General features: G+C 51.4%; 102 protein-coding genes, 1 tRNA gene, 1 pseudogene and 1 riboswitch (1 of these 105 running past the window's edge). Of the genes and pseudogenes, 54 read left to right on the top strand and 50 right to left on the bottom strand.

Going from position 1 to position 115,343, the window contains the following annotated elements; all coding sequences use genetic code 11:
* The 5 genes from ACQ9LF_RS06430 to ACQ9LF_RS06410 form a co-directional block, all read left to right on the top strand.
* A protein-coding gene (locus ACQ9LF_RS06430; protein WP_462488555.1) for a family 43 glycosylhydrolase crosses the window boundary here: on the top strand, nt 1-1,310 show its 3' portion. Its footprint begins 10 nt before the window's first position; the window shows 1,310 of its 1,320 coding nt (coding positions 11-1,320); its start codon lies beyond the left edge, outside the window; its stop codon occupies nt 1,308-1,310.
* A 15-nt stretch (nt 1,311-1,325) separates the two neighbouring features.
* Nucleotides 1,326-3,431, top strand: a complete 2,106-nt coding sequence (locus ACQ9LF_RS06425; RefSeq protein ID WP_462488554.1) for an alpha-glucuronidase family glycosyl hydrolase — start codon at nt 1,326-1,328, stop codon at nt 3,429-3,431.
* 90 nt (nt 3,432-3,521) lie between these two features.
* Entirely contained in the window at nt 3,522-4,634 is a 1,113-nt protein-coding gene (locus ACQ9LF_RS06420) for an endo-1,4-beta-xylanase (RefSeq protein ID WP_462488618.1), read from the top strand.
* Nucleotides 4,635-4,709: 75 nt separating this feature from the next.
* Complete coding sequence (locus ACQ9LF_RS06415) at nt 4,710-6,038, top strand: glycosyl hydrolase family 8 (protein ID WP_462488553.1); 1,329 nt, start codon at nt 4,710-4,712, stop codon at nt 6,036-6,038.
* Between the two features lie 47 nt (nt 6,039-6,085).
* On the top strand, nt 6,086-7,807 hold the full coding sequence (locus ACQ9LF_RS06410) for a glycoside hydrolase family 43 protein (RefSeq protein WP_462488552.1): 1,722 nt from the start codon (nt 6,086-6,088) through the stop codon (nt 7,805-7,807).
* Between the two features lie 211 nt (nt 7,808-8,018).
* Here ACQ9LF_RS06410 and ACQ9LF_RS06405 read toward each other — a convergent pair whose 3' ends face one another.
* Both ACQ9LF_RS06405 and ACQ9LF_RS06400 read right to left on the bottom strand, forming a co-directional pair.
* A complete protein-coding gene (locus tag ACQ9LF_RS06405; protein WP_462488551.1) occupies nt 8,019-9,014 on the bottom strand; it encodes an arabinan endo-1,5-alpha-L-arabinosidase in 996 nt (331 codons plus the stop codon).
* A gap of 15 nt (nt 9,015-9,029) precedes the next feature.
* A complete protein-coding gene (locus tag ACQ9LF_RS06400; RefSeq protein WP_462488550.1) occupies nt 9,030-9,482 on the bottom strand; it encodes a ferritin-like domain-containing protein in 453 nt (150 codons plus the stop codon).
* Nucleotides 9,483-9,802: 320 nt separating this feature from the next.
* Here ACQ9LF_RS06400 and ACQ9LF_RS06395 point away from each other — a divergent pair, with 320 nt between their 5' ends.
* Nucleotides 9,803-11,041, top strand: a complete 1,239-nt coding sequence (locus ACQ9LF_RS06395) for a PQQ-binding-like beta-propeller repeat protein (RefSeq protein ID WP_462488549.1) — start codon at nt 9,803-9,805, stop codon at nt 11,039-11,041.
* A gap of 4 nt (nt 11,042-11,045) precedes the next feature.
* A complete protein-coding gene (locus ACQ9LF_RS06390) occupies nt 11,046-11,561 on the top strand; it encodes a DUF456 family protein (protein WP_462488548.1) in 516 nt (171 codons plus the stop codon).
* A gap of 42 nt (nt 11,562-11,603) precedes the next feature.
* On the opposite strand, the gene ACQ9LF_RS06385 is transcribed toward ACQ9LF_RS06390, so the two are convergent.
* Complete coding sequence (locus tag ACQ9LF_RS06385) at nt 11,604-12,179, bottom strand: TraR/DksA family transcriptional regulator (RefSeq protein ID WP_462488547.1); 576 nt, start codon at nt 12,177-12,179, stop codon at nt 11,604-11,606.
* A 265-nt stretch (nt 12,180-12,444) separates the two neighbouring features.
* Here ACQ9LF_RS06385 and ACQ9LF_RS06380 point away from each other — a divergent pair, with 265 nt between their 5' ends.
* The 6 genes from ACQ9LF_RS06380 (at nt 12,445) to ACQ9LF_RS06355 (ending at nt 21,185) form a co-directional block, all read left to right on the top strand.
* Nucleotides 12,445-13,554 (top strand): hypothetical protein, encoded by a 1,110-nt coding sequence (locus ACQ9LF_RS06380; RefSeq protein ID WP_462488546.1) that lies wholly within the window; start codon nt 12,445-12,447, stop codon nt 13,552-13,554.
* A 212-nt stretch (nt 13,555-13,766) separates the two neighbouring features.
* A complete protein-coding gene (locus ACQ9LF_RS06375; RefSeq protein WP_462488545.1) occupies nt 13,767-14,348 on the top strand; it encodes a pyruvoyl-dependent arginine decarboxylase in 582 nt (193 codons plus the stop codon).
* A gap of 37 nt (nt 14,349-14,385) precedes the next feature.
* Nucleotides 14,386-15,252, top strand: a complete 867-nt coding sequence (gene speB, locus ACQ9LF_RS06370; protein WP_462488544.1) for an agmatinase — start codon at nt 14,386-14,388, stop codon at nt 15,250-15,252.
* A 258-nt stretch (nt 15,253-15,510) separates the two neighbouring features.
* Nucleotides 15,511-16,947: a DEAD/DEAH box helicase gene (locus ACQ9LF_RS06365; RefSeq protein ID WP_462488543.1), complete on the top strand. Its 1,437-nt coding sequence runs from the start codon at nt 15,511-15,513 to the stop codon at nt 16,945-16,947.
* A gap of 185 nt (nt 16,948-17,132) precedes the next feature.
* Entirely contained in the window at nt 17,133-19,979 is a 2,847-nt protein-coding gene (gene ileS, locus ACQ9LF_RS06360; protein ID WP_462488542.1) for an isoleucine--tRNA ligase, read from the top strand.
* Nucleotides 19,980-20,039: 60 nt separating this feature from the next.
* Nucleotides 20,040-21,185 carry a radical SAM protein gene (locus ACQ9LF_RS06355; protein ID WP_462488541.1) on the top strand — a complete coding sequence of 382 codons (1,146 nt, stop codon included), beginning with the start codon at nt 20,040-20,042 and terminating at the stop codon, nt 21,183-21,185.
* An 80-nt stretch (nt 21,186-21,265) separates the two neighbouring features.
* On the opposite strand, the gene ACQ9LF_RS06350 is transcribed toward ACQ9LF_RS06355, so the two are convergent.
* Both ACQ9LF_RS06350 and ACQ9LF_RS06345 read right to left on the bottom strand, forming a co-directional pair.
* Nucleotides 21,266-21,694 carry a response regulator transcription factor gene (locus ACQ9LF_RS06350; RefSeq protein ID WP_462488540.1) on the bottom strand — a complete coding sequence of 143 codons (429 nt, stop codon included), beginning with the start codon at nt 21,692-21,694 and terminating at the stop codon, nt 21,266-21,268.
* Between the two features lie 34 nt (nt 21,695-21,728).
* Nucleotides 21,729-23,501 (bottom strand): sensor histidine kinase, encoded by a 1,773-nt coding sequence (locus ACQ9LF_RS06345; protein ID WP_462488539.1) that lies wholly within the window; start codon nt 23,499-23,501, stop codon nt 21,729-21,731.
* A gap of 429 nt (nt 23,502-23,930) precedes the next feature.
* On the opposite strand from ACQ9LF_RS06345, the gene ACQ9LF_RS06340 reads away from it, so the two are divergent.
* Nucleotides 23,931-24,001: transfer RNA gene (locus ACQ9LF_RS06340), tRNA-Gly, on the top strand.
* Nucleotides 24,002-24,247: 246 nt separating this feature from the next.
* Nucleotides 24,248-26,452: a GH92 family glycosyl hydrolase gene (locus ACQ9LF_RS06335; RefSeq protein WP_462488538.1), complete on the top strand. Its 2,205-nt coding sequence runs from the start codon at nt 24,248-24,250 to the stop codon at nt 26,450-26,452.
* A gap of 365 nt (nt 26,453-26,817) precedes the next feature.
* On the opposite strand, the gene ACQ9LF_RS06330 is transcribed toward ACQ9LF_RS06335, so the two are convergent.
* From ACQ9LF_RS06330 to ACQ9LF_RS06205, 26 genes are all read right to left on the bottom strand, one after another.
* Entirely contained in the window at nt 26,818-28,326 is a 1,509-nt protein-coding gene (locus tag ACQ9LF_RS06330) for an AAA family ATPase (protein ID WP_462488537.1), read from the bottom strand.
* A 516-nt stretch (nt 28,327-28,842) separates the two neighbouring features.
* A complete protein-coding gene (locus ACQ9LF_RS06325) occupies nt 28,843-29,073 on the bottom strand; it encodes a hypothetical protein (RefSeq protein ID WP_462488536.1) in 231 nt (76 codons plus the stop codon).
* Nucleotides 29,070-29,684: a hypothetical protein gene (locus ACQ9LF_RS06320; RefSeq protein WP_462488535.1), complete on the bottom strand. Its 615-nt coding sequence runs from the start codon at nt 29,682-29,684 to the stop codon at nt 29,070-29,072. Before ACQ9LF_RS06320 ends, ACQ9LF_RS06325 begins: the two co-directional genes overlap by 4 nt.
* Nucleotides 29,684-31,831 carry a hypothetical protein gene (locus ACQ9LF_RS06315; protein ID WP_462488534.1) on the bottom strand — a complete coding sequence of 716 codons (2,148 nt, stop codon included), beginning with the start codon at nt 31,829-31,831 and terminating at the stop codon, nt 29,684-29,686. Before ACQ9LF_RS06315 ends, ACQ9LF_RS06320 begins: the two co-directional genes overlap by 1 nt.
* Nucleotides 31,828-32,220 (bottom strand): hypothetical protein, encoded by a 393-nt coding sequence (locus ACQ9LF_RS06310; RefSeq protein WP_462488533.1) that lies wholly within the window; start codon nt 32,218-32,220, stop codon nt 31,828-31,830. The genes ACQ9LF_RS06315 and ACQ9LF_RS06310 overlap by 4 nt, the downstream gene beginning before the upstream one ends.
* Nucleotides 32,220-33,653, bottom strand: a complete 1,434-nt coding sequence (locus ACQ9LF_RS06305) for a phage tail tape measure protein (protein WP_462488532.1) — start codon at nt 33,651-33,653, stop codon at nt 32,220-32,222. Before ACQ9LF_RS06305 ends, ACQ9LF_RS06310 begins: the two co-directional genes overlap by 1 nt.
* 18 nt (nt 33,654-33,671) lie before the next feature.
* Entirely contained in the window at nt 33,672-34,586 is a 915-nt protein-coding gene (locus ACQ9LF_RS06300) for a hypothetical protein (RefSeq protein ID WP_462488531.1), read from the bottom strand.
* A gap of 23 nt (nt 34,587-34,609) precedes the next feature.
* Entirely contained in the window at nt 34,610-35,515 is a 906-nt protein-coding gene (locus ACQ9LF_RS06295) for a hypothetical protein (RefSeq protein ID WP_462488530.1), read from the bottom strand.
* Nucleotides 35,512-36,150, bottom strand: a complete 639-nt coding sequence (locus ACQ9LF_RS06290) for a hypothetical protein (RefSeq protein WP_462488529.1) — start codon at nt 36,148-36,150, stop codon at nt 35,512-35,514. The genes ACQ9LF_RS06295 and ACQ9LF_RS06290 overlap by 4 nt, the downstream gene beginning before the upstream one ends.
* Nucleotides 36,147-36,755, bottom strand: coding sequence for a hypothetical protein (locus ACQ9LF_RS06285; protein WP_462488528.1), 609 nt, complete (start codon nt 36,753-36,755; stop codon nt 36,147-36,149). The genes ACQ9LF_RS06290 and ACQ9LF_RS06285 overlap by 4 nt, the downstream gene beginning before the upstream one ends.
* Nucleotides 36,756-36,757: 2 nt before the next feature.
* On the bottom strand, nt 36,758-36,994 hold the full coding sequence (locus ACQ9LF_RS06280; protein WP_462488527.1) for a hypothetical protein: 237 nt from the start codon (nt 36,992-36,994) through the stop codon (nt 36,758-36,760).
* A gap of 18 nt (nt 36,995-37,012) precedes the next feature.
* Nucleotides 37,013-37,597 (bottom strand): glycosyltransferase family 2 protein, encoded by a 585-nt coding sequence (locus ACQ9LF_RS06275; protein ID WP_462488526.1) that lies wholly within the window; start codon nt 37,595-37,597, stop codon nt 37,013-37,015.
* Nucleotides 37,598-37,649: 52 nt separating this feature from the next.
* The gene (locus ACQ9LF_RS06270; protein ID WP_462488525.1) at nt 37,650-38,108 is read right to left on the bottom strand and encodes a hypothetical protein; all 459 of its coding nucleotides are present in this window, start codon (nt 38,106-38,108) and stop codon (nt 37,650-37,652) included.
* 34 nt (nt 38,109-38,142) lie between these two features.
* Complete coding sequence (locus ACQ9LF_RS06265; protein ID WP_462488524.1) at nt 38,143-39,534, bottom strand: phage major capsid protein; 1,392 nt, start codon at nt 39,532-39,534, stop codon at nt 38,143-38,145.
* A gap of 12 nt (nt 39,535-39,546) precedes the next feature.
* Nucleotides 39,547-40,266 (bottom strand): HK97 family phage prohead protease, encoded by a 720-nt coding sequence (locus tag ACQ9LF_RS06260; protein ID WP_462488523.1) that lies wholly within the window; start codon nt 40,264-40,266, stop codon nt 39,547-39,549.
* Nucleotides 40,259-41,014, bottom strand: a complete 756-nt coding sequence (locus ACQ9LF_RS06255) for a phage minor head protein (protein WP_462488522.1) — start codon at nt 41,012-41,014, stop codon at nt 40,259-40,261. Before ACQ9LF_RS06255 ends, ACQ9LF_RS06260 begins: the two co-directional genes overlap by 8 nt.
* Entirely contained in the window at nt 41,011-42,621 is a 1,611-nt protein-coding gene (locus ACQ9LF_RS06250; RefSeq protein WP_462488521.1) for a phage portal protein, read from the bottom strand. The genes ACQ9LF_RS06255 and ACQ9LF_RS06250 overlap by 4 nt, the downstream gene beginning before the upstream one ends.
* A complete protein-coding gene (locus ACQ9LF_RS06245) occupies nt 42,605-43,891 on the bottom strand; it encodes a terminase large subunit domain-containing protein (RefSeq protein WP_462488520.1) in 1,287 nt (428 codons plus the stop codon). The genes ACQ9LF_RS06250 and ACQ9LF_RS06245 overlap by 17 nt, the downstream gene beginning before the upstream one ends.
* Complete coding sequence (locus tag ACQ9LF_RS06240) at nt 43,888-44,469, bottom strand: phage protein Gp27 family protein (RefSeq protein ID WP_462488519.1); 582 nt, start codon at nt 44,467-44,469, stop codon at nt 43,888-43,890. The genes ACQ9LF_RS06245 and ACQ9LF_RS06240 overlap by 4 nt, the downstream gene beginning before the upstream one ends.
* A gap of 7 nt (nt 44,470-44,476) precedes the next feature.
* Complete coding sequence (locus ACQ9LF_RS06235; protein ID WP_462488518.1) at nt 44,477-44,800, bottom strand: hypothetical protein; 324 nt, start codon at nt 44,798-44,800, stop codon at nt 44,477-44,479.
* Nucleotides 44,800-45,183: a hypothetical protein gene (locus ACQ9LF_RS06230; RefSeq protein WP_462488517.1), complete on the bottom strand. Its 384-nt coding sequence runs from the start codon at nt 45,181-45,183 to the stop codon at nt 44,800-44,802. The genes ACQ9LF_RS06235 and ACQ9LF_RS06230 overlap by 1 nt, the downstream gene beginning before the upstream one ends.
* Nucleotides 45,164-45,463, bottom strand: a complete 300-nt coding sequence (locus tag ACQ9LF_RS06225; protein ID WP_462488516.1) for a hypothetical protein — start codon at nt 45,461-45,463, stop codon at nt 45,164-45,166. The genes ACQ9LF_RS06230 and ACQ9LF_RS06225 overlap by 20 nt, the downstream gene beginning before the upstream one ends.
* A 3-nt stretch (nt 45,464-45,466) precedes the next feature.
* Nucleotides 45,467-46,117, bottom strand: coding sequence for a hypothetical protein (locus tag ACQ9LF_RS06220; protein ID WP_462488515.1), 651 nt, complete (start codon nt 46,115-46,117; stop codon nt 45,467-45,469).
* Between the two features lie 234 nt (nt 46,118-46,351).
* Nucleotides 46,352-46,498, bottom strand: a complete 147-nt coding sequence (locus ACQ9LF_RS06215) for a hypothetical protein (protein WP_462488514.1) — start codon at nt 46,496-46,498, stop codon at nt 46,352-46,354.
* 9 nt (nt 46,499-46,507) lie between these two features.
* A complete protein-coding gene (locus ACQ9LF_RS06210; protein WP_462488513.1) occupies nt 46,508-47,020 on the bottom strand; it encodes a hypothetical protein in 513 nt (170 codons plus the stop codon).
* A 195-nt stretch (nt 47,021-47,215) separates the two neighbouring features.
* Nucleotides 47,216-47,572: a hypothetical protein gene (locus ACQ9LF_RS06205; RefSeq protein WP_462488512.1), complete on the bottom strand. Its 357-nt coding sequence runs from the start codon at nt 47,570-47,572 to the stop codon at nt 47,216-47,218.
* A 152-nt stretch (nt 47,573-47,724) separates the two neighbouring features.
* Here ACQ9LF_RS06205 and ACQ9LF_RS06200 point away from each other — a divergent pair, with 152 nt between their 5' ends.
* The 18 genes from ACQ9LF_RS06200 to ACQ9LF_RS06115 all read left to right on the top strand — a co-directional run bounded on the left by ACQ9LF_RS06200 (nt 47,725) and on the right by ACQ9LF_RS06115 (nt 59,505).
* Entirely contained in the window at nt 47,725-47,931 is a 207-nt protein-coding gene (locus ACQ9LF_RS06200) for a hypothetical protein (protein ID WP_462488511.1), read from the top strand.
* A gap of 519 nt (nt 47,932-48,450) precedes the next feature.
* Nucleotides 48,451-50,109 (top strand): hypothetical protein, encoded by a 1,659-nt coding sequence (locus ACQ9LF_RS06195; RefSeq protein WP_462488510.1) that lies wholly within the window; start codon nt 48,451-48,453, stop codon nt 50,107-50,109.
* Between the two features lie 8 nt (nt 50,110-50,117).
* Complete coding sequence (locus ACQ9LF_RS06190) at nt 50,118-50,582, top strand: hypothetical protein (protein ID WP_462488509.1); 465 nt, start codon at nt 50,118-50,120, stop codon at nt 50,580-50,582.
* A 47-nt stretch (nt 50,583-50,629) separates the two neighbouring features.
* Nucleotides 50,630-50,830: a hypothetical protein gene (locus ACQ9LF_RS06185; RefSeq protein WP_462488508.1), complete on the top strand. Its 201-nt coding sequence runs from the start codon at nt 50,630-50,632 to the stop codon at nt 50,828-50,830.
* Between the two features lie 2 nt (nt 50,831-50,832).
* On the top strand, nt 50,833-51,030 hold the full coding sequence (locus ACQ9LF_RS06180; RefSeq protein ID WP_462488507.1) for a hypothetical protein: 198 nt from the start codon (nt 50,833-50,835) through the stop codon (nt 51,028-51,030).
* A 30-nt stretch (nt 51,031-51,060) separates the two neighbouring features.
* Nucleotides 51,061-51,411: a hypothetical protein gene (locus ACQ9LF_RS06175; RefSeq protein ID WP_462488506.1), complete on the top strand. Its 351-nt coding sequence runs from the start codon at nt 51,061-51,063 to the stop codon at nt 51,409-51,411.
* Between the two features lie 233 nt (nt 51,412-51,644).
* On the top strand, nt 51,645-52,112 hold the full coding sequence (locus ACQ9LF_RS06170; RefSeq protein WP_462488505.1) for a hypothetical protein: 468 nt from the start codon (nt 51,645-51,647) through the stop codon (nt 52,110-52,112).
* Nucleotides 52,109-52,555, top strand: a complete 447-nt coding sequence (locus ACQ9LF_RS06165; protein ID WP_462488504.1) for a hypothetical protein — start codon at nt 52,109-52,111, stop codon at nt 52,553-52,555. The genes ACQ9LF_RS06170 and ACQ9LF_RS06165 overlap by 4 nt, the downstream gene beginning before the upstream one ends.
* Nucleotides 52,552-54,513, top strand: a complete 1,962-nt coding sequence (locus tag ACQ9LF_RS06160; protein ID WP_462488503.1) for a transposase domain-containing protein — start codon at nt 52,552-52,554, stop codon at nt 54,511-54,513. Before ACQ9LF_RS06165 ends, ACQ9LF_RS06160 begins: the two co-directional genes overlap by 4 nt.
* Before the next feature lie 76 nt (nt 54,514-54,589).
* Entirely contained in the window at nt 54,590-55,657 is a 1,068-nt protein-coding gene (locus tag ACQ9LF_RS06155; protein ID WP_462488502.1) for an AAA family ATPase, read from the top strand.
* A gap of 2 nt (nt 55,658-55,659) precedes the next feature.
* Nucleotides 55,660-55,905 carry a hypothetical protein gene (locus tag ACQ9LF_RS06150; protein WP_462488501.1) on the top strand — a complete coding sequence of 82 codons (246 nt, stop codon included), beginning with the start codon at nt 55,660-55,662 and terminating at the stop codon, nt 55,903-55,905.
* Nucleotides 55,902-56,282 carry an ASCH domain-containing protein gene (locus ACQ9LF_RS06145; protein ID WP_462488500.1) on the top strand — a complete coding sequence of 127 codons (381 nt, stop codon included), beginning with the start codon at nt 55,902-55,904 and terminating at the stop codon, nt 56,280-56,282. Before ACQ9LF_RS06150 ends, ACQ9LF_RS06145 begins: the two co-directional genes overlap by 4 nt.
* A gap of 30 nt (nt 56,283-56,312) precedes the next feature.
* Nucleotides 56,313-56,852 carry a phage protein GemA/Gp16 family protein gene (locus ACQ9LF_RS06140; protein ID WP_462488499.1) on the top strand — a complete coding sequence of 180 codons (540 nt, stop codon included), beginning with the start codon at nt 56,313-56,315 and terminating at the stop codon, nt 56,850-56,852.
* Nucleotides 56,830-57,342 (top strand): host-nuclease inhibitor Gam family protein, encoded by a 513-nt coding sequence (locus ACQ9LF_RS06135; RefSeq protein WP_462488498.1) that lies wholly within the window; start codon nt 56,830-56,832, stop codon nt 57,340-57,342. The genes ACQ9LF_RS06140 and ACQ9LF_RS06135 overlap by 23 nt, the downstream gene beginning before the upstream one ends.
* Nucleotides 57,343-57,354: 12 nt before the next feature.
* Nucleotides 57,355-57,702: a hypothetical protein gene (locus tag ACQ9LF_RS06130; protein ID WP_462488497.1), complete on the top strand. Its 348-nt coding sequence runs from the start codon at nt 57,355-57,357 to the stop codon at nt 57,700-57,702.
* A gap of 20 nt (nt 57,703-57,722) precedes the next feature.
* Nucleotides 57,723-58,187 carry a hypothetical protein gene (locus ACQ9LF_RS06125; RefSeq protein ID WP_462488496.1) on the top strand — a complete coding sequence of 155 codons (465 nt, stop codon included), beginning with the start codon at nt 57,723-57,725 and terminating at the stop codon, nt 58,185-58,187.
* Nucleotides 58,188-58,229: 42 nt separating this feature from the next.
* Nucleotides 58,230-58,700: a hypothetical protein gene (locus tag ACQ9LF_RS06120; RefSeq protein ID WP_462488495.1), complete on the top strand. Its 471-nt coding sequence runs from the start codon at nt 58,230-58,232 to the stop codon at nt 58,698-58,700.
* A complete protein-coding gene (locus ACQ9LF_RS06115; protein ID WP_462488494.1) occupies nt 58,693-59,505 on the top strand; it encodes a hypothetical protein in 813 nt (270 codons plus the stop codon). The genes ACQ9LF_RS06120 and ACQ9LF_RS06115 overlap by 8 nt, the downstream gene beginning before the upstream one ends.
* A 1,857-nt stretch (nt 59,506-61,362) precedes the next feature.
* Here ACQ9LF_RS06115 and ACQ9LF_RS06110 read toward each other — a convergent pair.
* From ACQ9LF_RS06110 to nifJ, 9 genes are all read right to left on the bottom strand, one after another.
* Nucleotides 61,363-62,409 (bottom strand): GGDEF domain-containing protein, encoded by a 1,047-nt coding sequence (locus ACQ9LF_RS06110; RefSeq protein WP_462488493.1) that lies wholly within the window; start codon nt 62,407-62,409, stop codon nt 61,363-61,365.
* A 192-nt stretch (nt 62,410-62,601) separates the two neighbouring features.
* Nucleotides 62,602-63,540: an SDR family oxidoreductase gene (locus ACQ9LF_RS06105; protein WP_462488492.1), complete on the bottom strand. Its 939-nt coding sequence runs from the start codon at nt 63,538-63,540 to the stop codon at nt 62,602-62,604.
* Nucleotides 63,541-63,558: 18 nt separating this feature from the next.
* Nucleotides 63,559-65,844, bottom strand: coding sequence for a polysaccharide biosynthesis tyrosine autokinase (locus ACQ9LF_RS06100; protein WP_462488491.1), 2,286 nt, complete (start codon nt 65,842-65,844; stop codon nt 63,559-63,561).
* Between the two features lie 30 nt (nt 65,845-65,874).
* Nucleotides 65,875-70,626 carry a tetratricopeptide repeat protein gene (locus ACQ9LF_RS06095; protein WP_462488490.1) on the bottom strand — a complete coding sequence of 1,584 codons (4,752 nt, stop codon included), beginning with the start codon at nt 70,624-70,626 and terminating at the stop codon, nt 65,875-65,877.
* 32 nt (nt 70,627-70,658) lie between these two features.
* Entirely contained in the window at nt 70,659-71,450 is a 792-nt protein-coding gene (locus ACQ9LF_RS06090) for a hypothetical protein (protein ID WP_462488489.1), read from the bottom strand.
* On the bottom strand, nt 71,447-72,439 hold the full coding sequence (locus ACQ9LF_RS06085; protein ID WP_462488488.1) for an exosortase/archaeosortase family protein: 993 nt from the start codon (nt 72,437-72,439) through the stop codon (nt 71,447-71,449). Before ACQ9LF_RS06085 ends, ACQ9LF_RS06090 begins: the two co-directional genes overlap by 4 nt.
* A gap of 11 nt (nt 72,440-72,450) precedes the next feature.
* The gene (locus ACQ9LF_RS06080) at nt 72,451-74,079 is read right to left on the bottom strand and encodes a polysaccharide biosynthesis/export family protein (RefSeq protein WP_462488487.1); all 1,629 of its coding nucleotides are present in this window, start codon (nt 74,077-74,079) and stop codon (nt 72,451-72,453) included.
* 297 nt (nt 74,080-74,376) lie between these two features.
* A complete protein-coding gene (locus ACQ9LF_RS06075) occupies nt 74,377-75,048 on the bottom strand; it encodes a hypothetical protein (RefSeq protein WP_462488486.1) in 672 nt (223 codons plus the stop codon).
* A gap of 120 nt (nt 75,049-75,168) precedes the next feature.
* On the bottom strand, nt 75,169-78,735 hold the full coding sequence (gene nifJ, locus ACQ9LF_RS06070) for a pyruvate:ferredoxin (flavodoxin) oxidoreductase (protein WP_462488485.1): 3,567 nt from the start codon (nt 78,733-78,735) through the stop codon (nt 75,169-75,171).
* A 260-nt stretch (nt 78,736-78,995) separates the two neighbouring features.
* Here nifJ and polA point away from each other — a divergent pair, with 260 nt between their 5' ends.
* The 4 genes from polA to ACQ9LF_RS06050 all read left to right on the top strand — a co-directional run bounded on the left by polA (nt 78,996) and on the right by ACQ9LF_RS06050 (nt 83,743).
* Nucleotides 78,996-81,782, top strand: coding sequence for a DNA polymerase I (gene polA / locus ACQ9LF_RS06065; RefSeq protein ID WP_462488484.1), 2,787 nt, complete (start codon nt 78,996-78,998; stop codon nt 81,780-81,782).
* Nucleotides 81,783-81,855: 73 nt separating this feature from the next.
* Nucleotides 81,856-82,848 carry a CHAD domain-containing protein gene (locus ACQ9LF_RS06060; RefSeq protein WP_462488483.1) on the top strand — a complete coding sequence of 331 codons (993 nt, stop codon included), beginning with the start codon at nt 81,856-81,858 and terminating at the stop codon, nt 82,846-82,848.
* Nucleotides 82,826-83,443, top strand: coding sequence for an HD domain-containing protein (locus tag ACQ9LF_RS06055; RefSeq protein ID WP_462488482.1), 618 nt, complete (start codon nt 82,826-82,828; stop codon nt 83,441-83,443). The genes ACQ9LF_RS06060 and ACQ9LF_RS06055 overlap by 23 nt, the downstream gene beginning before the upstream one ends.
* A 75-nt stretch (nt 83,444-83,518) precedes the next feature.
* Nucleotides 83,519-83,743, top strand: coding sequence for a hypothetical protein (locus tag ACQ9LF_RS06050; RefSeq protein WP_462488481.1), 225 nt, complete (start codon nt 83,519-83,521; stop codon nt 83,741-83,743).
* 78 nt (nt 83,744-83,821) lie between these two features.
* On the opposite strand, the gene ACQ9LF_RS06045 is transcribed toward ACQ9LF_RS06050, so the two are convergent.
* From ACQ9LF_RS06045 to ACQ9LF_RS06030, 4 genes are all read right to left on the bottom strand, one after another.
* A complete protein-coding gene (locus ACQ9LF_RS06045) occupies nt 83,822-85,102 on the bottom strand; it encodes a Gfo/Idh/MocA family oxidoreductase (RefSeq protein WP_462488480.1) in 1,281 nt (426 codons plus the stop codon).
* A gap of 49 nt (nt 85,103-85,151) precedes the next feature.
* The gene (locus ACQ9LF_RS06040; RefSeq protein WP_462488479.1) at nt 85,152-85,796 is read right to left on the bottom strand and encodes a 3-keto-disaccharide hydrolase; all 645 of its coding nucleotides are present in this window, start codon (nt 85,794-85,796) and stop codon (nt 85,152-85,154) included.
* An 18-nt stretch (nt 85,797-85,814) separates the two neighbouring features.
* The gene (locus tag ACQ9LF_RS06035; RefSeq protein ID WP_462488478.1) at nt 85,815-86,738 is read right to left on the bottom strand and encodes a hydroxypyruvate isomerase family protein; all 924 of its coding nucleotides are present in this window, start codon (nt 86,736-86,738) and stop codon (nt 85,815-85,817) included.
* Nucleotides 86,739-86,872: 134 nt separating this feature from the next.
* Nucleotides 86,873-87,463 (bottom strand): class I SAM-dependent methyltransferase, encoded by a 591-nt coding sequence (locus ACQ9LF_RS06030; protein WP_462488477.1) that lies wholly within the window; start codon nt 87,461-87,463, stop codon nt 86,873-86,875.
* A 221-nt stretch (nt 87,464-87,684) separates the two neighbouring features.
* A riboswitch (TPP riboswitch) is annotated at nt 87,685-87,791 on the top strand.
* Nucleotides 87,792-87,861: 70 nt separating this feature from the next.
* On the opposite strand from ACQ9LF_RS06030, the gene thiF reads away from it, so the two are divergent.
* From thiF to thiH, 4 genes are all read left to right on the top strand, one after another.
* Nucleotides 87,862-88,491, top strand: a complete 630-nt coding sequence (thiF, locus tag ACQ9LF_RS06025; protein WP_462488476.1) for a sulfur carrier protein ThiS adenylyltransferase ThiF — start codon at nt 87,862-87,864, stop codon at nt 88,489-88,491.
* A complete protein-coding gene (gene thiS, locus ACQ9LF_RS06020) occupies nt 88,476-88,688 on the top strand; it encodes a sulfur carrier protein ThiS (protein WP_462488475.1) in 213 nt (70 codons plus the stop codon). Before thiF ends, thiS begins: the two co-directional genes overlap by 16 nt.
* Nucleotides 88,689-88,890: 202 nt before the next feature.
* A complete protein-coding gene (locus ACQ9LF_RS06015) occupies nt 88,891-89,664 on the top strand; it encodes a thiazole synthase (RefSeq protein WP_462488474.1) in 774 nt (257 codons plus the stop codon).
* Between the two features lie 3 nt (nt 89,665-89,667).
* Nucleotides 89,668-90,816: a 2-iminoacetate synthase ThiH gene (gene thiH / locus ACQ9LF_RS06010; protein WP_462488473.1), complete on the top strand. Its 1,149-nt coding sequence runs from the start codon at nt 89,668-89,670 to the stop codon at nt 90,814-90,816.
* Nucleotides 90,817-90,966: 150 nt separating this feature from the next.
* Here thiH and ACQ9LF_RS06005 read toward each other — a convergent pair whose 3' ends face one another.
* From ACQ9LF_RS06005 to ACQ9LF_RS05995, 3 genes are all read right to left on the bottom strand, one after another.
* Nucleotides 90,967-91,278, bottom strand: coding sequence for a DUF503 domain-containing protein (locus tag ACQ9LF_RS06005; protein ID WP_462488472.1), 312 nt, complete (start codon nt 91,276-91,278; stop codon nt 90,967-90,969).
* 63 nt (nt 91,279-91,341) lie between these two features.
* Complete coding sequence (locus ACQ9LF_RS06000) at nt 91,342-92,109, bottom strand: 4'-phosphopantetheinyl transferase family protein (RefSeq protein WP_462488471.1); 768 nt, start codon at nt 92,107-92,109, stop codon at nt 91,342-91,344.
* Entirely contained in the window at nt 92,097-96,470 is a 4,374-nt protein-coding gene (locus ACQ9LF_RS05995; protein WP_462488470.1) for a thioesterase domain-containing protein, read from the bottom strand. Before ACQ9LF_RS05995 ends, ACQ9LF_RS06000 begins: the two co-directional genes overlap by 13 nt.
* 643 nt (nt 96,471-97,113) lie before the next feature.
* Between ACQ9LF_RS05995 and ACQ9LF_RS05990 the strand changes: the two genes are divergently transcribed.
* Nucleotides 97,114-97,860, top strand: coding sequence for an exosortase C-terminal domain/associated protein EpsI (locus ACQ9LF_RS05990; protein WP_462488469.1), 747 nt, complete (start codon nt 97,114-97,116; stop codon nt 97,858-97,860).
* Between the two features lie 35 nt (nt 97,861-97,895).
* Nucleotides 97,896-99,338 (top strand): oligosaccharide flippase family protein, encoded by a 1,443-nt coding sequence (locus ACQ9LF_RS05985; protein WP_462488468.1) that lies wholly within the window; start codon nt 97,896-97,898, stop codon nt 99,336-99,338.
* A gap of 65 nt (nt 99,339-99,403) precedes the next feature.
* Here ACQ9LF_RS05985 and ACQ9LF_RS05980 read toward each other — a convergent pair whose 3' ends face one another.
* The gene (locus tag ACQ9LF_RS05980; protein ID WP_462488467.1) at nt 99,404-102,190 is read right to left on the bottom strand and encodes a LamG-like jellyroll fold domain-containing protein; all 2,787 of its coding nucleotides are present in this window, start codon (nt 102,188-102,190) and stop codon (nt 99,404-99,406) included.
* Between the two features lie 319 nt (nt 102,191-102,509).
* On the opposite strand from ACQ9LF_RS05980, the gene ACQ9LF_RS05975 reads away from it, so the two are divergent.
* The 6 genes from ACQ9LF_RS05975 to ACQ9LF_RS05950 all read left to right on the top strand — a co-directional run bounded on the left by ACQ9LF_RS05975 (nt 102,510) and on the right by ACQ9LF_RS05950 (nt 109,685).
* On the top strand, nt 102,510-104,042 hold the full coding sequence (locus ACQ9LF_RS05975; protein ID WP_462488466.1) for a lipopolysaccharide biosynthesis protein: 1,533 nt from the start codon (nt 102,510-102,512) through the stop codon (nt 104,040-104,042).
* Between the two features lie 17 nt (nt 104,043-104,059).
* On the top strand, nt 104,060-105,337 hold the full coding sequence (locus tag ACQ9LF_RS05970; RefSeq protein ID WP_462488617.1) for a Coenzyme F420 hydrogenase/dehydrogenase, beta subunit C-terminal domain: 1,278 nt from the start codon (nt 104,060-104,062) through the stop codon (nt 105,335-105,337).
* A gap of 219 nt (nt 105,338-105,556) precedes the next feature.
* A complete protein-coding gene (locus tag ACQ9LF_RS05965; RefSeq protein ID WP_462488465.1) occupies nt 105,557-106,708 on the top strand; it encodes a polysaccharide pyruvyl transferase family protein in 1,152 nt (383 codons plus the stop codon).
* On the top strand, nt 106,699-107,676 hold the full coding sequence (locus ACQ9LF_RS05960) for a glycosyltransferase family 2 protein (protein ID WP_462488464.1): 978 nt from the start codon (nt 106,699-106,701) through the stop codon (nt 107,674-107,676). Before ACQ9LF_RS05965 ends, ACQ9LF_RS05960 begins: the two co-directional genes overlap by 10 nt.
* A complete protein-coding gene (locus ACQ9LF_RS05955) occupies nt 107,609-108,430 on the top strand; it encodes a glycosyltransferase (RefSeq protein WP_462488463.1) in 822 nt (273 codons plus the stop codon). Before ACQ9LF_RS05960 ends, ACQ9LF_RS05955 begins: the two co-directional genes overlap by 68 nt.
* Nucleotides 108,423-109,685 carry a polysaccharide pyruvyl transferase family protein gene (locus ACQ9LF_RS05950; protein WP_462488462.1) on the top strand — a complete coding sequence of 421 codons (1,263 nt, stop codon included), beginning with the start codon at nt 108,423-108,425 and terminating at the stop codon, nt 109,683-109,685. The genes ACQ9LF_RS05955 and ACQ9LF_RS05950 overlap by 8 nt, the downstream gene beginning before the upstream one ends.
* Nucleotides 109,686-109,959: 274 nt before the next feature.
* On the opposite strand, the gene ACQ9LF_RS05945 is transcribed toward ACQ9LF_RS05950, so the two are convergent.
* Both ACQ9LF_RS05945 and ACQ9LF_RS05940 read right to left on the bottom strand, forming a co-directional pair.
* The gene (locus ACQ9LF_RS05945; protein ID WP_462488461.1) at nt 109,960-110,349 is read right to left on the bottom strand and encodes a hypothetical protein; all 390 of its coding nucleotides are present in this window, start codon (nt 110,347-110,349) and stop codon (nt 109,960-109,962) included.
* Between the two features lie 45 nt (nt 110,350-110,394).
* Nucleotides 110,395-110,865: a transposase gene (locus tag ACQ9LF_RS05940; protein ID WP_462488460.1), complete on the bottom strand. Its 471-nt coding sequence runs from the start codon at nt 110,863-110,865 to the stop codon at nt 110,395-110,397.
* A 141-nt stretch (nt 110,866-111,006) separates the two neighbouring features.
* On the opposite strand from ACQ9LF_RS05940, the gene ACQ9LF_RS05935 reads away from it, so the two are divergent.
* The 5 genes and pseudogenes from ACQ9LF_RS05935 to ACQ9LF_RS05915 all read left to right on the top strand — a co-directional run.
* Nucleotides 111,007-112,614, top strand: coding sequence for an ArnT family glycosyltransferase (locus ACQ9LF_RS05935; RefSeq protein WP_462488459.1), 1,608 nt, complete (start codon nt 111,007-111,009; stop codon nt 112,612-112,614).
* A gap of 141 nt (nt 112,615-112,755) precedes the next feature.
* Nucleotides 112,756-113,112: a transposase gene (locus ACQ9LF_RS05930; protein WP_462488458.1), complete on the top strand. Its 357-nt coding sequence runs from the start codon at nt 112,756-112,758 to the stop codon at nt 113,110-113,112.
* Between the two features lie 146 nt (nt 113,113-113,258).
* Entirely contained in the window at nt 113,259-114,413 is a 1,155-nt protein-coding gene (locus ACQ9LF_RS05925) for a hypothetical protein (protein WP_462488457.1), read from the top strand.
* Nucleotides 114,414-114,758: 345 nt separating this feature from the next.
* Complete coding sequence (locus tag ACQ9LF_RS05920) at nt 114,759-115,013, top strand: helix-turn-helix domain-containing protein (RefSeq protein WP_462488456.1); 255 nt, start codon at nt 114,759-114,761, stop codon at nt 115,011-115,013.
* Nucleotides 114,997-115,343 (top strand): annotated as a pseudogene (locus tag ACQ9LF_RS05915) (hypothetical protein); the annotation flags it as partial. The gene ACQ9LF_RS05920 and the pseudogene ACQ9LF_RS05915, both read left to right, overlap by 17 nt.

Here is a 115,343-nt window from a genome sequence, read left to right as displayed (position 1 = left end):
TTATCTGCTGCGCAGTACTTGCGGTCTTTTACGGGATGGGGCTGAATGATGGGTTTGGGGATAATCCTTTGATTCTCGATCAATTTTCAGCAGATCCTACCGCCCGTGTATTTGAAGGCAAAATATATGTGTATCCTTCGCATGATATTCCCGCCGCACCAGGCCGGGGACGTGCCGGGTGGTTTGTTATGGAAGACTACCATGTGTTCTCATCCGAGAATCTGATGGACTGGACGGATCATGGTGTTATTCTGGATCAGACCGATGTCCCCTGGCTTGAGCGGAAATCCTTCGATATGTGGGCGCCGGACTGCGTCTTCAAAGATGGAAAGTATTATTTTTATTTCCCCGCTTCCGGCCGAATTGGGGTGGCTGTGGCAGAAAAACCCCACGGGCCTTTTAAACCGGCAGAGAAACCCATCGACGGTGTACGAGGGATCGATCCCTGTGTCTTTATAGATCATGATGGAAAGGCTTATCTGTATTATTCGATGAATCGCATATTTGTCGCCCGGCTCAAAGAGAATATGATGGAACTGGATTCTCAGCCTTTGGTGATTGCCAATCTCCCCCAGAAAGGACTCATTGAAGGTCCATTTGTATTTGAACGGAACGGCATTTATTATTTGACCTATCCGCATGTGCAGAATAAAACGGAACGACTTGAATATGCCACCAGTACGACTCCGATGGGGCCTTTTGAGCACAAGGGAGTGATCATGGATGAATCACCCAGCGGCTGCTGGACCAATCATCATTCCATCGTGGAATACAAAGGGCAGTGGTATCTGTTCTATCATGACAAGGATTTGTCGCCGGACTTTGATAAAAACAGGGCGATCAGGGCGGATTATCTTTCTTTCAATGAAGATGGCACGATCCGAAAAGTGACCCCGACCCTGCGCGGTGTGGGGATTGCTGATGCGTCCAAAGAAATACAGATTGACAGGTATAGCACCACGAGTCCCGACGGTGTAACGGTTGATTTTGTGGATTCAAACCAAAAACAAAAGGGCTGGAAGACGGTGTTGGCGGCACAGAACGCCTGGGTACAATACAACGACGTGGATTTTGGCGAACACAAATGGAATTCGGTCCGGGTCAAAGCCGCTTCGCAGACAGGCGGTATGGTTGAGATTCGGATGGACAATGTCGATGGACCCCTGGCAGCGAAGGTCGAGATTCCGGAGAATACGGATTGGTCAGTCGTTAAATCCGATGTTTTGAAGAGTCTTTCCGGCATTCATAACCTGGTTGTGAAGCTCAACGATGCGAAAAAAGTCGAGATTGACTGGATACAATTTGAATAACAGGGGCACCTCATCATGATTCACAAAACAGCTCAAAGTATGCTGTATCAGATGGTATTGTTTGTCGTCTTGTGGGGGCTGGGGGGCAGTGTTGCCCGTGCTGAAGACGGGTATCGATTGTGGCTTCGCTATGAACCCATTGCCGACTCTAAATGTCTTGAGCAGTATCGGCAGGCCGTCACACAAATCGTGTTGCCCAAATCCTTTCAAGGCGATGACGTTATCAGGCGGGAGCTTCAGGCCGGCCTGTCCGGACTCCTTGGGATGGAACGTTGTGTATTTGTTGACGAGATCTCCCGTAGCGGAACACTGGTGGTTGCAACAGCAGATACCGCCGGCCTGATTCCTCAAGCCCTTAAGCCCTCGGATTTGGACTCGTGCGGTACGGAAGGCTTTCTCATTCGGTCGATGAAAATCAAGGGGTATTCAGCCACTGTCATTGCCGGCAAAACACGCATCGGAGTGCTTTATGGCGTATTTCATTTCCTGCGGCTGATGCAAACCCTCCAGCCGATTGAGGCTCTGGATATCATGGAACAGCCTGCGCTTCAGTTGCGTTTAATGAATCACTGGGACAACCTGAATGGGACGATTGAACGCGGTTACGCCGGACGTTCGCTGTGGCAATGGAAGGACTTGCCGGAAACACTCAGCCCTCGCTATACGGATTATGCCCGAGCGTGTGCCTCGATTGGCATCAATGGCGCTGTGATCAATAATGTCAATGCCGATTTTCGCATCCTCTCATCGGAATACCTTCGAAAAGTCGCCGCGTTAGCGGACCGGTGGCGGCCCTTTGGTGTGCGGATGTATCTGAGTGTCAATTTTGCCTCCCCAATACAACTGGGAGGCCTGCCGACTGCCGACCCGCTGAATCCGGATGTGATGACCTGGTGGAAGGCGAAGGCGGATGAAATTTACACCCTGATTCCTGATTTCGGCGGCTTTCTGGTCAAGGCGGACTCTGAGGGACAACCCGGCCCGAAAACCTATGGACGCACACATGCCCAGGGAGCCAATCTGCTGGCCGACGCCCTGGCCCCTCACAAAGGCATTGTGATGTGGCGAGCGTTTGTTTATGATGCGGATGTGGACCCGGATCGTGCCAAACGTGCCTGGCTGGAGTTCACTCGGCTGGACGGACAGTTTCGTCCCAATGTCGTGATTCAGGTGAAAAATGGCCCCATCGATTTTCAGCCGCGTGAACCCTTCCATCCGTTATTTGGTGCAATGAAACAGACTCCGGTAATTGCCGAAATCCAGGCCACGCAGGAGTATCTGGGACAGGCCAGACATCTGGTTTACCACGGTCCGATGTGGAAGGAATTTCTGGATTCCGATACCTATGCCAAAGGACAGGGTTCGACGGTGGCCCGGGTATTGGCCGGCAAAGTGCATCCGTATCACATCACGGGGATGGTGTCGGTCACCAACCCCGGTCTCGATACCAACTGGTGCGGCCACCATTTTTCGCAGTCGAACTGGTATGCGTTTGGCCGATTGGCGTGGAAACCGGAGTTGTCCGCTCAAACCATCGCCGAAGAATGGACGCGCATGACGTTTACGAATGACAACAAAGCCGTTGATACGATTTGCAGCATGATGATGGGATCCCACCAAACGTTTGTGAACTACACTATGCCCCTCGGACTGCACCATCTGATTGGCGGAGATCATTATGCCCCGATGCCCTGGAATGATCGTGCCCCCCGGGCCGACTGGACCGCTACCTATTATCATCAGGCCTCTGCCGACGGCATCGGTTTTGATCGAACGCGGCGGGGTACCAATGCAGTGGATCAATACTTTCCGCCGCTCTGTGACGTGTTTAACGACATTTCGACCTGCCCGGAAAAATTTCTTCTCTGGTTTCACCGCTGCCCGTGGGACTACCGCATGAAGTCAGGAAAGACCTTGTGGGAGGAACTCTGCGACACCTATCGGCAGGGAGCCGCCCAGACGGTTGGATTGCAGAAGACATGGCAATCGCTTGACGGAATCATTGATTCGCGTCGCCATCAGGAGGTTGCCGACCGCCTGACCATTCAGGTTCAGGATGCTGCGAAATGGTGTGACCAGATTTTAGCGTATTTTGGGCGTTACGCGGAAAAAAAGGATTGATAGGGAAGACCATAGACTCAACCAGCTTTCGTCAACAGGATTGCAGTTATGAAAAAAATACAATTATTCGGTATGATTTGCCTTTGGGGGATGGGGACCCTGGCGGCCGGGGCCGGCACGCCGACGTCCTTGAAAGAAGCGTACAAGGATGCATTTCGTGTGGGCTGTGCGGTAAATACGGCTATTGTTACCGGCAGGGATAAACTCTCGCAGCAAATCGTGATTGATCAATTTAATGCGATTACGCCCGAAAACGAAATGAAGGCCGAGACCATCAATCCCAGGCCGGGCGTTTATCATTTTGGGCCTGCGGATCAGATCGTGGAATTTGCCGAAAAACACGGCTTGTTCCTGATCGGCCATACCCTGATCTGGCATAATCAGACGCCCCAGTGGTTTTTTCAGGATGCCGACGGCAAACCCAATACCCCCCAGGCCCAGATTGAGCGTATGCGCAGTCATATCCAGGCTGTGGCAGGACGCTATGCAGGCCGGGTTGACGCGTGGGATGTGGTCAATGAGGTGATTGACAATGACGGTTCCTATCGCTCTACCGCGTGGGTCAAGACCATCGGCAACGGGGACGAGATGGTAAAGCAGGCTTTCCGGTTTGCCGCCCAATATGCACCGGATGCCGAGCTTTATTACAATGATTTTAATGCCTGGCGACCTGCCAAACGAGATGGCATCGTGCGAATGGTCAAGATGCTGCAGGCCGAGGGAATTCGGATTGACGGCATTGGCATGCAGGGCCACTGGGGACTCAACTATCCCAAAACCGAGTACATTGAAGCGGCGATCGATGCGTATGCGGCGCTGGGAGTCAAGGTCATGATTACCGAACTGGATATCGATGTCCTGCCGTTGACCCGGGAAGGGCAGATCATCGGCCAGGTTATGGCCGACCCGCAATTTCAGCTCGAAGAGTTCAAGGCTTATCTGGACCCTTACGCCCGGGGACTTCCTGAGCCTGTGCAGCGGCAGCTGGCAGATCGCTATGCCGAATTATTCGGGATATTTTACAGCAAACGGGATAAAATCGATCGCGTTAGCTTGTGGGGAGTCCACGATGGCATGTCCTGGAAGAATGATTATCCGGTGCCGGGAAGATCCAATTATCCTTTGTTGTTCGATCGCAACAGACAGCCTAAACCGGCCTTTGATGCGGTTCTGAAGGTGCCGTCTTTGGCTCCGGCAAAATAGCTTCTGGGGTGAGTTTTTGAGAAATCCTGCACGCTTGACCAGAATATGAATACCCATTCAGAAAGGATATGATTGATGAAGTATGCGATGTCTCTTTTGATACTTGTGACATTAGGTTATGCTGCTGCGGCTGCCGATCCAAACACGATTCAGGACGTTCAGGATCCCCGCGGAAAGATGAAGCCCTGGGAAAAAGGTGCCTGGGAAACCGGACAATATCGCAATGTATTCCTGGAGGCCGGCTATAAGCAGCAGGACATTGATGCCAAACTGGCCAAGGCGTATTATGATCTCTTTGAAGGTCCCAACCGGGTTTACTTTGAGGTGGGCGACGATATGGCCTATGTCTCCGATCTCAAGAACCGCGACGCACGTACGGAAGGGCTGTCGTACGGCATGATGGTGGCGGTGCAATTGAACAAAAAAGAAGTCTTCGACCGCCTGTGGCGATGGACGGTGAAATATATGCAGCATCAGGAAGGCCCGCGGGAAGCCTATTTTGCCTGGTCGGTGGACCCCAAAACAGGACGACAAAATTCCCCAGGCTCTGCCTCGGATGGTGAATTATACTTCATCACCGCGCTGTTGTTTGCCTCCAATCGCTGGGGCAATGATACGGGCATCGATTATTATGCCCAGGCCCGGCGCATCCTCGATGCCATGTGGAGCAAGGACGGCACCGGCGGCATCCGAAATATCATCAACACCGAGCACAAAATGATTACCTTTGTTCCCGAAGGCCGGGGATACAACTGGACGGATCCATCTTATCATGTGCCGGCCTTTTTTGAAATCTGGGCCGAGTATGCTAAAGATGGTCACGAAGCATTCTATCGCGAGTGTGCTGAAATTTCCAGACAGTTCCTGCATAAAGCCTGTCACCCGCAAACGGGTCTGACCCCCGACTATGCGAACTTTGACGGCACGCCGCTGCCGGGGAGAATGAGTGCATTCGGTTTCGATTCCTGGCGAGTGCCCATGAATATTGCCATGGATTACTCCTGGTATGCCAAAGACAAAGCCTGGCAGCAGGAGTATTGCAGACGCATTCAAAACTTTCTGTTTGCCCGGGGCATTGATACGTTTGAGGATCAGTTTAATGTCGATGGGACCGCCCGCGAAAATATCATGGGGGCCGGCGGATATCGCACGCTTCGCCATTCCCTGGGCTGGGTCAGCACGGTGGCCGCAGCCTCTATCATGGGCACCCAGGCAATAAGCTGGAAATTCGTTGATGCCCTCTGGAATGCAAAGCTGGAGCCGTACAAGGACGGCTATTTTGACCCCTATTATGATGGTTTTCTGTATCTGTTTAGCCTGATGCACCTCAGCGGTAATTACCAGATTATCAAACCCGCCTCCATCGGACCCTCCCAGACAATCGAGCGGGGCGGATTGAAATAAACAGCTTACTGCGGGGTTGAACGATAAAACGGCTTAAAGGGGACGTTATGGTTGGAAGTCGTTTCTGTGTAAAGTGTTATCTTGCCTCTTGCGCTGTTCTGTTGGCGGGACTGGGGTGTTCGGTCAATCCGGCTGCCAGCAAACACAAGACCGCATTAAACCACGCCGCAGGAGCGAGCGTTATGTCCAGAGAACTCATCTCATCAAACGTATCAGGCCATGCCATCTCCAAAGTCTGGGTTGCCGACAATGGGGACGGCACATATAAAAATCCCATCCTGTATGCGGACTATTCCGACCCGGATGTGATTCGCGTGGGGGATGATTACTACATGACCGCCTCCAGCTTCACCTGCATTCCGGGCCTGCCCATTCTGCACTCCCGGGACCTGGTCAACTGGACTCTCATCGGCCATGCCGTTCAGCGTTACCCCAATGACCTGTTCGATCGACCCCAGCACGGCAAAGGCATCTGGGCTCCGGCTATCCGCTATCATAACAATCTGTTCTATATCTTCTGGGGCGATCCTGATATGGGTATCTACCGCGTCCGGGCCAAGAATCCCGCCGGGCCGTGGGATGAGCCGCTGCTGGTCGTGCCCGGCCAGGGACTTATCGATCCCTGCCCGTTCTGGGATGACGACGGCAGAGCATACATCGTGCATGGCTGGGCAGCCAGCCGCACCGGTGGCTTCAACAGCGTCCTGACCCTTCGCCAGATGACCCCTGATGCCACTGCGGCCATTGGACAGGGCAAGCATATCTTCGATGGCCACGATACTCAGCCGACCATTGAAGGTCCCAAGCTCTACAAACGCAACGGCTATTATTATATCTTCGCCCCAGCCGGCGGCGTTGCCACCGGCTGGCAGACGGTCCTGCGGTCCAGACAAATTACCGGCCCGTATGAAGAAAAAATCGTCCTTGGCCAGGGCAGTACCCCCATCAACGGCCCGCATCAGGGGGCTTGGGTCGATACACCTCTGCGAGAGCACTGGTTTATCCATTTTCAGGATTGCCAGGCGTATGGCCGGGTGGTGCATCTCCAGCAGCTCAACTGGATTGACGACTGGCCGGTCATCGGCATCGACAAAGACGGCGACGGCAAGGGCGAGCCGGCGCTGACCGAACATAAGCCGCTAATTCGTGGTATCCATCCCATCGCAACCCCGCAGGAAAGCGACGAGTTCGATTCCGACACGCTGGGTCTGCAATGGCAGTGGCAGGCCAATCCGAAATTGACCTGGTATTGCCTGCTGCCGGGCAAAACGCACCTGCGGCTGTTCGCCGAAAAACTCCCCGCCGAGAGGACTCCTTTGACCGAGGCCGGTAATCTGCTTCTCCAGAAGTTCCCCGCTCCGACTTTTACGGCAACAACCTTAGTCAAATTCACACCCCAGTGGGACGGCAAGCGGGCGGGTCTGACCATTATGGGGGAAGAATACGCGAGCTTGTCGATAACAAAAGTCAAGAATAGCTTTTTGCTGGTCCTGCATACCTGCAAACCCGGCGACGAAAACATCGAAACCGTCGTCGCCGAACAACCGCTGCCCGGCGATACCGTCTATCTGCGGGTCAAGGTGACTGCTCCAAACGCGGCCTGCCAGTTTAGCTACAGTCTTGACGGCCAGCAGTATAAGGACATTGGCACTCTGTTTTGGGCCAAACCAGGCAAATGGATCGGCGCCAAGGTCGGCCTGTTCTGCATCAGCGAGCCGTCTGCCCGCAACGGCGGCTATGCCGACTTCGACTGGTTCAGGATTGAGTAACACAAGAATCCACAAATTTCACAGATAGATGTAGGATTGGGTTCGTTTAGTGAGGAGTGAAACAGTAAAAGCAGCGGGCTTGGACTGTATCGAAATCGAAGTTGTTTTGGCGCGTATGGCGACCTGCCCCTTAGACTGACCCAATCATTGAATCCTGTCGCTTGCGATGGGGGCTGCTGTGTGTTGTGAGTCAATACAGCGTGGGCATGGATCACTTAGGGATGGTTGCCGGCGGAGGGGTGTTGGGGTCGGATGGGGGTTCGAGGATGGGGCCGGGCGTGGGCCAGTGGTCTTGCGTCCATTCGATGGGGCGGATTTGGAGGACGGGTCGGCCGCGGTTCTGGGCGTCGTAGGTGTGATAGACCAGAAAATCATCATCGCCATCGCACAGGACGGAGTTGTGCCCCGGACCGATCCAGCGGCCTTCGGTCTGCAGGACCAGCGAGCCGCCGCCTTCGGCCATCGGGCGGCCTTCGCGGTCGATGTACGGGCCGGTGGGGGATTTGGATCGGCCAACCATGATTTTATACGTGCTGTTGATGCCTCGGCAGCAGGCATCGAAGGAGACGAACAAGTAATAGAAGCCGTGGCGATAAATCAGATAGGCACCTTCGATGGCGGTCTCCGGCGGTTTCCGGCGGGCGATGGAATGAATCGTCGGGGTGTCGGACAGGAGCTTGCCGGTTTTGGGATTCAGCTCGGCCAGTTTGATGCCGCCCCAGAACGAGCCCCATGTCAGCCAGACCCGGCCGTCGGCATCGGTCAGGACGCCGGCGTCGATGGCGTTGAAGTCCATGCCCGGTTTGGATTCGATGACCATGCCTTCATCGACCCACTTGAAGTCGGGGCTGTTGGGGTCAAGGGTCTTATTGGTAGCCAGGCCGATGAAGGAACGCTGGCTGCCGAAGGTGGAGGCGGAATAATACAGACAGAAGCGGTCACCGATTTTGTGGACGTCGGAGGCCCATAGTTCGCGGCATGCGGGGATTTCTTTTTTGACCCAGTCGGGTACAGCGCTAAAGACATCAGCACTGCGGGTCCAGCTCAGCAGGTCTTTGGATTCGATGACGCTGATGACACGGCGCATCCGGCCGGTGGAGAAGATGTAGTAGGTGTCCTTGTCCTTGATGATGTGGGGGTCGTGAACATCAGTTGCGGCGGTGCACAGGGCCGACAGGCTGCACAGGATCCAAGTCAAATATTTCATGATTCTGCTCCGGGCTTAATTTTTCCTGAGTTTGATATCGTGGTATTCTTTTTCGAAGCGGCGCTTGTGGTGGGCTTCTTCAATGGCCAGCAGTTCGAGGACGTCGCGGAGCTGTTTGTCGTCGGTGAATTTGGCCAGAATCTGATAGAGCATCATCGCGGCGTGTTCCTTGTTCATAGCGATGCGGACGGCATCTTCATAGGTCATGTGGTCGGGGGTAGGGACGGCGGCGATGTATTTGGCGACTTCGCTGTGGTCGAGGTCGTCGCCGGGGACGTTTTCGGCGATGCCGATGATGCGTTCAAGACGCTGTTTGTGCTGGTTTTCTTCTTCGGCCAGATCCAGCAGGATTTTCTTCATGGCTTCGGTGTCGGCCCGTTTGGATAAATCGATGTAGAACTGGTTGGCCATTTCTTCGAGTTTGATGGCAAAGGCCAGGACCTCGCCGAGTGTGTTGAACTTTTTCATACGATTGTATCCATTATGTTGCGATTATGATTCCTGTTATACCCGGCCGGCCGCTGGGACGACGGGCGTCTGATACTACCGACAGCCTAACCGGTTTTAGGGTGTTTGGCAAGGGGGCAGTTGCAGATTTCCCGTTTGACAAGAGTGAGTATGTCGGCAATGCTCGCAAAGCAATAGTTTCTTGATTTAATAGTGATTATTTGGAGCTTTGGCAATAACACAGAAAAACCTTGACCCTTATAGCGGATTCTGGGAAAATTACTGATGTTATCAGTAAATTAAGCATTGAATCGGGAACTATCTATTTTTCGGAGACTGACATGACAATCAGACACTGCATTCTGAGTACGCTTCTAATCGTTTTATCCATTTCGACGGTTTTTGGTGCGGATTGGCCGCAATGGCGCGGGCCGGAGCGCGACGGCGTGTCCAAAGAAACGGGGCTTCTTGGGCAATGGCCTGAATCCGGACCTAAATTGGTGTGGAAAGCGACAGGGTTTGGTGCCGGCTACTCCGGCGTTGCTATTTCCGGTGACCGCATCTACACGATGGGGGATGAAGGGGCCGATTGCTACGCCATTGCATGCAATTTATCTGACGGCCAGCGGGTCTGGCGGACTAAGGTCGGCAAGGCCGGTGCCCCCGGCTGGGGCGGTTTTACAGGCCCCCGGGCCACGCCTACCGTCGATGGTGAGATGGTCTATGTGATTGGTCAGTATGGCGAATTGGTCTGTCTTAAGGCTGCTGATGGCACGCAGGTCTGGTCTAAACACCTCGTCAATGACTTTGGCGGCAAGATGCCCGAATGGGGCTATAGCGAGTCTGTTCTGGTTGACGGCGACAAGGCCCTGTGCACCCCTGGCGGTTCGAAAGGGGCTATCATTGCACTGAATAAAACGACAGGCGAAACACTCTGGCAGACCAAAGACTTCCAGGACCCGGCACATTATTCTTCGCTGGTCGTCTGTGAAATCGCAGGCGTCAGACAGTATGTCCAGCTTACCTCAGAAAGCGTGGTGGGCATTTCCACGGATGGCAAAGTCTTATGGAGAGCCGACCGCAAAGGCAGGACGGCGGTGATTCCGACCCCCATCGTCAAGGGAAACAAAGTTTATGTGACCAGCGGATACGGCGTCGGCAGCAACCTCTTTGAGATTCAGCATACCGACGGTGCGTTCACCGCCAAAGAAGTCTATGCCAACAAGAGCATTGCCAATCAGCACGGGGGGGCGGTTCTGGTGGGCGATTATGTGTACGGCTATTGCGATGCCAAAGGCTGGGTCTGCCAGCAATTCGATACCGGCGAAATCAAATGGAGCGAAAAGGGAAAGGCCGGCAAAGGCTCTCTGACATACGCCGATGGACGGCTGTATCTCCGCTGTGAGAACGACGGGATTGTGGCTCTGATTGAAGCCACGCCAGACGGTTACAAGGAGACAGGCCGCTTCGTGCAGCCCGGCTTCGGCAAGCCCCAGACCTGGCCGCATCCTGTGATCTCAGGCAAGAAGCTGTTCCTCCGTGACCAGGACCAATTGCTGTGCTATGATATAAGCAAGTAAAGGGATGATTTACATCTACATAGTAATGTTGCTGCTGTTGAATACGTGCTGGCTGGTCAGTGTGCTGCTGACGGTGCCGGGTAACTGGCTGATGGTGTTGACGACGTTTGCGTTTGCGTGGTGGAAGTGGGATGCGCATCTGTTTGGGGTTCCGGTGCTGGTGCTGATTGCGGTGCTGGCGGTAATTGGGGAGATGATTGAGTTTTTTGCGGGTGCCGGCGGTGCCAAAAAGGCCGGGGCGAGCTGGATAGGGGCGCTGGCGGCGATCGGCGGGGCGGTCTTCGGGGCGCTGTTGGGGACGTTTATGATTCCGATTCCGGTGGCCGGGACGATGCTGGGGGCCTGCCTGGGGGCCGGGGCGGCTGTGTGGTCGGTGGAGCGGCTGGCCGGCAAGACGCCCGACACGTCGCTCAAAAGCGGCATTGGGGCGGGCACAGGGGTGCTGGTGGGCATCACCGTGAAGTTTGCCATCGGGTGCCTGATCTGGCTGATTATCGCGGTGGCCGTGTTCTGGAATTAGCCGGCTATTCGAATTTCAGGCCGGGCGAAGACTCCGCTCGGGTTATTCTTTTATATCCGGAGCGATGTCGTCATCAAACTCTTCGATGTCTTCTTCCGGCAGCTCGATAGCGTCTTCGTCGATTTCGACGGCTTCTTCAGGGACATCTTCAGTTTCGATGTCTTCTTCGATATCTTCTTCATAGTCATCGGCACGCTCAATATCGATGGGACGCTGGCGAATGTTGTTGAAGGATCGTCCTTTCTCCACCTGGCGGGCATGTTCCAGGCTATAGCGCGTCCACGGGATGGCCTCCAGACGTGACAGCTCGATGGGAATACCCAGGGCTTCGCAGATACCAAAGGTGCCATCGTCGATCCGGCGGAGGGCCATATCGATTTCGGCGAGAATTTTTTTCTCTTCAGCCATCAGGCCCAGGCCAAATTCCTGTTCGAAGTTGTCGGACCCCATATCGGCCAGGTGGACCGGCATACTGGACAGCTCACCGCCACCCTGGAAGATCGATTGCTCCATGCACTCGACATCCTGGAGAATTTCTTTTCGCTTTTCCAGAAGGAGTTCGCGGAATTTCTCAAGCTGCTTGGCTGTTAATTTACCATTGTCTTTTTTCTTTGTCATTGCGCCGCCATTTAAACAGAACTATGTTATAATACCGTTTTTTTTCGCCACATACCGGGGATAACCCAATGTATCGCGGGAATTATAGGAATTTCTTTAAAATTGGCAACACTGTTTTTACAGATTTAACAAAAAAAGGTTCGGGCTGGCGGAATGGGTTGTGTTTTTATTGATTTCCGACATATAACCCGGTACAATAATACAAAACAAGTCATATTCGATGGAAATTACAGAAATTTCAAAGAACACAACCGGGGCCTCTTTTATGACACACGCACGCCAGATCCACGACGGCCGGGCGGTTTATATTTACGCCTATGATATAGCTTACGAAATCAACCTGGAGCAGGTCGGTTTTTTATTGTCAAAACCGCTGCAGGAATACGCGATTGGGCCCAGCAAACGCAGTCCGAAGTATTATTTCTTTTATCGGCCAAAATTTTGCCGGTTATCGGACGAGAAATGTCTGCTGCATGGTCGCCCCGTTGTTCTCCAGTGGGACGTCAAGGTCTTTAGTGTCGGGGCGATCAGCATCGAGGTTTCCCTGCCGTTTACTGGGGTAAGCCTGCTTGAGCTGGTTGGTTATCACGACCCCGTATTTGATGACAATATAAGTCTTGAAATGAAGGTCCGCAAGCAGGCGGAGTTGATCTTGGCCGAACTGCGGCCACGCTGTATTAATCCGGTGGAAACCATAGGTCAGTCTGAGGCATATACAGTCTTTTGCCTGAATCGAATGTCGGAGGGACCTAACGCGGAGAACTGGCTCAAAGAAAACAGGCGTGCGGTGGCAGCCTTGCTTGTGGAGGAAGATAATCCGGAATTGCTGTCTGAACAGGAGGTCTCAGAAACAGTCGGACGGTATGCCAGTTATTATGAGAAAGATATGGTGGTTGTGGACTGGGATGCAGCTTTGGTGATTGACGATGGAGAAAGCCTTGAAGACATCCTGCATATTATGGAACTGGCCAATGTCCAGCTGGCCGAGTTGGAGGCTTATGACCGGATACTGGATGAGTCGCTCCAGAATGCCTACCGGGATTTGAGCCGCCGGCAGGGGCGAGTCAGTGGCAAGCGGATTCGGGGGCGTCTGCGTGAGATTCGGGTGGATATGACCCGCATTACGGATGAATTGACCAATATTACCAAGTTTTTCGGGGATTGGTATCTGGCCAAGGTGTACAAAGAGCTGTTTGACCGGTTTCATCTGTCGCAATGGCATCACGTCGTGTCGGAAAAACAGCGGGTTCTGGGTGATTTTTACGGCCTGCTTCAGCAGGAACGAAATAATTTCTGGATGATGGTTCTGGAGACGACCATCGTCCTGTTATTTATCCTGGATTTACTGCTGTTGTTGTGGGGGCATTCGGGGTAAAAATATTGAAAAAATGCTTGCGTCCCCCGGTTTTTTGTGAGATTTTTATTGTACTATAAGTTTCGGGCAGTACAATCGACGCTTTTTCTACCCCGGTGGGTAGGAGTTAATAATCATGGTTTTGCCGTGGAGCAGGCGGAGACAGGCATGGGTCTGGGCCGCTCGTTCCCGGGTAAACAGGTCATTAATGAATGGCAAGAAAGGGTACTTTAGTGAAAAAAATTCCAGTTGAATCGGCGCTGATGACCAGTCTGGTTCCAACACGTATGTTTCTGACCAAAGGCGTTGGGCGAAGTATTTATCAGCTCAAGTCGTTTGAAGATGCGTTGCGTCAGGCGGGCGTAGCCCAACAGAACCTGGTGTCGGTATCGTCGATTCTACCCCCGAAGTGCAGAATTATTCCGCGTGAAGAAGGGGTCAAATCGTTGCGTCCGGGAGCCATTACCTTTTGTGTGATGGCTCGCTGTGATACCAATGAGCATGGCCGTCTGATAGCGTCTTCGGTGGGTATTGCCGTACCGCGTGACCGGAATAACTGGGGGTATCTCAGTGAAGTCCATGGACACGGCATGAGCAAGCAGGAAGCAGAAGATATGTCCGAAGACCTGGCCGCCGATATGCTGGGCACCACGCTGGGACTGGAAGTGGACCCGAACAAGGCCTGGTCCGAAAAAGAGCAGGCTTACAAGGCCAGCGGGCTGTTCATCAAAACCAGCAATATCACGCAGGTTGCCAAGGGACGCAAGGGATTATGGACGACCACCGTTGCCCTGGCGGTATTCCTGTTTGATTAACGTCTGACACATCTTTTTTTCAAATCGCGAGGACCGTATGACAGATCGACTCGAGTTCGGGGATTTTGCGCCTGAATGGACCCGACGGGATACGTCCAAGGTGGTCATTGTGCCTGTGCCGTACGACGGAACCAGTACGTATATCAAAGGGGCCGATCAAGGCCCCAAAGCCATTCTGGAGGCATCACCCAATCTGGAGTTTTACGATATCCAGACAGATTCGGAGGTCTTCACCGAAGGCATTTATACCGATGATGCGGTGGATGGCGATTGGCAGGGGCCTGAGGCCATGGCCGCAGCAGTGCGCTGCCGGATTGCGGGACTGCTGGGTGAAGGAAAGTTTCCCGTGGTGCTGGGCGGGGAGCATTCCGTCAGCATCGGTGCATTTGAGGCGATGGCCCAGCGGTATCCGGACCTGACGATTCTGCAGCTGGACGCGCATTCGGATTTGCGGGATGAGTACGAAGGCAGCAAATACAATCATGCCTGCGTGATGGCCCGGGCCAGGGAGCTGTGCCCGATTGTGCAGGTGGGGATACGCAGTATGGATGTCAGCGAAAAGCCCAGGATGGACAAACGCCGCGTCTTTTTTGCCCATGATATTTGTGATGGGGCGGATCGCAGCTGGATAGAACGATGTGTGGGGCTGCTTGGTGAGCATGTCTATCTCACCATCGACCTGGATGTGTTCGATCCGTCGGTGCTGCCGGCGACAGGAACCCCTGAGCCGGGAGGCATGAGCTGGTATGAGGTGATGGCACTGATGAAGGCGGTCTTCCAGCGGCGGACTGTGGTGGGCTTTGATGTGGTCGAATTGTGCCCCCGCCCGGAGCACTGGGGATCGGACTTTCTGGCCGCCAAGCTGGTTTATGCCTTGTTGACGCTCAAATATCGCTTGAAATAGCAGAGCCTGGAGTAAGTGGGTCAAGTATCTCATTAATATCCAATAAATATTGTTTTGCAGGGGGCACAGATAATATGGAATGCCTTCGGCATCAGTATTTTACATCAGGCACGGAGGCTTGAACTGCTATTGCAAGGAATCTTTGAGGTTTATCTATTTTGTACTATCTATTGCCCTCCGATTAAGGTACAATCCGCAACAACTTCTGATTTTTCACGTTTGAATCATCAGTGTACTATTCATTAATTCAGGACATTTATGCCATTTAAATCGCTTGGTCTTTGTGACCCCCTGGTGCAGGGTATCCTTGCCACCGGCTACACGGCTCCCACCGAAATTCAATCCGAAGCCATTCCCGCTGTTCTTGCAGGCCGGGATCTGATCGGCTGTGCCCAGACCGGGACCGGCAAAACGGCGGCGTTTGTGCTGCCGATTCTGCACCGGCTTTGCCATGAGCAAAAAGCTCCCAAAAAAGGCGTCCGGGCTCTGATTTTAACCCCCACGCGGGAACTGGCCGTGCAGATTGAGGAATGCATTGCCGACTATGGACGTTTTATGAAGCTGCGGGCACTGGCCGTGTACGGCGGCGTCAGTATGGAAAACCAGATTCGCACGCTGCGTCGGGGGGTGGATATTGTGGTGGCCACGCCGGGCCGGCTGATGGATCATCTGCAGCGACAGACGATTGACCTGCAGGCCGTCGAGACGCTGGTCCTGGATGAAGCCGACCGGATGCTGGATATGGGCTTTATCCACGATGTAAAAAAAATCATCGGCCAACTGCCTCAAGACCGTCAAACCCTGCTGTTTTCCGCGACAATGTCCAAAGAAGTCCGCGGGCTGGCTGCAGGCGTGCAGAAAGACCCCAGGATGATTCAGATTGGTCAGCAGCATAATCCCATAGAAACGATTACTCAGCATATTTATCCGGTTCGCAAGGACCAGAAGATGGATTTGCTGCGGCACCTGCTCCAGCACGAAAACATGTACTGTGTGCTGGTCTTTTCCCGGACGCGGCACGGGGCGGACAAGATTAATAAGCATCTGCAGCGGGCGGGGATTAAGTCGGTGTCGATTCATTCCGGCCGGACTCAAAACCAGCGTCAGCGGGCACTGGACGGCTTCAAGCGCAATGAGTACCAGGTGATGGTGGCGACGGATATTGCCGCACGCGGTATTGATGTGGACGGAATTTCACATGTCATTAATTTTGATGTGCCGGCATTTGCCGAAGATTATGTGCATCGTATCGGACGAACAGGACGGGCCAAGGCCCTCGGTGATGCGCTGACGTTTGTATCCGATGACGAAAAAACATATCTTCACCGGATTGAGAAATTTATTGGCAAGAAGCTGAAATTTGAGCCGTGCCCGGCGTTTGCCTCTCGCAAGACGGAATCGAAATCAGACTCGTCCTCCTCGACCCAGCAGCATAAACCGTACCAAGAGAAAACACATTACGAAAAACCTCGGGATGCGAAAGTTCATGAAGGCAAGCGGCATGATGACCGGGACCATGGCGGCAAGCTGCGGCAGGATACATCTCGTCAGGGCAGGTCTGAACAGGGACAATTCTCTGAAAACCGCTCGCATTACCGCAAATCGCAGGGCCGAAAGGCTCAGGGCGGCGTGCCGTCGGGCGGGACGTCGAAATCCTTTCGCAATCGTCGCAAAAAGCACACGCGACGGTTTTAAAACGCACTTCAATCCGTAAACCTCTTATTGGTCGGGCTCCGATGGCGATGATGTTTTCGGGGCCTGTTTTTTTCATATGCCCCCAATAATCCCATTGTCCTTCAAGAATATCCTGTTCGGCGGGTTGACAGGGCGGGGGTTTGGGCGTACCATAGTCTGTTTGAAAACCACAAAGAGGATGTTCTATGTCTGATACTGAAAAGAAAGTGTATAAAGATACGTTGTGCCTGCCGCAGACGAGTTTTGCGATGAAGGCCAATCTGGTCCAGCGGGAACCCCAGCAGCGCAAAGACTGGGATAAGCAGGACATTTATAAGCAGATTCTGGAGAGCCGACAGGGCAAGCCGCTGTATGTGCTGCATGACGGCCCGCCGTATGCCAACGGCGATATTCACATGGGGCATGTGATTAACAAGGTGCTCAAGGATTTCGTGGTCAAGTACAAGACCATGTGCGGATTTCAAGCCCCGTATATTCCGGGGTGGGACTGTCATGGGCTGCCGATTGAAGTCAAGGTGATGGCCGAACTGGGAGATGCGGCCAAGACCATGAGCAAGCCTGAGATTCGCAAGCATTGTCAGAAGTATGCCTCCAAATATGTCAAACTGCAGACCACGCAGTTCAAGTCGCTGGGGATTTTCGGCGACTTTGACAATCCCTATCTGACGCTCAAGCCTGTCTATGAGCAGGGTATTCTGGAAATCTTTGCTGAACTGGTGGGCAATGGGATTGTCTATAAGCAGCTCAAGCCCATTCACTGGTCGGTCGGATGTGAAACGGCGCTGGCGGATGCGGAATTGGAATACCGGGATATTCCCTCGCCGAGCGTGTATGTGAATTTCCCAATGGAGGAGGCATCGGCGGCGAAGGCCCGATCGCTGCTGGGGCTTCAGGATGCGGGCACGCTGTGCTTTATGATCTGGACGACGACGCCGTGGACGCTGGCGGCGAACCTGGCGGTGGCGCTGCATCCGCGGCTGGACTATGTGGGCCTGACCTATACTAAAAACGGAAAGCGATTTACCTCGATTGTTGTCAAGACGCGGCTGGAGGCTGTGGTTCAGGCGGCGGGACTGGAGCCTGGACAGTATACCGTCTCACAGAGCGTCCTGGGCGAACAGCTTAAGGGATTGCGTTATGTTCATCCGTACGTGGAGAAAAACCCGACGGATAAGGACTGCTGGTTTGCGATCAATGCGGAGTTTGTTACCACCGAAGACGGTACCGGCATCGTGCATATTGCCCCGGGACATGGCGTGGAAGACTATCAGGCGGGGATGGCCAACGGGCTGGCGGTCTATTCGCCGGTTCGGGATAATGGCTGTTATGATGATACGGTTCCGGCCTGGCTTCGCGGCAAGAATGTCCTGAAAGTCGATAAAGAAGTCTGTGATCGTCTCGATGCGATGGGACTGCTGGTCCACCAGGCCCAGTTTGTTCACAGCTACCCCCATTGCTGGCGCAGCAAGATGCCGGTGATTTTCCGGGCCACCGAGCAGTGGTTTATCAGCGTGGACCGGGAGATTCCCAAATTCGGCAAGAGCCTTCGGAATCTGGCCCTGGAACAGATCGGCGGGGTGCAGTGGGTTCCTGCCTGGGGCGAAAAGCGGATTCGGGGGATGCTGGAAAGCCGTCCCGACTGGTGCATCAGCCGCCAGCGGTCCTGGGGGCTGCCGATCCCGGCCTTTGTCAACAGCAGGGGCGATGTGCTGCTGACCAAAGACAGCGTGATGGCCGTAGCCCGTCATATCGGGCAAAAAGGCTCCAATGCCTGGTTTACCGATTCGCCCAGGGAGATTCTCGGGGCGGATTTTGTGCTGCCGGACGGGTTTGCCTGGGATGACTTGAAAAAAGAAGAAAATATCTTCGATGTCTGGTTTGAGTCCGGATGCAGTTGGTATGCCGTGGCGGCCAAGGCCGGCTGGCCGATTCCGGTGGATTTATATCTGGAAGGCTCCGACCAGCATCGCGGCTGGTTCCAGTTGTCGCTGCTGCCGGCACTGGGGGCCATCGGCAAGGCGCCGTTCAAAACGGTGTTGACGCATGGCTTTACGGTGGATGAAAAAGGCATGAAGCAGTCCAAGTCTGCCGGCAACTATGTCAGTGCCCTGGAGGAAATCAACAAATACGGGGCCGATATCCTGCGGTTATGGGTAGCCAGTGTCAATTATCAGGAAGACATGCGATGCAGTGACGACCTGATTGGACGACTGCAGGAGGCCTATCGCAAGATACGCAACACCCTGCGGTATCTGCTGGGCAGTATCGACGGCTTTATTCCCGCCGAGCATAGCGTGGCGTATGCCCAGATGCTGCCGATAGACCGCTGGGCGGTCGAAAAACTCGCCGAGCTGATTGAGCAGGTCCGCAAGGCCTATGAGGAATTTGCGTTCCACCGGGTATTTTCCCTGATTTATAACTTCTGCACGGTGGAAATGAGCAGTATCTATATGGATGTGCTCAAGGACCGGATGTATTGTGATGGCAAGACCAGTCTGTCCCGCCGCAGCGGTCAGACGGCCATGTATTGGACGCTCGATGCCCTGACCCGGATGCTGGCTCCGGTGCTGGTTCATACCGCGGAGGAAACCTGGGCAGCCATCGTGCACAAATCGGAGCCTGTCCCCAGCGTGCATCTGGCGACGATGCCTGTGCCGCCGGCAGGGGTGGATTATGCGGCCAATGCCGGCGTCTGGGAGAACATCATGACCCTGCGGGATGAGATTCTCAAGGCTCTGGAAGACCTGCGTAAAAAGGATGTTATTGGCAGTAACCAGGAGGCGTCGGTGGACGTCGTGATTAGCGACAAAGACATGCTGGCTGCCGTCGAGTCGATTGGAGCCGAGGCGATGGCGTCGCTGTGCATTGTCAGCGAGGTCAGGATTTCCAAAGGCGACCAGCTGAAAGTGACTGCCGACAAAAGCCCGTATGCCAAATGTCAGCGGTGCTGGAATTATCGCCCCAGTGTGGGCAACAATGCCGCCTGCGAGGATCTGTGTGATCGGTGTGCGGAGGTGATTGGTTCACGCTGAGACCATCAAACACGATAAAAAGCCCGGGACGACCGGGCTTTTTTATGGCATGGGAACACAATGATTAATATCTCGAAATTATATTGCGACAAGGCCGGGGGTTCGGATGAGCTGCGCTATCCAGCCAAACGCTCACTCAAGCCGATTGTGGTATTTAACTGTACGGCCCGGTGTAATCTGCGCTGTGTGCACTGCTACAGCGACAGCGACTGTGCGACCCGGGCTCAGGAAATGACTACCCGCCAGGCCGAGGATTTCATTGCCAGGGTGGCGGACTATGGCTGTCCGGTCCTGCTGTTCAGCGGCGGAGAGCCGATGCTGCGCAAGGATCTGTTTGGCCTGATGCACTATGCCCGCTCGCTGGGGCTGCGGATTGTGCTGTCCAGCAATGGTACCCTGATTACCGAGGATGCCGCCAGGCGGCTGGCGGATGCGGGGCTGTCGTATGCAGGGATTTCGCTGGACGGTCCGCGGGAGATTCATGACCGGTTTCGGGGTGCGGCGGGCTGTTTTGATGCCGCCTTGAAGGGGATTGAAGCCTGTCAGAATGCCGGACTCAAGACCGGCCTGCGGTTTACCATGAGCCGCCAGAATGTCCAGCATGTGGCGGATATCTTTGAGATTGCCCGGCAACATGGCGTGGGTCGGATCTGTTTTTATCATCTGGTTCGTACGGGCAGGGCGGCTGCCGATGACCTGCGTCCGGCGACCAGCGGGCAGATTCGGGCGGCGCTGGATGAGATTATTACCTGCACCGCGGAAAGTGTTCTTAAAGGCTATGCCGAGGAAGTGCTGACGGTGGGCAATCATGCCGACGGACCTTATCTGCTGCTGCGAATGCATCGGGAAAATCATCCGCACTGCCAGACAGCCCGGGACTTGCTGCTGCGTTCCGGAGGCAACCGGACCGGGCAGAATATTGCTGCGGTTTCCTGGGATGGGGCCGTTCACCCCGACCAGTTCTGGCGCAATCACGCCATCGGCAATGTGCTGGAAAAACCATTCGGGGCCATCTGGGAGGATACCTCGGACCCGGTGATGCGGATGCTGCGGGACAAGGAAACGTATCGGGCCAGCCGCTGTGCCCGCTGCAGGTGGTTTGAGTTGTGCAAGGGCAATTTCCGATGTCCGCAGGGGACCGGAGATGTGTCCTGCTGGTTCAATGAACCGGCGTGCTATTTGACCGATGCGGAAATCGGGCTTTGAGGGAATGCTGCAGTTGCGGTCCGTGCAGGCGACGCCGGAACACACAACGTCCCGACACGCACGTATCGGGACCGGGCTGCTCAGGTATTGACTTTGGTTAACACTTTGCGCTGTTCGAGGATGCTTTCGATCTTTTCCAGCAGTTCGCTCAGATCAAAGGGTTTGATGATATAATCGTCGATGCCGCAGGCGTTGGCCCGGGCGATATCCTGGGTCTGGCTGCGGGCCGTCAGCATAATGACCGAGGGCTCCTGGCCCCAGGGCTGCTTGCGAAGCATTTCCAGCATCTCCAGGCCGTTCATCACCGGCATGATGACGTCCAGCAGGATGACATCGGGTTTTTCCTGCTCGGCGATTTTGAGCCCGTCACTGCCGTTATGAGCGACCACCACCTCAAAGTCATTCATCTCCAGGCGGTCTTTGAGCGTCTGGACGATGTTGGGTTCATCATCGGTTACCTGAATTTTAATTTTCCGTGTTTTTTTCTTGATTCCAAAAAAATCAAACATAAGCCTTACTCCATCAGGTCGGTTGGCTGTGTTGCTACCCGGCAATCAAAGGGGCCAGGTTGTTCCTTGCCGCTGTTTCCAGCGAACCCTTGTCGGTCCCGTCTTGGGGCCAAAGGCTCTTTCCGAGCATCGGCACAATCGGGACATCGATAAAGTATTTTTTCAGATAATTGAGCAGATTCAATTCAATTTTCTGCTGGACGGATTCAATGGATTGTCTGCCGAAATCACCGATAATCAGGACCATCTGATTTTCCCCGCTCTGCAGGGCCAGGTCCAGCTCGCCCGATAAAAAGTAGCGGCTTCGCCCCAGCAGCCAGGCAATGATCTTGCCGGCGGCCTGACGCAGCGGGATATCGCATTTCTGCCGCATTTCAAAACTCAGCAGCATAAAGCAGAATCGTGTGTTTTTCTTTTGTGCGGTCGCAATCACCTGTTCCAGGTGTTTTTGCAGGATTTGGGCCGGGTCGATTTTGGGCAGCGAGAAGAAGAAGCGGCTGCCTTTGCCCGGTTCGCTTTCGACCCAGATGGAGCCGCCATGCACGTTGATAATGCCTTTGCAGATGGCCAGTCCCAGTCCGTTGCCTTTGGAGCCGGGGCCGGCCTGACGGGCGATCTGGTAGAATTTGGTAAACAGTTGTTTCTGCATTTCCGGGCAGATGCCTTCGCCGGTGTCGGCGACTTCGGTGACGATATCCGAACCGCGGTCGTGGACGCTGATGCTGACGGTACCTCCGGCAGGGGAAAAATGAATGGCGTTGCGAAGCAGGTTGCTCAGAACCTGGCGAATGCGTTTGTTGTCGGCATAGACCGGGCAGATGTCCGGCTCAATCCGGCACTCCAGCGTTACCGAGGCCGCAGCGGCCATGTCGGTAAAATCGGCGACGGTGTTTTGGACCAGCGACTCCAGACTCATCACCCGCTGCGTAATCGGCAGATTGCCCGCTTCGAGTTTGGCCACATCCAGCAGGTCATTGATCAAATCCGCAAACCGGTGGCAGTCGTTTTGCATCACCTCCAGATAATGGCGGGTCTTGTCGTTGATTTTGCCGGTCACCCCGGCCAGGATGTTGGATACGGAGTTCTGGATACTGGTCAGCGGGGTACGCAGCTCGTGGGAAATGGCCGCGATGAATTCGGATTTGGTGTTTTCGGCTGCGACTTTGCTGGTGATATCCCGCATGGTAATCACCCAGCCCAGAGACCGTCCCCAGTCGTTTTGCAGCATCGACCAGCGTGTTTCCAGCAGTCGGGCGTGAGCGGATTTAATGCGGAACTGGCCGCTGGTTTGCGAGGCCGAGGTTCCCGACAGACTCATCAAGGCCCGAAATCCCAGATGGTCCAGCAGACGGCTGACCGTGTCAATGTCGGCATTGGCATCCAGTCCCAGCAGGCAACGGGCCGAGGGGTTGGCCACTTCCAGATTCCCCTGCACGTCCAGAATGATGATGCCTTCGGTCATGACTTTGAGGGCCTGCTCGAATTTCTGGGTTGCTGTGGCATAGCCGCTGGAAAGACAGGAGGTGATCTGGTCCAGCGGATTGCTGGCGTTGTCTTTGAGCTGGCTGTTCAGTTGGCCCAGGGTATTCTGGATGCTTTCCACCTCGCTGAGCAGGGCTTGCAGAAGCTGCTGGCGATTCAGCAGGGCAGGCTGGTCATGGTCGTCGGTGGTGACCCCCACGGTATCGACTCCGCTGGAAACCACCGTAGTCAGGACCTCCTGAACCGACATATCGCCGGAAATAACCGTCTGGCAAGGTCCATATTGGACCGGGATGGTTTTGATGACCTCTGCGATTCTGGCCACGCTAAGTCCTTTCTGTTGGTTCGTATTATCAGACAGACCCCAATGTCTGCCGCTGAACATATCGACACAGAATGCAGGCGAATTAATCAGCCCAAAGACCTTAAACCCACCCTCAATCAGGCCAAACCGGATGCACTGACTCCTCAGAGAGCCCGGTTTTGCCAACAACCGATAAAATGAGCGGCATGGCCTCCAAAAATCCGCGTGTCGAGGACCTGCCCTAATCCGGATGCAAAATGACCACAAAGGAAAGGTGTATTTCGCTTTTTTGATGGGGCCGGTCCTCTGAAAATAACCGGCAGCCGGCCAGGGCATAGTCTGATAACTGTTCCAGGCCTGCGCGGGGGGTGGTTTTTTATCGCAGAGGTCCCATTTTCAGCTTGACAAACTCGGCAAACGGGGATATATACCTGCACAATAATGACTTATGCGGGCGTAGTTCAGTGGTAGAACACGTGCTTCCCAAGCACGATATGTCGGTTCGATTCCGGTCGCCCGCAGTTTTTGACCCCTGGGCTGTCTCCATTTCGCCGGGCAGCGTAATCCCTTGTCCTCAAACAACCCCGCATAAGCCCTCTGTTATCATCGCCTTAGGCCTTCGTATATCCTGATGTCGGCATGAATTGCTTAATCAATGTTGAAAGAATGATAAAACATTGATAAAACAATGATAATTTCTTGACTCTGTAGGCAGGGGAGGTAAAATGATTTTTCCTAACTGTTTGTGCTTGAAAGGGATCAATACAATGTGTACGTGGGCAAAAATGAGCGGTATTACGGTAGTGATTCTCCTGTTAGCGGTGATGATGGCCGGATGCACCTCCACCCGGGATGCGGTCAGCGATGTCAATCCCAACATCGGCGGCGTAGGTCATATCCTCCAGCCAACCCGTCCCACCGTCCAGTTGCCCAACCAGATGATCCGGATGTACCCCGAACGCAAGGATTACCTGGACGACCAGATTCGCTCCTTCCCGCTGACGATCGACTCGCACCGGCAGGGATTGCTGTTCAGTATGATGCCCTTCACCGGCCAGCCCGACCCCAATCGTACCCCCATTTCCGCCTGGAACCCCGGCAATGAGATTGCGACGCCGTATTACTATTCCGTCTGGCTCGAAGATTACGATGTGACCCTGGAGTTTACCCCGGGTGCCAGGACAGGCTGTTTCCGGATGACCTTCCCACAAAATGCCCCCAAACACGTCCTGCTGCGGACGATGCAGTCCGGCGAGTGGGCCCAGTCCGATGCTCAGACCGTTACGGGTGTCGAACAGTTTCACGGGATGAAGGCCTATGTCTATGGTCAGTTCAGTCAGCCGTTTGAGTTTGCCCCAGTCCAGCACAACCGCAATCGCAAGGGCGGCCTGGTCAGTTGGACCCGGGACAACCCTGTCGTCATCGAATTCAAATACGCGATTTCCTTCATCAGCGACCAGCAGGCCAGGGCCAATTTCCAGTTTGAGATGGCAGGCCGGTCGTTTGAGTCGGTCAAGGCCGATGCCCGACGGGCGTGGTCGAAGGTATTAAATCAAATCGAAGTGCAGGGCGGCACCGAATCCCAGCGCCGCACGTTCTACACGGCCCTGTACCGCTGTTATGAACGGATGATAGACATCACCGAAGACGGCCGGTATTACAGCAATTACGACAAACAGATTCACACCGCCGACCGTCCGTTTTATGTTGATGACTGGGTCTGGGATACTTATCTGGCCCATCACCCCCTGCGGATGATTCTCAATCCCGACCAGCAGGCCGATATGATTCAGTCGTATGTCCGGATGTACCAACAGAGCGGCTGGCTGCCGACGTTCCCGCTGCTGTGGGGCGACAATCCCTGCATGAACGGCTTCCATTCGACGATTATGATTCTGGATGCCTATCGCAAAGGCATTCGCAATTTCGACACGGCCACGGCGTTTGCTGCGATGAAGAAAAACGCGATGGAAGCGACGATGCTGCCCTGGAAGAACGGCCCGGCCTGTGCCCTGGACCGGTTCTATGCCGAAAAAGGTTATTACCCCGCACTGGCCCCCGGCCAGCCCGAAACTGAGCCGGCCGTCCACGGCTTTGAGAAACGCCAGTCGGTGGCCGTCACCCTGGGCCACAGTTATGACGACTGGGCCTTGAGCCAGTATGCCGCCGAACTGGGCTACGCCGACGATGCCGCCTATTTTGCCGCCCGGGCCAGCAATTACAAGAATCTCTACTGGAAGGAAAAAGGCTTTTTCATGCCCAAAGACGACCAGGGCCACTGGATCGATATCGACCCCAAATTTGACGGCGGCATGGGCGGCCGGGAGTATTACGACGAAAACAACGGCTGGACGTACCTCTGGCAGGTCCAGCACGACATCCCCGGCCTGATGGACCTGATGGGCGGCAAAAAAGCCTTCGAACAGCGGCTCGATCAGCTTTTCCGCGAAGACCTGGGCCGCAGCAAATACGAACTGTGGGCCCGATTCCCCGATTTTACGGGTATTGTCGGCCAGTTCTCCATGGGCAACGAACCGAGCTTCCATATCCCGTATCTCTATAATTTCACGGATTCCCCCTGGAAGACCCAGAAGAAAATCCGGATGCTGCTTGATGCCTGGTTTCCTGATACGATCTTCGGCATCCCCGGCGATGAAGACGGCGGCGGCATGTCGGCCTTTGTGGTCTTTTCCTGCATGGGGTTTTATCCGGTGACGCCGGGCCTGCCAACCTATGCTATCGGCAGCCCTGTCTTTGAGAAGGTGACCATCCATCTGCCCAACGGCAAACAGTTCACCGTGTCGGCTCCCGGCTGCTCCCAGACTAACATGTATATCCAGAAGGCCTTCCTCAACGGCAAGCCGCTGAACACACCGTGGATCACTCACACCGACATCGTCAACGGCGGCGAGTTAAAACTGATTATGGGCCCCAAGCCCAATACAACCTGGGGCGTCAAGACAAACGGATAAGCCCTGTCCACAGACCTCTTGCCCAGACCGTCGTAACACTCACAGCCGGACTGCGTTACCCCGTGCCTGTTGCACTCGGGTCTGACTTTATTGTGAAAACGGAACGACTTTTGGCAAAGATGCCCAGGGGCAGAGGTTGACATCTTCGGGATATTTGACATATTCGCATTTTTGAGCGAATAATGCGAAGATGTCAACTACCCCTTGGCTACCTTCGCGTTTTTGAGCAAAATAATACGAAGATGTCAAATCATAATTATTATACCCTTATTATTATTAAAATAATGCGAAGATGGCCAAAAACACACTCCCGGGAGGGGTGGCCATCTTCGACATAACCTGTGAAAAAGGTGCAATAAAAACGTTTACCCCCCAACGATTGCATCATCTGTTGCCATCGACCAGACAAAACCACCGTTAAAACCTACCTTTCTTGCCTCAATCCTGAGTTTCGATTTAGCACGATGCAGGGTCTTGGCTGAAATCCCTTCAGCCTCGGCGGCGTCGAGAATCTCTCTGGCCATCTTGGGCGGCTGGTTTTCGAGCTGGGCACGCAGCCAGTCGGCGGCGATATCGACGGCGCTTTTACTGTCGTCCTCGTCGGCCTTGTGTTTGCCCGCCAGCACGCTGTCGGCCCCGAAGGCCACCGGCTCGGTATCGAAGGCCACAGCCCCATTGACAATCCGGTAGCGCAGGCCGGCGGTGTCGGCGTAGTTGCACTTGACCGGCAGCAGCAGCCGGCTGGCGTTGCCGATGGCGTCCTCGTCCCGCATGACCAGCCAGACGGCCCGGGCCACGGCGGTAAAGGCCGTCGCTCCGCTGATGCGGTGGACGCTGGCCAGGTCGGGCTTTTTATTCAGGTGCAGGATGCCCACCATCGCCACGCCCCGACGCTCGGCCAGTTCGCTCAGCGGCGCCAGCGTGCGTCGGACGGCGGCGTTGTCGTTGGGGTCGCAATGGCCCAGGAAGCCCGCCAGCGAGTCAAAGAACATCAGCCGGCAGTTGGGGTGGGCCTCGAGGAAATCGTCCAGCAGGCTCAGCCGTGAGCTGATATCGAACGGTGCCGGCGTGCCATCGGCCAGCGTCAGGCCGTCCAGCACAAACACCCGCGACAGGTCCGCCCCGCAGGCCTCCAGCCGCGGACGCAGGGCATACGAAACGCTCTCCTCATCCGACAGAATGGCGACTTCCATCGGGGCACAGGGATTGCCGCGGTCGGGCCAGGAATAACCCTGCGAAGCCACCGCCGCCATATAGCACATCAGGAAGCTCTTGCCGTGGCCCTGGATGCCGGCGATCAGCGACAGCATCCCCAGCGGGAACCGCCCCGGCCACAGCCAGTCGATCGGCAGGCTGGTGTACTCCGACACCGGCCGCATCGAGAGGATTTCGCCAGGCCCGATGAGGCTGCGATAGCGGGCCGTGATGTCGCGAAACTGCGTTTCCATATCCAGCAGCACCCCCGGCAGTGACCCCAGCGCCGCAGAGTTGGCCAGCGTGGTGCCGAACTCGGCCATCTGCCGCAGCAGATACTTGTCGCGGACGATGCGGGCGTAGTAGGCGGCGTTGGCGGCGGTGGGCACGGCCTCGGCCAGCTTGACTAAGTAATCCACGCCGCCGATGGCCTTGAGGGCCTTGTGCTGCTTGAGGCCGTCGGCAATGAGCACCAGGTCCCAGGCTTGATTGCGTCCGGCCAGCTCCATGAGAATGCGGTACAAAGTCTGATGCTCGGGGCGGGTGAACGCCTCCGCAGCCGGCAGGATGTCGCGGACGGCCTTGGTGACCGAGCGGTCCAGCAGTATCGAACCAAGGACACCGCCTTCGGCCGCGATGTCCTGCAGATGGGGTGAGGTGATGACTGTGTTTTGCAGCATGTTGAAGCTCCTTTCATTTTAAGAATATAAGAACACAAGAACGTAAGAACTCAAGAATGTGGAATCCTCCTGGCGCAACTGTAAAGCGAAGGGGGATATGAGAAATTGCGGACATGGGTGGGAATCGCTGGGGAAGGGTGGGAGAAGGCGGTTTTTGGTGGTGAAATCGGGGATTTTGAGGCTGTCAGCGGGATCATAGCCAGACGGGGAAAGTTAAGAAATTTCGTGTCATTGGCGATTTTGCGCACGCCATTTAAGAAATTTCGGCCAATAGCTGAAATCGGTTTAAAATACAGCGGAATGGCTGTTTGAATGCGGTTTAATGTTTTTTTAAACCGGCCGGATACGGACAATTTTTGCGGACATCGGACATCATTCGGACATGTGATACCGGATAGATTATATCTGCCTATTATTGGGTGCGCATAAAATCTCCGACACAGTTTGCTTGATTTTTTTAAGTTAAGGCACTGTGTGTCGGTCATCCAAACACTCGCCGGTCGATTGGGCCGGGACTTATTCGTCAATTTTTATGCAAAGAGCATTATCATTATGTTTATATAAATCATTAGGATTTATATAGGAAATAGACTTTGCCCCAATGTCCGCTTTGTGGTCCTTTGAGACAGCTACTGTTTTTGCTCTGAATTTCTGATAGCATTCCCGGCATGGAGTATAATCGCCAATGGCGCAGAATGGAGCACGATCAGGATGGTCCGGGCAGTGGTATTTTAGTCGGATTGTCATAGGCTGCTCCTTAATGGCAGTGAGGCACCGGAACCGATTAAGGATGATTGAATGACGGCGCCTAAACGCCCTGGAATCGAAGAGTTCCAAACCTGGTCCAGACGGCTGGGTAATATCCATCGCCGCATATCGCTGCGGCTGCGAACGGATAAGATCAGTTCGCCTGAGACAGGATTATAAGACTCTTTTTTGAGCCCATCTGGAGCGGCTGGCGCAATATGAATGGCCGCAGTAACCTGGCCGGGAGTCAGGCTGCTGATATTGCCGAGAGCATCAAATAACTGAAACGCGGCCAGCCAGTCGCCGCAGTCGGCAACCTCGATGTCGCGGGAGATGACTACGCCACCCAGGCCCCATGCAAAACGACCCCAGGGCAGCAGGCCAAAACCCTGGGCTCCGAGGGCCAATGCCCTGCCCCAGGCAAATCGACCCCAGGGGGCCAATCCAAATCCGTAAATGCCGGAGTTTGCCGGATACAGATTAATCCATTCGTTTGTATATGGTGTATCCCATTTAATCGGGCCAGATCCACTATTGGCATAAAGTCGGGCTCGGTCGCCAGGGAGGATGCCTGAAGGGACAACAAAGGTTAGACTCAATCGAGCAGGCATCAGACGACCTCCGCTAGTCTCAAATCACGCGTGATGATTTGCTGGGTTTGCTGGACCGGCAGATAAACAATCTGAATAATTTCAGGATAAGTGGTTCTACCTGAGTTTGTTTGAGCAAAAGACAGTGTCCGGCCAGACAATCCCGCGATGCCGTCGCCTAGGGCAAAGGTTGGTGTACCAGACCCGTCGCCGGCCCAGAGCCGGTCTAACGTAAACCGGCCGTTAATACTGGCATCTTCATTGGCTACACGAATCGCGTCGATGTGATGATGCAACTTCTCGCTTTCGTCGGTGTTCCATGCTGGAAGCCCCGTGCCGTAAAAGCGCGACTGCGGAGTGCGATGGGAAAAGGTATATCGGTCTGTCATCGAGAAGATGGATGCCTGGTAAAAAGGCGAACCAGATCCACTGCTTGGCCTGCTGACTTTAAGAAGTCGATTATCCATCGCGACGGTTGCGGTAACACGGCATCGGGTCTTCCATCCTCCGGCTTTGAAGCTGCGGCTGTTGATTTTGTCATCGGCCAAGCTGGAGTAATAATTCAGTTCTTTGCCTGTCAAGTCACCATCAGCGATAACACCTTTGTTATTGTCCGTCAATTCGGCAAGGTTTGGATTGGTAATGCGAATGCCGCATTCGCCGGGGAGATTTTCCAGCGTCACCGGCAGGACCTGCCATGTCGATCCGCCATCGAAGGAAAATTCGACCACGATTCCGAGACTATTGACGGAATCTTTGTCGAAAGTCAGACATCGGTCGAAATGTCTGGAAAACGGGCCATAAAGCCGGGAGCCGGTGGCGGACTTGATATATTCAGAGGGAATTACTTTTGAAAAATCAAATACTTCGCCCCGATCATAGATTCCGCCCGAATAGCGACCGGTTTCATTCAATGCCCATTTTCGGCCCAGATCCCGCGAAAAATGACTTCCGCGAGTATGGTAATATTTAAAATAGTCATACTGATTCGGATCGGGCTCGTAAGCCAGATCGGCATCGGTCTTAAACAGATTGGCATACCCGTCGACGGAGTCCAGCATAAAGTCGGAGTCTTTCCAGGCAGGTACCAACTCGACAGTAAACTCGAATCGCTGAATGTCTCCAAGGCCCCATGGGTTATTGATAATGCCAGCGATGTCACGAGCAAAGTTTGCCTCTCGCAGCATCTTGGCCCCCGAAGCAACAGCAATATCGATGCGGTCGTTTACGTCGGGAGCATGCAGTGTATGCAGGATTGTCGGCTGAGCAGCCGATCGAACAGCACTGGCGGCGGTACCTGGCTTAAAAAAAATCCACTGCACAGCTGTTTCACTATAGTCCTCTCGCCATGTCCAACCGATATTACGGCATATTTTGGCAATCAGGCAGACTAAATCCATCCCTTCACCGCTGAAGCTGTTGATAACCTGATCCCAATCGGAGTGATCCAGACCGATGCAATCCGCTCGGAGAATTGGAAACAGAGCACTGGCCCGGTTAATATATGGGGTTAAAAGATAGCTAAGCATGTCGCGGCAAGTCCAGTATTCGGCGGTGGGGCCTTCCTTAAAAATAGGCATCGTCAGAGGTTTATAGGCTGTGGTTAGATCGCCTTGGAATATCAAGTCGACGGGATCCTTGTCAGGCTTGCCGTCGGCATTGAAAATTAATGGCCGGCCTGAGAAGAATGTGCCGGCATTGGCGGAAATTTGATCCACAGATCTGGCAAACTGACCGAATACGGGGCTGGTCGCAGCAACCAGCCACCGAAAGTCACGACATTCCACGGCAACTTCTTCTGCGGCGGGACTGTTGGCCGTGCTGCCTGTAAATGAAGGACGATACCCTGTGGCAAATCCCCAAAACAAGATCGAACGAGCACCATAGCCCTGGACTGGTTGGCCATTGGGACGTACGGGTTGATCGGTACGGATACGGACCTGCCATCCAAATCCAATGGGTAGCGGATCATTCCATCGAATGCCGGGAAATTGAATCAAGGCAGAACTTGGCTTATCGGCCAGATTGATCTCGATGCGATGAACGGAGGCATTCCATTGTGGCTGCCAAGCACCAACACCACCCAAGGCATCACAATAGCGAGCCTCAACCACCAGCGGCTGAGCAATACGGAGCATGGATTGTGAATCATAAGCCAGGTCGGTCATAGCATACTCCTGAAATAGGCAATAAAGCGACAGACACAAAAACCTTCAGAAGTATATTTAAATAGTTTTCCATCTGAGTCAATCAGCTGAAATTTATCAAAAACGACATCATAATAGATCTCATCCTGGTAGCTGTAGGTCTGTTCTGGATAGAATTGATATTGCTCGATAGTCTCAATTTGCTGAACTAAAGCATTACGTGCAGCTCGATAGCTGGTGCCGTAAGCTCGCAGAACGCCGGTGACGATCAGCGGCCAGCCTCGCGAGCCCATCATCATACCGGTGACGCCGTGGGCACCAGCAAAGCCGGTGTATTGATTATTCGGCTCCCGAGGCTGGAAGCTGACATTGATCTCGTTTCCAAAAATGGCGGTCAGATTAATGGCCATTAGATATCATCCGGCTTGATGCGCGGGCCTGGTTCGGCTGGAGCGCGATAATAGTTGACGTTATTGTTATTATTGATGATATTCTGCACGACTTCCGTTGGATACCCAGCTTTGTTTCCAATTCTTTGAATAGACTCTGCTAGTTCCACTGAGCCAAATGGAATATTTGTTAATAAATCAAGGGCCTTTTTCTGAGCCCAAATACCATATTCGCTGGCCCCACTCTGTCGTGCGGCCAATTCACTTTTTAATTTTAATTCAATTAATCTTAAAGCTTCTGGATCATTGGCTCTTTGATTTGCCAGTTGAATGTTCAATAAGCGAATATTTTCCTCTCGCCGGGCAGTTTCGTCTTTGTCCATCAATCCCTGAATAGATTGTCCGGTCAGGTCGATGTCGCTGCGATCCGCAGCGGTGACGGCGGACATTGTGGACATCATCGCCGCCGGATTGCGCAGCATCGACAGCATAATCGATGCCCCCTCTCGCCCGGCAATCCGCTCGGCTGCAGCTAAATCCAGCGTGCCGGACTGATAGGCGTCAGCCAGAGTCTGGATTTTCTGCTGAAAGCTCATGCCTTCAGTGACCCCATATTTTGCCAGAAGCTTGGCTGATTCAGGGGTTCCTTTGCCCTGAAGTCCCAAAAATGTTGCACGAAGACCTGTGGTGGCGATAGCCGGGCTGGCTGTTTGCGTGGTAACATAGGACCATAAGCCAGCAGCCTCGGCACCGGACAGTCCTCCGGACATGCCAATGGGCAGGAACTGAGGCATATAATTGGCCACATCGGCTCCAGTGCCACCGGCGGCCTCAATGGTTTTGGCCAGGACATTCTGGACGCGATTCATGTCGGTTGAACCGGTCTGCTTGGCATAGAGTGTAAACATGTTGATCAGTGTGTCCAGCGGGAAGGACGGATCGGTGCGGCCCATTTGAAGGGCTTCTCGCATGATGGCGGACTGCTGGGCATTTGTCAGATTGCCGGCGTTGCTCCGCAGATTATAATAGGCGCCGGCGACTTCTTCGAATGGACGGCGGCCAAATTCCGCCAGGGCCTGAACTTCGGCTCGCAGCTCGGGCCGCTGTGTATAATAGTCACCCATGAGCTGAAGACGAAGGATGCTATTCTGCTGGCTTTCCGCAATACGAGCATTTTCCTCCATGGCCTGGCTTTGTAACTGAATCGCACGAGTGACTTCATTGATAATTTTCTGGATTCCCAGCAGGCTCATGGTCCACTTGGCAATGGATGCAATCAGTCCGTCGGTTTTGGCTTTGCTGCTTTCCGAGGAAGCATCCATCGCCGCATTGGCCTGTGCACTCTTTTTGGTCTGCTCCGTCAGCTCTTTAATGGCTGCGGTCAGTTTCTGAAGGTCGGTTTCTGCCTCCTTGGCACCAGGCAGATTAACTGGGATGTTGATGTCATTTGGCATGATTCGGTTATTAAAGGGTTATTCATTAGTAATCGTGATCAACTTATTGTCGCCGTTGAGAGTCAGCGGCGTGGTCGTAGAATTGCCGATTATAAAGTTTAGTGTGTCGGCGTTATATCGACCATCGCCGGTTGGGTTTTGAGTCAGGGCGCCAAATATGACACCAGCGACAGTGATAACCTTATTGGTGGCACCCTCGGAGCTTTTGACGGTTAACCGAAGGGACTTGCGCCCGGCGGCAATCAGGCGGCTGGCCAGCATAGCCGACGCGTTGATGCTGTGATCCTGGGTGACCAGCGTCCCGTTGATAATCATGCCCGCCTCCGGCAAAGCATCGACGGCGGTATAACCCAGATCGGCGTCATTGCAGGCCTTAACCAGCTGCATGGCGATGTCGAGGTTAAATGATAGGATGTGACCGATGGTAATAGGTGTGCCTGCCGGGTCGAAGACCGCCTCAGTGACTCGCCAACCGCCTCGTGCAGCAGCGACGTAGGTTGGGGCAGCCTGGGCATCGGTAATGGTCCAAACATCGGTCCATGTGGTATTTGCGGAATCAAAACGGCACTCATAGCTGCAGCCTGCCCGCAGGTATTGCCCTTGAGACTGTGAGAGGCTCGCCCGGTAAACAACCGGATTATTCAGGGTGTGTTTGATATAGCTGGTAGCAGCTGCAGCGCCGGACTTGCGTTCATAAAAGACATCTGTGCCGACTGTGCCGGTCAGCAAATCGATAACATGAACCCAGTCCTCGGTGACCATGGAGCCGCGAACAAATTGAGTATCCCGGTCGATGACTGGAACCTGCAGACCGTCGGGGGCCGATCGGATGGAATTTTCATAACCAGCAGCGATAGTGGCACTGACCTGGCCGCCTGTAGCAATGCCATTGATGGTTCTGGCCAGAAGTAAGAGTGTTCGGTTATTGGACATCTTAATACTCCGTTAAATGCAGTTTAATGATTACGGAGCCAGTTGGCTTGGAACTGGAACTCCAGGGCATATTCCTTAATCGTGTCGAAGGTTTCGACGGCACCTACAAAATAAAACTCATCGCAGTCAAACCCGGCACCAGGGTGGACGCAGTCAAAGGCATCAAAAATCAGCTCGGCCATCGTAGACACGCCCACAACAGTGTCCGACCCGCGACGGGCCAGGCCAGGGGTTGCGTGGTGGCTGCCAAATACAATCTGCAGGGCGATCTGGCGATTGCACTCATAGCCCCCTTCGCGCGTAGGGGCACCGAGAGTGGCCTTGACCAAGGCCATTGGTGCAAGACCCTCCAAAGAGGCCAACGAATAATCCGAAGGCTGGACAGCGCGGACCGTTTTGAACAGCGACAGGGATGCCAGAATTCCGACGGCCCAGTTTTCGATCTGGGTTAAAAAACACAAATTTGCGGAAGTAACAAAGACTTTAATAATGGAGGACCAAGGAGAAAATTGTCCCTCATCAATAGCAATGGCGGCAAACTCATAAAGATAACCGGCGATCAAGTATTGACTGATTATGCCCGAACCACTTCGGGAGTTACCCGCCGTCCAGGTATTGGTCCCGGCCAGACGATAATACAGGCGAATTGTACCCGTACCTATGACAGTTGCGGTCACAGTACCGCTGCCGGTATCGATAACAGAAAGCGTCGGCGCATCGGGTATCTCGCCGCCGCCAGAAGTAACCGAAATACTGCTAGTCAGAGTGTACGTACCGGCCTGAACCTCGACCACATCTCCTGCAGCCAATGGTGTCGGAGCTGAGGCCGATAACGCACCCAAGGCCGTCATAATATCCGTCGGTGTTGCTGGATTGACTGCTTCAGCCATTGTCGCGGTGCCTATTGGCGTTACATAGTACGTGGTCATTCTTTAATTGATCCTATGATCGTTTCAAGTTCTTCCTGGATTATTTGGGTCATGTCTGATACCGACTCCAATACTCCTTTGGCCAGGACGCCGGTACCTTTGATGGTGACGGATTCCTTCATCACAAACAGCGGAACAAAGCGGGCGGTCTTGCGGGTCTTGGATCTGATGCGCGACTGGTTGCCGGCGCCGTCCATGATACCAAAGAGTAGCTTTCCGGATTTTGTTTTTAGGAAAAAACCGCCCGGCACAGACCTCGGCGAATCATATCTGGCGACGCCGGCTTTGGTCAGGTTCTGTCCGATGGGGATAGCCAGATATTTACCCTGTGTGGGGACGATGGTTTTGATTTCATCGCCCAAAAGCCAGGCATAAGCATTGACGGCAGACTGATCTTGGATACCGACCATGGCCTGGTATTTGGCAATTCGCCAGCCGGTCAGTGCTCGAGCCAGACTGCCCGTGCGGCGGCGGAGTGATTGGCCAGACAGGTGCCGGCGTGCAGTTTGAGCAGCAGCGTGATGAACAGCCCGATGCAGGCCATGCTCCAGCGCGAGGCCAAAATTATCGCCCATAGATATCATTGCCTCGACAGTGCGATGGGTCGATTGCGGGATTTCCAGCATCACCTTCACAGCATAATCCTCCGGTAACCATTGTTAAGGATGTCCTTGACGACAGGCAATAGATCGATGTCAGCAAATTTGGCATAGCTGCCGCCGGGGAACGATCCGCCCGAAAGACCAAGATCATCCCGCCGCTTATATAACAGGCAGGTTTGCAGGATAGCTGCTTCTTTGAGGTCGGCGGGGATGGCAGTCTCGCCGATACCAGGTGTCTGATCTGCAGCGGTATAACCGCCGCGATAAACAACCTCGATGGAATCGGGAGGACAGGCCGGCCAGTCCCCCCAGCAGCGATACAGGCATCCCTTGCGGCCGGCATTGACCAGGCGGTAGTCGGTGTCGGCGACCAGGGCTGGGGCCATGGTGTAGTCGTAATCCAGAGCCTCCTTGACAGAGATGATGGTGACGATGGGATAATACAGGACCTGCAGCCAGGGACCGGCTCCGGTGTAATACTCAGTTACTGGGGTGGCCGGAACGATGAATTTGCGGCTGCAGAAGGACTCGAAGATCGATGTGACTGATCTAATAATCGTGGTCAGCATTGCGTCCCGATCTGCGTCTGGATTCGTCAGACTTAGTCTGCTTTTGATGTCGGCAAGGGTGCAGAGCATGGTTATTTCGTTTCCGACCCCAAGGTCTGCTTGTTGCTGGGTGTTTCAGTTTGTTTGATTTTGCGCGGCGGGCGGTTAATCTGAGCGGGGTTTTTGACCACTTCGAAATCAAAACTCTTTCGCTGACCAGCCAGCTCATCCTGAATCAGGCTGATTTGTGATTTTGTAAGTTCGTAGATGTGCCCTCCCAGCAATAGACCTTGCTGACCTCGATAAGTGGACAAGACTTTAATTAACATGGTTTGGGTTCCTTTCAATTATATGGGTAAGGTTTTATGATGGATACAGCGGACAGATGGGTCGAAAACGGCCCGGAATCCGGCTTTGTTGGCTCTTTTGAAAAAATAAACATCTTCGCCCAGCAGGCGGCCATCTTTACGTTCGACGAATTTGAACCATGGCCAGCCGATGGACTCAAACACAATGCGTTCAACCAGCAGACATCCTGCACCGCCGGCGTCGGCAATAAATCGATCCGTGGTGCTGGGCAGGGACTCACGTAGGTGATAAGTGCCGTCGCAGTTATCCAGGACGGCCCACTTGATTCCCGACGGCATGGCCAGACGATAAACTCCGCTGGCGATGGGAGCACGGCAATCGATCAATTTTTCCATCGCATCCAGCGGCGGCTCGGTGTCGGAGTCGATAAACATCAGGTGGGTGTATTGGGGATTTTCCAAAAACATTCGCACGGCATTGTTTCTATTATAGTCGATCGGCCTTGCGGACAGATAAATCCGAATGGCACGATGTCTGGCGGCGATAGCATAGACGGCTGCTTCGACGGCGGGTACGATGTCACGGTCATAACAGATAACGATGAGGATGTTTGGTTTATTCATGGCTTTTAAAAATCCGCCCGCCCGGAGACGGGCGGATTTTTAATTTAAGGGTTTAGACGCTGATCAGTTCCTTAAGACCGCATGCGGCGGCGGTAATCGGCAAATTTCCCTCGGGGATACCGATGGCGATAGCCGCAAAGTTTGCACCGGTGGTACCATCCCCGGCCAGCGGTGAATTGATTTCCAAGTACCGCTTGCGGGTTGCGGCGCGATCCACAAACCAGCCGACGATCTTATTATCATCGGTTGCGCTGATAACGGCGGACAGGTCTGATCCAGGGATTTTGGTATAGGTACCATTGGTGGTATCGCACTCTTCCAGATAAGGTGGAGTTGCCACGTTTGTTGATCCGATAGCAATGTCCGTTGTTCCGACGATACCTAAGACCAGTACGGCAGCCATGCCGGCGGTGTCGAAATAGGTATTGCCGGTTAGATTGCCGTTGTCTTTGAGTTGAGGAGGAACCAATACGCCATATTTAAGGTGTTTTAAAACGGTTTTAATGTCCATTTTTTTATACTCCATAAAAGTGAATTTGCAGCGATTAGCTGGCGTCAGTGTACAGGGCAATGATCGGGCCTTCCTTGGACGTGTCGCCGACGCCGTGGGCATTGATTGCAATGCGTTCCCGTACGCGGGCAGCAATGAGACCCTGATCGAAGAAACGGTGTTCAGACTGCGCGAATTCCATTGCACCTCGCACGCCAAACTGGCAACCCAGCCGTAGATTGCCAAGAGTGCAGCAGTGTTGACTGTTGGCCTCGACCTTTGGCATGACCTGGGTGAATTCGACCGGGTAGCCGAGCATGAGCTTTTGCCGCTGGGCTGAGCCGAGGATGACTTCCTGGGCATGCCCGGTACCGGCGGCCAGTGCTGCGCGGACAAATACCGTGTAGTAGAAGTATTTGTGCATGTATGCCTTCGCGTCTTCATTGTCGGCATAGTCTGGCAACAGACCCGCCATCTTTTCAAAGTCGCCAAAGGTCAGCTCGCTATAGGCGTTGCCGGAGCCCACGACGATAGACTTGATGTTGCTGATCGTCGCATCCACAGCACGCATGGCGCCGGCGATGCCCCGATAGCCGAAGTAAGTCGAGCTTCCATCGCCAAGAAATCCGCATAGGTCTTCATAATACGCACAAGACCGGGCGGCCAGATCGCCATACAATTCGCCCATGGCGACGGCGCTGTCTTCGTCCAGCTCCATCGAATAGGCAAACAGCCCTGTCAGGGCCTTGGGGATCAGGTTGACGGCACCGACGGTAGGATCAGAGATACTGGGAGCAGTGCCTTCGCCGGGGACGTACATCGGTATCAGCGTGTCCAGCTTGGGCGTTAACGTTGATCCAGAACCCATCGGGACGTTGGCAGCATTGGCACGGAATTTACCATATTGCTCCAGCAGCATAATCAGACCTGGAGCCATTTCCGTGGTGACCAGCAGTGATCCGGTTGCCTGACCAGTGGTTGTGGAGGCCTTTTCGACATCGATTCGAGCACCGGTCTTTTCTTCCACCGGAATCAACTCAATGCCTGTTTTTTCAATCGCCTTCATAATGCGGGCATGCTTGCGCGAGATTTCGGGGTAATTCAATCCGGCAGTCATAGAGGCAGCCATAATCTGTAACCCGATGAGACGGGCTTCGGCTGCAGATTTGAGTCGCCCGCGATAGGGTGCACCGCCAGTACCGCCCAGGTCTTTGTCACGCAGACAGCGGATTTGATTTTTGAGGGTCTCGGCGACTGCCTTAGTCTCGGCCAGTTCATTGCGGACCGCTGTCAGCGATTGTTCCAGAGCGGCCTTATCATCCGTGACCCTCTGGTTGATTTCATTGACCAGCTCATCTTTGGTAGCCAGTCCTCTGCGGAGATCGTCCAGCCCTTTCTGAATTGTCTGGATGGTCTCCTTTTCCTGTTGTGTTAATTCCATTGGCATCGTTTTTTTTCCTTAAATTTGATTGGTAAACAATTTTGCAATTTCATGCAACACGTTTCCGGACTTAGGCTCACAGGCGGGCTGGTTTTCAGGGGCTGCCGGAGGCTCCTGCTCAATCCCGCGAGGGATGATTATATCTTTAATCTGGTCGAGCTGTTCAACCAGTTCCGATCTTAATTGTTCAATTTCCAACTTTAGATTTTCAATTGCCTTGAATGTCTGGCTATCGTTTTCCATGTCAAGGTCTTTGATTTTACTCAGGGCCGAACGGTTTGATCCGACTGGAACGCAGGAAATTTCAAACAATTCAATCTTAGTGATTACATGGATGCGGACCTGGTTTCTAACTTCCTCTTGGGCATCGAGAATGCGAAAGCCGATGGAGACGGCCCGCATGTGACGGTCTTTATAAAGCTTCCAGTAAGTCTCCCCGAGGTCGGTGGTTGCAAAGGTCAGGTCCATCTCAGAGCGTTTACCGGACTGCTTGAATGTTTCCGTATTCCAGCTTCCGACCACAGGCGGCATACCATCGGCCAGGCGATGCTGGTGGCAGGCCAGACAAACGGGATTATCGGCAAAGGACTTGATGGCTTCGGCCATTGCCTGAGCAGTGACAATGTCATAATCGCGGTCGACCTCTTCGGCGGAGACGACAAAGCGGATCGAGCGTGTTTCTTCGTTGATGGCGGTCGTTTCGTTGGATGTATAGGCGATTTTGTGTTTTTCACGCATGAGATACCTCATTTAGCAGGGGTTCAATTTCAGCATAAGTTAGTACTTTGACCTGGTCATAATCGGTCAGGGTCCAGGTCTTGCCATGGGCAGCGACGGGCACCAGGGCACAGCGGCAGTTGGCGATCTCGCCGACGTCAGTTGAATTGGGATCTCCTGGGTACATCAGTTTAACACCGCCGATATCGAAGGGATGATTAATGGGGATGCCGTCGGCATATTTGTAATCTGCATTTTTGTGCGTCGGGCGGACGGCTGAGTCCTGAGCGGACAGCCATCCTTTAAGCTGGACTCCAGCGTCACTCAGGCCAGCCTGTCTTCCGGCAGAGACGCCTCCGGCGGTCTGTGTGCGGGCAATCAGGCCGGCACGTCCGGTAGCCGCTGATGATGTATCAATGACTTGATCAATGCGACGTTTGAGCTGCGGGAGACCTTCGCCAGCTTCCAGCCCAGCAACAAGCTGACGGGCGATACGATTCTGAGTTGTTTTGTTCACTAAGGTGATTTTATGTGAGCTGACCGCGATGGCATTGCGAACCGTCGGTGACAGACGCAGACGCCGGACGGCGTCGGCCAAGGGCTTCCCACCGATTCCGGCAACTTCCGACAGGCTCTGGGCAATGCCCAGGTCGGAGGCTTTGCCAAAAAAGACTTTATGTAAAACAATCAGCTTTTTGTTTTCCTCGCTGATGTCAAACATAATACGAGCGATCAGATCGTCGGCCTTAATGATGTCGGAGCCTTTCATAGCGATGATTCGCTCCAGACGGGCCAGGATATCGGATTTCTGACGGCGGAAGTAACTTCGCAATGCCGACTTATATTGGGTCTCGATCGGGGCAAAGCTGGCGGCATATTTGGCCCAAATGCGGGAGCGGAGGTTTTTTTCATTTTCGATTTTCGATTTTCGATTTCATGTTGGTCACAATCACAGGGGATTGCTTTTCCGTTTTCGTCTTCGTCTTCGTCGGTGGTGCCTTCGTGGATGACCGGGCCGGTCAGGGCGTCGGGGCCTGCGTCGAGCGTCCATTGGGCGGGGACCTGGCCCATCGGGACCCACCAGTGCTCGCCCCATGGCATCTTGGAGGTGTCATAGGGCAGGTCGTTGGCGTCGATGATCTGATTGAGCGGGACGCCCTTTTCGACCAGGGGCAGCAGCTTGGTCAGCATGTCCCGCATCATCTCCTGGATGGCCGGGTGGCTGTCGGTGTCAAACCAGCAGAAAAACTTCATGCCGCTGCGCAGGGCCTGTGACTTTTTGGCGCGGTAGGCCGGGCGGCATTTGAGCGCCAGATTGCCGCAGGCAAAGCGGCTGGCCGCAAAGGCGGCGGTCTTGTTTAAATGGGATTTAAACCGGAATTTGCTGACGATGCCGTCGTCGATGGCGTCGGCCATGGCCGCCAGCAGCGGCGCGATGCAGTACAGGATGAAGCGCTGGGTGGCCGGGCCGTGGGCGTACTGGGCCTCGGCATTGAGGCCGACGATTTCCTGCGGGACGCCGAACAGGGCGCAGATGGTGTTGGCGTTGTAGCGCGACAGGTCGACCATCTGCAGGTCGGCCATGGTCTGGGTGAATGTCTTGATGTCGTCGATGCCGTTGGCGACAAAGGCCTCGCCGGCGTTGGCCGCCCCGCCGTGGCTGGCCTTGAACTGGCTTTTGAGCTTGCGGACGTCTTCGTCGTCGAGCTTGACGCCGGGCAGCGGCTTGAGGATCATGCCGATGCGGGCTCCGTTGGCCAGGCTGGCCTCATTGAACTGCGAGGCCTGATAGGCCGTCGAGATGGCTAATTGGCCGGCAGTCTGCGGGCCCATGCCGCGAAAGGCGTCGTAGGGATTAAAGTTGCGGAGGGCAAAGACGTCTTCGGGATCGAGGGTGACGGTCTTGCCGGCGGACAGGCGGACGCGGTAGGCGACCAGCTCGCCGGTGGCCCGGGAGACGACCGGCTCGACGGAGTTGGGGCCGGCGACGGTGATGGTTTTGGGGGCGATGCCGTCGGAGGCGGTGGTGATCCAGTAGGCCTCGCGACAGAGGGTGTAAAAGCCCAGCGTGTCGCGGAAGATATTGGCGAAGGTGCGGCTGTAGAGAAAATCGGCCACAGGGCCGGACTCGATGACCTCATCGTCGTCGGTGCTGATGAGCATCGGGATGGATTTGCAGGTATCGAGAATCAGGTTGACACAGATCCAGACCCAGTCGACCTGGCTGTAGGGCTGGCCGGGGCGGCCTTTGCCTTTGCCGGTGATCAGGTCCAGTCCCGCATCCCACAGGCGGGCGATCTGCGACAGCCGCACGGTATAGTCTTTGGTAGCCAGGTCCGAGGCAATTAACGATTTGAGATTAGTCCATAGCTTCAAATGCGTCGGCTCCGGTAAGGGTGATCAGTTCTGGTTTGATGCCGCCTAAGTGGGTGGCCATCAGCGCCAGCGACAGGGCCCAGAAGCGGTCGGCGTGGCCGTCCTTGGTGCGCTCGGCGTCAAAGCGGATGTTGCCGGCGGCGGTGACGACTTTTTTGACGCTGTGCAGATCGTTGCGGATTTTGGTGTCCACGGGGATGCGGACGCGGTGATCTTCAAACAGCTTGCGGGTGCGGGTGGCCAGGTCGCTTTTGACGGTGTTGGAAAAGGTGACGGCCTCGACGGAGGCGCTGCCGTATTTTTTCTGCAGGTCTTCGGTGATCGGGCCGCCCATGCCGGTATAGTCCACGCAGGCCCGGACGGGCCGAAGGTGGCTAAACAGGGCCAGCAGGAAGTCCCGCTGCTCGGGGAACGGGGTCTTTTCCAGGCAGGTCACGCAGCGGGTGATATACACATCGCCAAGCTGCTGGACGACCCAGACGACGGTCAGGTCGCGTTTGCGGCCGATGTCGACGCCGACATAGTAGTCCCCGCCCAGCTCCGTCGGCAGCACGGTCGAGGCCTGGTCGGATTCGCAGGCGGCGATCAGGTCGTAGGTTAAAAAGGCGGTCGCTTCGTCGAGGAACTGGCATTCGTATTCCTGGGCCCAGGCCTCGTCATCATCCAGGCCGGTGCGGAGCTCGGTGATGTCCACCGGCAGGCCCTCGTCGACGGCCTTGTAGATGTCGGTGAAGTGCTTGCTGTAGCCGTTGGCCCCGGACCAGAGGGAGTAGAACTTGTTGGACTTGCCCATCGGGGTCGAGACGACGCGGAGCTTGTAGCCGCGCGTGATCGTGCCGTACAGCGCCGTCCAGATCTTGTCGCTGTCTTTGTGGATGGCGAATTCGTCGAGGATGACGTTGGCCGAAAAGCCGCGTGCGGTGTCGGGGTTGGCCGGAAGGCCCATGATGCGGGCGCCGTTATTCAAAACGATCTGCAGCAGCTTGTATTCGTTGTCGTCGACTTTGTACACATCCTCGTCGATGGCGCTGGCGGCAACCTGATAGGCCCGGCAGTGCATCTGGGCCTTTTCGATGAGCTCTTTGGACTGGCGCTCGCCGCGCGAAAGCATGACCCAGGTCTGACCGGTGGCAGCGGCATCGTCGGCGGCTTCCAGCGAGACGCCGAAGGACTTGCCCGTCTGACGGGCCTGCAGGCCGATCTTGAAGCGGCTGCGGTCGGACAGCCAGCGAAGCTGGTAGGGATAAAGCTGGACGGCTGGCTGGGTCATTGGGTAATCCCGTAGATCTGTTCGCGGATCATCTTGAGCGTTTCCGGATCGATGTTTTTCTTTTTGACGATGGCCTCGACCTTGTCGGCGGCGGCGGCGGTTTTTTCGGCGAGCTGCTGACGGCTGTATTTGTCGGCGGTGATGGCGGCGCCGGCGGTGTCTTTGATGGCCCGGCTGACCAGGGCCAGCTCCTTGGGCGAGAGGTCCTCGGCGACGGCCATATCCAGGGCCTGGGCGGCGATCATCTCGGCGGCGGCCTTCTGGGTGGCGGTGGCGTTTTCGGCGGTGACATCGGCCAGGACCTGCTTGGCTAAGCCGGTGGCGGTGCGCATTCGCTCGAAGACCTGCAGACTCTTGGCCCAGCGGCCAAAGGCTGACAGGCTGACGGGGTGGCCCTTTTCGACGCAGTAGTAGACGATATCCTGATAGCGCGGCTTGCCGCGACGGACGGTGTCGGCTTCAGGCGTGTCGGCCCAGGGGAAATCCTCGGGCCAGAAGCCGTCGACGACCATCTGTGTAATCGTCTCACGCAGGTCGGCGGGCAGAGTATCAATTGAGCTGTGAGTGCGTCGTGTCATTTTCGATTTAGATTTCCATGGCCGGGTCGATCATGGTCTGCTCGGCGATTTCTTTGCCGGCGGCTGTCAGGACGATATAGTCCTGTTCGACTTTGCCGGCGGGCTTCATGGGATTGCTGGACAGAACGACATAGCCTTTGTCTTTGAGATAAAACACATCCTTGACAAACAGGGCTTTTTCGTAGGTCGGCTCGATACCGACGACGGCACGATAGAGCGTGCCGACCAGGACCTTGGTCGGATAAAACATGTTCAATGCCATCATGACATTGCGGCGCAACTGGCGGATCAGGATAGACTGGGCAGTGAGGCTGGGTTTGGGTTCGGACATTAGTCACCTCGCTTGGTAATTGCCGCAAGGATGCGGGCAAGGGTGTCGGGGAGCTGCTGCTGGAGGGCCTTGATCTCGGCCATCTCTTTGATCTGCTGTTCGGCCAGCCGACGCGAATAGCCGACTTCCCGCACCCAGTCTTCTTTGCTGACCATGGTGCGGTCGCAGTCCTGCTTGCAGGCGGCCATGCGGTCTTTGATGGTGGCGACTTCTTTGTCGATGGCCTTTTTGTCCTCGTCTTGTTTTTTGGCCGTCGAGTTGACGCCGTCCTTGAGCGTCTGCATGGAAAACCAGATCGCCGCCGAGCAGATGCCCGAGGCGATGCCGACGACGGTGGCGATGATCGGCCAGATTTCGGAGAAATTAATGACTGCCAGACTCATTGGGACCCCTTGTATTTTGAGATTCGAGTTGTTTGACGATGCTTTCCTTGATGACTTTGTACATGCCGCTGGCGACGGTGCCCATCAGGATTCCGCTAAACAGCGGGTCGGCAAGGTGGTAATACCAGGCCCCGAGGATGCCCATGATGCAGCTTGCCAGCGGGTACACGTTGGAGTATTGATTAATCCACGGATACCGCTTGGCAAGCTGGATCAGGGCGGTGATCACGAAAATCACCTTGATCATGTCGAAGGAAAAGTTAAACAGGACCTGGTTCACGGGCTACACCTGATTGGCGGTTGTTTTGGATGGAGATGACGAGGTGATCACCGCCGGTGTCGCATCGGCCCGCAGCTCATAGACAATCTGGCTGGTGGTTCCGGACTGAGCATTGGATTGGGCCTGTTTGAACACGGTCAGGGCATCCTGATAGCTGGCCGATTCCAGATACTGCTTGAGCGTTTCGTTGGCGGTGACCACTTCCTTCAGGGCTTTGGCTTTGTCTCTCAACTGCTGGAGCCAGCCGGCGGCCTTGAGGGCTGCGCCGCCGCTAAACAAGCCTGCAATGCCGATCCCCAGCTCCAGCCATCCGTCGGCGGCCTTAGAGACATCCTCGATTGTGGGGCGTTCTGATGCGTCTTTCTGGGCCTGTTCGGCGGTGGTTTTATAGTCGGTGATGACCGGGTCTTTGGGCAGGCCGGTATAGGCCAGCATGGTGCCGGTGCCGGTGACGAGCTTTTCGGCAGCCTGGGACTTGGGCTCAGTGCCCTGGGCGTTGACTGTCTGGGCGGTCATATACGTGTCATAACTGATCTGCTTTTGCGCCTCGGAGGGGGCGTAACGGAGGGTGTCGCAGCCGGCCAGAGGCAGGCAGAACAGGGCCGCAAGCAGGGTCCATAGGGTGATGACAACGGCGATCTTAAAGCGTTTCATAAGGCATCCTTTCCGCCGGATTACCCGGCTGTCAATCCATTGTCGGAAGGGCCTTGAAACGAAAAAAGGCCCGTCAACCGAGTATCTGCTCAGCTAACGGGCCGTCATTGACGATCCCGGGAACCGCTCGAATTTTGGATGTGGAGCGGTTCGAAATTTAATTGTCAAACGTTATATTTATCGACTTTAAAAGGCAAAGTCAATAAATAATTTTCAAATTTCAATTTTCTTTTTTTAATTTTTTGGGCGGGTGTTTCGTTCGATTTTTTCCAGCAGGCCAACGATGTGATCCAGGCGCAGGACCCATCGCAAAATGGCGACGATGGCCAGGACGGCGGCGATGACAACAATCAGTGCGATAATCGGATAAAAAATTTCCATGATGATCTCCTAACCCAGTCGTTTGATGGTTTGTGCGACGGCGAAGACGGCGGCCAGGGCGATGAAGGCGATGCCGCAGCCCAGAAAATAGCGGCTGCCGGGGTCGGCCTTGGCTTTGGGGGCTGGTCTGGCTTCGGCGGATAGCGGCGGCGTGACAGGCAGCGGCGCCGGAGCGGGCGGCACGACCGCCGGAGGCGGCGTAACGGGAACGGGCCGAACCGGCATCTGCGGCGGAGCCGGCAACGGCGCGGGTTTTGGGGCTGCGGCGGCGATCTGCTCGGCGGTCGGCGGGGTTGCATCCAGGACGATCAGGCCCAGGGTGCGGTGGTTTTTGAGGCGGACAAAGCCGGTGTCGTGATCGGCGAAGTAATACCAGACTTCGCCGGCGGCGACGGTTTTGATTTCTTTGGGCTGGCCCAGGGTTTGACGGACCTGGGCGGCGGGCAGATTGGGGGTGATTTGGGACCAGTCAACCTGGGCGGCTGCGACGGCGGCGGTCAGAATAAATCCTGCTAAAAACATCCGTAAAGCTCCTGAAAAAATGTTAAAAATCCGTTTGCAAATACACTACCGGACCGTATAATTTCTGTCAAGCGTTATGCGACACAAACGAACCACATCGGGGAAACCGCAGAACGTAAATAGAAGTAGCTTAATGGGTTGCAGCAATGGATTCAAAGTTATATTCCAATGAAGCCAACCGGATCAACCAGCAAATCATGCAGATTTTGGAGACTTGCCCGCTTTCTTTCCGGGAAGCGCTGCTGCGGGAGCTGAGGCAGAAGCAATTACTGCTTGTGCATCGGCAGCGTCAGCGGCAACGCTTTTACGGAATTCGTCCAGAAGCTGCTGTTCTTTAGCATTTAACAGCTCATAACGCACAGACATGGTTTCACCCTTAGCCACTGCGACGGCCTGTTCACGCTGTTCGGCGGTCAGCATATCCAGTGCGGCTATACCGGCCGACAAGGCGGTTTTAATATCCCACATATTGCCGTAATATTTGCCCCGAGACCACACCGCAGGGTACAGCAGGTACTCAATTCGTCCTTTTTTAGGTTCTTCTTTTTTCATTATAATGAAAATTTTACAACATTTTTTGAAATACGCAAGTGTTTGTCTTCTATGTATTTACAAAAACTTAAGTGGCCTATTGTGTTATAAAATGCTCACAAGTGTACACAAATGTCTTGCAAATGCCGATAAACAGTTGTAGATTGGAGATCATGATGACACGGAAAAAACCAGTAAGCAATTTGAGGTTCAACGCCAGCCGCGACGGCGACAGACAGGTTGTCGGGTGGGTCACGACCCTGGCAAAACATCTGCGTCGCAAGCCGCAGGAGATGGCACGGATTGCACTGGAAGACGGGTGTCTGAAGATCGCCATGGAAAATAATATCGATCTGGTATCTGCTCAGCCAGCGGGCTGAGATATTGGGGTCGGCGGAGTGGATGCCGCCGACCCACTTTTAAAATTTGTCAAAGAACATATGTATTATATACCACTTAAAACCCGGAACCGAGAGCAAATTCGGGCACAATATCTCAGACGTCTGAGATGGGCTGGGTTTGTGGCTATAAGCCTGTGTCTTTTTTGGGTTGCGTCCGTTGCCCCACGGCCGCTTTTTCTCCGAGCAGAGACGCTGCAGTTGGCGGCAGCGTCTCTTCCTTCGCATTTATCTGCCCCATCAGTTTCTCTGAGTTGTGCTCCTTCTGCTTTGACGGCGGAGGCCGGATCGGGTTCGGCCTTCGCCGCTTATTTTGGGAATGAGGCGGTGACAATCCTGGCGGACTATTACTGCCCGGCTGACATAGATCCAGATGGTAACCAGAACTGGAAAACGAATGTGCGATGGTGGGCCCGAAAATTAAGTATTGGTGAATAACTGTTCGACTTGATGCCTTGGACTTAATTGTGACTTATTCACCAGAAGTATAAAGGAACAGAGATGAAAAGGAATAGTGTGCATTTATTCTTGATGCTGGGAATTGAACTTCTGATATATGTTGGGGTTTGCTGTGGGTATTTAAATCGTGATTTGATTTGCGTTGAGCAATCGAATTTCTGCCAAGCCATGACGAATCAGGTGCGAGGAATTAATATATGGACACCAGTAGGTGATAAGTCGTCGGATTGGATGTTCTTTGAATTGTCTGTGCACAACAAGACTGCCGATGGTGTGGATTGCTATGATAATCCGCATGCATATTTTGCTCAATGTGCGCCGGGCGTATATATTGTGCCTTTGGTGAGTTCTTCAGGTCTTTCGTTTCCCAATGGCAATTGGTCATCGGGACTGGCATCAAATGGCTGGCGATATATCAGTAATTATACAATTACCAATCGGAACATGAGACTTACTGTTCCTACAGGAACTACGCGACTTTATATGAACGCATTGAGTGGTTCGACTTTTGGTACGATGAATATCACGGTTATTAGCGGATCGGCAGACCTTATAAAGACCCAGTGGAACTTGAATTCTTCTACTGGAACAGACTTTACTGGCAAACGTGAATTTATTCCTGTTTCACAGCGGCCAAACTACTTCACTTGGGATTTGATTGCTACGAATTGTGGCGGTGCGGTATTAGATTTTATTGGTAATGGCGGAACACCGGATGCGATTAACTGTGCTGGATTTATTTGTGTAATGGATGGAGGCAGCCCCAATTCAGCAAACCCGTTTGATGGTGTATTCATTCCCAGCACACTCTATGAAATTACGCCATATAAACCGGGAGGACAGGGGCAAATTGCTGAAGGGCCAATATCGTTAAAGTTTTCTTCTGGGCGATCTACTGCCTTTTGGTGGGGCCTTGGTCATTGGGCTACGTCAGATGCTGCAGCGGATCCAGATGACACGCTGATCAATGAAGTCGAGTCATTGTACTATGAAACCGATGCTGGAATATGGGTAAACTGGACAACGGTTAACACGGCAGACACGTGGGTTCGAGCTAAGGCGAAATCGTTTAGCCGTGTTCTCCAGGGAGATATGCAGACTGATGTTGTGGATGACAATACATTGTCTTCGGCCACGAGATTTACTTTTGGTACTTATAGTGGCACCTATCTGTTCACAGCTTCGGGAATGTCGGTTATACTCGACCATCAGTTCAATTCTGCGGCAGCATCGAACGGGTTACAATTAGCTGGGAGTATTGGAGGATATGGTGGACAGTGGTCTATCGCTAAATCCCAGGTGAGGCAAATACGCGTGGTGCCGGCGATGAAATCCACAGAGATTTATGTTGCGGACAAAGGGGCGTATACAAACCAAGAAACTGTTCTGACAAAGCAAGGTGGTATAGGCCTGATTTATGGCAACCGTGGAACAGCACTCTTTACTGGCGAGACTGTATTCTTAACGAGCGGTGGTGCGATTATCAGCGGCTCGCCTTCGCTGATGTTCGTTGAAAGGTCTATTACATCAACGTCTACGCCTAATGAATTCATGAAAATATATATGCCGATTATGTCCTCTGGTTCCGATGTCCCATTGTCAGCCGGGGACAGGCTTTTGGGCCGGCATACACGGACATGGACGGTTCCCTGTGGTATAGAAGTCCCAAATAATACAGTCAAAATAATTTTTTCTAATTAGGAGACTTTATGGAAAAATTTCTTGCCATCTTATTTGTGGCTCTCACTATTACTGCTTTAACGGCAGGCTTCCCTACGACATTGCATATCCATAACGCTATTGGTCCTGCGGCGATGGCTGCCGAGGCTGGCGACGGTAATTATGATTATATTTGCAGTGTTCCCAAGGGGGCTTATAGCCATCTCTATCGCTATGCCATACATATTGACAGCGGCACGGTATGGAATCCGACGATGGCGGCCTGGTCAGCATCCACAGCGTGGGCAGATGGGATGATGGAATTGACCTATGTCGACCGGCTGGCTGGATACCCAGACGATATTGGATTTGGAGGAGATCGCGGCGGCAAAATTCTATTATATTATTTCGATGTGACGACCGGGCCGGAGGTCGAGCCGCTCAAACGCGTGCAGGTGACCTGGGATAAGCACGGCAAGACCATCGAGCGGAACAGCCTGAAGGAATTGAATTAATAGCAAGTGTACAAGAAGACAAGAATATAGGAATACAAGGGGTAACGATGAGCACGATGCGAAGTATGGCCAGGGATATGAAGCGGGCCCAGGGAACATTCAAGGGCGCAGGCCGCCTGAAGGGACATCATAATCATTGTCAGCTTAACCGCCGGCGGTCTGAACATGATAAGCTGCATCAGGTTGGGATCACCGACATGCTGGCGTCGATGCTGAGCCATTTTATCTTTCGGCAGAAAAAGGCATAACGATGGGATTGCGTATCTTACAGGTTCGGCTAGTCAAGCAGCTTGGCGAGTATCGCTGGCAGATGACCCAGTCATGCCCCAAGTGCTGGGCCCGGCATTCGCTGCCGGCGGGATTCATCGACAAAGACGACCCGGACAAGTATCTGGGAAACCGGACGCTGCCCTGCGGGATGCTGGCGCATCTGGAAAAGAAAGATTGACGAGTGACGATTGCAGGTTAGGGATTGACGATGAAGGAAAAATTTGAACAGTGGGCGATTGTGGAACTTTTCGGACACCAGCGGATTGCCGGGAAAGTGACCAATCAGGAACTTGGCGGCGAGACGTTTATCCGGGTTGATGTTCCCGAAACGTCGGCGTCGGCTTCTTATACCAAGATGTACGGCAAGGGTGCGATATATGCGATTACGCTGGTTGACGAACTGACGGCCAAGGCGGCTGCCGAGTGCATGCAGCCGGTGCCGTTTAATACTTACAGTATCGTGGATCTGATTAAAAACAATCCGGCGATGCTGGAATCTGCTAACGAAGACGTCGAGGATGCAGCAGCGATCCCCGATGATTCGGACATTGGCTTCTGAAACTCTATTTTAAGGCGCAGGGTCCTGCAGGATCTGCAGGTCGTGCAGGACCGATTTTAAAGCTCTTTTAAAATTGTAAATTGTAAATTGACAATTGAAAATGAAATCGCCTGTCCAGGCCAATGATACGGGCGGGGATACGAAGTAACGCTTACACCGGTTGTGTGCGACTCGTCGGAAAGCCCCCGGGCGATTTTATTCAAAAATGGATGATGTGGGCAGGGATGCGAACGATGGATTTTACCCAAGACACAGACATGAGCAGTGATTATGAAATTCTGATGGCGGTGATGGATGATCACAACATCACCGAAAAGCAGTTGACGCTTTGGACGGGGCTGTCCCGGGCGTCGATCAACCGGTACAAGCTGGGGCTGCAGACGGTCCCGTCGATTGTCTGGCGGGTGCTGTACGGCAGGACGCACGATGTGCGGGTGCTGCAGCTGTTGACCGGGCTGGACGAAGTGCTGGTGATCAGGCCCAAGGCCTACTGCGATCTGAAGCTGGGCATCAAGACGCTCCTGGAGATGCGGCAGCAGGAACTGGCCGTCGAACAGGCGGCGCTGGATATTCTGGCCGATGGTAAAATCGACATCAGCGACCATGAGGCAATCCAACGATACAAAATGGCCTTTCCCAAAATGATTGGGACTGCGACACAATTATATGGATTAATTATAGCAAACGAAAGGGGCATATGATGAAAGACACACAATATACGGTTCAAGACGCGGTTTGCCCGGAGTGCTTTAAGCTTTTGATCCGGCCACTGATGCATACTGAAGATTTGTCCGGCGATGGCGTTACGCGGCGTGGATACAGCGGATGGTGCACCGGCTGCGACAAGTCGTACGTGGTAATTCAGCGGCTGTTGGATGATGGCCGGTGGCGGATTCAGAAATATGCAGCCATGAAGCCGGTCTATGTCATCGACGGCGATTGGAAGATCATCGAGCAGCCGGATGGGACCGAGGCGGTGCCGCTGATCCAGACCGGGCCGGGCGGGGACTATTACCGGTCAGTGAGCGGCGAGGCGATCAATCAGACTGCCGCCCAGGCCAAAGAGGTGCTTATCAAGTGTGTTAACCTTATTGGCGAAGTCAATGATACCTTAAAGCAGCTTGTCCGGATTGCGGGAAGATGAATGCAAGAATCACCATTGATGAGGCGGCCAGAATCCTGGGCTGTTCGGCTCGTCATGTCCGGCGGATCTGTGAGGCAGGACGGCTTCCGGGGGCTCGTCGGGTTGGCAAGGTTTGGCATATTCCGCTTACCGCAGACAGCCGCTTATCGGGCGTCAAAAGTCCGGAGCAACTATCATCGGAACTCGATCTGACTGATATCCCCGCGCATAAACGTGATGAGGCAATACGCCGACGCGGATTGATTGAGGCTTGTGAGGCATATTGCAGCGTTGCCGTTCGCAATGGCACGGGCCGGGTCGAGGCGATGGAGCGGTTTTGCTACGAAAACAAAGTTCCACGTCAGACGATGTATGCCTGGATAGCCGCCTGGCGCAAACGTGGCTTGGCAGGGCTAATTGACAAACGAGGCGGCACTGGATTCAGCAAGATTATCTCGCCAGAGGCATGGAATGAATTTTTGAGTATGTATCTGACCCCTCAACAGCTGTCGGTTAAAACATGTTTAAATAACATTTTATATCTGGCCAAGGTTGAGAAGAAAAACTGGATAATTCCCAGCCTTCGCACGCTTCAGAAATACGTGGCAGACAAGGTGCCCCAGCCGGTGCTGGTGCTGCACCGTGAAGGAATGGCAGCATTTGAGGCCAAGTGTGCTCCGCATATAATTATCGACCAGGATAGTGTCGCCCCAGGCAGCGTTTGGGTGGGCGATCATCACCAGTTTGACTGCTGGATTCGGCATCGCGGCGACTGGGTGCGTCCATGGATAACCGCCTGGGAGGATTATCGAAGCAGAGCTGTTGTTGGATGGTATATATCGACCAATCCTAACTCGACGACAATTCTGCAGGCAATGCGGCGAGGTATAGAACGGTATGGGGCGCCAGAGTCAGTCAAGATCGACAACGGAAAAGACTATGATAGCCGGCTGTTTACAGGTCAGACCAAACAACAGCGCAAGAGCCGTATTTTGAGCGATGAGGACCGGCTAACCATCATGGGCATCTATGCGATGATGGGAATTTCGGTGTCATTTTCGATTCCTTATCATCCGCAATCCAAAAAGATTGAGCGTTGGTTTGATACGCTGGATTGTCAGTTTACCAAGACAATTCCGACATATTGCGGTAAAGATACCCAGCGGAGGCCCGAAGATCTGGCCGAGTATCTCAAAACACCTCAGGCAGTCGAACAGGCTTATACGCTGGAGACATTTGCGGCGGCGGTCAACCGCTACATCGACATTTATAACCGCACTTCACACAGCGGTCAGGGAATGAACGGAGCCTGTCCGCTGGAGTTTCTGCGGACGCGGGCGGGTATCCGGCAAATCGATCGCGACACCCTGAATCTGCTGATGCAGGTCTGGTCGGGTGAACTGATCGTTGGTAAAAATGGTATCAAGTTAATGGGAATGTGGTACGGGCAATACAACGCCGAGTTGATGCGGTATTTTGGTAAGCCCGTGCGGGCGGCTTATAATCCGGATGATATGCGAACGGTATCGGTCTATGACGCCAATACTTTCAGGCTGATTACCATTGCGGAGCAGGCCCGTCTGATTCAATATGGCGCTGTCAGTGAAGAGGAGCTTCGTGAGGCAATGTCCAATAAGAGCCGTGCGGTGCGGATTGTAAAGCAGGCTAAGCCCGCTGCACGCGTGGCAGCAATGAGCCTGACAGATCTGGCGATGGCGGCGCGAGCCGAAACGGCGTTTATGGTGGCAGATGAGGCAGCCAAGAACGTTAAACCCGTTCGAACGCCGCTGGACGGTCAAGCGGGACATCATCGGCGGAGCGAACAGACCCGGCTGCTTAAACGGGCCGTCGGCGATGGTGTGGGGGCGTCGCTGACATTTGTCGAAGACACGCCCCAGGTACAGATGAAGGAACTGACATTTGTGGAACCGGATGCAATAAAACCCGTGCTGAGGATATTTGGAGATGAACAGATATGAACCAAAGCCTGACGCATGGATGGATTTAACCAAGGCTCTTGAACAAGACGCTATGGTAAGAGAGGTAAGGATACCTATGCCAGAAGACAAAACAGCTGAGCAGCTTTTTATTAAAAATCTTCGTCTTTTCATGGCTGAGAACAAAGTCAGTCAGAAGACGCTGGCCGAGAAAATCGGCGTCAGCGATACGGCGATCAGTCAATTGATTCACGGACGGTATCCGGGTGATACGGAATCTCTAATCAAGAAAATTGCCGATTATTGCGATACCGTCGAACGTCGCAAAAAGGTGGACAAGGGGGCAACTTATGTTGACACGACTGTCGCCAGAAAAATATTTGCCGTGATCAAACAAACCCAGGCCTACAGCGACGACCATGAGGCCCGCATTAGCCTGATCGTCGGAGACAGCGGGCACGGAAAGAGCATTTGCCTGAAACAGTTTGCCAAGGTCAACGCCAACAGCGTTTATGTGCTACTGGATGACACCATGAGTTCGGCTGCGGTCTTTGCCGAAATTGCCAAGGCGCTGAAAATCGATTTTGCCGGCGGTGTGAAAACACTGACGGCTCGCATCGTCGAACGTCTGGCCGGGCGAGAAATGACAATTCTCCTCGATGAGGCGTCGGCACTGGATGTGCATAAGCTCAATCAGCTCCGACAGATTATTACCGTCCGCTGTAAGTGTCCGCTGATTGTGGCTGGCAATGCGCATCTGCTGAGCACTGTCAATCAGGACGTGATGCGGCGCGGCTATGAGAGTCTGGACCAATTCCGCTCGCGTATGCTGTGTATTCTGAATCTGGATGAACTGGCAGCCGCCGCCGGCGGAGGGGATGGCGGTGTGTATAGCACCGAGGACATCCGCAAACTCTATGAATACGGCGGGATCAGCTTGACACGGGACGCGATCAAACGGCTGCAGTCGATCTGCAGGACGGGCCAGACGGGCCGGCTGCGGACATGCAGCATTATCATTGCTGCACTGCATAAGGCCATCGAGATCCAACGAGATGAAATCATCACCGGCGAGCATATCGTTTCGGCCATTGTGGCACTGGGGCTTCCGATCAAGGATCGGTTGCCGGTGCTGACGGTCGAGACAATTCAACAAGACAACCAGGCAATGGCAAAAACGGCTTAGATATGAATATTATATTGGAGACCTTTGGGATTGCGGTAACATTACTGGCTGTGGCTGGGGTGTGGTACAACAATCATTTGGATCGGAGATGTTTTTATTTATGGATAGTCAGCAATGCCATCAGCCTGATGCTGCATTTGGCTGTAGGGATGTTTGCCTTGGCTATCCGTGATGCGGCCTTTTTGATTTTGTTAGCCGATGGATTAAGACGGTGGGCAAGAAAATTGAAAATGGATAACTCAAAATGACCAACGAAATAGAATTTGCTCCGCAGTTTATTTTACCTATACTGGAGGGCAGAAAGACACAGACGACTCGCATCCACGACCGCTTCGGCGATGTGGGTGACTTTTTGACTGTCGATGGCGGAGAGTGCTATGGCCTGCGGCTACAGATTACCGGAAAATGCAAAAAACATTTAAAGAATTTGAATTTTATCGAAATCAATCAAGAAGGCTTTATTACTCTGCAGAAATTTATGGAGTTCTGGGATTCGCTATATGGGGGGACTGTTTGGAGATCCCAGAATAACCCGGAAGTTATCATTATTGATTTTAAGATTATTTTAAGATGGTTTGACCGCCAGTGGATGGAGCGGATCCGCAGCGAGAAGGGTCTATTTTAAAATTGTAAATTGATAACTGAACATTTAACAATGACTAAGGACCAGATTAAATTGATTCAGACAGCGGCACGTGCAGCGGGGATCCGAGACGGTAATCTTGACGGTCGATATCGTTTTTTGCTGGCTCAATATAAAAAATCCAATGGACAGATCTGCGCTAGCTGCAAGGATTTGAATAATTATCAGGTAGATGACTTTTTGGCAATTTGCGAATCGCTGGGCTGGAGACATCCTGGGTTCTCAGCGACTCATTATCGCGACAAGGTGGCCAGGTCATATGATGGATATTATGCCAGTGATGCGCAGCGGAGGGCGATTGATTATTTGGCTGGTGATTTAGGCATATGCGGAGAGCCACTCAAACAATTCATTATGCGAATGACGCTAAACAAAATTCGCACTGTCAGCCAGTTGAACGGACGCCAGGCATACAATATCATTGAGGCACTTAAGGCGGTGTTAGCTCGGAAAACTGGCAGAGTATACGATACATTAAACGATGTTTCCACTTATTTTAGGGAAAACAATCATGGCAAGGAAGACTTTCGTGAAAAAACGTGCCCGATCTAAGCAGTCAATTGTTGCGATTGCAGACTGGCAGCGGGCGGACGAAATACTCAAAGATCTTGGGGATCTGGTTAATACTATTTCAACTGCAGAGGCGAATGCAAAAGACGAAATTGACCGTATCAAGGAGAGCCTAAAGCAGTCCACAGCATCAGCGGCGGTTCAGATTGATATATTGACAAACAGCCTACAGGCATTTTGTGCTGCGCATGCCGAGGATTTTGGAGGAGCCAAAAGCCGAAAGCTGCAGTTTGGCACTGTGGGCTGGCGTTCTAGTACAGCCATCAAGATTGCCAACGCAAAAGATACTGTTGATCAAATTAAGGTAGTTTTTGGCAAAAAAGCGGAGACATACCTCCGCATCAAGGAAGAACCGGACAAGGATAGTCTGGCTAAACTCACGGATGAACAATTGGACGCGGTGGGCTGCAGGCGGGAAAAAAGGGATGTTTTTTTTGCCGAGCCCGAATTGATTGAGGCAATCAAATATTGAAAGGGGTACCCGATGTCTATGGATGTCACAGCATTCGAAAAGTCTCGATGTCTCTCGATCCTACTGAATGCTCATAAGCCACTGAAGGCGATTGATATTGCCCAACACATCGGGATTTATGGTCAACGAGAGACTTTGCGCCGACGAGTGCGTCGTATCGTTCAGACTTTACGTAATGAAGGAGTTTTTATTGTTGCTGCCAATCCTGACGGATATTGGTTAACGGAAGATCAACAGCTGTGGATCGATTACCTGGAGGGACGGGTAATCAGCAGTAAACGGTGTATTGGTGATGCAAGTCGCAAAAAACGAATGGTTTCTGATGTTAATGGTCAGGGACTGTTATTTGTACATAATTAGACAAATTAAAAAGGAATATTATGAGTTTATTGACGCAAACTAGTTTGAGTCGCGGGTATCCTCCCATTGCTGATATTATTGGAGAATTAGAATCATTGGGACTGGAGGGTATACCGCTGGGGGAAACGAATTTTATCGAAGACTATTACAAGACTCTATGGGGTCTGGTCAGCAGCGTCCGCTGGGCGATGACCCTTAGTGTTTATGCGGCAACACCGACGACATTCAATGTACGCAGCGGGAGCTATATATATGACACAACAGTTAAGACCTACCAGGCCGGAGCTGCCATCAACCCGCCAGACAATGATACGACATATGTCTGGATGAAGTCAGATAATACTCTTGGGTTTGATGTAGATGGTAATGGATGGCCGACGACTGAACATATCAAGCTGGCCGAAATTGATGTTGACATCGATGGACTGATTACGGCCATTCGGGATATGCGATATCCCACGATTTATTTGACGCCTGCGGTTTAATATATGTTTAAACAATAACGAAAACCAGTTTTTAGGTGCTATATGCAAAATCATATTATCAAAAACAAGTCTTCCCAGAAGATTTATATTTTTGCGGAAAATGCTACAACACGGGTCGGCGTAACGGGTCAAGCAGCCAATATTACTGCTCGAATCTCAAAGGATGGTGGTGCTGTGGTTCAGACCACCGATGTCAATCCGACCGAAGTCGATGCGACTTATATGCCCGGCGTCTATGCTTTTGATATGACCCAAGCTGAGACCAATGCCAATATGATTCTTTTGGCTGCATTATGTACAACATCCGGCATAGTGATTTATCCGGAGGTTATTATGACCATGCCAGATGTGGACTTGGCTGCTAAGGCTGATAAAAAGCTGTTGAATAAGGCTGAATATAACAAATCTACCGGAAAGCAGACTGTTTATGATGATGATGGAATGTCTATTTTGATGTCGTTTAATTTTAACGAGACAGCAGGCGTCGAATCACGGATACGAACGGATGCTTAATAAGAATCGACGCTCTTTAACTGAAGGAGATTTTGGCGGTTATCTGCCACTATACGGCGGAATGCTGACTGAGGGGGACTTTTGGCCAAGACAAATTGATGCTTATACAATTTATCGCGGCCAGGATGGCGTAATTGATTATGATTGGCCTGTTGCTATTATGGCTGTGAACATAGACTCCATTTTGATCACAGGGCAGTCATTGCCGGCATCCAGCCAGTGGTGGTATGTCCGGCGTAAGGTTAAAGGCTGCTGCGGATTAGAAGGCAACGACTCTGTGCCATGCAAAGTTCGCATCGGCGATGATGGCCAGATGATTGGCAATGCGCCTAATCCTCCGGTGGATTTAATGGCGGAGCTCATGGCTGGCGGACGTGTTCGGCTTCGTTGGCGGTATGTGCCAGGCGGTCAGGATACGCCAGCGTTCGGATTTGCAATATATTTGCAGTTGGCCGATATTCCGCTAACGACCATCAATTGGTATCGAAAGCCACTAAGCGAAGGAGATTTTCGCCCAATCTTGGAAGATTGTGCATGGATGCTGCGTGAGGGAGACTTTGGTCCTTATGGTAACCGAATTGATGATGAGATTCCATGTGGAATTGTTCAGGGCAGCATCGCTCGAAACAATGCGTTTATCTGGAACAGTCCTTCATTGACCCATGGCAAGATATATCGATTTATAGTGCGGTCGTACTCTGATGACGGCACTTTGTCAGATTCGACGGCCAGGGTGGATGTAATACCGGATGCAGTCGGACCATTGGCGTCTGTGACGCCTACGGCAGATTGGACGGAGCTATAATGAGACAGCAGGACCAGGTTAAATTAGACAAACGAATCGAACAGGCCGGGATATTGCCTTATGCTCAAATGGATCAGCCTCCGGCAAGAATATCAGGAGTTATGCGGACGGCTTATTGTAAGTTGGACGCTGGAACCGGTAGCACCATAGAATGTTATTTAGACAATGATTCTTTTGGAAAAGAAATAACAGTCCATTGTCGGCTATTTGAAGGTGCTGCAAATCTTTCAGAGTGTGCCCCTTTGCTTGCCGATGGAGATTGTATTGATGTCTATTACGATGGATCTAAATGGCGATGTCCATATCCGTTTATAAAGTCGGAGGATTGCCCATAATGCCCCTCAAGCGAGATGGCGACACAGGATTAGTTTTGCGTAAATCTGGTGGAGGTCTATGCCGGACTTGCTGTGGGTCAGAGCCTCAGTATGCTTCCGGAACAGGCTGCTGCTGCTTTCTTGATCCAAACCCGGAGGAATGGTCTTTTACCAAGGTATATAGTGAAGGACAAGCTGTTCGTTATAATGGGAAAAATTATTTTAGTATTTTTGACGGAAATGTCGGTCTTATACCTGGAGTTAGTTATTGGTGGTTTTATTACGAAGACTGTGGTAATGCAAATTGGAACTCTTGTCCTCCATACGGAGGGCCCACCAAAACCCCATTAATATATCATATTTCAGACACTATTACACACCCTGATTACGATCCAATCCAAGTAGAGGTGGATTTGTTTCATGTTGGCCTTGGTGGATGCGATCACATTGGTCCAGACTTTAACGAATGTGTCTGCTTTTCCAATTGTGCGTGGACAGGGTCTATAAACGTCACTATGAGACATAAGCAAAACAACACATATTTTCTTCGTCTTGACTACGTAATAAATCTTAACTTTTCTTATCTTGGTAGTAAGCGAACGCTTTTGTACATTCCATTTCCAGATTCCACGTGGCCAAACGATCTATGCAGATACGTAGACTATCCTTTTTTACTGCTCGACGCCTGCATGATCTCTGGAAGCTATGTCAACGATTGGCATAATATTAGCTGGAGACCCAAATGATGAGTTGCTGTAACAAAACCATGAAGAATATTGTCAATGGGATGTTTTTGGCTAGTATTAGTAAATTAATGCATTTGCCTAATACGACTTCTAAATGGTCAATTGCTCGACTTACACAATGCCAGAATTGTACTGAATCAACGTGGATTTCGATTTCTCAGTATATATGGTTTCTAAACAATAACGGCATTGTAAATGTTATTAAGAATTTAGACGACTTGTCGGCTCTTCCTCCGATACCAAAGCAAAATTATAAGCCTGGCGCTAAATTATTTTGTTCGATATGTAAGTGCTGGATTCCAGCTAAGGTTAGGGTTCAAGACGAAAAATGCCCATTGAATAAATGGATTAATTGAATTAAGGCGGATTTTAAAATACCGCTAAAATAATTTTAAATTTTGTTTTTTCTGTACCGCGAAAAGGAATAGACCCCTTTTGCGGTTAAAGTCTGCGCATAGGTCTATTCTCAACTTCGTGCGCAATTTCTCGTTTTGGCCTGCGCACTACAGCAACACAGCCAAGCAGAGCTTGGCTGTGAAAGGGTGTATTCCGTTGTCTGCGATTTCTATTCATTTTTCATAGGCCTCCGTATAGGGGACGAAATTGCAGTTTTTGTTCGAAAAATCGAAATATCGCGGGACGTGAGAAAATATAAGTCCAGTGCGGACAGAGAATAAAAAAATTATGGAATTTTTACGAATAGCAAGATAGTGTTAGCGTAATTTGTGCTATTCGGAGAATGCGGATGCACAATAAGAGATACAGTCAGTCAATGAATCCGGGTCAAAATTGCAGGATTATTGGATGCAGTCGGTCTGGTTTGAGGGTTCTGCGGCCTCTTCAGAGGCCCCGACGATATGAATCCTGTTTTTGCCGCTGCGTTTGGCCTGAAGCATGGCCCGGTCGGCCTGCTCAAACAACTGCTTCATATCCCAGCCGTCCTTGGGGAACGACGCCAGCCCGCCGCTGATGGTCAGGTGGCCCTTGCCGGAGGCCCCCAGAGACGACAGTTTGGTCTTGCTGAGCTGCAGGCGGAAGCGTTCGGACATAAAGACGGTTTCTTTGGGGTGCTCGCTGAGGGATTTGCGTCGTTCCGGCTCGATGTCGGTGTGCGTGACCTCGGAGGGCAAATCCCAGAAGACCACCGCGAATTCATCCCCGCCGACGCGGGCGACGACATCATGGCTGCGACAGCATCGCTTCATCATCTGGCCGACCTGATAGAGGACCGCATCCCCCACGGCGTGGCCGTACTGGTCATTGTAGTGCTTGAAGTTGTCGATGTCGAACAGCAGCAGGGTAACATGAAAGTTATCCGTACGCGCATACTCCAGAATCTGGGTCAGGAATTGTCGGATATAGCGTCGATTTTTCAGATGGGTTAAGTCGTCTTCTGTGGCCAGCCGTTCGAGCTGCTCGATGGTGTGTTCGACGTCAGCCGATCGAAGACGGGTCTGCTCGCATGGCTCGATGAAGGGCCGTATGGTCTCAATAAAGCCCTGCGGGTAGAGCAGGTAATCATCGGCTGGTTTGACATCACCCTGTCGGCTCTGCAGCAGGGATCGGACCAGGGGTTCCTGCTGCATGGAGCACAGCAGCACAATCCGTGCCTGCGGGCAGCACTGACGCAGCAGGTTCAGGGATTGGTAACGAGTCCCTGCGATGGTGTCAAACGGCACGAGGATCAGATCAAAGGGGGTCTGAGCGGCCAATCCGACAGCGGCCTGCACCGAGTCGCAGCAGGTCGGCTGCAGTCGGTAATGACTCGCCAACTTCCCTGCAATGGTCCGGTGATGCCCCAGGACCAGAATGCGTCTGAGGGGCAGCGTTATTGGAGAAGCCATCAGGACTTACCTTCCCTTCAATAGAATAATCCCCGGTTCCTGACAGGATTTCCGGATTGGATGTATGACAATGTCTTGTTTTGTCCTCATACCCTCGATTCTCCAGATAAAAGATACCCAATTCAGTCATTAAAGTCAATGCCGAACAAACGGGCTGATACGAATGCGGTGGGGCTGAACGGGGCGGGGTATTCAGACCAGATGGGTCCTGTACCAGGCGATGGCTTTGTGTAATCCCTCTTCGAATAAGACCACCGGCTCATAGCCGATGACGGCTTTGGCCAGCTCGATAGACGCCAGGGAGTGCTTGACATCTCCGGCCCGGCTGGGCTGATACTGGATCGGGACCTGTTTGCCCAGAATCTGGTTAATCAGGCCAATGATCTGGTTGACGGAGATCCGCTGGCCGCAGGCGATGTTGACCACTTGTCCGCTGACGGATTTAGCCCTGGCCGCCAGCAGGTTGGCGTGAACGACATTGTCGATATAGGTGAAATCCCGTGTCTGTTCGCCGTCGCCATAAACTACCGGCGATTCATTTTTGAGGATTTTGGTCACAAAGGCCGGGATGGCTGCGGCATACTGACTGGTCGGGTCCTGGTAGGGGCCGAAGACGTTGAAATAGCGTAACGCGATGGTTTCCAGGCCATAGACCTTGTAGAAAACGCTGCAGTAGTACTCGCCGAAGAGCTTGGCTGCCGCATAGGGCGACAGGGGATGGGTCGGCATGGATTCGACTTTGGGCAGCGTCGGCGTATCGCCATAGGCCGACGAGCTGGCCGCATAGACGAAGCGTTTGACCTTGTTTTCTTTGGCCGCCAGCAGCAGGGTAAAGGTGGCGTCCACGCAATGCCGATGGGTGGTGGCCGGGTCCACGACGCTGCGCGGAACTGACGGCACGGCTCCCTGATGCAGCACGACATCAATATCCCGGGTCGCGGCACGGGCAACGTGACTATCGCCCATATCGGCCTCAATAAACTCGATTTTATCCAGAATCCCCTCCAGATTCTGTTTCTTGCCGGTCAGGAGATTGTCCACCACCCGGACAAAACAGCCTTCCTGCACCAGTTTCCGACAAATGTTGGAGCCGATGAAACCGGCACCGCCAGTGACCAGATATCGATTCATATGTGTCTAATCCGTTTGTTAGTAAGCCTGTTTGAGCTGGACGCGCTGGTATTCCTGATAGGACCGATAGAACTCGCGGAAATAGCCTCCCTTGCGACTCTTGACGCCCATCAGGACGGTGCCGAGGGTATTGGCATGGACATTCTGGAGTTCCCGCAGGATACGCTGAGCCGTGCCGCGGTGCGTTTCGGCGGCACTGAAGACCACCAGGGTGCCGTCGGCGCTGGTGGCCAGGACTTTGGCATCACTGACCAGCAGGGCAGGACCATCGAGGATGACATAATCATACATCTGCTTGCAGCGTTCCAGAAGCTGATGCATCCGGGGGCTGTCCAGCAGCTCGGCGGGATTGGCCGGCAGGGGACCGCTGTCGATAATATCCAGCCCTTCAATGCCGCTGAAGCGAATGATGTCTTTTTCTTCGGGGCACTGACCCATCAGGTAGTTGCTCAGTCCGAAATCGGGATGTTCGGATACCGCCCCGTTGGTTTCGGTCCGGGGGAACAGATGGCCGGTGGACGGTCTGCGCAGGTTGGTATCGATCAGCAGGATCCGTTTGTTTTCATAGAGCATGGTGCTGGCCAGGTTGACGGCGACGGAGGTTTTGCCATCGCCTGCGGCAGGGCTGGTGATCAGCAGGACCTTGTGGTCGCTGCCTGCAGGGCCTGACAGTTTCAGGTTGGTTCGCAGCTGGCGATAATTTTCGCTCATAATGGAATAGGGTGCCTGGCGAACCACGTGTGCCAGTTCCACCTTCTCGACATCTTTATCGTCATCAGAATGGCAAATGGTGCCCAGCAGCGGTGTTCGCAGATGCCGCATGACGTCGCTGGGGGTGCGGAGCAGGTCATTGAGCAGTTCCACGGCAAATGCCAGCCCCAATCCGGCCAGCAGTCCCAGAATAATGCCCGCCGGCAGCATCAGTTCAATCCGGGGGAAACTCATCCGCAGGGGTTCGGGAGCCAGGCCGATGACCCGCAGTTTGGAAATCAGCGGGTCCTGAATCTGGGCATACAGCTTCTCAATATAGCTGTTCATTTCATTGAGCATGTCAATTTCATCCTTGCGCTGGACTTCCAGTTTGTTGTATTCAGCACGAATGATATCGACATCCTTGTATTCCGCCTGGGCGGCTTTGAGTTGTTCGGTGACGGTGTCCAGCTGCTGGATCAGGGCGGCCATCTGATCTTCGGCGGCCTGATATTGGGATTTCCGGACGATATCGCCGATTTCCTTCTGGCGTTTGGCCAGGTCTTCATTCATCTGTCGCAGAGAGTCACGGACTTCCTTGACGGAACGGTGATCTTCCCCAAACCGGGTCAGGCGTTCGGCCAGGATAGGCTGAGTGGCCGCAATGTTGGCACGAATCTGACGGGCGATGGCATCCTGTTCGATCTGCTCCTGGACGACTTCATCAAACTGCACATTTTCGGCGCGTCGTTTCAAGGTTGCGATCTGGATTTCCAGATTGGCCCGGGCACTGTCCAGGCTGCTGAAGCTTTTCTCGATGTCTGCGATTTTCTGGTCCATATAATCGCGGAAGGTATTGTTGTCCGACAGATTCAGGCGGGCAAAACGCGTTCCGGAACGGATGTTGGCCAGCGAGGCTTCGATGGTGTCGCGTCGCCGGATGATTTCCTCCCGCTGTTTGGTGCGTTCAGCCAGCTGGGCTCGAATGGACTGCAGGGCCAGGTCACGCTGAGAAGCCATGAATTTATCGACCATTTTGTTGACGATTTTGGCCGATTCCTGGGCGCTGCCGCAGGTCATGCCGACTTCGATAAAGACGAAATCACGCGGGGCTGTCGCGGTGAGGTGGTCTTCGAGGTCTTCGATGGCCTTCCTGACGGCTTTGTCTCGTCCTCCGACGATGTTGCCGTTGGCGTCCACCTGGGCGAACTGCTTAAACCACCTGGTGTTGCGAATCTCTTCGTCCTGAATCAGCTCATTGAGCAGCGTCTGCTGTTTAACCAGGGCGGCCTTGGTGAAGCGGAACTGGTAGTACGTATCTTTCTGCGGCTGGCTGATATTAAAGGTCAGCGGGTCGCCTTCCACCGGGGGCAGGACCTCAATCTGGGCACGGGCTGTATAGCGAGGATAAACCCGCTGCAGCAGAAAATGGGCGGCAGTACCGACGAGGGCACCGCCAATGGTAAACAGGATAATCATCCAGACATGCCGACGCAGGATGCCCAGAATCTCCTTGGGTGTCATTGCATCCGCTGCGGGCATCGGGGCGGTTATGGGCCGCGGCAGGGAAACCGCTGCCGGAGAGGTTGCTGCACGCTGTATGTTCTGATTCATAAGTCTTGCTCCTTAAAGGGCATTACCGGTTTAACGTTTTAAACTTTGAATAGTCTGTTGTAAATAGAGTTTTTCTTTATCCGGGATGTCCGTTCCCAGTTCTTTGGCTTTTTCAAATGCGGCCAGGGCTTCGGTGTTTTTGGTCTGGCCCATCAATGCCATCCCCAGATGTTTATAGACATCCCAGGGCGGTACGGTGCTGGTGCGTTCATAAGAGGCCAGGACCTGCCGCATGTAGGTTTCGGCCTGGGCATAGTCGCCGGTTTTGCATAAGGCATACGCGTAGGTATCCAGGAAAACCGGATTGCCCGGCAGTTTCTGGTAGGCCCGTCGTGCATACGAAACGGCCTTATCCAGCTCGATATCGTTGTCGGCCATCAGATAGGCGATATTGTTCATGATGGTTTCGTCATTGGGCCGCAGCTTCAGGTTGGTTTCCAGTTGGGCCAGGGCCTGTTTAAGATAGTTTGCGTCGGCTGTTTTGACATACGCCTGCATCAGGATGTTGGCCTTGCGATTGGAATATTCCAGCCAGGGCATGGTGTTTTGCGGGGTGTTTTCCAGGCACTGGTCAATATGGGTCAGGGCCTTGTTGAATGCCCCGGCCTTCTCGGCCAGATTGACCAGCATCAAATGGGCCGGAATGAATTTGGGGTCTGCGGCCAGTTTTTGTGTGCACCAGGACTCCACATTGGCAGCACCGAGCACCCGTTCCATGACAGACAGGGTGGCCAGCAGGGACGTGGGGGTATTGGCGGCTTTCTCGATGGCCCGGGAGAAGGATTCTGCGGCTTTGTCCGGCTGATTCAATTGGGCCTGGACGGTGGCGATGTTCCAGTAAGCCACCGGCGCCAGCGGGCCATCAATGTATTTTGCCGCAACGGAGGTCGCGTTCTCCAGTTTCCCAGCGGCGATGAGGGCTCCCAGATAATGGTCCAGTGCCGTCGGGTCATTGGTTCCTTTTTTCTGGGTCAGAGTCAGAGCCGATTCCAGCAGTTTCAGGGCGGTTGGGTAATCTTTCTGTTCGAGATAGAACAGGCCCGCCCGGCTGATCCAGAAGGGATCTTCGGGGAATTTTTCGAGTGTTTTGGTGTAGAACAGTTTTAAATCATTATAGCGTTTGTTTTCCCGATAGAGCGTCTCGAGCATCAGACGAAGCTGCTGGGGAGCCTTGGAGTCGTTGAGGCCGGAGCTCAATTCGCCGGCGGCGGCTTCAATCTGTCGATTCTGGCTGTAGAGCGTAGCCAGCTCCATCCGAACCGAGGAATCCGGGGTGATGGATTTACTCCGCTGCAGGGCGTCAATGGCCTGCTGCGACTGTCCCATCAGACGATGGATGCGGCCTTTGAGCCGCCAGCCGCCGGCACTGTTGACGTCTTTTTCGAGGTAACGCTGCGTCTTGGTCAATGCGATTTCCAGATTGCCCCGCATCATTTCCAGCCACGCGTCCAGCAGCAGACCCCGGTTGTCATCGGGGTGGCGTTCCTGGAAACTGGCCAGCCTGGCCTCGGCGGGCTGATTATGGCCGGAATCGAGATATTTCTGGATCATCCAGAGTTCCTGATCGACGGTCAGTTCCTTCTTTGCCAACAGATCGAGGCAGGCCTTCATTTCATCCCACTGGTTGAGGCCCTGATGGGCTTCGATCAGTCCCTGCAGGATGTCGGTCTGGTCGGGAGTTTTCTGGTTGAGGGCGTTGAGAATCTCCAGAGCCTTGCCGTACTGGCTGTCATTCAAATAAAACCGCCACAGGATATTGTCGTTGCCGGCAAACAGCTCAGTGGCTTTCTGGCGCTGGTTGGTGATTCGCAGATATTCGGCGTAGGCCATCTGAACCGCAGTGTCGGCAGGAGCCATCTGCCAGGCTTGTTCATAAGCATTGCCGGCGATTTCCAGCAGGGCGCTCTGCTTGGCCGAGTCTTTTTCATTCTGGGCCTGCCGCAGGGCCATATTGGCCAGCATTATGGCGTTGGTTGAGTTGGGATAGTTTTTGAGCAGGACCTGCCGCATGGCCAGGGCCCGCTGGGGGTCCTGCTGGTCGAGGGTTTCGGCGTAGATGCTCTGGAGCTGCCATTCACCCGGATTCAGCACCATGGCCAGACCCACCGCCCGGTCGGCTTCAGCGATTTGCTGGTCGGTGACCTTGCTTCCCAGGTCGCGGTTGCGCTCAAACAGCGAGGATGCCAGCTGCCGGGCGGCCAGGCCGCTCTGGGGGTCCATCTGGAATGCAAGGGTGGCATTTTCAACCGCGGCGGAGTAGTTTTTCTGCCTGAGATATACCTGGCTTTTGAGAATGGCAGCCGTGACCAGCGAGGGGCGAAGCGCCAGGCATTCGTCCAGACGCCGCAGAGCGGTCGTGTAATTTTCCCGGGCAATTTCCAGTTGGGCGGCAAACAGATTGCCTTCACAGCCGTCGGGATTTTTGTCTCGTATTTTCTGATAAATGGACTCTGCGGTTTTGATGTCTTTCTGATCCAGCAGGAATCCAAAATAGCCGCTGCAGACTTCGATATTCTCCGGAGCCAGTTGGTAGGCCTTCTGATAGTGTTCCTTCGCCAGGTCGATTTTCCCGATGGAACGATAATGCTGACCCAGCCCGATCGCACGCTGCAGAGGGTCCTGGGTCTGGAGCAGCACCTGTTCCATCAGTTCGGTCCGCCGGCTGGAAGTCACGGTTTTGGGATCCGGCTCAGCCAGTTCCAGCTTGAGCAGCTGAGCGGTGGTATTGGTCGGGAACGCGGCCAGATACTGGTTGACCAGGTCGGCGACTCCCGGGATATCGTTGGCGATGGCATAACGACAATAAGAGGCCAAAATGCCTGAATCGAGCTTGTCGGGGGCTTTGTCTATCAGACGTTTGATCAAGTCCCCCTGTTGGCTGCGAAGCTTTGCCAGTTGGGCCTGCTGAGCCGGCGTGGCGCCGGTGGAACCCCCCAGATTGATTTGTCCCTGGAGACGTCCAACCTGCATGGTGGCTGCCATCAAGCGGGTCAAGAGGGTCTGGACATCCTGCGGGTCCAGACCGCTGACAATGGCGTCCACCTGATCGAACTGGCCTGCCTGAATCAGGGCATTGGCCAGCATAATCTGAACCCGGGGGCTTTTGCCGTAGATGTTGATGTACGACCGGAGGATATCGGCAGCACGCTGGCCGCCCTGGAGTTCCAGCAGGACCGAGGCATAATCCAGAATAGCCCCGGGTTTTTCGGGGGCGATACTGTTTTGATTGTACAAAGCTTTCTCAAGAAACTCCCGCTGCATTCCGAGGGACCGCTGTCCGGCGGCGATGCGTGAGAGCATATAGCACAAGTGCGCATCAATGGTGGAGTAATCGCCGGGTTTGTCGAGGGCTTTGTATTCCTGATAGATTTTGTACAGCGTGCGGAAGGCCTGGTCGGTTTGTCCTTCAGCAAGCAGCTGCAAGCCCTGCCACTGTCGGGTCAGGAGGTTGTTTTCACCCAGTGCCTGGGTGATGCTGCTGACCATATTTTTGGTTTTGGCCAGATACTCTTTTTCCCCGGCTGTGTCCTGGGATTCGCGTGCCAGCAGGGTTTGATCCAGATAACACTTGGCCAGGAAAATCTGAAGCATCAGACGATTCTGGCGGGCGGCACCTTCTCGGGGGCCGGGTACCACGGTCGCTTCGGGGTAGGTCAGGGCTTGTTCCGCCTCCTGAATCGCTCGCAGGGTGAGGTCTTTTTCGCCATAAAACGAGCCGGTGCGATACAGCAGCGATGCCAGACGCATGGCGTGGGAGACCTTTTTATCTGTGGCGATACGTAAGGCTTTTTCTATATGCTGTATGGCCAGGTCCAGTTCCTGCCTGCGATCCATGGCTCCATGCAGTTCATAGCTGGTGGAGACAATCGCCAGGATGCGGTCGGAGTCCGGAAATGCGGCAGCAATCGCCTGGGCCTCCTGACGAACAGCAGGCAGCAAATTGGGATCGGACTGAGCCTGCCGCAGACGCATTTCAAGTGCTAAAGCATTCGCCAGGCTTTGGTCGGAGGCATTTTCTTTGGCCTGCTGGATAATCTGCCTGACATCCTCCTGTGCCTTTTCGCGGGCGGTTTTTAACGCGAATGCCGACGTATTATCCTTCAGCTCGGTTGCCCCCTTGAGATACTCCAATTCGCCTTTGAGCAGGGTGGCATCGATGAGGTATTCATAGATTCTGCCGTTGTCGGGCGTTTTCTTTTTGAGTGTTTCCAGGTCGGTGATGGCTTTGGTTACCAGGGTTTCACGGGATGCCGACGTGCCGATCCGGGCGATTTCCAGTGAGGCCCGTGCATTGGCCATCAGGACCTCGATATCCGGCTCTGTTTGGGTCTTTGCGAACGCTTCGAGCAATTTGGACGAGTGTTCTTCGACCATCTTCCAGGCACCGCTGCCGCCGCTGTCGCCCATCTGATAATAATAATCCATCAGTTTGCGGCGGGCTTCGATATGATTGGGATTGACATTCAGCACGGTTTGCCAGCAGCCCAGAGCCTTGCGCCAGTTGGGTTCGTGAGTTGGTGTGCTGGTCAGATGGAATTGGGCCATCTCAAAGAGGATGTCAATCTTGTCCTCATCCAGTTTGGAGTAAGTATAGGCCTTGCCAAACAGTTGTTCGGCGGTTCGAAAATCCTGGTTTTTGAATGCTTCACGGGCCTTGCTGAGGCTGTATTCGGGATTTCGCTCCCGCCACATCCGAAAGCCGACAACGGAGCCGCCGGCAAGACAGAGAACGACGAGTGCCAGTAACGAATAAGCTACTTTTTTATTCAGCTTTTTTGCCATTCTTCAGAATTCCTGTCAAAAGGTCGCAGGGACTAGGGTTCAACGATTTCGCCGCGTTTGACTTTGTCCCAGTCGGGCCAGTGGTCTTCTTCCAGAACGGGAAGCACGGTGGCCAGCAGTGTTTGGCTGGCCTGCATCATTTGTTCCTGATTGGGATAAATCAGGCCGGTATAGTCCATGCCGTAAAATTTCCATTCGATTTTAGCAAAATAGGAGTACTTCACAAAAAAATTGCTGCCCAGAACCGCCCGGGTTTCGGTACGACTGCCGCAAAACTGGCCATTGGCTTTGAAGCAATACTGAACGGAAAACCGGGTTTCCGGAGCCAGCGTGCTTTTTTCCTGCCGGCTGAACAGCACCGACTGCATGGAAATGGGGACTGGGGTTTCCCGTCCGGGCCAGGCGATTTCTATGGACAGGGTATCCGCCCCGAGCTTGGTGTTGCCGCTTCCGGCGTAACACTCGTCCGGCACATGCGGCACCATATCCGGATTGCCGGTATAATAAGTGATAAATAAAGTACAATATTTGGTTGGGCTGTCGCTTTCGGCCTGGGGGTCTTCAAGGGTCCAGTTGAGATACTCTTCAGTACCCAGGCTTTCCAGCACATCCTGATTGGCGATACGTTCCCGGCTGCGTACGATATATGGCTCCAGCTTTTTGGCGTCCAGCTGTTCCAGCGGTTTTTTCAGGGGGATCGGCTGTTTTGTCAAATGGACGCCCAGGGCGTGAATGACCACGGTTTTGGTGGTTGCAAATAAGGCCAATATCACAGCACAGGTCACGAAGGCCGGATTGAACAGTGATTTCCTGGGCTGGGTCATGGCTTGGGCTCCTTGGCCATAGAGGATTCAATCCGCCGGATAATCAAGTCGGCTTGTTCCTCCTGTTCATCAGTATATAGATTGCCCATCAGCCAAGCCAGGATCCCGTAAAAGCCAAATGCCAGCGGCAGCATCATCAGCCCCAGCATGTCGTGGTAGATTCCTTTGGCGTACTCGGGATTCCACAGGATATAAATCAACCCCGTGATGGTCACACGAACCACGTTGCACAGGATGGCAATCGGAATGGTGCTGAGCAGCAAGACCAGCCGCTGCCAGATGGGTCTTTCATGCAGATAGGCCATGGCCACCCCCAGAGCCACAAAGGCCATCAGCAGCCGCATGCCGCTGCAGGCCTCGGCCACATCCAGACCGGGTGAAAGCATTTGCCCCTTGTAAACCACATCAATCACCACGCCGTTGGCGGTAGCAGTCAAATCCGGAATCAGATTTAATACCCAGGTTGCGACGACCGCAGCCATCTGCCGCAGGGGAATGGTCATCTGAGAATACAGCCGATCCGGCAGGGGAATGGCAAAAAACAAATAGCCGATCGGCAGCCAGGTCAGCCGCAGCAGGTTCCATCCCCCCAAAAGCAGAACCATGGCAGCCAGTGTACCCACCATCAGAATCGGGCGGCCATAAGCAAATTTAAACTGGACAATGTTCAGCGGGTATAGCAAGAGGAAGAAAATCAGAACCGGAACTCCCCATTTCCAGCTGGGCTGATAGGAACTGGACAGCAGCAGGTCTTTTTTCTGATGCAAAAAGTACAGGCTGAACAAAGGTATGATAAACCCGTGCGACCAGCTTGAGTCGTTGATCCAGCGATGGACCATGCCCCATAAGTCCTGACCGAAAAACCATCCGAACAGCACGGTCAGGACTGTCATCTGCACCCAGACGGCAGCCGGAATATCCGTCCAGCGGTATTCCCGGCCCGGAGTCTGGCAAGGCAGTTGGGTCTGGCTTGAGGGTATAGAATTCATAAATAGATGATTTAGAAAATACTGTTGAACCCAAAATGGCCCGGGAATGGGTCGCCGTCCAGATCGCTTTCAGCGAAATTCCGGTCATAGATAAAACCGAATCCGTACGTGGCTCGGAAGCCGTTGCGCAATTCCTCCAGCCATCTGCTTGTTCCGGTGGTCCCTACGTTGATCAGGTCGTAGGGTTTGATGAAAAAGTCAGGCTGCAGGCCTTTGGATATTTTTTTGAGGTCCACCATGACGATTTGTTCCTGCATCATCCCGGCCTTGTTTTTGCCGATGCGGCGGATGACTTCCACTTTTTGCGGAGCGGCAATACCGTTTAATCCGCCGGCGGAGGCAATCGCCATTTTCAGGGTTATGGGACGTCCGGTGATAGCGATGGCACCCTGGGCATTGACGTTGCCAGCGACCCAGAATTCGCCAATCAGGTCCACGGGAACGGTGATGCGATCGCCGGGACGGATGGCGATGTTATAGCGGGGATCACCGGCCAGCAGCCGATCTACTGGAATCTTCAAGACGCGAGTCGTCTTGTTTTTGGCGCCGAGGGCCTCCGTTCCCCAAGTCCGCAAAGCGGGTTCCTGGACAGTCGATCCGGCCGGTTTTTCAGCCTGTTGCTGGGAAACCGGCAGTGTCGGCTGTGGCGTAACCTGAGCCTGGCCGCCTGCACGAACCGGCTTCCATTTGCCATCCTCAAAAATCCACTTGACCTGTTCGGATTGGGGCTGTGTGGCAGGGGCGGTTTCAGGTTCGTTGACCGGTACGGTCGGAGGAGTCTCAACGGTCTCGAGTCCCTGCGGAGCTGCCAGCGATTCCAATTGCTGAGTCGTTGTCATTTCTGCAGTTGTAATCATCAGCCCGCTGGGCCGAGAGGCCACTGCCGGAGCGATAATGTTCAGCAGCTCGTCTTCGGCACTGGGTTTCTTGGGCTCGACGGGAGTCATCTCAATTTTAGGTTCGACCGGTGTCATCTGGGGCGCGGGGACTGGTGCAGGAGACGCCGAGGGGGCCGAGGAAGTGTTCTGCTCAACGACATCTCGGGAGACATAGATATAGCTGACATTGAATTCAGCCACACCGCCGGCTAATGCAATGGCATCGGTCAGACGGAAGGAATAGCGAGGGATCTGAAAGCGGGCCGATTGGCCGACACCCTGTCCGACAATCGAGAAATATCGGGATTCAGAGTTCATCAAAAGCACGGTAACCGAGGGGTTTTTCAGAATCGTCGGCGACAGGATATCCCGGATTTCCTGTTCCAGCTGGGCCTCTGTTAAGCCGGCGGCCTGAACCTGCCCGACATCGGGAATGGAAATACGACCGGTTTCGGTGACCACGTAGTCATTAACATACGTCTGGCCGGGCTGATACAGCTCGAAAATGCTGATCCGGACAATGTCGCCGGAACCGAAGACATAGTCTGTTTCAATATCCACCAAATCTTCAGGTTTAGGATCTTCAGCCCCTTCATACGTGGGAGAGGGTTCATCGGCCACCCCCAGCGAATCCAGAATGACATTGACAGTGGGGGTCGGCTCGAAGCGTCCTAATTGCGTGGGGTCGAGAATGTCGTTGTAACAGCCGTTTAATAAAGTACATGCAACGACGATTGTAAAAAAGGCCCTTGTTTTACCCATCGCTTTTACAATCCTTTATAAAATCATTGTATTATTGTTTATCGGCCTATTGGCCGTTCCATAGTCCGAGTTGGCGAATACCGACATGCCATATGTTCTTACTTCGGCCTTTAAAAGCGACCTCTTAATCCTAAAATAGATGTAATCCTTCACACTCAGGTCAGACTTTTATAACGTATTTTTACGAGAAAACATATCGTTTGACAAGCTTTTTTTGACAGAACGAGCAATAATCTATCCATTATCTATATTGATAATACAGGTCTTCCATTCACAACAAGTTAAGATCCTGAGAAATTATGGTGTAACCTCGGTCGTATGGTATTGGACCTTCACCCGCAGTTTTTTGGAGGACAGTCCGTCGGTGGCATCAAAAATATCAATCGTTCTGGGTAGATTATGGTTTAACTCGTTAACAAATCGAAGATTATAGCACAAAACCTGATAGATTTGGTTGTCTTTTTGAACGATGACTTGTTCAAACCGGTCATTGAATTGGTTTTTCATTAAGCGAATTGTGGCGTCTTTTTTGGTGAGAAGATAGGGAATATACCATTTCCCTTCGATGCGAACAGGCTCTTCCTGGCGGGCTTGTTCCAGGGGGAGCCATTGAGCCGAGGACATCATGCCATAATAAATGGCCTGAAGATAGGCTTTGTTGTATAAGTTTTCGAAGGTTTTATTGCCTGACACGTTTTTCACGCTGTATTGTTCCCCCTGGAGCGACCAGGTATATCGTCCGGAAGGTTCTTTGGAGCTGATTTGAAGGCTTTTTGAAGCAGGGGTGAACAGATGTTCCTGTTCGGTCACATAAAGCGAGTCCTCCTGGTAAAAGTTGACGTGGCAGGTCATCTTCAGGTGGGCCTGTTGGGGGGAAATGTCCTGGATAGAAGAGGACTTCTGGTTTGACTGACAGCCCCAGATGGCGATAGATGTAATCATCACGAGCACATAATACTTGCCTGGCATATCTACTCCTTAAAACATAGAATATCTGGTTTTGGATGAATTTACGAATTCAGTATAAACCAAAAAAAACGGCCCTGCAAGTTTATTACAGGGCCGAGTAAAAACCGAGGGGTTCACGGTTTACAGTTTGGACAGCTTTTCCAGGCGAGCATACTTATTCTGTGTATCCTGTTTGGCCTGTTCCATAAGGGCAGCTGCCACGTCTGGCTTGGACTGTTTGAGTGTCCGGTAGCGGTTCTGACCATAGGCATATTCCGCGAAGTCCAGGGTCGGGGCCTTGGAGTCCAGCTGCAGCGGATTTTTGCCTTCGGCGGCCAGCCGCGGGTCAAACCGATACAGGGGCCAATGGCCGCAGGCGACGGCCTTTTTCTGTTCATTGTAGCCGGTTGCCATATCGATGCCATGGGCAATGCAATGGCTATAGGCCAGGATGAGGGACGGACCATCGTAGCTTTCAGCTTCAACGAAGGCCTTGACCGCCTGGTTGGGGTCGGCTCCGATGGAGACACAGGCGACATAAATACCGCCATAGGTCATCGAAATCATGCCGAAATCCTTCTTGGGCATGCGTTTGCCGCCGGCAGCAAACTGAGCAACGGCGCCACGCGGGGTGGATTTGGACATCTGCCCGCCGGTGTTGGAATACACTTCGGTATCGAGTACCAGGACGTTGACATTTTCGCCGCTGGCCAGGACGTGATCCAGACCGCCGTAGCCAATGTCGTAGGCCCAGCCGTCACCGCCGACGATCCAGACGCTCTTTTCGACCAGGTAATCGGCCACCGTCAAGAGCTGTTTGCAGTCTGCACAATTGCTCTTGGCACAGGCGGCTTTGAGCTTATCGACGCGGGCTCGCTGGGCTTCAATGCCGGCTTGCTCTTTTTGGGTGCTCAGTCCGGCCTTGATTTCTTCGGCCAGGGCTTGATCGACACACCCGGCGGCAGCGACCTTGCCCAGCAGTTCTGCGGCAAAGGCCTTGAATTTGTTGACAGCCAGGCGCATCCCGAGGCCGTATTCGGCATTGTCTTCAAAGAGACTGTTGGACCATGCGGGGCCTCGGCCATCAGCACGTTTGGTATAGGGGGTGGTGGGCAGGTTGCCGCCATAAATCGACGAGCAGCCTGTTGCATTGGCAATCAGGGCACGATCGCCGAACAACTGGGTCAGCAGCTTGACATAGGCTGTTTCGCCGCAACCGGCACAGGCCCCGGAGAATTCAAACAGCGCCGGGACCAGCTGGCTGCCTTTGACGGAATTGATCTTAAACTTGCTGGGATCCGTGTCCGGAATGGACAGGAAGTAATTGAAGTTGTCGCGTTCGTTGAGCCGCAGGGGTTCCTGCAGGGCCATGTTGATGGCCTTGCGTCCGGTCGGCTGCTTGTTGGCGTCTTTTTCCTCGACGGGGCAATTCAGAACGCAGGCGGCGCAGCCGGTGCAGTCTTCCGGGGCGACCTGGACGGTGAACTTCATACCGGCGAACTCTTTGCCTTTGGCCTCGGCACACTTGAAGGTCTTGGGAGCCTTCTGGGCAAATTGAGGATCATAGGCCTTGATGCGGATGGCAGCATGCGGGCAAACCAGCGAGCAGCGGCCGCACTGGATGCAAAGATGGGGTTCCCAAACCGGAATATGAACGGCGATGTTGCGTTTTTCGTACTTGGTGGTACCGGTGGGGAATTTGCCGTCGACGGGCATCTTGCTGACCGGCAGCTTGTCGCCGCGGCCGGCCAGGATTTCGCCGGTGACTTCCTTGACAAAATCCGGAGCGTCTGCGGGCACTGCAGCGGCGATATGGGTCTTGCTGGTGACCTGAGCGGGCACCTTGACTTCATAAATTTTATCCAGCGCAGCATCCACAGCGGCGTTGTTCATGGCAACGACTTTTTCACCTTTTTTGCCGTAGCTTTTCTTGATTGCGTTTTTGATGGAGTTGATTGCAATCTGCGGGTCGATGACATTGCTGATTTTGAAGAACGCCGTCTGCATGATGACATTGATGCGGGCACCCAGGCCGAGTTCTTCGGCGATGCGGATGGCATCGATGACATAGAATTTCATTTTCTTCTCGATGAGGTGTTTTTGGACTTCCGCGGGCAGCGAATCCCACACTTTGTCCGGGCTTTCGAGACTGGTCAGCAGGAAGGTGCTGCCGACTTTGGCACTGGCCAGCATATCATACTTTTCCAGGAAGCTGGGATTGTGGCAGGCGACAAAATCGGCCTTGCTGATCAGGTAGGGGCTGCGGATCGGGTCTTTGCCAAACCGCAGGTGCGAGACGGTCATTGTGCCGGCCTTTTTGGAGTCATAGACAAAATAGCCCTGGCAGTAATTGTCGGTTTCTTCGCCGATAATTTTGATGCTGTTCTTGTTGGCGCCAACCGTACCATCGGAACCCAGGCCGAAGAACATGGCGGAGTACACTTTCTGGCCGGTGTCAAAATGTTCATCATAGGCCAGGCTGGTGTGGCAGACATCGTCGTTGATGCCCACGGTGAAGTGGTTTTTGGGGTGGGCCTGGTCCAGATTATCAAAGACGGCCTTGACCATCCCGGCAGTGAATTCCTTGCTGCCCAAACCGTAGCGTCCGCCGACAATTACAGGATATTTATCGAGATGAATTTTCCGTTCGCTCATCAGTTCGCCGAAGGCGGTACGGATATCCAGATACAGTGGTTCGCCAATGGCTCCCGGCTCTTTGGTGCGGTCCAGAACGGCCACTTTGTAGCAGGTTTTGGGCAGGGCCATGGCAAAATGTTCATTGCTGAAGGGACGATACAAACGAACCGCAATCACGCCGACCTTTTCGCCTTTGGCCACGAGGTATTCGACGGTCTCACGGACGGTTTCGGCGCCGGAACACATAATCACGATGACCTTTTCAGCATCGGGGGCGCCATAATAGTCAAACAGTTTATATTGACGTCCGGTGATTTGGGCAAACCGATTCATGGTCTGTTCCACGATGCCCGGCACAGCCTGGTAGAATTTATTGACGGTTTCACGGCCCTGGAAATAGACATCCGGGTTCTGTGCGGTTCCGCTCATCATGGGATGGTCCGGGGACAGGGCACGGGCTTTGTGAGCGGCGACGAGGTTGTTATCAATCATGGCCCGCATATCATCGTAGGTCAATTCTTCGACTTTCTGCACTTCGTGACTGGTGCGGAAGCCGTCAAAGAAATGCAGGAAAGGAACGCGGGAAGCCAGGGTAGCCTGCTGGGCGATGAGAGCGAAGTCCATGGCTTCCTGAACGTTGGCCGAGGCCAGCATGGCAAAACCGGTCTGACGGCAGGCCATCACGTCGGAATGGTCGCCGAAAATGCTCAGGGCCTGGCAGGCCAGCGAGCGAGCGGTTACATGGAAGACTGTCGGGAGCAATTCACCGGCAATTTTATACATATTGGGAATCATCAGCAGCAACCCCTGCGATGCGGTAAAGGTGGTGGTCAGGGCACCGCTGGCCAGAGCGCCGTGGACCGCACCGGCAGCACCGCCTTCAGACTGCATTTCCGTTACAGAAGGGACTGTGCCCCAGATATTCGGCTGATTGGCTGCAGACTTGGCGTCCGAGATTTCGCCCATCGGCGAGCTGGGCGTAATTGGATAAATCGCGATGACCTCGTTGGTGGCATGCGCGACATGCGCTGCTGCCTGATTTCCGTCAATTGTTACCATTTTTCGCTTCATATATTACTCCATAAAATTTGATTAAAAACAAAAAGAACCGCTATCGCATCCTATCGGGTTGGTACCGGAGTGGATGTTCGTTGTGGTTAAAAGATAGATAAATATAGCATAGACGGCAAAAGCAAGCAACTTCTTTTTCGTGTTTTGTGCTGGAAGGAATCGTTTTTGAAATGCACTTGCAAGTTTTTGTTCTGTTTGGCACAACAAAAATATCAGAAAATGGTTTCCCAATCCTCCACAATCCCTGTATAGTTTAGAGGATGACTGAGCAGACCAAAAAATTCTTTATCATCGACGGGCATGCCCATATCTATGCGGCGTACTATGCCCCGATGCGGCCGTTGAATAGTCCGTCGGGTGAACCGACGAAAGCGGTTTTTGTGTTTACGAGTGCAATATTGGGCTTACTGGAGCGAGAAAAGCCAGATATGCTGGTTGTGGCGATGGATTCGAAGATGCCCAGTTTCCGTACTAAAATCTATCCGGAATATAAGGCACATCGCCCGCCAATGCCCGAAGATATGCCGCGGCAGATTGACCGCATTGAGCAGATATTGGAGGCCTTGAATATCCCGATGTTGCGGATTGAGGGCTGGGAAGCGGATGATATTATTGGGACCCTGGCCAGCAAAGCCGCAAAGGCAGGCATCTCTACTTACATCTGCTCCAAAGATAAGGATATGCTGCAACTGGTTGGGGACTATGTTGCTACGTATGATATGAAAACCGGCCAGAAGACCGACCTGCAAAAAATGCACGAAGAAATCCGGCTTTTGCCGCGTCAGTTTATCGATGTACTTGCCTTGCAGGGGGACGCTTCGGACAATGTACCTGGGGTGCCGGATGTCGGGCCCAAGACGGCTCTGGAGTGGATTCAGAAATATGGTTCGCTGGAAGCATTATATCAGCATGCCAATGAAATCAAGGGCAAGCGGGGCGATAATCTCCGGAATCATAAAGAACTTGCCTTTCTGAGTCAAAAGCTGGTGACCATTGACTGCAATGCACCGATAGAATTTGATGAACGACGGTTTGCGGTGGTGCCACCCAATCGGGATAAGCTGGCAGGGTTGTTTCAGGAATTGGGATTTACCCGGCTGCTCAGTCAGCTGGATCTGAAGCCTTTGGATGTCCACCAGGAGTCGGTTAAGCCCGATGCGGCAGCCTCCTCCTCAGTCGGTGTCGGCGGGCAGGGAATGCTTTTTGCAATACGGGATGATGCTCCAGCTCAAAGGGCAGGCAAAACATATCATCTGATTGATACCCTCGATAAATTCAACCGCTTTTACCATGATTTGCAAAAGCAAGCTGCGTTTGCCGTGGATACGGAAACGACATCGATTGATCCGATGCGGGCGGAGCTGGTTGGAATGAGTTTTTGCTGGAAGGCCCATGAGGCGTATTATCTGCCGGTGAAGGCTCCCCTGGGGCAGGACCGGCTGGATTTACATAAAATTCGTCCTGTCCTGGCTGCGGTTCTGGCTGACGGCAATCGCTATAAAATCGGGCAAAATCTCAAATATGATATGATGGTGCTGGAAAACGCCGGAATGCCTTTGACGATTGCTCCGGGCGGGGCCTTTGATACGATGATTGCTTCGTATTGTCTTCATGCCGACCGTTCCAGTCATTCGATGGATGCGATGGCCAGAGATTATCTGAATTATGTACCGATACCGATTTCCGATCTCATCGGCAAGGGCAAAAACCAGATTACGTTTGATCAGGTCGATACGGCTGCGGCGTGTGCGTATGCGGCGGAAGATGCGGATGTGACCTGGCAGTTGTGGCAGTATTTATCGATTCGCCTGGAGGGCCAGCCCGCCATCAAAAAATTGTTTGACGAGGTGGAAATGCCGCTGATGCAGGTGCTGGCCCGGATGGAAGCCAACGGGGTCTCGCTGGATTGCGAGCTGCTCAGGACCATGTCGCGGGCGATTAACAAGCAAATCCAAGTCCTGGCCGAGAAGATCTATCAGCAGGCGGGGATGTCTTTTAATATTGACTCGACCAAACAGCTTGCTGAGGTTTTATTTGACCGGCTGGGCCTGCAAAGCCTGCGTCAGGGCAAGACGCAGCGCAGTACCGAAGCTGAGGTTCTGGAGCAGTTGGCCGGCCAGCATCCGATTGTTCCGCTGGTGTTGGAATACCGTCAGCTTGTCAAACTGCAGAATACCTATATTGACAAGCTGCCGTTGCTGGTCAATCCCCGAACCCAGCGGCTTCATGCGTCGTTTAACCAGACGGTGACCGCGACCGGACGGCTGAGTTCGTCGGATCCGAATCTGCAGAATATTCCTGTGCGTACCGAGCTGGGCAGGCAAATTCGTTCGGCTTTCGTGCCGGCGGATCGCAGCCACGGATGTATTCTCAGTGCCGACTATTCCCAGATAGAACTGCGACTGCTGGCTCATTTTTCACAGGATGCGGCGTTGCTCAAGGCGTTTGCGGAAGACAGGGATATTCATACTTTTGTGGCATCGCAGATTTATGGGGTGGCGGCGGAGGCCGTTACCTCAGACATGCGTGGGCGGGCCAAGGCGGTTAATTTTGGCATCATCTATGGGCAGGGGCCTTACGGTCTGTCGCAGACCATCGGTATCAGCCAGGCGGAGGCTAAACGATTTATTGACGAATATTATGGCCGGTATCCGTCGATCCGTAAATTTATGGACAGCGAAATCGACAAGGCTTCCAAGCGGGGCTTTGCTGAAACCATTCTGGGCCGGCGTCGTCCCATTACGGGCCTGAACAGTAAAAACTTTTCGGTTCGTTCTCAGGCCGAACGGCTCACCGTCAATACGGTGATACAAGGCTCGGCGGCGGATTTAATCAAAGTGGCGATGGTGTCGATCCAGCGACGCATCGAAAAGGAAAAGATGCCGATACGGATGATTTTGCAGATTCACGATGAACTGGTCTTTGAATTGCCCAAAACAGAAGCCGCCAGACATGCCGACTGGATTGCTGCGGAAATGACCGGGGCTTTGAAACTGGATGTTCCGCTGAAAGTTGATGTGTCGATTGGTGCGTCCTGGCTGGAGTAGTGTTTGTGCTGGTTATGGATGCAGAGCCTGTCTTGCATTTTGGGGGGTGGATTGAAAGCAGGAACCGAAGACGATGAGTGAGAACCACAATCAGATGCTGCAGCTTGCCTGCGGCTGGATTCGTCAGCAGGCCGAAAAGCTGGACGTTCATCTGGGGAATCTGGAGCAGATGGATGATCCGGAGCCGATTCATCAGGCACGCGTTTCGTGTCGTCGGCTGCGGCAGGGTCTGATGCTTTTGGGGATGTTTATCGAACGAGATATTCTGGAGGACTGGGACAAGGCCATCAGGCGACTGTTGAAGAAATTAGGACCCGCCCGGGATCTTGATGTGCATATTCTTTTTGTCAAGGAGGTTCTGAGCGGATTGGGTCCTGAACAAAAACGGCTTCGTCCCGGCCTGGAGCGGCTTTGTTTTCGGCTGGGTCAGCAGCGTCAGGCCATTCAGAAAAAACTGCTGAAAACGGCCAGGCGATTTCAGAAGAAACAGATTCTGATGAATATCCGCCTGCAGGGGGAAAAGCTGCTGTCTGTGCTGGCGTCCGGCGGGACCGAATCCGGTCAGGTGTTTGTGGACCATTTTATGGATTGCTGCCGGCACCAGGCACAGGACATGACTACACGAGAAACTGCACTGGATGACATCGAAGATTGTGCAGGCCACCATGCCCTGCGGATAGCCGTCAAACGATTCCGGTATCTGCTGGAAATCGGAAATGAAATAACCTGCGGAGGTCTTCGCCAGCCGCTGCAGACGGCCAAGACCTATCAAACGTTGCTGGGGGAACTGCATGATTGTGATGTCTGGCTCGTGATGCTGGAAGAATTTGAATGGGCGGAAAAACAGCGTATGGAGGCGTATTGCGGTTCGACACGGGCCTTTGGCAGGCTGCGTCCCGGTCTGGAGCATCTCCGGCAGATGCGGAGCGAATGTCGGCGGTCCCTGTTTGACCATATTTGCGGATTTCCGGGCCGCCAGAACCTGGTGTCGGAGACTATGCAAATGCTGAAATCGCTATTGCGTATCGGGCGGGAGGTGCAGGATGGAAGCAGCACAGAGATTTGATCCCAATCCAATGGCCGGGGGATATCATAAGCAGATTCATGCCGTAATACAGTTTGCTCGACAATGCCGCTATGAGCAGGGCCACAGTGAACAGGTGACCCGGCTGGCGGAACGTTTATTTGATCACTTGCAGCCGCTTCATGGTTTTACCAAATCGGACCGATTTCTGCTGACCTGCGGCGGAATCCTTCACGATATTGGCTGGATCGAGGGGCAGTCCAAACACCACAAAACATCGATGCGGATGATTCTGGAAGATACGACCATGCCGCTGGATCAATCACAGCGTTGGATCGTGGCTCTGATAGCCCGCTATCACCGTAAGGCATTGCCCAAGCCGGAGCATCCTTATTATTCTCAGCTGACGGCGTCGGATCAATATCGTGTTGGCCTGCTGGGCGGGATGGTGCGTCTGGCCGATGGCCTGGACCGGGGGCATGATAATGCGATTGTGAATCTGACGGTGGAGATTAAACCGGGCCGGATTGTTATTTATTGTGACAAAAAGGGACCCGCTTTAGATGAAATACGCTATGGCAAAGCCAAAGCGGATATGCTGGAACAAGTGCTTGGATGTACTGTGGATATTGTGTAGCAGGAAATGCTTTTAATGGATTTCACGTACAGATCTTAAGTAGGGCACAACCTCGCAGAACAGGAGGGGGGCAGGGTGAACTTTTTTGCCCCTGCTCTGGTAGTACTTGAACAGGCATATTCAAACGGAATGGTTATGAGCAAAAAAGTGTGCAAGTTAGTCAAACAGAAGCTGCCCAAAGAGGATTTGGACAGCTATATTCAGGCGATTCTTCCGGCAAAATATGTATGTAAAAAATGCGGGAGAACAGCCTGCAAAGAAGACTATTTGTGCAAGCCAATTAAAATGAATTCAAAATAGGCGTTTGGATGATCGACCTAACAAAAAAGGCTGTGTCCTGCGACACAGCCTTTTATTCTTGAGATAATTTGTGATGGTTTAAGCCTGGCCCGGGATGGCGATGACATCATCGGCCGGGGCTTTGACGGTACCGTTTTCAAATTCTTCCGAGCCGGGAGTGAGTTTGAGGTTGTACCATGGGGAATTGGAGGACGCATCCGTCAGGTCACGCCAGCGGACCAGCTGACCGGTATAAGCACTGATTCGACCCATAATAGCAGTCAGCGTGGATTCGGCCACATCTTTGGCGGCATTGATGGGCTTGCCGTCGATGACGCCACGCAGCAGCTCAACGTGTTCCTGTACCATTTCACTGCCGTTGGCCTGTTCGTAATCCGGATACTTGAGGTCCACCGCTTTGATCAGTTTGACGGGGCCGGTGCCGTAGGTGGTGCCGTTGGAGCCGGTGAACAGTTCGGAGACCTGATTGTAGCAGCCGTTGATCTGGCGGCACATGCTGTGAATCCGGCAGCCTTCGTCGTAATCGAAATCCACATTGAAGAAATCGAACTGATTGCCGGTCTTTCGGCGGGCACGTCCGCCGAAACCGATTGCCAGTTTGGGGGTGCGTCCAATAAACCAGTTGGCGATATCGATGTTGTGAATGTGCTGTTCGACGATGTGGTCGCCAGACATTTCGGTGAAGCTGACCCAATTGCGAACCATGTAATCGGCGTCGCTTTCGCCGTTTTGGCGTTCCTGATGCCACAGTTTGCCGCCGCACCAGTATACCGCACCGCCGAGAATTGGCCCCAGAGCACCCTGTTCGATGGCGAATTTGGTTCTGCGATAGTTTGCCGCATACCGACGCTGTGTGCCGGCGACGACGCAGAGTTTTTTCTGTTTGGCGATTTCGCCGACTTCTATAATTTTACGGGCACCCGGGGCATCCACGGCGACGGGTTTTTCCATGAAGACGTGCTTTCCCGCATTGATGGCAGCTTCAAACTGGGTGGGGCGGAACGCCGGAGGAGTGACCAGAAGAACGACATCGGCAATGGATTCCATGACTTTTTTATACCCCGTGGGTCCGTCAAAACAGATATCCGGCGACAGGCCGTGCTGTTCGGCGGTTTTTAAGGCCCGGTCTTTGAAATGGTCCGCCAGAGCGACGATTTCTACAGGAATATTCAGATATTTGGCGGCATTGATACAGTCGTTCAGGGCGCCATTGCCGCGTCCGCCGCAGCCGACGAGGGCCAGTCGGATTTTTTCAGGACCTGCTGCATACAGTGCACTTGCCTGAGAGAGCACGGTGGCTGCCGATACGGCAGCGGTGCTTTTCAAAAAGTCACGTCGAGAGAAGCTGATGGGTTTCATAATGCCTCCAAATAAAGGATTTAAGTGAATGAATCTTGATTATCGTTTTTTATTTAAGCGGTTCCAGGTAGAGGTTTCTGAATTCAATCGGGGAGCCTTCGCTTTGCAGGCAGATACTGCCGGCGGTCTTGCTGGCTTTGGTCACTTCATTCTGGAGAAATCCGTTGACGAACAGCTTAATGGAGTCGTTTTTGCAGAAAATGTCATAGCTATTCCATTCGCCGGCGGCATTTTCGGAGCTGTCCAGCTGTTTGGGAACACGTTTGACCGTATTCTTGTCATCGGTGGCGATGGTTATGTCAAATTTGGTAACCGAGACGCCCGGACCAATCAGATAGATATCCCCTGCATTGCTGTTCATCAATTGGGCTTCGATGGCGTTGGGCCACACCGTATCCGGGCCGGTTGTATGCAGCAGAACCCCGCTGTTGGTGGGGGTTTCGACCCATCGCCATTCCAGATGCAGGTGATAATTGCTGTATTCCCGCTCGGTGCGGAGATAGCCGTTGGGCTTGCCTTCACAATGGATAACGCCGTTCTTGACCGACCAGATGCCCAGCGTGTTGGCAGGATATGCTGTCCAGCCGGTGAGGTCTTTGCCTGAAAAGACGCGATGATTCTGCTCGCATCCGCCGGCGGCTAAAGCCACAACCACTGCTGCCAGCAACAGGTTGAATGCGGATTGTCTGTTCATGAGGAATTCCTCCGTGTTTTAGACTTCAAAGTCGTCGCACCAGCGGTATGCTGCCAGCAGGGCCTGTTCGCCTTCTTTGCCGCCTTTGCTGAGTCCATGTTCCATACACAAAACACCCTGATAGCCTTTTTTGAAGATATGAGCAAAGACATTGCGATAGTTGATTTCGCCGGTGGTGGGTTCTCTGCGGCCGGGATTGTCGCCGATATGGAAAGCCCCGATTTCGGTCCATGCCCGGTCGATGTTGGGAATCAGATTACCCTCGGTGATCTGCTGATGATACATATCGTTGACAATTTTACAGCAGGGACTGTTGACGGCCCGGCAGATTTCATACGCCTGGGGCATTTTGGTCAAAAACAACCCTGAATGGTCATACGGATTCAGCGGTTCAAGGACCAGTACCAGGTTGGCGGGTTCGCAAATCTCCATGCAATACCGCAGGTTGTCAATGACATTGGCGGTCTGATAGCCCCATTCCATGCTCAAGTCGTAACGTCCCGGCACCAGCAGGGCGTGTTTGGCGTTACAGCGTTTTGCACATTCCACGCCTTTTTTCATCAGGTCGATGAGCATGTCTTTGACAGAGCTGCTTTTATAGACCATCGAGGCTTTGCCAAAATCGGCATACAGGACAAAGGGCCCCAGGTCCATCTTCAAGTCTGCCAGGAGTTTGGCGATTTTTTCCTGTTCTTCGGGGGATTTGCTCATCATGCCATTCTCAAAGACCGCACGGAAGCCCTGGTCATGACAGAATTTGATGTTGTCCATCGGGTCATTGCCGGCATGGTTTCGGAACATTCCCAGAGAGGGGGCATATTTGAGTTTGAATGGTTTGATGTCTGTTGAGGAAGATTCCTGGGCGATGGCAGATGCTGCCAGAGGTACAGAGGTGAGTCCTGCGGTTGCCAGGGTTGTGGCCACAAAGTCTCTTCGATTCATAAGTTCGTCTCCAGAAATGGTTTATAAATCTGTTTTTGACGTCTTAATAGCTTGCCTTTGCGGCCCATCCGCAATGATTATCGACAGGCAAAGCCTTTTTTACAAAGATGACTCATTAGAACTTGAAGTTACAGTTATTTTATGCAGCGATACACAAATGCTGCCGGCAGATTTCTCCAGATAATCCGGCCGATATGGATTCTGGAAAAGGTCTCCCGCAATTTTTTACGAAACCGCTGCCCCGAGGGCAATAGCAAACCTTGCAGATAGGCAAAGGTGGTAAACCGTCCACCGGGACGAAGAGACTCGAGGGCTGCTTTGAGCAGTTTATCCTGCAATTGGGGTGAAAACGAAGCCCAGGGCAGGCCGGATACGATACAGTCTGCCTGGGTCAGGTGATACTCATCGAGGATTTTGCGGGTATTTTCTGCAGAATCAGCGATAATGGTCGCCTGCGGCAGTTCCTGTTTAAGGATTTCGACGAGTCTGGGATTGGCTTCGATTCCAATAAAAAAAGCCGATTCCTGCTTTTGCCGGAGGATTTCTCGCGTGAAAGAACCAGTTCCGGGACCAAATTCGACAATCGTCTGGGCTTTTTTGACTCCGGCCTGGCGAATGATCTCAGCCGTCAGATAAGGGGAGCTCGGAGAGATTGCCCCGATTTGTCGTGGATTTTTTAGAAATTCACGGATAAATACCGCTGAACTATTTTTTTTTGCTGTCATAAATCCCAGAAAGCTTTTTCTCCTGACCTGCAAAGACTATTTATCCTGGATGTAAATTTTCCACATTGTACGCTAATTTAGGATTCAGGCAAGGGGCTAAATGTGGAGTTTTTGTTAGGGTGTCATGGCGGAAGATGGCGACATTGTAAATCTTTAATGGTCTGTGTTTTAAAAAAGGTTGCTATTTTCCAACCTTTTGCTAAGATGGGACGTAAATACTTTAAATGTGTCAGGGGAGCTTGGCTGATGGCCGAGCTGAGAATCCTGCGGGAGACCCTTTGAACCTGATCCGGTTAATGCCGGCGAAGGGAGGCACAGGGATTATTTATTGACGCCCCTGGTTGCCAGGGGCGTTTTTTTTTGACCTGACGCATATCGTTGGAACGAGGTGCAAAGCAATGGCAAAAATGCCCTGTCCATTTTTTGAGCTGAAAAACGCTGTGGTTGGTATCGCTGGTCTGGGCGGGCTGGGGTCCAATGTGGCCGTTGCGCTGACGCGGCTGCGGGTGGGTAAGCTGATTCTGGCTGATTTTGATGTTGTGGAACAGAGCAATCTGAACCGCCAGAATTATTTTCATGATCAGGTGGGCATTCACAAAGTTGATGCGTCGCTGGACAATCTTCGACGGATAGACCCGGATGCCAATCTGGTGGGGCACAAAATACGTCTAAATCCGGATAATATTCCGCGAGTATTTGATGGGGCGCACATTATAGCGGAATGTTTTGATCGAGCTGATCAAAAGCAGATGCTTGTCGAAACGGTGCTGTCAAAGATGAAACAAACGATTGTGGTGACAGTCAGCGGTCTGGCCGGTTATGGACGAAGCAATGAGATCACCACCACACGTCTGTCACCCAGGCTGGTTTTGGTTGGGGACGGCGTCTCGGGAACTGGTCCGGGTGTTCCGCTGACGGCGGGTCGGGTCGGGATTGCAGCCTATCACCAGGCCAATGTCATCACCGAAATTCTGTTGAACGAGTTAAACTTTATGCTTTTGCGAGGCGGTAGATGGACAAACGATTGAAAATTAATGGTCAGGTTCGTGATTTTGGCGACCAGCTTCCGGCTACGCTCAGTGAACTGCTCAAAGTGCTGGAGATTGATCAGGCGACAGTGGTTGCTGAAGTGGATGGCCGGATTGTCCCTCGCACAGCATTTGGTCAGACCGAGCTGAAAGCAGATGCTGTGATCGAGTTGGTACGCTTTGTCGGCGGTGGATAAAGAGCGGGTATGATTATTCTGCCGCGGCCATAAGCTGCTTTTATATCGCGCGTATTCACAGGGGCAGGTTGCTCTTAAAGACGCGGTGATAATGTGCAGCTGGAAGCTGGCGGCTGAAAGTTCTTTGGCCGCGATGAAACGGGACATTTCAAGCAGGATCCGTGTCATTTGGTTTGAAGCGATTTAATGAAAGTAAAACACTATGGATAAACTGGTTATTGCGGGACGAGAATTTGAGTCCCGATTGTTCATTGGAACTGGAAAATATGCATCCAGTGCGATTATGGCACAGGCGATCGATGCTTCCGGATCCCAGATGGTGACGGTGGCTTTGCGTCGGGTGGATATCGATAATCCCCATGACAATCTGCTGGCAGCGATTGATCGCGACAAGTATCTGCTGCTGCCCAACACCTCCGGGGCTCGTGATGCTGCTGAGGCGGTTCGGCTGGCGCGGCTGGCCCGTGCCGCGACGGGCATTGCCTGGGTGAAATTAGAAGTGACTCCGGATCCGTATTATCTGCTGCCTGACGGGGAAGAAACACTCAAGGCTGCCGCTGAGCTGGTGAAGGACGGGTTTGTTGTTCTGCCCTATATCAACGCCGATCCGATTTTGGCCAAGAAACTTCAGGATGTTGGAACGGCTACGGTCATGCCGCTGGCGGCTCCGATTGGTTCCAACAAAGGACTCAAAACCCGCGATGCGATTGAGATTATTATCGAACAGGCCACCGTTCCGGTTGTTGTGGATGCCGGTCTTGGTGCTCCGTCTCATGCGGCCGAGGCGATGGAAATGGGTGCCGATGCGGTTCTGGTGAATACCGCTATTGCCGCTGCTGCGGATCCGATTGCGATGGCCACGGCATTCAGGCTGGCGGTTGAGGCAGGGCGGCTGGCTTATCAATCCGGCCTGGCTGCTCAAAGCCATCGGGCCAGTGCGTCCAGTCCCCTGACAGGGTTTTTAAGACACGAATAAACTATGACAGATATCAAGACACACTTATCTCAGTTGCGATTAGATGGTTCACGAGGGTATTGGAAAACGGCTCTCGATTCGGTAACGTCCCAGCAGGTCCAGGCTGAGCTGCAGGCTCCGGCAGGACGCTATTCCATTGACCGTTTAGTCCGGTTGTTATCGCCTGCGGCTCGGGATTTTCTGGAGCCGATGGCTCAGCAGGCCCGGACGCTGACCCGGCAGCGATTTGGCAAAACGATCGCGTTGTTCGAGCCGTTGTATGTATCCAATGTCTGTGTGAATAGCTGTGTGTATTGCGGATTCAACCGGACCTCGAATGTGCCTCGGACTCAATTGACGATTGAGCAGGCGATGTCCGATGCCCGTGCGATTGCTGAACAGGGGTTTCGTGATATCCTGCTGGTCAGCGGAGAAGACCCGAAGTTTGCTTCGGTGGAGTATTTTTGCGAGCTGGCCCGGCAGCTTCGGCCTCTGTTCAGTTCAATTTCGGTTGAAATCTATCCGATGGGCCAGTCGCAGTATCAGCAGCTGCTGGCGGCCGGCATCGATGGAGTCACGGTCTTTCAGGAGACCTATGACCGTCAGGTGTATGAATGTCATCATCCCGCCGGCCCCAAACGGAATTTTGACTGGCGGCTGGAATGTCCCGACCGCTTTGCTTCTGTGGGGATGCGTCGAATCGGGCTTGGTGTCCTGCTGGGGCTGACTGACTGGCGGCTGGATACGCTGGCCATGGCCGAACATGCAGCGTATCTGATGAAGCGATACTGGCGGTCGTCGGTGTCGTTTTCGTTTCCGCGGATGCGTCCGGCGGCCAATGTGATAGATCAGTGGCCGCATGTGATTGACGATACCGACCTGGTTCAGATGATGCTGGCGTTGCGGTTGTGTTTTGCCGATGCGGGGATAGTCTTATCGACGCGCGAACGGCCTGAGCTGCGCGACCAATTGATTCATCTGTGTGTGACGCGGATGAGTGCCGGGGCCAGAACCAATCCTGGCGGTTATACCCGGGATGATCGGGACGGCAGCCAGTTTGAAGTGGCCGATACCCGAAGTCCATCTGAAATTGCCCAGAGGATTCGTCAGGCCGGCTATGAGCCGGTCTGGAAGGACTGGGATGCGGCTTTTTGTGAACCTCAAAGCCGTTAGCAGAGAGAATAATACCCTGCGGGTATGATTACTCCGCGACGACCATAACCCGCTTTTATGCCGCGCGTATTTACAGGGTTATGTGACGGACTATAGCCTTACAATTGCCGCAGGGCATTCCTCGATGCACCGCATATCGGTATGCTTTGTTCAAATGATGTCCGGTTCGTCTTCATCCGTATAATACATTTCGCGGTTGATTTTGCTGGTCACGATGCGGTTATCCTGTCGAATAAATTGGATCATGGCATCGAGCTGCTGATGGACGAACGGACCTTCGTTGGCAACGACGGCCAAACCAATGACCGCGATGCGGTGGTTGTCCTGAGCGGCGACTTCGGCAACGGAGGCATTAAACCGGCTCCGCAGGCGTTCGATGACGCTTTTGACGATCCGCCGCTTATCCTTGAGCGAGTGGATGCCCGCCAAGGGAATATGGATGACTAAAGTGCCTATGGTCATGGTATTTCCTGTTGAGTCGAATTGTATCAGGCAGTGGGTAAATTGAAAGCAAAAAGTGCTATTTTACTGGTATGAGCAGGGGTGTAATTCCTGTCCGGAGACTTTTACGGGATGCTGATCCGTGTTTTCCAGCACTAACGAGCCAACCCAGTCTGCCGGAGAATCCAGAGTCTGCACGCTCCATCGATGGTTTTGTTCGGGGTCCAGGATGTCGAGGATTTGATTGGTTTGCAGTCCGGTATCGAAGCTGTTGAGGGGGCGAATACCGGCAGCCTTGAGATACGCCTCTTTACGTGTCCAGCACTGATAAAATGCCAGGCGTTGAGCTTGCGGTTCCAGATGTTCAAGATAGGATGCTTCATCAGTGGTGAAATACTGTCTTGCCAGAGGCAGGGGTTCGATTTGAGGGTCGTTTTTTTCGATGTCGATGCCGATATTGCGGCCCACGGCAAAGGCAAAGGCGGCAATTCCCTGAGAATGTGACAGGGAAAACTGAATTGCGGATGGATGCCGGGCCGGATTCAGGGCTGGCTTGCCTTCTGCGGTGCAGTGGATGGAAACGGCATGGGCCGGCCGGTCCAGAAAGGCTGACAAAAACCGACGCAGCAGGCTGCGGCGGACGATAAACCGATTTCGATCGCAAGCACGGACGTACTGCCTGGCACGGTTCAACTCGGTTTCGGTCAACCCTTCCGGGGAGGTATCCCATTCATCCAGATTGGCCCAATACACTAAAACCTCATCGGGCTTGGGGGCTGTGAAATGCGCCTGCGGGATGAAGGTTAGGACCTTGGAATTGTGCTGGCAGTAGGGCATTATTACAGCTTCCATTTGTGCAATGTGTCCAGGATTTCTTTTTCCAACAGCGTTGCGCAGGCTTCGACATGGGGCTGATGAAGAATGTACGGGTGGCAGCAGTCGATGTCATGGACATGGATTTGTCCTGTAATGAACTGGTCCCAGCCAAAAGTCGGATGATTGTACAACTCTTTATCCAGCAGGTTGAAATCTTTCATTTCTCGAAACAGGACGATGTCTCCATGGTATCGTTGTTGGGTCTGATAGCGGATAAACGCCGCAAGACCCGCCTGATACAGTTTGCGATAGTTCGGGAACTCGTGAATATCCCAGTTGTCCTGTTGTGCGGCTTTTTGCTGTTTTCTGTATTTTTTGTATCGATGCAGCGACTGGAGATACCGTATTTTTTCATCCAGGCTCAGGCCGCAGAACTTCCAGAACCGTTCCAGATAATGAGCCGGCTTCCAGAGGTAAGCTTTCGGAAAGCCCGGGGCAGAGGTCCCCAGAATTCCCAGGAAGGCGACATTGTGTCCCTGTTTTGTCAATTGAAGGGCCATTTCATACGCAATCCGTCCCCCCATGGAAAAGCCGCACAGCCAATAAGGGCCTTCGGGCTGAATGTGCTGAATTTCCCGGATGAAATACGCGGCCATTTGTTCAATGCTGGTCAATAGTGTTGTTTGATTATTCAATCCTGGCAGATTCAGGCCATACTGGGACAATGGGATGTTGAGTAAATGGGCCAGGTGATAAAAATTCAGCGTATGGCCGCCTACGCCGGGCAGATAGAAGATGCCGTGTTTGAGTCGACCGGGTTTAATCTGTACCAGGGTTTTCGAGATGGCTTCGTGTCGGTGTTTCTGCAGGCAGGCGGCAAGCTGCCGAACGGTGGGGGCCTCAAAAATCAGTCCCAATGGCAGGTCAATCTGGAAGTGTTCTTCCAGCCGATAAAACAGTTTGGCGGCCAGCAGGGAGTGTCCGCCCAGATGGAAAAAATTGTCATCCAGATAGACGGTATCGATCCCCAGCAAGTCTTGCCAGAGTTGAGAAATCTTTTTTTCCACCAGACTCTGGGGGGATATTTTAGTGTTTGATTGCTGAAGGCTGGAAGATAAAATTACCATCTCAGAGGCTGAAGTCTTGTGAGGCGAAATAGAATCCATTGCGGCAGAACACCCCAATCGGATTTGATTGACTATATCTGAGATTTTGATTTCAGGATAAGATATAATAACAGACAGAATTGCTTCAAAATTTTTTAATACGCCGTGGATCGTTTCAGGTTTAAATAAAGTGGTATTATATTCCGCGCGAAGATGTAATCCCGAATGACTTTCATCACAGAATAAGGTAAAATCGATTTTGGAGGTTTTGGTTCCGATCTCGATTGTTTGACAATTGAGATTTGGCAGTGAAACGGTCCAGTAACGGGAATCCTGATAGGCCAGCATGGTCTGAAAAAAGAGATTTCTGTTTGCATGACGTGGAGGATTAAGTAGTTCCACCAGCACATCATAGGGCAAATCCTGGTGCTGTTGGGCTTCAAGACAGAGTTGACTGACCTGATGCAAAACGTCCAGAAAAGACATGTCTTTTGTAATTGAAGCCCGTATGACTATGGTGTTGACGAAAAATCCGATAATCTGCTCAATGGCTTTATGTGTTCGACCCGAGATAGGGCTGCCGACAGTGATGTCTTGGCTGCGAGTATAATAATATAATAAAATATGAAATGCCGACAGCAGAATCGTATATAAAGTTGTGTTTTTCTGGTGTGACAACTGTTTCAATGCAGTGTAGATGCTATTCGGAACGGGCCATGTTTGCCACTGTCCATGATAGGTATAGGATGGGGGACGCGGAAAATCCAGGGGAATGGTTACTTCAGGGATCTCGCCGGCAAGTTTTTTTCTCCAGTAGTCATAATCCTGTTTTTTAAGGGCTTCAATCTCCGCCTGCTGCCAGCAGCCGTAATCGGCATACTGGACTGGCAGCGAAGCTAAATGAACTGGCGTATGATATGTATAATGTTGGTATAAATCAGATAATTCCTGAGCAAAAATCCCCATGGACCAGCCGTCTGTAATGAGATGATGCATATTCAGCAGCAGGGCATATTCATCCGGTTGCGTACACAACAGTGTAAATTGAAACAAGGGGCCTTGCTCCAGATTGAACAGGTGTTGGGCCCGAGTTTCTGCAATAGTATGAAATGATGCCAGAGGGGGCTGGTTGTCAGAATCGATATTTTCAATGGTTAGATTCCATGGGAGATCTGACTGGATAAATTGTGTAGGCTGTCCGTTTTGAATGGGGAAAATAGTACGAAATGCTTCATGCCGCCGGATAATTTCCTGAAGGCTTTTTTCTAAGGCCTCGATGTTCAGACCGCCTTTCATATGAATCATCCATGAAATATTATAAACCGGTAGTTCCGGCGAAAGCCGCTGGATAAACCACATTCGTTGTTGAGCAAACGATAACGGCAGAGTCTGGTTTCTGGAGACCGTTGGTATCCGCAGACTATGGTGTTCAGACTGAGTACCGTAACGGTCAATGACCTCTGCGAATTGTTCCAGTGTCGGATTCTCAAATAAGGTTGAGACCGGCAGATCAATCCCCCATTTTTTCTGAATGGCATAGACGGTTTGAATTGCCTTGAGTGAATGTCCGCCCAGGTGGAAAAAGTTATCTTCGCGATAAACACTGTCTATTCTTAGTACTTCTTTCCAAAGCCTTGCTATCATCTGTTCTGTATGGGTCTGCGGCAGTTGCTGTTGTCCATCTGTGCCGTTATGCCGCAAAGGTTTTGGTAGACGGCTTTTGTCGATTTTTCCATTGGCGGTCAGCGGAAGCTGGGCCAGTTCCACAATTACCGATGGAATCATGTATTCCGGTAGAGACTTGGCCAGATGTTTTTGAATCTGGTCCGGTGGAATGGAGCCTGCTTTCTCCAGAACAACATACCCAATGATGTATTTTTGTCCCGGCATATCCTCCCGGACGATGACGGCGGCCTGCTGAACATGCGGACAGTGCCGCAGGGCATTTTCGATTTCGCCTAACTCGATACGGAATCCCCGGATTTTAACCTGATCATCGACCCGCCCCAAATACTCAATATTGCCATCCTCCATCCAGCGGCAGATATCGCCGGTTTTATACAATCTGGCGCCAGGTTGAGAGCTGAACGGATTTGATATAAATCGTTCGGCGGTTAATTCCGGACGATTCAGATAGCCTCGGGCCAGCCCGTCCCCGCCAATATAGAATTCGCCCCAGACACCAATAGGAACCGGCTGCAAAGAATCGTCCAGGATATACACCTCGGTATTGGCGATGGGTCTGCCGATGGGGATGGACTTGAGATTGTCCGGGAGGGATTTGGGAATCGGGTAACAGCAGGCAAAGGTCGTGCTTTCGGTGGGTCCATATCCGTTGACCAGCTGGACGGAGTCCAGTCGTTTTAAGGCTTTGCGAACATGGGGAACAGAAAGAGCTTCGCCGCCGGTTAAAACCGTTCGAACCGAGCTTAGTATCTCAGGTTTCTCATCGATTACCATGTTAAATAACGACGAGGTCAGCCACAGGGCATTGACCTGCGATGCGGCCACAATATGACCCAGCAGCTCCAATTCGGGGATTCGTCCGGGATAGAGAACACATTGTCCGCCATGCAGCAGGGCACCCCAGATTTCCAGAGTCGACGCGTCAAAACTGACCGGTGCCAGTTGCAGGAAGACCCGATCCGGCCCGAATTGCATATACTCTTGTCCGAAAACCAGCCGAACGACTCCGCGATGGGGTACGGCGACACCTTTGGGTACTCCTGTTGAGCCAGAGGTATAGATGATATAAGCCAGATGGTCCGGTGTAGTACAGGAAGCGGGATTGTGGGTTGGGTACTGAGTCAGCTTGTCCCATTCCTGTTCAATCAATAAAAGCCTGATTTTATCCGAAATAAAAGTACCTGTCAGGGCGGAATGGGCAATAACGATGGACAGTCCTGTATCGGAGGCCATAAAACTCAGACGCTCCGCCGGGTAGGTCGGGTCCAGTGGTACATAAGCCCCTCCGGCCTTGAGGATCCCCAGCAAGACCGGCAGCAGCTCGATACAGCGGTCCATACAGACGCCCACCGGCGTATCCGGCCCGACGCCATGCGTCCGCAGGTAATGAGCTAACTGATTAGCCTGTTCGTTGAGCTGTTGATAGGTCAGCGTCTGGTCTTCAAAGACCACCGCTGTTGCATCCGGGGTCTTCTGGGCCTGCTGTTCAAAGAGCTGGTGGATGCACTTGTCTTTGGGGTATTCGACCGTAGTATGATTGACCGCCTGGATAAAGCTTCGCAGAGTATCCTGCTCTCTTTCGTTATACTTCTCAAAATCAGACATAGTATTTTTAAAATCGTGAAAATAAAAACCTGTTATCGATAGGGATATGTCTTTTTTGTAGCCACTCATTACCATCAACGGTTATTCAATGAATTATCGTCAATAAATGATATCCGGATTACACCATTTATGTTGCTTCGGTTGGGAAATATAGATCAACTATTATCCAAAAGTGTAAGAATTCAAAGAATTTATGCTCTAATAGACTATCACAATAATAACCATCTTGTTTTTATTGTGATAGTCCTTCAATTTGTGGCCTTTTCCACTGTCGGTTTACCTGTCGCAGGGGTTTTCGGTCTTATATTTCTTTAAAAAAATGCTGTTTCCTTCCACCTCAAAATTCCGACAAATAAAATTGACAATAAGTCAGATTTCTATCGACAATATGTAGACAATCTCTTAATTTGAGAGCCGTATGGTGTTAAAATCGGGTTTTGGATTTGAAATTCCTTCGTGCAAAAATAGAAAAATAGTGTGTCGAGACCAGCTGGAGGCATTCATAGCTGGTCTGGAAATGTATTTATTTGAATGAATCCAAGGCCAGGGTGATGCATAAGCAATTATTGATGGATATAATCGGATTCTTGTCGTGATCTGTTTGTCGATAAAATCATAACATTAAACTATAATCTAAACCAATATGTGTTCAAAGAAAGAAATCTCAGATTCCTTTAAGAAACTCCACCGGCGGGTTTTGCTGGGGATATTTATCAGCGTATCCATTCTTGCGGCTTCAGCAACGGTGTTTCACGTCTATTCATATCGAATGAATCGCGGACTGGCCAATCCTGTGAAACTGCCGGTTCCTTTGTCGGCATTTCCGATGGAATTAGGCGATTGGCAAGGCCAGGATGTTGAGCTTTCCGATGCGATCAAGAAGGTAGCTGGAAATGACGACTATATTAGTCGGTATTACCGTAATCGTGAAACCTACAAATCTGCATCGTTATATGTCGCCTTTTCGGGGCGTCCTCGGTATATGAAAGGACATAAGCCAACCGTCTGCTATCCTGCCGCCGGTTGGATGCGCAAGGGTAGTGAAAATCACCTATTGGAAACGATGTCTGGTAAGACCATCCCCTGTCTGATTCACCGATTTCATAAAATCAAGCCTTTTGACCAGGAAGTGGTTGTCTTGAATTTTTATCTGGTCAATGGCAAGTTGACTACTGATGAATCCACATTTGATGGCCTGGCTTTTCGTCGCCCCAATATTGAAGGGGACCCTGCTCGTTATGTTGCCCAGATTCAGATTAGCTCCACCAATGAACACTCTGTTCTTGAGGCCGGGCGAGATCTGGTTGATGAAGTGTTGCGTTATTTTCCGGATGAGTCAGGTCGGGTGGATATCAGCGGTACGGCCATCATCCCAAAGAATGGACAATAGAGATGTCTGTGGTTGGGTTGTTGCCAGGCCGAATTTTGGCCCGCTTGAAATCGGATGATTTAGCCTGCCGGTTTATGCGTGGCGGGGCAATCCTGACCGCTGCGGTAGGCCTGGAGCGGCTGTTGCGGCTGGTGCGGTCGATTGTATTGGCCAAGCTGATCAGTTCTGCCGATATTGGTCTGGTGACATTGGTTGCAGTCATATTAACTGTTTTTGAGACCGCCGGCGAAGCCGGAATTCGCCTGTCAGTGATTCAGAATAAGCAGGGAGATACCCCAGCCTTTCTTAATGCTGCCTGGTGGTTTCAGTCGATTCGGGGATTGATTCTGACCGCAGTGGGGATCATTACCGCCGGCTTGATTTCGACATGGATGCAAAAACCGGAACTGACCCTTCTGCTTCAGGCTGCGTTTCTGGCGGTGGCCTTTAATGCCATTGTCAGTCCGGCGTCGTTTCTTCTGGAAAAGCACATGCGGTTTGGCAAATATGTTTTACTCAACCAGGGGACGATGCTGTTCGGTACGGTTCTTACTATCAGTCTGGCTGTCTGGATGCGTAATGCCTGGCCGATGATTATCGGCATGGCTGCCGAGGGGGCTATCCGACTGGTACTATCGTTTTTTATGTGTCCTTTCAAGCCGAGTCTTTCCATAGACCGCAAGGCACTGGGGGAGTTGTTTTCTTTTGCCCGCGGTCTGGCGGGGATGCCGCTGTTAATACTCGGGTCGTTATATGCTGATGTGCTGATGGTGGGGAGGTTGTTGACGGCCGAGCAGGTGGGGTATTATGGTATGGCGGCGCTGTTGGCCCGAATTCCCCGGGATTTGGCGATGCAGATTGTGGGGAAAATGCTTTTACCTGCCTTTTCTGCACATCAGGATGATCCTGCAGCTCTGAGCCGGGGGCTGGTGCTGGCCTCCCGTTGGGTAACCCTGGCAGCAGGGCCGCTGGCGGCATTTTTTATTCTCTGGGCAAAGCCGCTGCTGATGCTGGCTTTTCAGCCGGAGTATGCGGCGGCGGCGAAGGCCCTAACAATTCTGGCTGGTGTGGTATTTGTGCGGGTACACGGTGTGATTCTGTGGAATTATTATGTCGCCACGGCTCAGTTAAAATATAATCGTCTGTTTACGATAGTCCGTTTTGGTTTGCTTGTGATCTTGATTTATCCGATGACCCTTGGATTGGGTATGGCTGGGGCAGCTGCTGCGGTTCTGGTTGGGGAACTCACCGGATTTGGCCTGCAGGTCGTGATGTTGTCCCGCCGGATTCCAAGGGCCGGAGTGGGATATATGCAAAACCTGGTCCCCGGCCTGCTGCTGGGAAGTATTCTGGCGATAGCAGGGGGTGTATTGCTTCAGATGACCAGGTTAAGCATCGTCGCCCAATGTGCCACCGGTCTGAGTCTGCTGCTGATCCTGTATCTTATAGCTGCGGCATGGGAGTATGTCCGCTACCGGAGGACCATGGTAAAGGCTTAAGGTCAAACCGCAGAGTCCTGCATGGGCATCGAAGGCATTTGACTGGTGATTCCAGCAGTAACATCTTATCTGATTTTTTGCAGAGGCTCTTGCGCCAGAGTATACCATCGATGTAAACTGCTGGGGTGCACTTCGACTCGAACGACTTTATCTGCCTGCCCTGCAGCCGTGAACCGGAAGGTATACGGCCCAAGCTGATTATACCATGGCGTCCAGGTGACCAGTTGTGTGGCCGTATCGAAGCTTGCCCCCGCGGGCATAGCCGCCGCCTGATAGACGATGGGAATCCCCTGGTCATTGACCGCGTTGACGGTGAATTGCAGCTGCTTGCCTTGGCGAACATTATGGGTCAGATAGAGGGTATCGATTTCTTCTGCACTGAGGGCTCGGTTAAAGATCCGGATATCGTCGATCTTGCCGGCAAATCCCAGTGTGCGGGAGGCAGGATTACCATAGTTGCCGATATCAATGAAGGTGTTCAAGGCGGTCAGTCCGCTGAACGTTCCGGCAGTTTTTTGCTCACCGTTGACATAGACGGCGTAGGCCTTACCGTCCCAGCTCAGTGCCAAGTGTACAGGTTGTCCCAGAGGCAGCGTCGTAATATTGGTTTTCAGGGTTGCCTTGGATCCCAGACCTACCGCCAGGCTGTCTGCCACGGTGTATAAGCTCAGCCGGTTGGTGTTATTGAACACATGCCCGAAGATAAATTTCATTCCGCTGAAGTCGGTTGGGGTGACCCAGACCGCGATGGTCCCCGCCTGAGGCGACATGCCCATGGTTGGGATGGTGATTGCCTGGGCAGAGTGATTGAATATCAGCCAGTCTTCGTCGCGCCATCCTGTTCCCCATAGAGGGCCGCCGATGAGACTGCCGGTCTGTAGGGAATTGACGTCTGTGACAGTGGTGCCATAATTATCATCAAGAAGAAAGTTGAGAATCTGACCATTGAAGAACGTTTTATTTATCAATCTTTTATTGTATTCATATGCTCCTATATCTATTTTTCCTCCAATAAGTCTTGGATTCCCGGTATTGTCGATATCGAAATTGAAACTGTTGAATAAGGTTTTTGGCAGAAGACCGCTGACATTCGTTCCGGCGTCTATTGCTATACTATCGTCTTTTAATTGATAGTTCTGGTTTGCAGGGTTTTCAAACAAGGCTTGTGCTTGTGAAGAAGCGATTATGCCTCCCTCTTCGAGTTGCCAATTATACCGGGAACTCTGGTTCCAGCCCAAGTTTAAATAAATATTATTTTTTGCATCAATATTTACCCCCCATTTCAAACCAGTACCTATAATATTATTATATAATTTACACTGGCTTTTAATGGAAGAAATGCAACCGAGTATGGTATTGTTGATTATATTCACGTATCCTGATCCAGCATCCCATTCGCTGAAATACGTAGTTAATAGATTGTTCCAGATGGTTATATTGGATGAAAATTGTGTAGTAATAGAATTTTCTTGGATGGGAACGAATATTCTATTTCTTGCTACTAAGACGTCAGAAGATTTTGAATATATTGCAATGCCGTTTCCATGCATGCCCGGATAATTATTAATAACGGTATTACCCGTAATTTCGCATTTATTTGTTGATTGGAGAAATATACGACTGCGATAAGTATTTTCTATAGTGCTATTTTTAACGATAGTATTTGATCCTAGGCTAAGATTCAATCCATCGGACGAAAAACAGTTTCTTATTGTGCAGTTATCGATAATCAAATTAGCTGTGTTTGTAAAGGACAATCCACCGCCAATGTCATGAAAATGACAGTTTTGAAAAGTCAAATTAACGATTTTTTGATCTGGTTGCATACTTGCAACAGAATAGGCATATCCGCAGAACTCAATATTACGAAAAATAACATTACATAAGGCATTTATGCCATATTGATAAAATAATAAAACCTTATTGCGTGGGATGTAAATTTTGTTTTCTGCTAAGTTGGAACTTTGGCGGGGCCAGTAATAAATTGTGTATTTATTCGCAGTGTTGGGGCCGGTATAAAAATATTCACCCGCTTCTGTTAACAGAGAAGGATGATTGTATATCGCGTAACCGTCAGGAGATGATCCAGTAGTGGCTGACAACGGTGAGGGTAAAGGCTGGTCAAAGATAAGTTTGTGTTCTGATGAAATATAATCTTGAATTTTGCGTGTATATACAAAATTATTTGCCTTGTGTACCCAAATTCTGACTTTTGCACCATTCCAGTAATCATCGGGTTGAGTCAAGAATGAATGATCAATAAGAAAATTGGTTAAGGTTTCTTGGCCGAGTGAATCCATGCATTCTTCAGGAGATAATTTCTCGAAAAGCGATTCCTGGCTCCAGATTCCTTGGGGTTGTTTGGGCCATTCAGCAATTTTAGCATAAGTTCCATTTTCAAGTAGCCTAAGAGGTTCTTCTGCTGTTTCGATTTTATAAATGTTTTCCCAATAAGGACAGCCCTGTGCATCTTCTTGTGAAGAACATTGGGTCCATCCGGTCAGTGAGATAAAACCACTGACAATAGGGGTTTCCTTAGGATAATTTGTAATCGTAACTGGATTATTGGGATCGCCTTTTATGCGACAATAAATCTCAGCTTCCTTATAAATTCCCTCTCGTAAATATATTGTATCACCTGGCTTAATAATGTTATCGCTGACGAGGGCTTTAGAGAGGCTTTTCCATGCATCAGATTCTGATAATCCAGTGTTGGAATTACTCCCATTTATTGGATCGATGTAATAGATTGCAGGATAAACATAAAGTGTAAATACTAAAAATATAACTCCACAATATCGCATTTCTGATTCCCCGTGTTGTTTGTATTGTTCTTTTTGTATATGATACATTATAATCTTTGTTATATACAAGATGTAAAACATCGTCTTGGTTGTCGGATAGTGCTTAATTAATTATTGAGGTTCTGAAAAACAAAATATTATAGGACGAGTTTTATTAAAAATAAAAAGAATTATTTATCTCAAAGATGTTAATTTTTTTTCCGATAAACTGAATAGATATTACATCATATTAATAGCTTGGAAAAGGCTATTTTGGGAAACAGGTTGAAAAGATGTCGAAAGGATTCTTTTCCGACAGGGACGGAGTATAAACACTCCACCCAAAAGACAATGATTCAACGATGCTGTTAATCAAAACATCTCAATCATGAATCCGAATAATCGCATTATGCTTAATACTGCCGCAACCTACACACGCACAGTGATTGGTGCTGGGCTGTCCTTGTTTAGCAGTCGGTGGGTTTTAGCAGCTCTTGGCCAAACAGATTTTGGTCTTTTCAGTGTTGTTGGATCCATTATTATGTTTATTGTTTTTTTGAATTCTGTTATGGCTACCAGTGTTGCTCGACATTATGCGTTTTCGATTGGCCAGAATGATTCTTCTGAAGTCAACCGTTGGTTTAATGCAGCTTTAAGTATGCATATCATGTTGGGTATAATCTTAGTCCTAGTCGGTTGGCAGGTTGGCGAATATGTGATTTCACATGTTCTGACGATTCCATCAAATCGAATTCAGGCTTGTCTTTGGGTTTTTCGTATATCTCTGATCTCAGCCCTTTTTAATATGATTTCGGTTCCTTATGTTGCCATGTTTACAGCCAAGCAGTATATTGCGGTGCTTTCCGTCTGGGGTATTATCCAGTCTGTCCTGACCTTTTTTCTTGCATTCAGTCTTAGCTATGCACCCGGTGACCGTCTTCTGTTTTATGCATGTGGAATGGTGGGCATAATTGTTGTTCTTCTGATTACCCAGGTTATCTGGGCAATGTTTGTTTTCCCTGAGTGTCGGATTAATTTTCGACAATGGTTTAATAAACACAGGTTCAAAGAAATTTGGTCTTTTGCTGTCTGGAGTCTTATTGGACAGTCTGGGGCGATCCTGCGCAATCAGGGATCCGCTATTCTTCTTAATATCCAGTTTGGTCCCAAAGTCAACGCTGCTTATGCAATTGCCAATACAGTGTCTAACCATACTAACCATCTTGCAGCCGCTATGCTGGGGGCTTTTTCTCCAGAAATTACTGCCAGTGAAGGTCGAGGAGATCGGATGCGAATGCTGTCCCTTTCACAGCGGGCCAGTAAATTTGGGACCATTCTGGTCTTGTTATTTGCCGTCCCCATCATGGCAGAAATGAATTACATTCTTAAGCTATGGCTTGGTGATCCTCCTCTTTACGCAGAATTGTTTTGCCAATTGATTCTTGCTACGTTTATTATCGACCGTTTGAGTGTAGGGAGTATGTTGGCGGTGAATGCCCATGGTAAAATAGCTGCCTATCAAGCGACACTGGGAACTTGTCTTGTCTTGACCTTGCCATTGGCATGGATTTTTCTAATGCTGGGTGCTCCCCCAACCAGTGTTGGCGTTGCCTTTGTCATCACGATGAGTGTTGTTTCTATAGGGCGTGTGTTTTGGGTGCGTCATCTGTTTGGCTTATCTGTTACTCAATGGTTTAAAGAGGTTGTGTTCCCCTGTCTGATTGTTGCATCCACCGCAACTTTTTCAGCTTCGATGTTTCGATGGTTGATGCATCCATCCTTCGCCCGTTTTTTGTGTGCAGCGACAACAAGTATTGGTATCACATTGCTGACAACATGGTTTATTGCCCTTGACACAAAAGAACGTGAGTTTTTTGGACAAAACTTGCGGCGTTTTCTAGATAAAATAGGCGTCGTATAGGACTGTTGTTGACAGCAATGAAGGCTATGATCAGCGATCAAATAAAACATAGTACTGTGCCTCCCTGTGGAACTTTGGAAGTATGTACGGGGTGCAGTGCCTGCGCTGCAATATGTCCTGTACATTGTCTCTCTATGCGGCCGAATGAAGAGGGATTTCTTTATCCAGTTGTCGACGAGAAAATTTGTACGAATTGTGGCATTTGCCGACAGATCTGTCCGGTGAATCCGGAAAGAATCTCTGCTAATAAGACAGCTTCCAAGGGGCATCGATCGGAACCCCTGGCAGTTTTCGCAGCATGGCACTTGAATAAACAAATTCGTCATGAAAGTTCTTCGGGCGGTGTATTTACAGCGCTTGCTGAGAATATACTTCATCGAGGTGGGATTGTGGCAGGCGCGGCCTTTGATGATCAATTCACAGTCAGGCATATTATTATTGATTCTGTTGGAGATATTGCGCGTCTTCGTGGTTCGAAATATGTCCAAAGTGAAATATCCACCTCTCTGTACTGTCGAATTCGTGACTTGCTTGTACAAAATCGACCCGTTCTTTTTTCAGGGACTCCATGCCAGGTTGCCGGTCTTCGCAGTTTTCTCGGTCAGCCTTATGGAAATCTCTATTGTTGTGATCTGATTTGTATGGGAGTGCCTTCCTTAAAATTGTTCTCAAAGTATATCGGTTGGAAGTGTGCTAAATTAGATAAGCATTTAGTGTCCTGTAAATTTCGGGATAAGACTCATGGTTGGAAGAATCCCAGCATTCAGCTGCAATATTTTGATAAGATAGTTATTGAACAAGCTACGCAAAATCCATATTATTCGGCATTTTGTAAGGGAATTGCTTTACGTCCTTCGTGCTATGCATGTCATTTCAAAGGACTGAGGCGTTTTGGTGATCTGACAATTGCTGATTTCTGGGGCGTTAAGCATAAATATCCAGAATATGATTGCGAAGATAAAGGCACTTCGCTGGTGCTGGTCAATAATGAGAAAGGTCAAGCCTGGCTCAGCGCTTGTAGTTCAACCCTTTTTCTTGGTCCTGCGGATCTTGAAACAGCTATTGCAGGCAATCCCATGCTTGTCAGATCTTGTTTACGTCCACCCCAACGTGATGATTTCTACAGGGATCTTAGCAAACTGTCGTTCAGGTCCTTGATTCGAAAATATAAGCTCAGGCGGCGATCCATATTTCGCCGTGTTCTGTCTGGTTTTAAAAGGCGACTTGTCGCCGTTTTGCGGAGTGTGATGGTTAAATCAGGGATCATTAAAAGAAATTCAAATGGATTACTTTGATTGGATTTCATGTAAATCAAGTATCGGCATCAAAAAAGTAATTTCTTAATGATCAGTATAGTAGTGTAGAAATAAATTGCCAAGAAAAGCATGATGTATTGGATGCGCCATACTTTCAATATCCCAATCTTCCCTTAAACGCACGAATGGATGGGGTTAAGAAGGCGCTATATATCAGTGTGTAAAGTATAAAATGCAGAATATGCTCAAGGTGAAATAATGAAAGTGGCACTATTAACACATCACTGGGTTCCGAATTTTGGGGCAAATTTACAGGCCTTGTCGAGTTACTTATGGTTCAAAAAAAACAATTGCTATATTGAAATACTTAATTATCAACCTCGATTCTTGAAGGAGTTCTATCGGAAATCGATTCCTTACGTGCAATATAATACTCATTCGAACTTCTGCGAACAAAAGTTGACGCTTTCACCTTTGCTTGAAACAGAGGAAGAAATCGTTAAATATTGTGAAGAGTCTCCCTTTGATTTGATTGTTAGCGGGAGTGATTCAATATTTTGTCTAAATAAAGAAGGATCAACACATGAGGGAGCTTTCCCAAATCCATTTTGGTTGCAATGGGTTAAAAACCGATTAACTTATTCGTGCAAAAGTGCAATACTTGCTGGCAGTTGTACCGGTTCAATGTTTCTTACATTTCCAAAATCGCTAAAACAACAAATTCGTAAAACCATTAGATCTTACGATTTTATTTCAGTCAGAGATCATTGGACAAAATATATGTTTCAATTTATCTCTCGAGGTGCTATCAGTCCTTGCCTTTGCCCAGATCCTGTTAGTGTGTTAAACGACCATCTAAACTGTGACAATCATTCGCAATCAAAATATTTCCTTTTAAGTATTCCGCCTAGATATTCAAAAATATTTTCATATTTATGGATTGAAGAATTTGTTAAAGCTGCAAATGCAGAAGGATATCATGTGTTTTCATTGCCTCTTCCTAGTCAAGAGCTAAATTATCCGGTAAATAAAGTGATTCCGCTACCGCTTGATAGTTTAATGTGGTATAACTGGATTCGTTATTCGTCTGGCATCATTAGTGATCGCTTCCATCCTATTCTATGTGCCTTATTTAACAATGTGCCATTTATTTGTATTGATAATAATGCACAAAAATGTATGTCTTTATTTTATATGCGATCAAGAAGCAAACAGTATGAATTGACTTCGATGTTTGGGTTATCTGATAGATGTTTCCTTGAGAGAGAACTGTTCTCTTTAACTCCGCACAAAGCGATAACATTTCTTATGCAAAATGAATACTATATTCATAATGATAAAATTGAAAAATATAAAAAGTGTTTTAATCAATGTTTAAATTCTATTCTGGATTTGTTGCCATGTTCTTAAGTGTTATTATTCCTACGTATAATCGATCTAAATATGTGATGAAGGCTATTGATAGTGTTTTGACGCAGACTTGTAGAGATTATGAAATTATTATTGTTGATGATGGTTCAACAGATAATACTAAAGAGGTATTGCGACCGTATATGGACAAAATTCAATATATATATCAGTCCAATGCCGGTGTCAGTGCTGCACGGAATGCTGGGATCCTGGCGGCAAAGGGAGAATGGATTGCCTTTCTGGATTCAGATGATGAATGGTTTCCAAACAAGCTGGAAGCTCAATTGGAGGACCTGGTGCGATATCCTGAAGCAGTTTTAAGTTGTACGAATGTCATATTCGAAGGAAATGGCTCCAAGCCCATAGATTATTTTAATGACTGTTTGTCCCTTTCCATAAGTGAGTCTGAATTTATTCGAAAGCCATTATTTAACTGTTATGCATGGACTTCAACAGTACTTGTCAAGCGTATCGAAGTGCTCAATGTTGGTCTTTTTGATGAAGACCTAACAATTCATGAAGATACAGATCTCTATTTTCGCATATTTACAAAAGGTGGAATTGTGATAAATCCATCCATACTAGTCAGAGCATACCGCAGACCCGGGGATTCTGATAATAATTTAAGTAGCCAATATTTAAATAACAAGAAAAAACACTACTCTACGCTTGTAACAGTATACAAAAAAATTTCACAGTATAATCTGGATAGAGACCAAAAAAAACATATTCGAAAGAAATTAAGTGACTCCCTATTTGATCTTGGGCTCTATTATCATAGTAGTAAGAATAGAAAGCAGGCCAGAATTTGTTTTTGCGAGTCTTTTAGAGCTTGTCCTTCATGTAAAAACCTAATTAAGTTGCTTGTTGGTTTAAGCGGTCGATTAGGATTAAGTGTGATTGAAAAACGAAGAAGCACTCAAAAAGGTTTCCGTCGTTCCGAATATTATCAACATGAATCATTTTAAACAAATTACTGTTGTTGCGGCCGTGAATAATCATTTGGTCTTGACGTCCAATTTACTTCATTCATCATTGTTGAATCAAGTAAATGTGCAGTTCATTCAGGCTGAAGGTTTTTCCAATGCCAGTCAGGCATATAATTATGGAATTGATCAATCAATAGGTGACTATCTCATATTTGCTCACCAGGATGTATATATTCCATCAAGCTGGCAGGGATGCCTGGAAAAGGCTTTGTTGCAGCTTAAAGATCAGCCTTGGGCTGTCCTTGGAATAATCGGAAAAACGAAGAAAAACGAGGTTGTTGGCCGTACTTGGTCAACCGGGCTTAAAAGTCAGGTTGGACATAAGATAGATAAGCCTGTCCCGGTTGAATCGATTGATGAATTGCTGATAGTTGTGAATAAAAAAACAGATATCCGATTTGATGAAAACCTTCCGGGATTTCATCTTTATGGTACTGACATAGTGCAAACTGCGATCAAGATGGGTTATGGTGCTTATGTGATTGATGCTCCGGTCATTCATAATAGTTTACCCTATTTGAAATATGATAAAGGATTTGTTGAATCATATCGCTTTATGCGGAAAAAATGGAAAAGCATTTTGCCTATTACTACCTTGGTAACGACCATTAATCGAAGTGGTTGGCCATTATGGAAAAAATTAATTAAGCAATATTTCAAAAGAGATAATCGCAGCTTTTATAAACGTCTGGATGATCCTGCAGCAAAGGCGAAGGAACTTGGCTATGAATAGAGAAGTGAATCGAGTACTACTGTTGGGTGCTTCGCTTGATACAGGTAATCTCGGGGTCAGCGCTTTAGCATGGTCTAGTATTAAACTGATTCTGCAGCAATGGTGTCAAGCTGAAGTTGTATTGTTAGGGGGGGGGCGGCAGTGTGATCAAATAGAACTGCAAATAGACGGAAAAAGAATACAAGTGAAATCCGTTCCTGTGCGTTATTGCATAAACCTATTTGCGGCTAATCATTTCCTTGGACTCTTTCTTGATGTTTTACTGGCTCGGATTGGGCTTGCTCGCTTTAATCCCGCACTGTATAAAACGAGAGATTATGTTTTGTCAGCCGACTTGTTTATGGATATTACGGGTGGTGACAGTTTCAGTGATATTTATGGAATGAAACGGTTTATTTTAGGTTGGCTTTCTAAGAAACTGTGCCAGATGACAGGGAAGCCATTCATTATGCTGCCACAGACCTATGGTCCATTTCAACATAGGATAACGAGATGGATGGCATCTCATATTCTTAAAAATGCATCGAAGCTGTTTTCTCGAGATAAGCAAAGTGTAGAAGAAATTAGAGCCTTAATCGGAGAAGAGAAACCGATTGAAGTTGTTCCCGATGTAGCATTCATTATGGATCCCATCCGCCAGGAGTCTGAACAGACCGCACAGCTTGAAAAACTAAAAGCTGATAACTATGAGCTAATCGGCTTGAATGTCAGTGGCCTTTTGTATAATGGTGGTTATACGGGCCAGAATGAATTTGGGCTAAAATGTGACTATAATAAGTTACTAAGAAAGGTCATTTCGTTTTTTTTTGAGAAGCAAAAAGCTTCTATTATAATTGTACCACATGTCATTCCGTTGGATTGTGAAGTGGAAAATGATCTACTAGCAAGCCAGAATATTTGGGAAACATTGCCGCCAGAACAGAAAAATAAAGTGCTTATCTTGGATGGCAATTACACTCAAAATCAAGTCAAATATTTAATTGGATTATGTGATTTTTTTATTGGATCGCGTATGCATTCAACGATCGCCGCTCTGTCACAATGTATTCCTGCGGTGGGCATGGCGTACAGCAATAAATTTATTGGTGTATTTGAGACAGCAGGTGTAGCTGATTGTGTAATCGATCTGCGGCAGATGGATGAGGAGGATGTCCTATTCAGGATTGAACAATTATATACAGGAAAAGCCCATCTCATAGAAAAGTTAAGAAATGTAATTCCAGAGATTAAAAGTAAACTTTCGCATTTCTGTTAATATTTATGCAGCAGAAGCAGAGTATCCAATAAAAACGCAATTATTTATCTTGTACGGCCAATTTTCAGAACATCAAAATAATTCTGTCCAGCCACAGCTCGTAGCGCAGGCAGGTCAGGGCGTCGCCAAAGCTCGGCGTCGCTTTGTCGTGTTGCCACCGCTGCACTCGAAACCGGCATTTGGGCGCGGGACGTTTGAGATACCACAGCCAGACCATCGCATACAGCCACAGGCTCAGGGCCGCCGCCCGTTCGGGCCCCTTTCGTTTCCAGGTCTATGGCTGCTGGCCACCGAGCAGTTGCATGGTGTTCTTGAACGAATCTTTGATGGCCCAGCGGTCGCCATAGCAATCCAGTACCTCGGCGGCACTCATTGTCACGTCATTCGTAAAGAAAAAGTCGTCCTTTTCTTTTCCTGCCGGATCGCGGCAGATGACCAGCAGGAAAGGTTTTCGGCTGACGGCATACCACAACACCAGCCGCGTATCAACCAAACGCTTGACCCGCTTGCTTCTCAGTCGGAACTCCACCGGTTTCCAGTCGTGTACATAAGCGGCCATTTTCTCCGGACACGGCAGTCGCCGGCCTGCCAAACAGGCGTCAAACCCGTCTGCAACCACGCGGAGCGGCCTTTCGGGAAACCATCCCTGTACCTCTTGAATCATCTGTTCGGCCAGATCGAGCAAATTGCCGTCGTATTTCCGGTGCAGTCACAGGGTGATGAGCAACCCCAAGGGTTCGCCGCCCCAGGGCGGTTGAATTTGCACGGTCAAGACCACCAGATTCAGACCCCAGGCATAAATGAGATGGCTGGCGGTCGAACGGACCCCATCCCGCCAGATGCCGGCGCCATCGACCTTGCGGCCGCTGTGGTGAAACAGGGTGTCGTCCAGAGCCACTATCAGGATGCCTCCGGGACGCAGCGCCTTGACCAGCAGCACGGCCAACCCTTGCCACAGTCGGGACATCTGCCAGCATCCATCGGGAAAGAAGCGACGGTAAGCATCGTGGGCATGCTGACCAGTCGGGTCGGCAAACGGGAGAATGCCCGAGATGGTGCGACGGGCGGTACACAATACCCAGCCGATCATCAAACGGATGAAAATCTCGGACCCCGGTGCTGTAAAAACCGGGAAAAACTGTTGAAGAAGTCCCATCCATGTCGTAAATATAATAGACATATCGACCTCCCTGTCTTAACTTGTTATCCAATAAAGACTTCGGCGGGTCGATATGTTTTTGATAAGTTCCCATCAAAATTAGTCGCCTAAAATGTGCGAAAGAATACCTATATATTTTAGTTATAATAAGGAGTTTGGCCGTTGAGCTTTTACCCAAAAATCAATACAGATAGAGTTTTATGGATTGGCACTTTTTTAGTCTTCTTCTGTGTGCTTGGGGCAGGAATATATTGGATTTCTTACCATCCTTATGGCGACGCATCTGATGAAGCATATTATATAAACCAGGGAATAGTCGATTACAGAGCATTAGTCAGCGGAGATATCTATCAAATCTGGGGAGCCCTGATGTATTGCGCCAATGACCGTCCGTTTGCTTATCGCCTCATTGCCTTGCCATTTACACTGATATTCGGGCCAACCCCCTATGTATTTCGTGCATCCTCAGTCGCATGTTTTTGTTTAACCCTGTTGTTTATCTTCCTGGCTGCAAAACGCATTTATAGTGTCCGGGCAGGCCTGATTGCAACTTTACTTTTTATGCTAAGTCCAGAGGTTATTGCATCAAGCGTCAGGTTTTATATGGAAAGCAGCACTTATTTAGCACTGGCGGCAATGCTGTATTTTTTATTTTGCTTTATCGAGCAACCCAGACCATCTACTTTGATGTGGGTGGGATTGGGACTGTCAACAGGACTTGGTATCAATGCAAAGGCCTCTTATCCGCTGATGGTTCTGCCGCCTTTACTGCTTGTTTTTATTCACTCTGTAAAAAAACACTCCTTAAAAGCAGCTTTGATCCAATTTGGCAAACCCGCAATACTTGCTTTTATTATCGGTGCGCCCTGGTGGATTTTGAATTTCCGCCCGGCCCTGATGCATATCAGGGCAGCAAGTGTCTTTCCTTGGTGTCTCGATGGCCACGGCCTGGTGCTGGTCGCCAATTATGCTCGTGTTTTCATAAACTGCGTAACAGGTCCTGTCGCTGGAATCATGATTATCCTGTCACTGCTCATCACCGCATTTCTGTTTACTTCTAAAAACATTGTCTTTGAGCCTGCCTGCAGATACAAAGTCCTGATCTGTCTGATATGCGGTCTGTTTCTGATTATTTCACAAATTGCCAGTACCAATCACTGTCTTCGGATTGCTACCCCTGCTATGGTGCCGATTGTCATTGCTTCGTCATACTTTATCGTCAAGGCAAACAAACTATGGAAAATTGATTTTTCAATATTGACTTTCCTGGTTTTGCTGGTTCAACTTGGTCTGATTTTGTCTTCATTAAGATTCAAAAATGAACCACTGAGACATTTTTGGGATACTGGAGCCGGCAAAGCATTAGTGCTCCGGGAACAATGGGATTGGAAAGAACTTTATGATCGGCTTAAACCCTGCTTAATCGCACCAACTATCGGTTTTCAGGGAGCTGCCAGACCCATGAACCATTCCAGCATTGCCTATCCTTGGATTGTAAATAATGAAAAGGTTACTGTAAGCGACCTAGGCAAGTATAAAGAGATTAAATCGTTTGATGTTGTGCTCGAGGAAGCATTAAAGTACGATGTGGTTGTGACAATTGCAGACTACCCTTTTAACAGCGCCCTTAACTTCGGTTATAGAAACAGATTTAATCTTCAACTCATCGAAGCCTTATCTAAAAACCCGGATTATTCCTTATCCTTCCGGTTTCACGTTGGACGTTTTAAGGAAACACAACTGATAGTCTTTGTCAAAAATCATAAATGACAGAGTATCCACCCTAATTCACTGAAGTTCTGTAATACTACAGTGGATTTGGCCTGCTCCCCGAAATTTGATCCAAGGAGCGAGAGAGGATCGCCGACAAATGCAGTCTGAATAGGACTGATGATGAAAGGTTATCGGACAATGGCAAAGCAATTCAGTGGAACTGAAATTGTGGGCAAGTTGCGTCAGGCGGATGTTCAGTTGGCCCAGGGCAAGACCGTGCCGGAGGTCTGCCGCGAACTGGGGATCAGCCGGCAGACGTATTACCGCTGGCGGAACAAATACGGCGGGATGAGTCCGGACATGATCAAGCAGCTGCGTGCTCTCCAGAACCAGGCCGCCCGAAAGCGGCCGATGCCCCGATCATCGCAGCCTGTTCCGGTTGCATTCCTGCAGGGCCGTATCCTTGCCGCGATACGGAAAGCCTCTGTCTTATCCTTAATTCCAATAAAGACATTGGCAGGTCGGTATGTTTTTGTTCATAAACCATTAAATTGAACCGCCTATAAAGTGCGAAAGTGTACTGATATCAATCGATATATATCCAATCAATGAATCAATTGTCTCAAATAGTTGTTCTTGTGCTTTTCATAACACAGTTGATTGTTCCTGCTCGATATCTTCTGTGGCCATTATGGTGTACCATGTTATATCTTCCAGCAGAGGATTGTATTTTATTGGGTTCTTTTCATTTATACCCACTTCAAATTATTGGGATCGCGGGCGTATTGGCTTGTTTCATAAAAAATAATTACAGGCATATCGATTTGAATACTATTGACAAGCTAGTAGTATTGTGGCTAGTTGTAGGTTCGATAACATATTCATTATTATGGGGAACAGAAGGATTAATATGGAAAGCAGGTCGACTTACAGAGTTTGTCCCCTGTTATTGGTTAATCAGAAACCATATTCAAAACTGGAAAATATTATTGAAGGAATTGAAAGTAATTGCCATTTTGTCTCTATTTCTGCTACCAATAATTATCTATGAGCATACAACAGCAACAAATATGTTTTATTTATTTGGTCGGATAGCAACTGCCATTCGGGAGGGTAGGTTGCGATGTTCCGGCCCATTTAGTCATCCTATTTTATTCGGTTCATTTGCGGCAGGTATGGTTCCGGTCTTATGGAGTATTTGTATAGTTGAAAGAAAATATCGATATGTATATCTATTTATTTTGGCGACATTGATATATTATACCATAGCAAGCGCATCAAGTGGCCCAGTGCTTTCTTTGATATTCGGAATATTATTTCTATCTATATACATACTACGAAAAAAAGCAAAAATAATCTTGATATGTGTTTTTATTGTGCTCCTTAGCCTGCATATGGTGATGAAAGTACCTGTATGGTTTTTAATGGCCAGAGTGAATTTATTTAGTGGCTCAACAGGATGGCATCGAGCCAATTTGATTGATCAAACAGTAAGGCATTTTGATGAATGGGCTTTATTGGGGATTAAATCTGTTGAGCCTTGGGGGATATATGCCGGAGACGTTACCAATCAATTTATCTTAGAAGGGGTTCGAGGAGGGCTTCTAACTATGTTATTGTTTTGTGCGATTATAATATTAAGCATCAAATACTTGGGACAGTTTTCAATTGTCGCTATTATTAAAAGTCATAGAATGTTTATATGGGGACTATGTTGTTCTATTTTGGTGGATTGTGTGAGTTTTATGTCGGTATCATTTTTCGGCCAAATGACTATTCTTCTTATTCTTTTTCTTGTAATTGCAGCTTTGGCGAGAGATTATCTTGATAAAAATATTTATGATATTGGTCTATAAAAATGTGTTTATACATCATTGCTGACCGAGGCTAAAAAACAGTAATTCATTGCCTATTATCATGCCTATCCGCAGACCAATGGCAAGATTGAACGCTACCATCGGTCGATCAAAGGCCGGTTCCAGCTGCACGTGTGAAAATGTCCGGAAGAACTGGAAAAAGAGATTGAAGTTTTGTTGTATGGTATTCCAACTGGCGGTATCATGAAGCATTGGGGAATGTAACCCCAAAGCGTGAGCTAAAACCGTCAACGAAAATAGACCTTTAAATTGTCTTATCAAGGCTGAATTATTGACCTTTGAAAAATTCACTTAAACAACTTGACTCTGCCGATAGTGTTTCATATGAAGCAGACACTTTCTCATTCAAAAAACGAGCAAAGCCGGCTGGAAGCCATCGCGTTGCTGGAACAAAGATGGTCCGGCTCGGAAGTGGCGGGTCATCTTGGAGTAACGCCGGCAGCGGTTTGTTCGTGGAAAGCCGCCTATCAGCGTCATGGTCCCGACGCCATGAAGCCCACCCCCCACACCGGTCGGCCTGCCATACCAACCGCCGACCAACTTGGAGCAACTGGAAAAACTCTTGTTGCAAGGCCCTGAAACCCATGGATATACCCATACGCTATGGACGTTATCGCGGGTGGTCCGCCGTACGTGGGCGCTGCGTGGACACACACCGATTTTCTACAGTTGGGATTGGCGGGATCAGATTTCGGTTATCTCGGCATTTACTGTCTGCCTGATTCGCCGACAGTTGGGCCTTTATTATGACGTGCTTGATCATTATGTTAAAGCCGATGATGCAACCCCATTTATGGAAACCCTTCGGGAGCATTTTCCCAAAGGGATTATCCTGGTCCGGGATCGCTGGATGGTTCATCGCAGTGTCGGCAAGGAATTGGAGAGTCAATTCAGAACGCGAGTTACTCT

This window comes from Anaeroglomus insulsum, assembly GCF_050689095.1.
Lineage (GTDB): Bacteria > Planctomycetota > Phycisphaerae > Sedimentisphaerales > Anaerohalosphaeraceae > Anaeroglomus > Anaeroglomus insulsum.
This window is presented reverse-complemented; position numbering and strand designations above follow the sequence as displayed.

Bases quoted from the DNA above. Each gene is read 5' to 3' on its own strand.
- nifJ (WP_462488485.1), bottom strand. From the start codon at position 78,735: ATGAAGCGAAAAATGGTAACAATTGACGGAAATCAGGCAGCAGCGCAT.
- ACQ9LF_RS06125 (WP_462488496.1), top strand. From the start codon at position 57,723: ATGAGTTTATTGACGCAAACTAGTTTGAGTCGCGGGTATCCTCCCATT.
- ileS (WP_462488542.1), top strand. From the start codon at position 17,133: ATGTCTGATACTGAAAAGAAAGTGTATAAAGATACGTTGTGCCTGCCG.
- ACQ9LF_RS06080 (WP_462488487.1), bottom strand. From the start codon at position 74,079: ATGGGTAAAACAAGGGCCTTTTTTACAATCGTCGTTGCATGTACTTTA.
- ACQ9LF_RS06315 (WP_462488534.1), bottom strand. From the start codon at position 31,831: ATGACCGACCTGGCTTATGATTCACAATCCATGCTCCGTATTGCTCAG.
- ACQ9LF_RS06040 (WP_462488479.1), bottom strand. From the start codon at position 85,796: ATGAACAGACAATCCGCATTCAACCTGTTGCTGGCAGCAGTGGTTGTG.
- ACQ9LF_RS05990 (WP_462488469.1), top strand. From the start codon at position 97,114: ATGTGTTCAAAGAAAGAAATCTCAGATTCCTTTAAGAAACTCCACCGG.
- ACQ9LF_RS06275 (WP_462488526.1), bottom strand. From the start codon at position 37,597: ATGAATAAACCAAACATCCTCATCGTTATCTGTTATGACCGTGACATC.
- ACQ9LF_RS06410 (WP_462488552.1), top strand. From the start codon at position 6,086: ATGGTTGGAAGTCGTTTCTGTGTAAAGTGTTATCTTGCCTCTTGCGCT.
- ACQ9LF_RS06240 (WP_462488519.1), bottom strand. From the start codon at position 44,469: ATGACACGACGCACTCACAGCTCAATTGATACTCTGCCCGCCGACCTG.
- ACQ9LF_RS05965 (WP_462488465.1), top strand. From the start codon at position 105,557: ATGAAAGTGGCACTATTAACACATCACTGGGTTCCGAATTTTGGGGCA.
- ACQ9LF_RS05925 (WP_462488457.1), top strand. From the start codon at position 113,259: ATGTTATATCTTCCAGCAGAGGATTGTATTTTATTGGGTTCTTTTCAT.
- ACQ9LF_RS06380 (WP_462488546.1), top strand. From the start codon at position 12,445: ATGACACACGCACGCCAGATCCACGACGGCCGGGCGGTTTATATTTAC.
- ACQ9LF_RS06095 (WP_462488490.1), bottom strand. From the start codon at position 70,626: ATGGCAAAAAAGCTGAATAAAAAAGTAGCTTATTCGTTACTGGCACTC.
- ACQ9LF_RS06420 (WP_462488618.1), top strand. From the start codon at position 3,522: ATGGGGACCCTGGCGGCCGGGGCCGGCACGCCGACGTCCTTGAAAGAA.
- ACQ9LF_RS06035 (WP_462488478.1), bottom strand. From the start codon at position 86,738: ATGAATCGAAGAGACTTTGTGGCCACAACCCTGGCAACCGCAGGACTC.
- ACQ9LF_RS05975 (WP_462488466.1), top strand. From the start codon at position 102,510: ATGAATCCGAATAATCGCATTATGCTTAATACTGCCGCAACCTACACA.
- ACQ9LF_RS06280 (WP_462488527.1), bottom strand. From the start codon at position 36,994: ATGTTAATTAAAGTCTTGTCCACTTATCGAGGTCAGCAAGGTCTATTG.
- ACQ9LF_RS06100 (WP_462488491.1), bottom strand. From the start codon at position 65,844: ATGAATCAGAACATACAGCGTGCAGCAACCTCTCCGGCAGCGGTTTCC.
- ACQ9LF_RS06260 (WP_462488523.1), bottom strand. From the start codon at position 40,266: ATGCGTGAAAAACACAAAATCGCCTATACATCCAACGAAACGACCGCC.
- ACQ9LF_RS06185 (WP_462488508.1), top strand. From the start codon at position 50,630: ATGAGCACGATGCGAAGTATGGCCAGGGATATGAAGCGGGCCCAGGGA.
- ACQ9LF_RS06305 (WP_462488532.1), bottom strand. From the start codon at position 33,653: ATGCCAAATGACATCAACATCCCAGTTAATCTGCCTGGTGCCAAGGAG.
- ACQ9LF_RS06350 (WP_462488540.1), bottom strand. From the start codon at position 21,694: ATGTTTGATTTTTTTGGAATCAAGAAAAAAACACGGAAAATTAAAATT.
- ACQ9LF_RS06310 (WP_462488533.1), bottom strand. From the start codon at position 32,220: ATGGCCATTAATCTGACCGCCATTTTTGGAAACGAGATCAATGTCAGC.
- ACQ9LF_RS05960 (WP_462488464.1), top strand. From the start codon at position 106,699: ATGTTCTTAAGTGTTATTATTCCTACGTATAATCGATCTAAATATGTG.
- ACQ9LF_RS06190 (WP_462488509.1), top strand. From the start codon at position 50,118: ATGGAAAAATTTCTTGCCATCTTATTTGTGGCTCTCACTATTACTGCT.
- thiS (WP_462488475.1), top strand. From the start codon at position 88,476: ATGGACAAACGATTGAAAATTAATGGTCAGGTTCGTGATTTTGGCGAC.
- thiH (WP_462488473.1), top strand. From the start codon at position 89,668: ATGACAGATATCAAGACACACTTATCTCAGTTGCGATTAGATGGTTCA.
- ACQ9LF_RS06245 (WP_462488520.1), bottom strand. From the start codon at position 43,891: ATGACCCAGCCAGCCGTCCAGCTTTATCCCTACCAGCTTCGCTGGCTG.
- ACQ9LF_RS06155 (WP_462488502.1), top strand. From the start codon at position 54,590: ATGCCAGAAGACAAAACAGCTGAGCAGCTTTTTATTAAAAATCTTCGT.
- ACQ9LF_RS06405 (WP_462488551.1), bottom strand. From the start codon at position 9,014: ATGAAATATTTGACTTGGATCCTGTGCAGCCTGTCGGCCCTGTGCACC.
- ACQ9LF_RS06085 (WP_462488488.1), bottom strand. From the start codon at position 72,439: ATGAATTCTATACCCTCAAGCCAGACCCAACTGCCTTGCCAGACTCCG.
- ACQ9LF_RS06335 (WP_462488538.1), top strand. From the start codon at position 24,248: ATGTGTACGTGGGCAAAAATGAGCGGTATTACGGTAGTGATTCTCCTG.
- ACQ9LF_RS06075 (WP_462488486.1), bottom strand. From the start codon at position 75,048: ATGCCAGGCAAGTATTATGTGCTCGTGATGATTACATCTATCGCCATC.
- ACQ9LF_RS06220 (WP_462488515.1), bottom strand. From the start codon at position 46,117: ATGAAACGCTTTAAGATCGCCGTTGTCATCACCCTATGGACCCTGCTT.
- thiF (WP_462488476.1), top strand. From the start codon at position 87,862: ATGGCAAAAATGCCCTGTCCATTTTTTGAGCTGAAAAACGCTGTGGTT.
- ACQ9LF_RS05930 (WP_462488458.1), top strand. From the start codon at position 112,756: ATGGCAAAGCAATTCAGTGGAACTGAAATTGTGGGCAAGTTGCGTCAG.
- ACQ9LF_RS06180 (WP_462488507.1), top strand. From the start codon at position 50,833: ATGGGATTGCGTATCTTACAGGTTCGGCTAGTCAAGCAGCTTGGCGAG.
- ACQ9LF_RS06110 (WP_462488493.1), bottom strand. From the start codon at position 62,409: ATGGCTTCTCCAATAACGCTGCCCCTCAGACGCATTCTGGTCCTGGGG.
- ACQ9LF_RS06300 (WP_462488531.1), bottom strand. From the start codon at position 34,586: ATGTCCAATAACCGAACACTCTTACTTCTGGCCAGAACCATCAATGGC.
- ACQ9LF_RS06015 (WP_462488474.1), top strand. From the start codon at position 88,891: ATGGATAAACTGGTTATTGCGGGACGAGAATTTGAGTCCCGATTGTTC.
- ACQ9LF_RS05940 (WP_462488460.1), bottom strand. From the start codon at position 110,865: ATGTCTATTATATTTACGACATGGATGGGACTTCTTCAACAGTTTTTC.
- ACQ9LF_RS06005 (WP_462488472.1), bottom strand. From the start codon at position 91,278: ATGACCATAGGCACTTTAGTCATCCATATTCCCTTGGCGGGCATCCAC.
- ACQ9LF_RS06055 (WP_462488482.1), top strand. From the start codon at position 82,826: ATGGAAGCAGCACAGAGATTTGATCCCAATCCAATGGCCGGGGGATAT.
- ACQ9LF_RS06205 (WP_462488512.1), bottom strand. From the start codon at position 47,572: ATGAAAAAAGAAGAACCTAAAAAAGGACGAATTGAGTACCTGCTGTAC.
- ACQ9LF_RS06200 (WP_462488511.1), top strand. From the start codon at position 47,725: ATGATGACACGGAAAAAACCAGTAAGCAATTTGAGGTTCAACGCCAGC.
- ACQ9LF_RS06105 (WP_462488492.1), bottom strand. From the start codon at position 63,540: ATGAATCGATATCTGGTCACTGGCGGTGCCGGTTTCATCGGCTCCAAC.
- ACQ9LF_RS06120 (WP_462488495.1), top strand. From the start codon at position 58,230: ATGCAAAATCATATTATCAAAAACAAGTCTTCCCAGAAGATTTATATT.
- speB (WP_462488544.1), top strand. From the start codon at position 14,386: ATGACAGATCGACTCGAGTTCGGGGATTTTGCGCCTGAATGGACCCGA.
- ACQ9LF_RS06115 (WP_462488494.1), top strand. From the start codon at position 58,693: ATGCTTAATAAGAATCGACGCTCTTTAACTGAAGGAGATTTTGGCGGT.
- ACQ9LF_RS06235 (WP_462488518.1), bottom strand. From the start codon at position 44,800: ATGTCCGAACCCAAACCCAGCCTCACTGCCCAGTCTATCCTGATCCGC.
- ACQ9LF_RS06365 (WP_462488543.1), top strand. From the start codon at position 15,511: ATGCCATTTAAATCGCTTGGTCTTTGTGACCCCCTGGTGCAGGGTATC.
- ACQ9LF_RS06165 (WP_462488504.1), top strand. From the start codon at position 52,109: ATGATGAAAGACACACAATATACGGTTCAAGACGCGGTTTGCCCGGAG.
- ACQ9LF_RS06030 (WP_462488477.1), bottom strand. From the start codon at position 87,463: ATGACAGCAAAAAAAAATAGTTCAGCGGTATTTATCCGTGAATTTCTA.
- ACQ9LF_RS06395 (WP_462488549.1), top strand. From the start codon at position 9,803: ATGACAATCAGACACTGCATTCTGAGTACGCTTCTAATCGTTTTATCC.
- ACQ9LF_RS06425 (WP_462488554.1), top strand. From the start codon at position 1,326: ATGATTCACAAAACAGCTCAAAGTATGCTGTATCAGATGGTATTGTTT.
- ACQ9LF_RS05945 (WP_462488461.1), bottom strand. From the start codon at position 110,349: ATGATTCAAGAGGTACAGGGATGGTTTCCCGAAAGGCCGCTCCGCGTG.
- ACQ9LF_RS06385 (WP_462488547.1), bottom strand. From the start codon at position 12,179: ATGACAAAGAAAAAAGACAATGGTAAATTAACAGCCAAGCAGCTTGAG.
- ACQ9LF_RS05920 (WP_462488456.1), top strand. From the start codon at position 114,759: ATGAAGCAGACACTTTCTCATTCAAAAAACGAGCAAAGCCGGCTGGAA.
- ACQ9LF_RS06330 (WP_462488537.1), bottom strand. From the start codon at position 28,326: ATGCTGCAAAACACAGTCATCACCTCACCCCATCTGCAGGACATCGCG.
- ACQ9LF_RS06060 (WP_462488483.1), top strand. From the start codon at position 81,856: ATGAGTGAGAACCACAATCAGATGCTGCAGCTTGCCTGCGGCTGGATT.
- ACQ9LF_RS06320 (WP_462488535.1), bottom strand. From the start codon at position 29,684: ATGCCTGCTCGATTGAGTCTAACCTTTGTTGTCCCTTCAGGCATCCTC.
- ACQ9LF_RS06255 (WP_462488522.1), bottom strand. From the start codon at position 41,014: ATGAAAGGCTCCGACATCATTAAGGCCGACGATCTGATCGCTCGTATT.
- ACQ9LF_RS06265 (WP_462488524.1), bottom strand. From the start codon at position 39,534: ATGCCAATGGAATTAACACAACAGGAAAAGGAGACCATCCAGACAATT.
- ACQ9LF_RS06140 (WP_462488499.1), top strand. From the start codon at position 56,313: ATGACTAAGGACCAGATTAAATTGATTCAGACAGCGGCACGTGCAGCG.
- ACQ9LF_RS06390 (WP_462488548.1), top strand. From the start codon at position 11,046: ATGATTTACATCTACATAGTAATGTTGCTGCTGTTGAATACGTGCTGG.
- ACQ9LF_RS06210 (WP_462488513.1), bottom strand. From the start codon at position 47,020: ATGTTTTTAGCAGGATTTATTCTGACCGCCGCCGTCGCAGCCGCCCAG.
- ACQ9LF_RS05995 (WP_462488470.1), bottom strand. From the start codon at position 96,470: ATGTCTGATTTTGAGAAGTATAACGAAAGAGAGCAGGATACTCTGCGA.
- ACQ9LF_RS06090 (WP_462488489.1), bottom strand. From the start codon at position 71,450: ATGACCCAGCCCAGGAAATCACTGTTCAATCCGGCCTTCGTGACCTGT.
- ACQ9LF_RS06285 (WP_462488528.1), bottom strand. From the start codon at position 36,755: ATGCTCTGCACCCTTGCCGACATCAAAAGCAGACTAAGTCTGACGAAT.
- ACQ9LF_RS06170 (WP_462488505.1), top strand. From the start codon at position 51,645: ATGGATTTTACCCAAGACACAGACATGAGCAGTGATTATGAAATTCTG.
- ACQ9LF_RS06000 (WP_462488471.1), bottom strand. From the start codon at position 92,109: ATGGAAGCTGTAATAATGCCCTACTGCCAGCACAATTCCAAGGTCCTA.
- ACQ9LF_RS06295 (WP_462488530.1), bottom strand. From the start codon at position 35,515: ATGACCACGTACTATGTAACGCCAATAGGCACCGCGACAATGGCTGAA.
- ACQ9LF_RS06230 (WP_462488517.1), bottom strand. From the start codon at position 45,183: ATGAGTCTGGCAGTCATTAATTTCTCCGAAATCTGGCCGATCATCGCC.
- ACQ9LF_RS05980 (WP_462488467.1), bottom strand. From the start codon at position 102,190: ATGTATCATATACAAAAAGAACAATACAAACAACACGGGGAATCAGAA.
- ACQ9LF_RS06130 (WP_462488497.1), top strand. From the start codon at position 57,355: ATGTCTATGGATGTCACAGCATTCGAAAAGTCTCGATGTCTCTCGATC.
- ACQ9LF_RS06415 (WP_462488553.1), top strand. From the start codon at position 4,710: ATGAAGTATGCGATGTCTCTTTTGATACTTGTGACATTAGGTTATGCT.
- polA (WP_462488484.1), top strand. From the start codon at position 78,996: ATGACTGAGCAGACCAAAAAATTCTTTATCATCGACGGGCATGCCCAT.
- ACQ9LF_RS06045 (WP_462488480.1), bottom strand. From the start codon at position 85,102: ATGAAACCCATCAGCTTCTCTCGACGTGACTTTTTGAAAAGCACCGCT.
- ACQ9LF_RS06160 (WP_462488503.1), top strand. From the start codon at position 52,552: ATGAATGCAAGAATCACCATTGATGAGGCGGCCAGAATCCTGGGCTGT.
- ACQ9LF_RS06325 (WP_462488536.1), bottom strand. From the start codon at position 29,073: ATGACAATCCGACTAAAATACCACTGCCCGGACCATCCTGATCGTGCT.
- ACQ9LF_RS06195 (WP_462488510.1), top strand. From the start codon at position 48,451: ATGAAAAGGAATAGTGTGCATTTATTCTTGATGCTGGGAATTGAACTT.
- ACQ9LF_RS06175 (WP_462488506.1), top strand. From the start codon at position 51,061: ATGAAGGAAAAATTTGAACAGTGGGCGATTGTGGAACTTTTCGGACAC.
- ACQ9LF_RS06400 (WP_462488550.1), bottom strand. From the start codon at position 9,482: ATGAAAAAGTTCAACACACTCGGCGAGGTCCTGGCCTTTGCCATCAAA.
- ACQ9LF_RS06150 (WP_462488501.1), top strand. From the start codon at position 55,660: ATGAATATTATATTGGAGACCTTTGGGATTGCGGTAACATTACTGGCT.
- ACQ9LF_RS05970 (WP_462488617.1), top strand. From the start codon at position 104,060: ATGAAGGCTATGATCAGCGATCAAATAAAACATAGTACTGTGCCTCCC.
- ACQ9LF_RS06355 (WP_462488541.1), top strand. From the start codon at position 20,040: ATGATTAATATCTCGAAATTATATTGCGACAAGGCCGGGGGTTCGGAT.
- ACQ9LF_RS06145 (WP_462488500.1), top strand. From the start codon at position 55,902: ATGACCAACGAAATAGAATTTGCTCCGCAGTTTATTTTACCTATACTG.
- ACQ9LF_RS05950 (WP_462488462.1), top strand. From the start codon at position 108,423: ATGAATAGAGAAGTGAATCGAGTACTACTGTTGGGTGCTTCGCTTGAT.
- ACQ9LF_RS06215 (WP_462488514.1), bottom strand. From the start codon at position 46,498: ATGGAAATTTTTTATCCGATTATCGCACTGATTGTTGTCATCGCCGCC.
- ACQ9LF_RS06270 (WP_462488525.1), bottom strand. From the start codon at position 38,108: ATGGACATTAAAACCGTTTTAAAACACCTTAAATATGGCGTATTGGTT.